Origin of the sequence: Vibrio sp. La 4.2.2, from assembly GCF_027586995.1 — a bacterium.
GTDB lineage: Bacteria > Pseudomonadota > Gammaproteobacteria > Enterobacterales > Vibrionaceae > Vibrio > Vibrio mediterranei.
Genome location: NZ_JAPPTJ010000015.1, coordinates 1 through 98,158 on the forward strand (window position 1 = coordinate 1; position 98,158 = coordinate 98,158).

113 protein-coding genes, 7 tRNA genes and 1 riboswitch are annotated in these 98,158 nt (G+C 45.0%); of the genes, 79 read left to right on the plus strand and 41 right to left on the minus strand.

Annotated features, from left to right (window positions below; translation table 11 throughout):
• Positions 1 to 183: 183 nt before the first annotated feature.
• From OH456_RS23275 to rplQ, 30 genes are all read left to right on the plus strand, one after another.
• A complete protein-coding gene (locus tag OH456_RS23275) occupies positions 184 to 372 on the plus strand; it encodes a (2Fe-2S)-binding protein (protein WP_062462315.1) in 189 nt (62 codons plus the stop codon).
• Positions 373 to 454: 82 nt separating this feature from the next.
• Complete coding sequence (bfr, locus tag OH456_RS23280; RefSeq protein WP_038228832.1) at positions 455 to 931, plus strand: bacterioferritin; 477 nt, start codon at positions 455 to 457, stop codon at positions 929 to 931.
• Between the two features lie 382 nt (positions 932 to 1,313).
• Positions 1,314 to 1,625, plus strand: coding sequence for a 30S ribosomal protein S10 (gene rpsJ, locus OH456_RS23285; protein WP_031495630.1), 312 nt, complete (start codon positions 1,314 to 1,316; stop codon positions 1,623 to 1,625).
• A gap of 14 nt (positions 1,626 to 1,639) precedes the next feature.
• Positions 1,640 to 2,269 (plus strand): 50S ribosomal protein L3, encoded by a 630-nt coding sequence (gene rplC, locus OH456_RS23290; protein ID WP_006075756.1) that lies wholly within the window; start codon positions 1,640 to 1,642, stop codon positions 2,267 to 2,269.
• A 16-nt stretch (positions 2,270 to 2,285) separates the two neighbouring features.
• Complete coding sequence (gene rplD / locus OH456_RS23295) at positions 2,286 to 2,888, plus strand: 50S ribosomal protein L4 (RefSeq protein WP_038228833.1); 603 nt, start codon at positions 2,286 to 2,288, stop codon at positions 2,886 to 2,888.
• Positions 2,885 to 3,187 (plus strand): 50S ribosomal protein L23, encoded by a 303-nt coding sequence (gene rplW, locus OH456_RS23300; protein WP_031495626.1) that lies wholly within the window; start codon positions 2,885 to 2,887, stop codon positions 3,185 to 3,187. Before rplD ends, rplW begins: the two co-directional genes overlap by 4 nt.
• Before the next feature lie 16 nt (positions 3,188 to 3,203).
• Complete coding sequence (rplB, locus tag OH456_RS23305; protein WP_031495624.1) at positions 3,204 to 4,028, plus strand: 50S ribosomal protein L2; 825 nt, start codon at positions 3,204 to 3,206, stop codon at positions 4,026 to 4,028.
• 19 nt (positions 4,029 to 4,047) lie between these two features.
• Positions 4,048 to 4,326: a 30S ribosomal protein S19 gene (gene rpsS / locus OH456_RS23310; protein ID WP_031495622.1), complete on the plus strand. Its 279-nt coding sequence runs from the start codon at positions 4,048 to 4,050 to the stop codon at positions 4,324 to 4,326.
• Between the two features lie 10 nt (positions 4,327 to 4,336).
• Positions 4,337 to 4,669 (plus strand): 50S ribosomal protein L22, encoded by a 333-nt coding sequence (rplV, locus tag OH456_RS23315; protein ID WP_031495620.1) that lies wholly within the window; start codon positions 4,337 to 4,339, stop codon positions 4,667 to 4,669.
• Positions 4,670 to 4,685: 16 nt separating this feature from the next.
• A complete protein-coding gene (gene rpsC, locus OH456_RS23320) occupies positions 4,686 to 5,384 on the plus strand; it encodes a 30S ribosomal protein S3 (protein ID WP_006075724.1) in 699 nt (232 codons plus the stop codon).
• Positions 5,385 to 5,395: 11 nt separating this feature from the next.
• Positions 5,396 to 5,806 carry a 50S ribosomal protein L16 gene (gene rplP / locus OH456_RS23325; protein WP_006075723.1) on the plus strand — a complete coding sequence of 137 codons (411 nt, stop codon included), beginning with the start codon at positions 5,396 to 5,398 and terminating at the stop codon, positions 5,804 to 5,806.
• Positions 5,806 to 5,997, plus strand: coding sequence for a 50S ribosomal protein L29 (gene rpmC, locus OH456_RS23330; protein ID WP_004736737.1), 192 nt, complete (start codon positions 5,806 to 5,808; stop codon positions 5,995 to 5,997). The genes rplP and rpmC overlap by 1 nt, the downstream gene beginning before the upstream one ends.
• Positions 5,997 to 6,251, plus strand: coding sequence for a 30S ribosomal protein S17 (rpsQ, locus tag OH456_RS23335; protein WP_006075722.1), 255 nt, complete (start codon positions 5,997 to 5,999; stop codon positions 6,249 to 6,251). The genes rpmC and rpsQ overlap by 1 nt, the downstream gene beginning before the upstream one ends.
• A gap of 159 nt (positions 6,252 to 6,410) precedes the next feature.
• Entirely contained in the window at positions 6,411 to 6,782 is a 372-nt protein-coding gene (rplN, locus tag OH456_RS23340; RefSeq protein WP_006075569.1) for a 50S ribosomal protein L14, read from the plus strand.
• Between the two features lie 11 nt (positions 6,783 to 6,793).
• Entirely contained in the window at positions 6,794 to 7,111 is a 318-nt protein-coding gene (gene rplX, locus OH456_RS23345; protein ID WP_006075571.1) for a 50S ribosomal protein L24, read from the plus strand.
• A gap of 25 nt (positions 7,112 to 7,136) precedes the next feature.
• The gene (gene rplE, locus OH456_RS23350; protein ID WP_006075572.1) at positions 7,137 to 7,676 is read left to right on the plus strand and encodes a 50S ribosomal protein L5; all 540 of its coding nucleotides are present in this window, start codon (positions 7,137 to 7,139) and stop codon (positions 7,674 to 7,676) included.
• 17 nt (positions 7,677 to 7,693) lie between these two features.
• On the plus strand, positions 7,694 to 7,999 hold the full coding sequence (gene rpsN, locus OH456_RS23355; protein WP_006075573.1) for a 30S ribosomal protein S14: 306 nt from the start codon (positions 7,694 to 7,696) through the stop codon (positions 7,997 to 7,999).
• Between the two features lie 29 nt (positions 8,000 to 8,028).
• Positions 8,029 to 8,421: a 30S ribosomal protein S8 gene (gene rpsH, locus OH456_RS23360; RefSeq protein ID WP_006075574.1), complete on the plus strand. Its 393-nt coding sequence runs from the start codon at positions 8,029 to 8,031 to the stop codon at positions 8,419 to 8,421.
• A 12-nt stretch (positions 8,422 to 8,433) separates the two neighbouring features.
• A complete protein-coding gene (gene rplF, locus OH456_RS23365) occupies positions 8,434 to 8,967 on the plus strand; it encodes a 50S ribosomal protein L6 (protein ID WP_031496829.1) in 534 nt (177 codons plus the stop codon).
• A gap of 9 nt (positions 8,968 to 8,976) precedes the next feature.
• Complete coding sequence (gene rplR, locus OH456_RS23370) at positions 8,977 to 9,330, plus strand: 50S ribosomal protein L18 (protein ID WP_006075576.1); 354 nt, start codon at positions 8,977 to 8,979, stop codon at positions 9,328 to 9,330.
• 14 nt (positions 9,331 to 9,344) lie between these two features.
• Entirely contained in the window at positions 9,345 to 9,845 is a 501-nt protein-coding gene (rpsE, locus tag OH456_RS23375) for a 30S ribosomal protein S5 (RefSeq protein ID WP_006075577.1), read from the plus strand.
• 7 nt (positions 9,846 to 9,852) lie between these two features.
• Positions 9,853 to 10,029 (plus strand): 50S ribosomal protein L30, encoded by a 177-nt coding sequence (gene rpmD / locus OH456_RS23380; protein ID WP_004410429.1) that lies wholly within the window; start codon positions 9,853 to 9,855, stop codon positions 10,027 to 10,029.
• 5 nt (positions 10,030 to 10,034) lie between these two features.
• Positions 10,035 to 10,469 (plus strand): 50S ribosomal protein L15, encoded by a 435-nt coding sequence (gene rplO / locus OH456_RS23385; protein ID WP_006075578.1) that lies wholly within the window; start codon positions 10,035 to 10,037, stop codon positions 10,467 to 10,469.
• Positions 10,470 to 10,489: 20 nt separating this feature from the next.
• A complete protein-coding gene (gene secY, locus OH456_RS23390; protein WP_006075579.1) occupies positions 10,490 to 11,824 on the plus strand; it encodes a preprotein translocase subunit SecY in 1,335 nt (444 codons plus the stop codon).
• A gap of 39 nt (positions 11,825 to 11,863) precedes the next feature.
• The gene (rpmJ, locus tag OH456_RS23395; RefSeq protein ID WP_000868186.1) at positions 11,864 to 11,977 is read left to right on the plus strand and encodes a 50S ribosomal protein L36; all 114 of its coding nucleotides are present in this window, start codon (positions 11,864 to 11,866) and stop codon (positions 11,975 to 11,977) included.
• 148 nt (positions 11,978 to 12,125) lie between these two features.
• A complete protein-coding gene (rpsM, locus tag OH456_RS23400; protein WP_005450559.1) occupies positions 12,126 to 12,482 on the plus strand; it encodes a 30S ribosomal protein S13 in 357 nt (118 codons plus the stop codon).
• Between the two features lie 18 nt (positions 12,483 to 12,500).
• Positions 12,501 to 12,890 (plus strand): 30S ribosomal protein S11, encoded by a 390-nt coding sequence (rpsK, locus tag OH456_RS23405; protein ID WP_001118870.1) that lies wholly within the window; start codon positions 12,501 to 12,503, stop codon positions 12,888 to 12,890.
• A 27-nt stretch (positions 12,891 to 12,917) separates the two neighbouring features.
• Positions 12,918 to 13,538 (plus strand): 30S ribosomal protein S4, encoded by a 621-nt coding sequence (rpsD, locus tag OH456_RS23410; RefSeq protein ID WP_031493229.1) that lies wholly within the window; start codon positions 12,918 to 12,920, stop codon positions 13,536 to 13,538.
• A gap of 24 nt (positions 13,539 to 13,562) precedes the next feature.
• A complete protein-coding gene (locus tag OH456_RS23415) occupies positions 13,563 to 14,555 on the plus strand; it encodes a DNA-directed RNA polymerase subunit alpha (protein ID WP_038228852.1) in 993 nt (330 codons plus the stop codon).
• Between the two features lie 26 nt (positions 14,556 to 14,581).
• On the plus strand, positions 14,582 to 14,968 hold the full coding sequence (gene rplQ / locus OH456_RS23420) for a 50S ribosomal protein L17 (protein ID WP_031493230.1): 387 nt from the start codon (positions 14,582 to 14,584) through the stop codon (positions 14,966 to 14,968).
• Between the two features lie 98 nt (positions 14,969 to 15,066).
• Here rplQ and OH456_RS23425 read toward each other — a convergent pair whose 3' ends face one another.
• Together OH456_RS23425 and OH456_RS23430 are read right to left on the minus strand one after the other, a co-directional pair.
• Positions 15,067 to 15,540 (minus strand): DUF2780 domain-containing protein, encoded by a 474-nt coding sequence (locus OH456_RS23425; protein WP_270034327.1) that lies wholly within the window; start codon positions 15,538 to 15,540, stop codon positions 15,067 to 15,069.
• A 91-nt stretch (positions 15,541 to 15,631) separates the two neighbouring features.
• Positions 15,632 to 16,255, minus strand: a complete 624-nt coding sequence (locus OH456_RS23430; RefSeq protein ID WP_062462312.1) for an FKBP-type peptidyl-prolyl cis-trans isomerase — start codon at positions 16,253 to 16,255, stop codon at positions 15,632 to 15,634.
• Between the two features lie 211 nt (positions 16,256 to 16,466).
• Between OH456_RS23430 and OH456_RS23435 the strand changes: the two genes are divergently transcribed.
• Positions 16,467 to 17,063, plus strand: a complete 597-nt coding sequence (locus OH456_RS23435; protein ID WP_124940543.1) for a LysM-like peptidoglycan-binding domain-containing protein — start codon at positions 16,467 to 16,469, stop codon at positions 17,061 to 17,063.
• 57 nt (positions 17,064 to 17,120) lie between these two features.
• On the opposite strand, the gene OH456_RS23440 is transcribed toward OH456_RS23435, so the two are convergent.
• Both OH456_RS23440 and cpdB read right to left on the minus strand, forming a co-directional pair.
• A complete protein-coding gene (locus OH456_RS23440) occupies positions 17,121 to 17,573 on the minus strand; it encodes a GNAT family N-acetyltransferase (RefSeq protein WP_124940544.1) in 453 nt (150 codons plus the stop codon).
• Between the two features lie 90 nt (positions 17,574 to 17,663).
• A complete protein-coding gene (gene cpdB / locus OH456_RS23445; RefSeq protein WP_006073211.1) occupies positions 17,664 to 19,625 on the minus strand; it encodes a 2',3'-cyclic-nucleotide 2'-phosphodiesterase in 1,962 nt (653 codons plus the stop codon).
• Between the two features lie 318 nt (positions 19,626 to 19,943).
• Here cpdB and cobA point away from each other — a divergent pair, with 318 nt between their 5' ends.
• The 5 genes from cobA (at position 19,944) to cysC (ending at position 25,679) form a co-directional block, all read left to right on the plus strand.
• The gene (cobA, locus tag OH456_RS23450) at positions 19,944 to 20,819 is read left to right on the plus strand and encodes a uroporphyrinogen-III C-methyltransferase (RefSeq protein WP_270034328.1); all 876 of its coding nucleotides are present in this window, start codon (positions 19,944 to 19,946) and stop codon (positions 20,817 to 20,819) included.
• 70 nt (positions 20,820 to 20,889) lie between these two features.
• Positions 20,890 to 21,798, plus strand: a complete 909-nt coding sequence (gene cysD / locus OH456_RS23455; RefSeq protein ID WP_270034329.1) for a sulfate adenylyltransferase subunit CysD — start codon at positions 20,890 to 20,892, stop codon at positions 21,796 to 21,798.
• Positions 21,799 to 21,816: 18 nt separating this feature from the next.
• A complete protein-coding gene (gene cysN, locus OH456_RS23460; protein WP_088876604.1) occupies positions 21,817 to 23,229 on the plus strand; it encodes a sulfate adenylyltransferase subunit CysN in 1,413 nt (470 codons plus the stop codon).
• Positions 23,230 to 23,300: 71 nt separating this feature from the next.
• On the plus strand, positions 23,301 to 25,025 hold the full coding sequence (locus OH456_RS23465; RefSeq protein WP_038228867.1) for an SLC13 family permease: 1,725 nt from the start codon (positions 23,301 to 23,303) through the stop codon (positions 25,023 to 25,025).
• Positions 25,026 to 25,046: 21 nt separating this feature from the next.
• Entirely contained in the window at positions 25,047 to 25,679 is a 633-nt protein-coding gene (gene cysC, locus OH456_RS23470) for an adenylyl-sulfate kinase (protein ID WP_236111644.1), read from the plus strand.
• On the opposite strand, the gene OH456_RS23475 is transcribed toward cysC, so the two are convergent.
• From OH456_RS23475 to OH456_RS23500, 7 genes are all read right to left on the minus strand, one after another.
• Positions 25,676 to 26,578 carry a TIGR03899 family protein gene (locus tag OH456_RS23475; protein WP_006073223.1) on the minus strand — a complete coding sequence of 301 codons (903 nt, stop codon included), beginning with the start codon at positions 26,576 to 26,578 and terminating at the stop codon, positions 25,676 to 25,678. The genes cysC and OH456_RS23475 overlap by 4 nt on opposite strands.
• Positions 26,579 to 26,957: 379 nt before the next feature.
• Positions 26,958 to 27,422: a DUF3299 domain-containing protein gene (locus OH456_RS23480; RefSeq protein ID WP_270034351.1), complete on the minus strand. Its 465-nt coding sequence runs from the start codon at positions 27,420 to 27,422 to the stop codon at positions 26,958 to 26,960.
• A 58-nt stretch (positions 27,423 to 27,480) separates the two neighbouring features.
• A complete protein-coding gene (locus OH456_RS23485; RefSeq protein ID WP_006073230.1) occupies positions 27,481 to 28,740 on the minus strand; it encodes an ABC transporter permease in 1,260 nt (419 codons plus the stop codon).
• On the minus strand, positions 28,737 to 29,426 hold the full coding sequence (locus OH456_RS23490; protein WP_270034333.1) for an ABC transporter ATP-binding protein: 690 nt from the start codon (positions 29,424 to 29,426) through the stop codon (positions 28,737 to 28,739). The genes OH456_RS23485 and OH456_RS23490 overlap by 4 nt, the downstream gene beginning before the upstream one ends.
• 61 nt (positions 29,427 to 29,487) lie before the next feature.
• Positions 29,488 to 30,207: a zinc uptake protein ZrgA gene (gene zrgA, locus OH456_RS23495; protein WP_270034334.1), complete on the minus strand. Its 720-nt coding sequence runs from the start codon at positions 30,205 to 30,207 to the stop codon at positions 29,488 to 29,490.
• A 51-nt stretch (positions 30,208 to 30,258) separates the two neighbouring features.
• A complete protein-coding gene (locus OH456_RS26010) occupies positions 30,259 to 30,552 on the minus strand; it encodes a DUF2607 family protein (protein ID WP_081411570.1) in 294 nt (97 codons plus the stop codon).
• Between the two features lie 149 nt (positions 30,553 to 30,701).
• Complete coding sequence (locus OH456_RS23500; protein ID WP_198557259.1) at positions 30,702 to 31,253, minus strand: YtfJ family protein; 552 nt, start codon at positions 31,251 to 31,253, stop codon at positions 30,702 to 30,704.
• Positions 31,254 to 31,532: 279 nt separating this feature from the next.
• Between OH456_RS23500 and OH456_RS23505 the strand changes: the two genes are divergently transcribed.
• Complete coding sequence (locus tag OH456_RS23505) at positions 31,533 to 31,733, plus strand: DUF1107 family protein (RefSeq protein WP_006073236.1); 201 nt, start codon at positions 31,533 to 31,535, stop codon at positions 31,731 to 31,733.
• Between the two features lie 75 nt (positions 31,734 to 31,808).
• On the opposite strand, the gene msrA is transcribed toward OH456_RS23505, so the two are convergent.
• Positions 31,809 to 32,429, minus strand: a complete 621-nt coding sequence (msrA, locus tag OH456_RS23510) for a peptide-methionine (S)-S-oxide reductase MsrA (RefSeq protein ID WP_124940553.1) — start codon at positions 32,427 to 32,429, stop codon at positions 31,809 to 31,811.
• A gap of 166 nt (positions 32,430 to 32,595) precedes the next feature.
• Between msrA and tamA the strand changes: the two genes are divergently transcribed.
• From tamA to OH456_RS23530, 4 genes are all read left to right on the plus strand, one after another.
• Positions 32,596 to 34,311 carry an autotransporter assembly complex protein TamA gene (gene tamA / locus OH456_RS23515; RefSeq protein WP_031494086.1) on the plus strand — a complete coding sequence of 572 codons (1,716 nt, stop codon included), beginning with the start codon at positions 32,596 to 32,598 and terminating at the stop codon, positions 34,309 to 34,311.
• Entirely contained in the window at positions 34,308 to 38,069 is a 3,762-nt protein-coding gene (gene tamB, locus OH456_RS23520) for an autotransporter assembly complex protein TamB (RefSeq protein ID WP_443088645.1), read from the plus strand. The genes tamA and tamB overlap by 4 nt, the downstream gene beginning before the upstream one ends.
• A 91-nt stretch (positions 38,070 to 38,160) precedes the next feature.
• Positions 38,161 to 38,511 (plus strand): DUF2799 domain-containing protein, encoded by a 351-nt coding sequence (locus tag OH456_RS23525; protein ID WP_006073240.1) that lies wholly within the window; start codon positions 38,161 to 38,163, stop codon positions 38,509 to 38,511.
• Between the two features lie 22 nt (positions 38,512 to 38,533).
• Positions 38,534 to 38,890 carry a DUF2799 domain-containing protein gene (locus tag OH456_RS23530; RefSeq protein ID WP_270034335.1) on the plus strand — a complete coding sequence of 119 codons (357 nt, stop codon included), beginning with the start codon at positions 38,534 to 38,536 and terminating at the stop codon, positions 38,888 to 38,890.
• Positions 38,891 to 38,958: 68 nt separating this feature from the next.
• Here OH456_RS23530 and ppa read toward each other — a convergent pair whose 3' ends face one another.
• Both ppa and fbp read right to left on the minus strand, forming a co-directional pair.
• Positions 38,959 to 39,489 carry an inorganic diphosphatase gene (gene ppa, locus OH456_RS23535; RefSeq protein ID WP_270034336.1) on the minus strand — a complete coding sequence of 177 codons (531 nt, stop codon included), beginning with the start codon at positions 39,487 to 39,489 and terminating at the stop codon, positions 38,959 to 38,961.
• A 131-nt stretch (positions 39,490 to 39,620) separates the two neighbouring features.
• Positions 39,621 to 40,634: a class 1 fructose-bisphosphatase gene (fbp, locus tag OH456_RS23540; RefSeq protein WP_006073244.1), complete on the minus strand. Its 1,014-nt coding sequence runs from the start codon at positions 40,632 to 40,634 to the stop codon at positions 39,621 to 39,623.
• Between the two features lie 282 nt (positions 40,635 to 40,916).
• On the opposite strand from fbp, the gene mpl reads away from it, so the two are divergent.
• The 5 genes from mpl to thiQ all read left to right on the plus strand — a co-directional run bounded on the left by mpl (position 40,917) and on the right by thiQ (position 46,549).
• Entirely contained in the window at positions 40,917 to 42,266 is a 1,350-nt protein-coding gene (gene mpl, locus OH456_RS23545; protein ID WP_270034337.1) for a UDP-N-acetylmuramate:L-alanyl-gamma-D-glutamyl-meso-diaminopimelate ligase, read from the plus strand.
• Entirely contained in the window at positions 42,266 to 42,886 is a 621-nt protein-coding gene (locus OH456_RS23550) for a flavin prenyltransferase UbiX (protein WP_063604622.1), read from the plus strand. The genes mpl and OH456_RS23550 overlap by 1 nt, the downstream gene beginning before the upstream one ends.
• A 77-nt stretch (positions 42,887 to 42,963) precedes the next feature.
• Positions 42,964 to 43,070, plus strand: a riboswitch (TPP riboswitch).
• A 54-nt stretch (positions 43,071 to 43,124) separates the two neighbouring features.
• Entirely contained in the window at positions 43,125 to 44,123 is a 999-nt protein-coding gene (gene thiB, locus OH456_RS23555; protein ID WP_088876616.1) for a thiamine ABC transporter substrate binding subunit, read from the plus strand.
• A gap of 123 nt (positions 44,124 to 44,246) precedes the next feature.
• Positions 44,247 to 45,845, plus strand: coding sequence for a thiamine/thiamine pyrophosphate ABC transporter permease (thiP, locus tag OH456_RS23560; protein ID WP_270034338.1), 1,599 nt, complete (start codon positions 44,247 to 44,249; stop codon positions 45,843 to 45,845).
• Positions 45,845 to 46,549 (plus strand): thiamine ABC transporter ATP-binding protein, encoded by a 705-nt coding sequence (gene thiQ / locus OH456_RS23565; RefSeq protein ID WP_252038679.1) that lies wholly within the window; start codon positions 45,845 to 45,847, stop codon positions 46,547 to 46,549. The genes thiP and thiQ overlap by 1 nt, the downstream gene beginning before the upstream one ends.
• Positions 46,550 to 46,612: 63 nt before the next feature.
• Here thiQ and yjgA read toward each other — a convergent pair whose 3' ends face one another.
• Complete coding sequence (gene yjgA / locus OH456_RS23570) at positions 46,613 to 47,140, minus strand: ribosome biogenesis factor YjgA (RefSeq protein ID WP_006073257.1); 528 nt, start codon at positions 47,138 to 47,140, stop codon at positions 46,613 to 46,615.
• A gap of 118 nt (positions 47,141 to 47,258) precedes the next feature.
• On the opposite strand from yjgA, the gene pmbA reads away from it, so the two are divergent.
• Positions 47,259 to 48,602, plus strand: coding sequence for a metalloprotease PmbA (pmbA, locus tag OH456_RS23575; protein ID WP_006073258.1), 1,344 nt, complete (start codon positions 47,259 to 47,261; stop codon positions 48,600 to 48,602).
• A 57-nt stretch (positions 48,603 to 48,659) separates the two neighbouring features.
• Here the strand turns inward: pmbA and mgtE are convergent, their stop codons facing one another.
• The 12 genes from mgtE to OH456_RS23635 all read right to left on the minus strand — a co-directional run bounded on the left by mgtE (position 48,660) and on the right by OH456_RS23635 (position 57,862).
• The gene (gene mgtE, locus OH456_RS23580) at positions 48,660 to 50,018 is read right to left on the minus strand and encodes a magnesium transporter (protein WP_124940562.1); all 1,359 of its coding nucleotides are present in this window, start codon (positions 50,016 to 50,018) and stop codon (positions 48,660 to 48,662) included.
• A gap of 125 nt (positions 50,019 to 50,143) precedes the next feature.
• Positions 50,144 to 50,419, minus strand: coding sequence for an HPr family phosphocarrier protein (locus tag OH456_RS23585; RefSeq protein WP_006073260.1), 276 nt, complete (start codon positions 50,417 to 50,419; stop codon positions 50,144 to 50,146).
• Between the two features lie 11 nt (positions 50,420 to 50,430).
• Positions 50,431 to 51,288, minus strand: coding sequence for an RNase adapter RapZ (gene rapZ, locus OH456_RS23590; RefSeq protein ID WP_124940563.1), 858 nt, complete (start codon positions 51,286 to 51,288; stop codon positions 50,431 to 50,433).
• Between the two features lie 16 nt (positions 51,289 to 51,304).
• A complete protein-coding gene (gene ptsN / locus OH456_RS23595; protein WP_006073263.1) occupies positions 51,305 to 51,751 on the minus strand; it encodes a PTS IIA-like nitrogen regulatory protein PtsN in 447 nt (148 codons plus the stop codon).
• 1 nt (position 51,752) lies between these two features.
• Positions 51,753 to 52,040, minus strand: coding sequence for a ribosome hibernation promoting factor (gene hpf / locus OH456_RS23600; RefSeq protein ID WP_006073271.1), 288 nt, complete (start codon positions 52,038 to 52,040; stop codon positions 51,753 to 51,755).
• 25 nt (positions 52,041 to 52,065) lie between these two features.
• Complete coding sequence (locus OH456_RS23605; protein ID WP_006073273.1) at positions 52,066 to 53,535, minus strand: RNA polymerase factor sigma-54; 1,470 nt, start codon at positions 53,533 to 53,535, stop codon at positions 52,066 to 52,068.
• Between the two features lie 46 nt (positions 53,536 to 53,581).
• The gene (gene lptB, locus OH456_RS23610; RefSeq protein WP_006073275.1) at positions 53,582 to 54,307 is read right to left on the minus strand and encodes an LPS export ABC transporter ATP-binding protein; all 726 of its coding nucleotides are present in this window, start codon (positions 54,305 to 54,307) and stop codon (positions 53,582 to 53,584) included.
• Between the two features lie 8 nt (positions 54,308 to 54,315).
• Positions 54,316 to 54,813 (minus strand): lipopolysaccharide transport periplasmic protein LptA, encoded by a 498-nt coding sequence (gene lptA / locus OH456_RS23615; RefSeq protein ID WP_006073277.1) that lies wholly within the window; start codon positions 54,811 to 54,813, stop codon positions 54,316 to 54,318.
• Entirely contained in the window at positions 54,794 to 55,357 is a 564-nt protein-coding gene (lptC, locus tag OH456_RS23620) for an LPS export ABC transporter periplasmic protein LptC (RefSeq protein ID WP_006073281.1), read from the minus strand. Before lptC ends, lptA begins: the two co-directional genes overlap by 20 nt.
• Positions 55,354 to 55,911, minus strand: coding sequence for a 3-deoxy-manno-octulosonate-8-phosphatase KdsC (kdsC, locus tag OH456_RS23625; protein ID WP_006073282.1), 558 nt, complete (start codon positions 55,909 to 55,911; stop codon positions 55,354 to 55,356). The genes lptC and kdsC overlap by 4 nt, the downstream gene beginning before the upstream one ends.
• Positions 55,911 to 56,882, minus strand: a complete 972-nt coding sequence (locus OH456_RS23630) for a KpsF/GutQ family sugar-phosphate isomerase (protein WP_086027636.1) — start codon at positions 56,880 to 56,882, stop codon at positions 55,911 to 55,913. Before OH456_RS23630 ends, kdsC begins: the two co-directional genes overlap by 1 nt.
• A gap of 8 nt (positions 56,883 to 56,890) precedes the next feature.
• Positions 56,891 to 57,862 carry a calcium/sodium antiporter gene (locus OH456_RS23635; protein WP_006073285.1) on the minus strand — a complete coding sequence of 324 codons (972 nt, stop codon included), beginning with the start codon at positions 57,860 to 57,862 and terminating at the stop codon, positions 56,891 to 56,893.
• 292 nt (positions 57,863 to 58,154) lie between these two features.
• Here OH456_RS23635 and mlaF point away from each other — a divergent pair, with 292 nt between their 5' ends.
• The 8 genes from mlaF (at position 58,155) to OH456_RS23675 (ending at position 63,526) form a co-directional block, all read left to right on the plus strand.
• Entirely contained in the window at positions 58,155 to 58,949 is a 795-nt protein-coding gene (mlaF, locus tag OH456_RS23640; RefSeq protein WP_270034339.1) for a phospholipid ABC transporter ATP-binding protein MlaF, read from the plus strand.
• A gap of 1 nt (position 58,950) precedes the next feature.
• The gene (gene mlaE / locus OH456_RS23645; protein ID WP_006073293.1) at positions 58,951 to 59,739 is read left to right on the plus strand and encodes a lipid asymmetry maintenance ABC transporter permease subunit MlaE; all 789 of its coding nucleotides are present in this window, start codon (positions 58,951 to 58,953) and stop codon (positions 59,737 to 59,739) included.
• Between the two features lie 17 nt (positions 59,740 to 59,756).
• Positions 59,757 to 60,239, plus strand: coding sequence for an outer membrane lipid asymmetry maintenance protein MlaD (gene mlaD / locus OH456_RS23650; RefSeq protein ID WP_006073296.1), 483 nt, complete (start codon positions 59,757 to 59,759; stop codon positions 60,237 to 60,239).
• Positions 60,240 to 60,243: 4 nt separating this feature from the next.
• Entirely contained in the window at positions 60,244 to 60,885 is a 642-nt protein-coding gene (mlaC, locus tag OH456_RS23655; RefSeq protein WP_006073300.1) for a phospholipid-binding protein MlaC, read from the plus strand.
• Complete coding sequence (locus OH456_RS23660) at positions 60,882 to 61,184, plus strand: STAS domain-containing protein (protein ID WP_420883067.1); 303 nt, start codon at positions 60,882 to 60,884, stop codon at positions 61,182 to 61,184. Before mlaC ends, OH456_RS23660 begins: the two co-directional genes overlap by 4 nt.
• Before the next feature lie 9 nt (positions 61,185 to 61,193).
• Positions 61,194 to 61,448: a BolA family iron metabolism protein IbaG gene (gene ibaG, locus OH456_RS23665; protein ID WP_006073308.1), complete on the plus strand. Its 255-nt coding sequence runs from the start codon at positions 61,194 to 61,196 to the stop codon at positions 61,446 to 61,448.
• 9 nt (positions 61,449 to 61,457) lie between these two features.
• A complete protein-coding gene (gene murA / locus OH456_RS23670) occupies positions 61,458 to 62,726 on the plus strand; it encodes a UDP-N-acetylglucosamine 1-carboxyvinyltransferase (RefSeq protein WP_006073309.1) in 1,269 nt (422 codons plus the stop codon).
• Between the two features lie 71 nt (positions 62,727 to 62,797).
• A complete protein-coding gene (locus OH456_RS23675) occupies positions 62,798 to 63,526 on the plus strand; it encodes a 1-acylglycerol-3-phosphate O-acyltransferase (protein ID WP_006073311.1) in 729 nt (242 codons plus the stop codon).
• A gap of 49 nt (positions 63,527 to 63,575) precedes the next feature.
• Here the strand turns inward: OH456_RS23675 and OH456_RS23680 are convergent, their stop codons facing one another.
• The 5 genes from OH456_RS23680 to arcA form a co-directional block, all read right to left on the minus strand.
• Positions 63,576 to 63,965 carry a RidA family protein gene (locus OH456_RS23680; protein WP_038228906.1) on the minus strand — a complete coding sequence of 130 codons (390 nt, stop codon included), beginning with the start codon at positions 63,963 to 63,965 and terminating at the stop codon, positions 63,576 to 63,578.
• 105 nt (positions 63,966 to 64,070) lie between these two features.
• Complete coding sequence (pyrI, locus tag OH456_RS23685; RefSeq protein WP_006073314.1) at positions 64,071 to 64,532, minus strand: aspartate carbamoyltransferase regulatory subunit; 462 nt, start codon at positions 64,530 to 64,532, stop codon at positions 64,071 to 64,073.
• 12 nt (positions 64,533 to 64,544) lie between these two features.
• Entirely contained in the window at positions 64,545 to 65,474 is a 930-nt protein-coding gene (gene pyrB, locus OH456_RS23690; protein WP_006073315.1) for an aspartate carbamoyltransferase, read from the minus strand.
• A 300-nt stretch (positions 65,475 to 65,774) separates the two neighbouring features.
• Positions 65,775 to 66,779 carry an ornithine carbamoyltransferase gene (argF, locus tag OH456_RS23695; protein WP_006073317.1) on the minus strand — a complete coding sequence of 335 codons (1,005 nt, stop codon included), beginning with the start codon at positions 66,777 to 66,779 and terminating at the stop codon, positions 65,775 to 65,777.
• Between the two features lie 123 nt (positions 66,780 to 66,902).
• Positions 66,903 to 68,123, minus strand: a complete 1,221-nt coding sequence (arcA, locus tag OH456_RS23700) for an arginine deiminase (protein ID WP_006073318.1) — start codon at positions 68,121 to 68,123, stop codon at positions 66,903 to 66,905.
• 563 nt (positions 68,124 to 68,686) lie between these two features.
• On the opposite strand from arcA, the gene rraB reads away from it, so the two are divergent.
• Positions 68,687 to 69,103: a ribonuclease E inhibitor RraB gene (rraB, locus tag OH456_RS23705; protein ID WP_270034340.1), complete on the plus strand. Its 417-nt coding sequence runs from the start codon at positions 68,687 to 68,689 to the stop codon at positions 69,101 to 69,103.
• 120 nt (positions 69,104 to 69,223) lie between these two features.
• Positions 69,224 to 70,024: a glycosyl hydrolase 2 galactose-binding domain-containing protein gene (locus OH456_RS23710; protein WP_270034342.1), complete on the plus strand. Its 801-nt coding sequence runs from the start codon at positions 69,224 to 69,226 to the stop codon at positions 70,022 to 70,024.
• Positions 70,025 to 70,155: 131 nt separating this feature from the next.
• Here the strand turns inward: OH456_RS23710 and mutS are convergent, their stop codons facing one another.
• A complete protein-coding gene (mutS, locus tag OH456_RS23715) occupies positions 70,156 to 72,717 on the minus strand; it encodes a DNA mismatch repair protein MutS (protein WP_270034343.1) in 2,562 nt (853 codons plus the stop codon).
• 135 nt (positions 72,718 to 72,852) lie between these two features.
• Here mutS and pncC point away from each other — a divergent pair, with 135 nt between their 5' ends.
• The 21 genes from pncC to luxS all read left to right on the plus strand — a co-directional run bounded on the left by pncC (position 72,853) and on the right by luxS (position 91,123).
• Positions 72,853 to 73,353, plus strand: coding sequence for a nicotinamide-nucleotide amidase (gene pncC / locus OH456_RS23720; protein WP_006073327.1), 501 nt, complete (start codon positions 72,853 to 72,855; stop codon positions 73,351 to 73,353).
• A gap of 197 nt (positions 73,354 to 73,550) precedes the next feature.
• The gene (gene recA / locus OH456_RS23725; protein WP_006073329.1) at positions 73,551 to 74,588 is read left to right on the plus strand and encodes a recombinase RecA; all 1,038 of its coding nucleotides are present in this window, start codon (positions 73,551 to 73,553) and stop codon (positions 74,586 to 74,588) included.
• 75 nt (positions 74,589 to 74,663) lie between these two features.
• A complete protein-coding gene (gene recX, locus OH456_RS23730) occupies positions 74,664 to 75,128 on the plus strand; it encodes a recombination regulator RecX (protein WP_038228916.1) in 465 nt (154 codons plus the stop codon).
• Positions 75,129 to 75,275: 147 nt separating this feature from the next.
• Positions 75,276 to 77,861, plus strand: coding sequence for an alanine--tRNA ligase (gene alaS / locus OH456_RS23735; RefSeq protein ID WP_124940572.1), 2,586 nt, complete (start codon positions 75,276 to 75,278; stop codon positions 77,859 to 77,861).
• A 217-nt stretch (positions 77,862 to 78,078) separates the two neighbouring features.
• Positions 78,079 to 79,266 carry an aspartate kinase gene (locus OH456_RS23740; RefSeq protein ID WP_270034344.1) on the plus strand — a complete coding sequence of 396 codons (1,188 nt, stop codon included), beginning with the start codon at positions 78,079 to 78,081 and terminating at the stop codon, positions 79,264 to 79,266.
• A 92-nt stretch (positions 79,267 to 79,358) separates the two neighbouring features.
• Positions 79,359 to 79,556, plus strand: coding sequence for a carbon storage regulator CsrA (gene csrA, locus OH456_RS23745; protein WP_004415691.1), 198 nt, complete (start codon positions 79,359 to 79,361; stop codon positions 79,554 to 79,556).
• A 209-nt stretch (positions 79,557 to 79,765) separates the two neighbouring features.
• Positions 79,766 to 79,858, plus strand: a tRNA-Ser gene (locus OH456_RS23750).
• A 45-nt stretch (positions 79,859 to 79,903) separates the two neighbouring features.
• Positions 79,904 to 79,980: transfer RNA gene (locus OH456_RS23755), tRNA-Arg, on the plus strand.
• Positions 79,981 to 80,006: 26 nt separating this feature from the next.
• A tRNA-Ser gene (locus tag OH456_RS23760) sits at positions 80,007 to 80,099 on the plus strand.
• A gap of 69 nt (positions 80,100 to 80,168) precedes the next feature.
• A tRNA-Arg gene (locus OH456_RS23765) sits at positions 80,169 to 80,245 on the plus strand.
• Between the two features lie 88 nt (positions 80,246 to 80,333).
• A tRNA-Arg gene (locus OH456_RS23770) sits at positions 80,334 to 80,410 on the plus strand.
• Between the two features lie 76 nt (positions 80,411 to 80,486).
• Positions 80,487 to 80,563 (plus strand) — tRNA-Arg (locus OH456_RS23775).
• 76 nt (positions 80,564 to 80,639) lie between these two features.
• Positions 80,640 to 80,716 (plus strand) — tRNA-Arg (locus OH456_RS23780).
• Positions 80,717 to 81,127: 411 nt separating this feature from the next.
• Entirely contained in the window at positions 81,128 to 81,385 is a 258-nt protein-coding gene (locus OH456_RS23785) for an oxaloacetate decarboxylase subunit gamma (protein WP_006075158.1), read from the plus strand.
• 32 nt (positions 81,386 to 81,417) lie between these two features.
• Positions 81,418 to 83,205 (plus strand): sodium-extruding oxaloacetate decarboxylase subunit alpha, encoded by a 1,788-nt coding sequence (gene oadA, locus OH456_RS23790; protein WP_124940573.1) that lies wholly within the window; start codon positions 81,418 to 81,420, stop codon positions 83,203 to 83,205.
• 9 nt (positions 83,206 to 83,214) lie between these two features.
• Positions 83,215 to 84,345: a sodium ion-translocating decarboxylase subunit beta gene (locus tag OH456_RS23795; RefSeq protein ID WP_006075160.1), complete on the plus strand. Its 1,131-nt coding sequence runs from the start codon at positions 83,215 to 83,217 to the stop codon at positions 84,343 to 84,345.
• Between the two features lie 193 nt (positions 84,346 to 84,538).
• The gene (locus OH456_RS23800) at positions 84,539 to 85,489 is read left to right on the plus strand and encodes an NADP-dependent oxidoreductase (RefSeq protein ID WP_270034345.1); all 951 of its coding nucleotides are present in this window, start codon (positions 84,539 to 84,541) and stop codon (positions 85,487 to 85,489) included.
• Positions 85,483 to 85,938 (plus strand): YqaA family protein, encoded by a 456-nt coding sequence (locus OH456_RS23805; protein ID WP_031495418.1) that lies wholly within the window; start codon positions 85,483 to 85,485, stop codon positions 85,936 to 85,938. The genes OH456_RS23800 and OH456_RS23805 overlap by 7 nt, the downstream gene beginning before the upstream one ends.
• A 9-nt stretch (positions 85,939 to 85,947) precedes the next feature.
• Positions 85,948 to 88,806: a M16 family metallopeptidase gene (locus OH456_RS23810; protein ID WP_270034346.1), complete on the plus strand. Its 2,859-nt coding sequence runs from the start codon at positions 85,948 to 85,950 to the stop codon at positions 88,804 to 88,806.
• 111 nt (positions 88,807 to 88,917) lie between these two features.
• The gene (gshA, locus tag OH456_RS23815; RefSeq protein WP_124940576.1) at positions 88,918 to 90,510 is read left to right on the plus strand and encodes a glutamate--cysteine ligase; all 1,593 of its coding nucleotides are present in this window, start codon (positions 88,918 to 88,920) and stop codon (positions 90,508 to 90,510) included.
• Positions 90,511 to 90,604: 94 nt separating this feature from the next.
• Positions 90,605 to 91,123, plus strand: a complete 519-nt coding sequence (gene luxS / locus OH456_RS23820; protein ID WP_006075165.1) for an S-ribosylhomocysteine lyase — start codon at positions 90,605 to 90,607, stop codon at positions 91,121 to 91,123.
• A 90-nt stretch (positions 91,124 to 91,213) separates the two neighbouring features.
• Here luxS and ruvX read toward each other — a convergent pair whose 3' ends face one another.
• The 8 genes from ruvX to metK form a co-directional block, all read right to left on the minus strand.
• Positions 91,214 to 91,639: a Holliday junction resolvase RuvX gene (ruvX, locus tag OH456_RS23825; protein ID WP_006075166.1), complete on the minus strand. Its 426-nt coding sequence runs from the start codon at positions 91,637 to 91,639 to the stop codon at positions 91,214 to 91,216.
• 42 nt (positions 91,640 to 91,681) lie between these two features.
• On the minus strand, positions 91,682 to 92,251 hold the full coding sequence (locus OH456_RS23830; protein WP_270034355.1) for a YqgE/AlgH family protein: 570 nt from the start codon (positions 92,249 to 92,251) through the stop codon (positions 91,682 to 91,684).
• 17 nt (positions 92,252 to 92,268) lie between these two features.
• Complete coding sequence (gshB, locus tag OH456_RS23835; RefSeq protein WP_270034347.1) at positions 92,269 to 93,216, minus strand: glutathione synthase; 948 nt, start codon at positions 93,214 to 93,216, stop codon at positions 92,269 to 92,271.
• Between the two features lie 13 nt (positions 93,217 to 93,229).
• Positions 93,230 to 93,961, minus strand: coding sequence for a 16S rRNA (uracil(1498)-N(3))-methyltransferase (gene rsmE / locus OH456_RS23840; RefSeq protein ID WP_006075169.1), 732 nt, complete (start codon positions 93,959 to 93,961; stop codon positions 93,230 to 93,232).
• Between the two features lie 80 nt (positions 93,962 to 94,041).
• Complete coding sequence (locus OH456_RS23845; RefSeq protein ID WP_031493704.1) at positions 94,042 to 94,752, minus strand: endonuclease; 711 nt, start codon at positions 94,750 to 94,752, stop codon at positions 94,042 to 94,044.
• A 97-nt stretch (positions 94,753 to 94,849) separates the two neighbouring features.
• Positions 94,850 to 95,359: a SprT family zinc-dependent metalloprotease gene (locus OH456_RS23850; RefSeq protein ID WP_006075171.1), complete on the minus strand. Its 510-nt coding sequence runs from the start codon at positions 95,357 to 95,359 to the stop codon at positions 94,850 to 94,852.
• A gap of 82 nt (positions 95,360 to 95,441) precedes the next feature.
• The gene (locus tag OH456_RS23855) at positions 95,442 to 96,236 is read right to left on the minus strand and encodes a DUF2189 domain-containing protein (protein ID WP_006075172.1); all 795 of its coding nucleotides are present in this window, start codon (positions 96,234 to 96,236) and stop codon (positions 95,442 to 95,444) included.
• Positions 96,237 to 96,594: 358 nt separating this feature from the next.
• Positions 96,595 to 97,746 carry a methionine adenosyltransferase gene (gene metK, locus OH456_RS23860; protein WP_006075173.1) on the minus strand — a complete coding sequence of 384 codons (1,152 nt, stop codon included), beginning with the start codon at positions 97,744 to 97,746 and terminating at the stop codon, positions 96,595 to 96,597.
• 214 nt (positions 97,747 to 97,960) lie between these two features.
• Between metK and OH456_RS23865 the strand changes: the two genes are divergently transcribed.
• On the plus strand, positions 97,961 to 98,158 hold a 198-nt coding region (locus OH456_RS23865), incomplete at its 3' end, for a hypothetical protein (RefSeq protein WP_270034349.1).

The following is a 98,158-nucleotide window of genomic DNA, read 5'->3' on the forward strand; positions in this document are numbered from 1 at the left end:
ATTTAGTTGATAATCGCAATAAACATAAAAAGAGGAGCTTAGGCTCCTCTTTTTTTTTGCGCAACTAAATGTATTTCTTGTTCAGTGGGTTAGCTGATTGCTGCCACCTCAACCCAAAATAATACTAGTAATGCTAACAATTCTCGTTTATATTTATATCCGTGAATTGTTTAAGGTTGTATTATGTTTGTTTGTCTTTGCCACGGCATCTCTGATAAAAAACTGCGTAAGCTTGCTATCGAAGAGGGTATCAGCGATATGCGCACCATCAGAAAATGCACTTCTCTTGGCTCTCAATGTGGTAAGTGTGTGAAACAAGCTAAAGAAATCTTGAGCGAAACACAGACGCTTCAGCTTGCAAAAGTAAGCTAACCTCAAGACCTTCGTCTGGTCACTTTGACACCTCCCCAATAGGTTCTACAGTTATTAATGAGCCAAAGAGGAGGTTTTTGTCATGAAAGGCGATCCAATCATAATTCAACATCTCAACAAAATACTGGGCAATGAACTCGTTGCTATCAATCAATACTTCCTTCACGCAAGAATGTACAAAGACTGGGGGCTAAAGCATCTAGCCGATAAGGAATACCATGAATCTATCGATGAGATGAAACACGCTGATCATCTTATTGAACGTATATTATTTTTGGAAGGTCTACCCAACCTCCAGGACTTGGGGAAGCTCATGATCGGAGAAGACACCAAAGAGATGCTCGAGTGCGACCTTAAGCTTGAGATGGATGCGATACCAGACTTAAAAGATGCTATTGCTTATGCAGAAGATACGCGCGATTTCGTCTCAAGAGATCTGTTCCAAGATATTCTCGAAGATGAGGAGGAGCATGTCGATTGGCTAGAGACTCAATTGGGACTAATTGAAAAAGTCGGTATAGAAAACTACTTACAAGCACAGTTCGTCGACGAAGAATAATCAGGCTAAATGGTTTCCAAGGGCTTAAGCAACCAGCTTGAGCCCTTTTTAAATGACATTTCTGATTAATTTTCCCTCACCCCTTGCATACCTTTTTGTGATCTGTATAATGCGTCGCACTGGTTAAGCCAGTTGTGAACCAATGAGCAAAGAGGAGTAAGTGGATTACCTCGGTAAATCACTTAGTAACGTAGACTCAGCTTATGTTCGCAGTTAATACAATTAACCCGCTATCATTGATAGTAGGCTAATCGAAAATTAGCTGACAATGCGCTCAATTAGAGTGCTACGGTTTCACATAAATCAATCGGCATTCTCTCGCCTTCGCGAGTATGAGTGGCGATATTGTTTGTGTAATAATTAATTATTGGAGCTCTGTCTCATGCAGAACCAACGTATTCGTATCCGCCTAAAGGCTTTCGATTATAAACTAATCGACCAGTCTACTGCGGAAATCGTTGAAACAGCTAAGCGTACCGGCGCACAGGTTCGTGGTCCAATTCCACTACCTACTCGTAAAGAGCGTTTCACTGTTCTTATCTCTCCACACGTCAACAAAGATGCACGTGACCAGTACGAAATCCGTACTCACAAGCGTTTGATCGACATCGTTGAGCCAACAGACAAAACTGTTGACGCTCTAATGCGTCTTGATCTTGCTGCTGGCGTTGATGTTCAAATCAGCCTAGGTTAAGGGAGATTAGAAGAATGATTGGTCTAGTCGGACGTAAAGTGGGTATGACCCGCATTTTTACCGAAGAAGGCGTTTCTATCCCTGTAACAGTTGTTGAGGTTGAAGCGAACCGTGTAACTCAAGTACGTACACTTGATACTGACGGTTATGCAGCAATCCAGGTAACTGCAGGCGAAAAGAAAGCTAGCCGTGTTTCTAAGCCAGAAGCTGGCCACTTTGCGAAAGCAGGTGTTGAAGCAGGTCGTGGTCTTTGGGAATTCCGTTTGGAAAACGGTGAAGAGTTTGAAGTTGGCGCTGAGCTAAACGTAGAACTTTTCAACGACGTAAAAAAAGTAGACGTTACTGGCACATCTAAGGGTAAAGGTTTCCAAGGCGCTGTTAAGCGTTGGAACTTCGCTACTCAAGATATGACACACGGTAACTCATTGTCTCACCGTGCTCCGGGTTCAATTGGTCAATGCCAAACTCCAGGTCGCGTATTTAAAGGCAAGAAAATGGCAGGTCACATGGGTGCTGAGCGTGTAACGACTCAAAACCTAGAGATCGTACGTGTTGACGCTGAGCGCAATCTGCTTCTTATTAAAGGTGCAGTCCCAGGCGCAACTGGCGGCAACGTGATCGTAAAACCAGCTATTAAAGCTTAACGTCTAGGAGTAAGTAATGGAATTGATGGTTAAAGGTGCTGATGCACTAACTGTTTCCGAGACTACTTTCGGACGTGACTTCAACGAAGCTCTTGTACACCAAGTAGTTGTTGCTTTTGCAGCAGGTGCTCGTCAAGGTACTCGTGCTCAAAAGACTCGTTCTGAAGTATCTGGCGGTGGCGCTAAGCCATGGCGTCAAAAAGGTACTGGCCGTGCTCGTGCTGGTACAATTCGTAGCCCTATCTGGCGTACAGGTGGTGTTACTTTTGCTGCGAAACCACAAGATCACAGCCAAAAAGTAAACAAAAAAATGTACCGCGGTGCTATGAAGAGCATTCTTTCTGAGCTAGTTCGTCAAGAGCGTTTAATCGTTGTTGATAACTTCTCTGTAGAAGCTCCAAAAACCAAAGAGCTTGTAGCTAAGCTAAAAGAGCTTGAGCTAACAGATGCGCTTATCGTGACTAGCGAAGTAGATGAGAATCTATTCCTAGCTGCTCGTAACCTATACAAAGTTGACGCACGTGACGTTGCTGGTATCGACCCAGTTTCACTAATCGCGTTCGACAAAGTTGTAATTACTGCAGAAGCAGTTAAGCAAGTTGAGGAGATGCTAGCATGATCACTGAAGAGCGTATCCTAAAAGTTCTACGTGCTCCTCATATCTCTGAGAAAGCAACTATGGCAGCAGAGAAAGCGAACACTATCGTTTTCAAAGTAGCTAAAGATGCAACTAAGAAAGAGATCAAAGCAGCTGTAGAAAAGCTATTTGAAGTTGAAGTTAAGTCTGTAAATACTCTTATTCTTAAGGGTAAGACTAAACGTCAAGGTCTACGTCAAGGTCGCCGCAGCGACGTTAAGAAGGCGTATGTGACTCTGGCGGAAGGTCAAGATCTTGACTTCGTTGGCGGTGCGGAATAACAGGAGTAGTTAAACAATGGCTATTGTTAAATGTAAGCCGACTTCCCCTGGTCGTCGTCACGTAGTTAAAGTTGTTAACGCTGACCTACACAAAGGTAAGCCTTACGCTCCACTTCTAGAGAAAAACTCTAAGAACGGTGGTCGTAACAACAACGGTCGTATCACAGTACGTCACATCGGTGGTGGTCACAAGCATCACTATCGTTTGATTGATTTCAAACGTACTAAAGATGGCATCCCAGCGAAAGTTGAGCGCCTAGAATACGATCCAAACCGTAGCGCAAACATCGCTCTAGTTCTGTACGCAGACGGTGAGCGTCGCTACATCATTGCACCAAAAGGCATCCAAGCGGGTGACTCTATCCAGTCTGGTGTTGATGCGCCTATCAAAGCAGGTAACACTCTGCCGATGCGCAACATCCCAGTAGGTTCTACAGTACACTGTGTTGAACTGAAACCTGGTAAAGGTGCACAAATTGCTCGTTCTGCAGGTGCATACGCACAAATCATCGCTCGCGATGGTGCATATGTAACTCTACGCCTACGTTCTGGCGAAATGCGCAAAGTACTATCTGAAGGCCGTGCAACAATCGGTGAAGTAGGTAATGCTGAGCACATGCTACGCGAACTAGGTAAAGCTGGTGCTAGCCGCTGGCGCGGTGTTCGTCCAACCGTTCGCGGTGTGGTAATGAACCCGGTAGACCACCCACACGGTGGTGGTGAAGGTCGTACTTCTGGTGGCCGTCACCCAGTATCTCCTTGGGGTCAGCCAACTAAAGGCTTTAAGACTCGTAAGAACAAGCGCACTGACAAGTACATCGTACGTCGTCGTAACAAGTAATCTATAAAGAGGAATCGCCATGCCACGTTCTCTCAAGAAAGGTCCATTTATTGACCTACACTTGCTGAAGAAGGTAGAGAAAGCGGTGGAAAGCGGAGACAAAAAGCCTGTTAAGACTTGGTCCCGTCGTTCAATGATCATTCCATCAATGATTGGTTTGACCATCGCTGTCCATAATGGTCGTCAGCACGTACCAGTATTCGTAACCGAAGAAATGATCGGTCACAAGCTGGGCGAATTTGCACCAACTCGCACTTATCGCGGCCACGCTGCTGATAAGAAAGCTAAGAAGAAATAAGGAGTAGATGATGGAAGCTATCGCTAAACATAACTTTGCTCGTATTTCTCCACAGAAAGCTCGCTTAGTTGCAGACCAAATCCGCGGTAAAAACGTGGATCAAGCTCTTGAACTACTAACTTTCAGCAACAAAAAAGCTGCTGTACTAGTTAAGAAAGTTCTTGAATCAGCAATCGCGAATGCGGAACACAACGAAGGTGCAGATATCGACGATCTATCAGTCGCTAAAATCTTCGTAGATGAAGGCCCAATCATGAAGCGTATTATGCCTCGTGCAAAAGGCCGTGCGGACCGTATCTTGAAGCGTTCTTGCCACATCACTGTTGTTGTTGCAGACGCTTAAGACTAGGAGATAAGCAATGGGTCAGAAAGTACATCCTAATGGTATTCGTCTTGGCATCGTTAAGCCTTGGAATGCTACATGGTTTGCTAACACCAAAGAATTCGCTGACAACCTAGACGGCGACTTCAAGGTACGTCAGTTCCTTACTAAGGAACTAGCAAAAGCGTCTCTTTCACGCATCGTTATCGAGCGTCCAGCTAAGAGCATCCGTGTGACTATTCACACTGCTCGTCCTGGCGTTGTTATCGGTAAGAAAGGCGAAGACGTTGAGAAGCTACGCACAGCTGTAGCTAAAATCGCAGGTGTACCAGCGCAAATTAACATCGCTGAAGTACGTAAGCCTGAGCTAGACGGCCAACTTGTGGCTGATAGCATCGCGTCTCAACTTGAGCGTCGTGTTATGTTCCGTCGTGCTATGAAGCGTGCGGTACAAAATGCTATGCGTCTTGGCGCTAAAGGTATCAAAGTGGAAGTAAGCGGTCGTCTAGGCGGCGCTGAAATCGCACGTTCTGAGTGGTACCGTGAAGGCCGTGTGCCTCTACACACTCTACGTGCTGACATTGATTACGCAACTTCTTCGGCTCACACTCAATACGGTGTGATCGGCATTAAAGTTTGGATCTTCAAAGGTGAGATTCTAGGCGGTATGCCAGCAGCTAACGCTGTAGAGCCAAAAGGCGATAAGCCTAAGAAGCAGCGCAAAGGCCGTAAGTAAGGAGTCGACAGATGCTACAACCTAAACGTACTAAGTTCCGTAAGGTTCAGACTGGTCGCAACCGTGGTCTAGCTAAAGGTACAGACGTAAGCTTCGGCACATTCGGTCTTAAGGCTGTTGGTCGTGGTCGTCTTACTGCTCGTCAGATCGAAGCGGCTCGTCGTGCAATGACGCGTCACGTTAAGCGTCAAGGTAAAATCTGGATTCGTGTATTCCCAGACAAGCCTATCACAGAAAAACCACTAGAAGTTCGTCAAGGTAAGGGTAAAGGTAACGTTGAGTACTGGGTAGCCCAAATCCAACCTGGTAAGGTTATGTACGAAATGGACGGTGTACCTGAAGAGTTGGCACGTGAAGCGTTCCGCCTAGCGGCTCGCAAACTGCCGTTCAAAACTACATTTGTAACTAAGCAGGTGATGTGATGAAAGCACAAGATCTACGCGAAAAAAACGTTGAAGAGCTTAACGCTGAGCTTTTGAATTTGCTACGCGAACAGTTCAACTTGCGCATGCAAGCTGCAACTGGTCAGCTACAGCAAACTCATACTCTGAAAGCTGTACGCCGTGATATCGCACGTGTGAAAACTGTTTTGACTGAGAAGGCAGGCGCATAATGAGCGAACAAATCCGTACTCAACAAGGTCGTGTAATTAGCAACAAAGGCGACAAGTCTATTGTTGTTGCAATCGAACGCATGGTTAAACACCCAATTTACGGTAAATTCGTAAAGCGTACGACTAAACTACACGCACATGACGAAAACAACGAGTGTGGCATTGGCGACACAGTTGAAGTTCGTGAGTGCCGTCCACTGTCTAAGATGAAGTCTTGGACTTTGGTTAGCATTGTAGAAAAAGCGAAGATTTAATCGTTTTTTTTATGAAAATCAAGCGGCTCCAAATTTTTTTTGGGGCCGCTTATTTTTTGTCTACCCAATCACAAAAAAGGGTGGTACAATTCGCGTCCCTTTAAAGAGGCAGCCCGACCCGAGAGGGTCTAGTTTTTAATATTTAGCGGAGCACTAACAATGATCCAAATGCAAAGTACACTTGACGCTGCAGATAACTCTGGCGCGCGCAAGGTAATGTGTATTAAGGTTCTGGGTGGCTCACACCGTCGTTATGCACACATCGGCGACATCATCAAAGTTACTGTGAAAGAAGCAATTCCTCGCGGTAAAGTTAAAAAAGGTGATGTTCTGAAGGCGGTAGTTGTTCGCACCCGTAAAGGCGTTCGTCGTCCAGACGGTTCTGTCATTCGCTTCGACCGTAATGCTTGTGTATTGTTAAACGACACTACTGAGCAACCAGTCGGCACACGTATCTTTGGTCCTGTGACTCGTGAACTTCGTAATGCGAAATTCATGAAAATTGTGTCACTAGCACCTGAAGTTCTGTAAGGAGCGTCAACATGGCAGCTAAAATCCGTCGTAATGACGAAGTAATCGTTCTTGCTGGTAAAGATAAAGGCAAGAAAGGTAAAGTAACTAAGGTTCTAGCAACCGGTAAAGTTATCGTTGAAGGTATCAACCTTGTTAAGAAGCACCAGAAGCCTGTACCGGCTCTTGGTCAACAAGGTGGCATCGTTGAACAAGAAGCAGCTATTGATGCTTCTAACGTTGCAGTCTTTAACGCGGCTACTGGTAAAGCTGACCGCATCGGTTTCCGTATCGAAGATGGCAAGAAAGTTCGTTTCTTCAAGTCTAACGGCGAAACTGTTTCTAACTAATTAGAAAGTAATTTGGAGTTCTACTATGGCGAAACTGCATGATTACTACAAGTCGTCTGTAGTTGCTGAATTGACCAAACAATTCAACTACTCAAGCGTCATGCAAGTCCCTAGGATTGAGAAAATCACCCTAAACATGGGCGTTGGTGAAGCAATCAACGATAAGAAACTGCTAGAAAACGCAGCAGCTGATATGGCAACGATCTCTGGTCAAAAGCCACTTATCACTAAAGCGCGTAAATCTGTTGCTGGTTTCAAAATTCGTGAAGGCTACCCAATTGGTTGTAAAGTAACCTTGCGTGGCGAACGTATGTGGGAATTTTTAGAGCGTTTAATCTCTATCGCACTTCCACGTGTACGTGACTTCCGTGGCGTTAGCGCTAAGTCTTTTGACGGACGCGGTAACTACAGCATGGGCGTTCGCGAGCAAATCATCTTCCCGGAAATCGACTACGATAAAGTAGATCGTGTTCGCGGCCTAGACATCACTATTACGACGTCTGCTGCAAACGATGAGGAAGGCCGAGCTCTGCTGGCTGCCTTTAACTTCCCATTCCGTAAGTAAGGTGAAGGGTTACTGTTATGGCTAAACAATCAATGAAAGCGCGCGAAGTAAAACGCGCGAAGCTAGTAGCTAAGTTCGCTGAAAAGCGTGCAGCTCTAAAAGCTATCATCAGCGATGTAAACGCATCTGAAGAAGATCGTTGGAACGCGGTTCTTAAACTGCAGACTCTTCCACGTGATTCAAGTGCATCACGTCAGCGCAACCGTTGCAACCAAACTGGTCGCCCACACGGTTACCTACGTAAGTTCGGTCTAAGCCGTATCAAAGTTCGTGAAGCTTGCATGAAAGGCGAGATTCCTGGACTTCGTAAGGCTAGCTGGTAATTGCCACTTAATCATTTGGAGTAAATCTTATGAGCATGCAAGATCCGATTTCGGATATGCTGACCCGCATTCGTAACGGTCAGGCAGCAAACAAAGTTGCTGTTAAAATGCCTTCTTCAAAGCTTAAAGTTGCAATTGCTGCACTACTGAAAGCTGAAGGTTACATCGTTGACTTCGCTGTTGAAGGCGAAGCAAAACCAGAGCTAGAAGTTACTCTTAAGTACTTCCAAGCGAAACCTGTAATTGAGCAAATCAAACGTGTTTCACGTCCTGGTCTGCGTGTCTACAAAAACAAAGACTCGCTACCAACTGTGATGGGCGGTTTGGGTATTGCTGTTGTTTCTACTTCCAAGGGTCTGATGTCAGACCGCGCTGCGCGTAAAGCAGGTCTTGGCGGTGAAATCATCTGTTACGTAGCTTAATAGGAGTAGATTATGTCTCGTGTTGCTAAGGCACCTGTCGCTATTCCAGCTGGCGTAGAGGTGAAACTTAACGGTCAAGAAATTACCGTTAAAGGCGCTAAAGGCGAACTAACTCGCGTTCTAAACAACGCTGTAGTTATTGCGCAAGAAGAGAACAACCTTACTTTCGGTCCACGCGACGGTGTTGCTAACGCATGGGCACAAGCAGGTACTGCTCGTGCACTAGTAAACAACATGGTTGTTGGTGTTACTGAAGGCTTTACTAAGAAGCTAACTCTTAAAGGTGTAGGTTACCGTGCTGCTATCAAAGGCAACGCTGTAGGTCTAACACTAGGCTTCTCTCACCCAGTTGAGCACGAGTTGCCAGCGGGTATTAAAGCTGAATGTCCAAGCCAAACTGAAATCGTGATCACTGGTTGTGACAAGCAACTTGTTGGTCAAGTAGCGGCTGACATTCGTTCTTACCGTGAGCCTGAGCCTTATAAAGGTAAAGGTGTTCGTTACGCAGATGAAAATGTGCGTACTAAAGAAGCTAAGAAGAAGTAAGGTAACACTATGGATAAGAAAGCATCTCGCATCCGTCGTGCTACACGTGCACGTCGTAAGATTGCAGAACTGGGTGCAACTCGCCTAGTAGTACACCGTACTCCTCGTCACGTTTACGCTCAAGTAATCGCAGCGAACGGCTCTGAAGTAATCGCAGCCGCTTCTACGGTAGAAAAAGCAATTCGTGAAGAAGTTAAGAGTACTGGTAACATCGATGCAGCTAAAGCAGTAGGTAAAGCTATTGCTGAGCGCGCGCTTGAGAAAGGCGTATCTGCTGTTGCATTCGATCGTTCTGGTTTCCAATACCACGGTCGAGTAGCGGCGCTAGCAGAATCTGCTCGCGAAGCTGGTCTGAAATTCTAAGGTAGGGTTGGAAGATGGCTAAAGAACAACAACAAGCTAGTGATTTGCAAGAAAAGCTAATCGCAGTTAACCGTGTTTCTAAGACGGTTAAAGGTGGTCGAATCATGAGCTTCACTGCACTAACAGTAGTTGGTGACGGTAACGGTCGTGTAGGTTTCGGTTACGGTAAAGCCCGTGAAGTTCCTGCTGCGATTCAAAAAGCAATGGAAAAAGCGCGTCGTAACATGGTTACTGTAGCGCTAAACGAAGGCACTCTTCACCACCCGGTGAAAGGTCGCCACTCTGGCTCTAAAGTTTACATGCAGCCAGCAGCAGAAGGTACGGGTGTTATCGCAGGTGGTGCGATGCGTGCAGTACTAGAAGTTGCAGGTGTACACAACGTACTATCTAAAGCATACGGTTCTACGAACCCTATCAACATCGTTCGTGCAACGATCGACGCTCTAGACAGCATGAAGTCACCAGAAATGGTTGCTGCTAAACGTGGTCTAACTGTTGAAGCTATTTCGGAGTAAGAACACCATGGCAACTATCAAAGTAACTCAAACTAAGAGCTCAATTGGTCGCCTACCTAAGCACAAAGCGTGTCTAAAGGGTCTTGGCCTTCGTAAAATCAACCACACAGTAGAACTTGAAGATACTCCGTGCGTACGCGGTATGATCAACAAGGTTTACTACATGGTTAAAGTTGAGGAGTAATCAGAATGCGTTTGAATACTCTATCACCGGCTGCGGGTTCTAAGCCTTCTAAGAAGCGCGTAGGTCGTGGTATCGGTTCTGGCCTAGGTAAAACTGGTGGCCGTGGTCACAAAGGCCAAAAATCACGCTCTGGCGGCAGTGTTCGTCCAGGCTTCGAAGGCGGTCAAATGCCTTTGAAACAGCGTCTACCTAAGTTCGGTTTCACTTCTCGTAAGAGCCTAGTGTCTGCTGAAGTTCGTCTAGCTGAGCTAGCGAAAGTAACTGGTGATGTTGTTGACCTAAACAGCCTTAAAGCAGCTAACGTTATCACTAAGAACATCGAATTTGTAAAAGTTGTTCTTTCAGGTGAAATCAACAAAGCTGTGACTGTTAAAGGTCTACGCGTGACTAAAGGCGCTAAAGCTGCAATCGAAGCTGCAGGCGGTAAAATCGAGGATTAATCTCGAGGGACGAGGTACAGATGGCTAAGAAACCAGGACAAGATTTTAGTAGTGCTAAGAGCGGCTTAAACGAACTCAAGTCGCGCCTTTTATTTGTAATTGGTGCACTTTTAGTGTTCCGCGCTGGCTCTTTTGTGCCGATTCCTGGTATTGACGCGGCTGTACTTGCCGATTTGTTCGAACAGCAAAAAGGTACCATCGTAGAAATGTTTAACATGTTCTCCGGTGGTGCATTAGAGCGTGCATCTATTTTAGCACTGGGCATCATGCCGTATATTTCGGCTTCGATTGTTGTCCAGTTGCTAACTGTAGTTCATCCAGCGTTAGCCGAACTCAAGAAAGAGGGTGAGGCAGGGCGTCGTAAGATTAGCCAATATACGCGTTATGGTACGCTTGTACTTGCAACATTCCAGGCAATAGGTATCGCAACTGGCCTTCCAAACATGGTCAATAATCTGGTTGTTATCAACCAAACCATGTTTACGCTAATTGCTACCGTAAGTTTAGTAACTGGTACCATGTTCTTAATGTGGTTAGGTGAACAAATTACAGAGCGTGGAATCGGTAATGGTATTTCCATTCTGATCTTTGCAGGTATTGTTGCTGGATTGCCTTCGGCAATCGGTCAAACAATCGAGCAAGCGCGTCAAGGTGAACTGCACGTACTTCTTCTGCTGTTGATTGCTGTACTTGCTTTCGCAGTTATTTACTTTGTGGTCTTTATGGAGCGTGGTCAACGTCGTATCGTCGTTAACTATGCAAAACGCCAACAAGGTCGTAAAGTGTTTGCTGCACAAAGCACGCACCTACCGTTGAAAATCAACATGGCAGGTGTTATTCCAGCAATCTTTGCATCAAGTATTATCCTGTTCCCAGGAACATTGGCTCAGTGGTTTGGTCAAAATGGTGAGAGCAGCGCGTTCGGTTGGTTAACTGACGTGTCATTGGCTCTTAGCCCAGGTCAACCATTGTATGTAATGCTTTATGCTGCAGCGATTATATTCTTCTGTTTCTTCTACACGGCGTTGGTATTCAACCCGCGTGAAACAGCAGATAACTTGAAGAAGTCTGGTGCGTTCGTACCCGGCATCCGCCCAGGTGAGCAGACAGCTAAGTATATTGATAAAGTAATGACTAGACTTACCCTTGCAGGTGCTCTATATATTACCTTTATCTGTCTGATTCCCGAGTTCATGATGGTCGCGTGGAACGTTCGTTTCTACTTCGGCGGTACTTCACTACTAATCGTAGTGGTAGTAATTATGGACTTTATGGCACAGGTACAGACTCATCTGATGTCACAACAGTATGATTCTGTGTTGAAAAAAGCAAATCTGAAAGGTTACGGCCGTTAATCCGGCGGTAGTCTCAGATTTCATTTACGGAGTTTAGCAATGAAAGTTCGTGCTTCCGTTAAAAAAATCTGCCGTAACTGCAAAGTTATCAAGCGCAACGGTGTTGTGCGTGTTATCTGCAGTGAGCCAAAGCACAAACAGCGCCAAGGCTAATTAAGCAGAAATTTTTACTTGAAATTAAAGGTATGGTCGAGTATATTCCTCGGCCTACCTTTTGCGTGCAAAAGAAGTAGCACTCCGCAGCGTATCCATAACGGGCTTTGCTGCGGCTATTCTTTTTAAGAAACACTAGGAGTGAATAATGGCCCGTATAGCAGGCATTAACATTCCTGATCAAAAACACGCTGTAATCGCACTAACCGCGATCTACGGCATCGGTAAAACTCGCTCTCAAGCTATCCTAGCTGAAGTGGGTATTGCTGAAGATGTTAAGATCAGTGAACTAACTGAAGAGCAGATCGATCAACTGCGTGATGGTGTAGCTAAGTACACTGTAGAAGGTGATCTACGTCGTGAAGTATCAATGAACATCAAGCGTCTTATGGACCTTGGCTGTTACCGTGGTCTTCGTCATCGTCGCAGTCTACCACTACGTGGACAGCGTACTAAAACCAACGCTCGCACCCGTAAGGGTCCGCGTAAGCCGATCAAGAAATAATCGGGAAGGTAGAGTACAATGGCTAAACAACCAACTCGCGCTCGTAAGCGCGTACGCAAGCAAGTTGCAGATGGCGTTGCGCACATCCATGCTTCTTTCAATAACACAATCGTAACTATCACTGACCGTCAAGGTAACGCTCTAGCATGGGCTACTGCAGGTGGTTCAGGTTTCCGCGGTTCTCGTAAGTCTACTCCGTTCGCTGCACAGGTTGCTGCTGAGCGTTGTGCTGAAATGGCTAAAGAATACGGTCTTAAGAACTTGGAAGTTATGGTTAAGGGTCCAGGTCCAGGTCGTGAATCTACTGTTCGCGCACTGAACGCTGCTGGTTTCCGCATCACGAACATCGTTGACGCGACACCAATCCCTCATAACGGTTGTCGTCCACCTAAGAAACGTCGCGTATAACGTTTCTAGGATAATTGGAGAAGAATCATGGCAAGATATTTGGGTCCTAAGCTGAAGCTTAGCCGTCGCGAAGGTACTGACTTATTCCTTAAGTCTGGTGTACGCGCGATCGATACCAAGTGTAAAATTGATAACGCACCAGGTGTACACGGCGCTCGTCGCGGTCGTCTATCTGAGTATGGCGTTCAGCTTCGTGAGAAGCAAAAAGTTCGTCGTATCTACGGCGTTCTAGAAAAACAATTCCGTAACTACTACAAAGAAGCAGCTCGCCTTAAAGGCAACACTGGTGAAAACCTACTTCAGCTTCTTGAAGGTCGTCTAGATAACGTAGTTTACCGCATGGGCTTTGGCGCAACTCGCGCAGAAGCACGTCAGCTAGTTAGCCACAAAGCTATCCTAGTTAACGGTAAAGTTGTAAACGTTCCTTCTTTCAAAGTTGCGGCTAACGACGTTGTTTCTATCCGCGAGAAAGCTAAACAGCAAGCTCGTATTAAAGCGGCTCTAGAAGTTGCTGAACAACGTGAAAAACCAACTTGGATTGAAGTAGATGCTGGCAAGATGGAAGGTACATTCAAGCGTATGCCTGAGCGTTCAGATCTATCTGCTGACATTAACGAACACTTGATCGTCGAGCTTTACTCTAAGTAAGGTTTAAACTAAAGAGAGGACACAATGCAGGGTTCTGTAACAGAATTTCTTAAGCCACGTCTTGTTGACATCGAACAGATCAGCACGACACACGCAAAAGTAACTCTTGAGCCATTAGAGCGTGGCTTTGGTCACACTCTAGGTAATGCACTTCGCCGTATTTTACTTTCGTCTATGCCAGGTTGTGCAGTGACTGAAGTTGAAATCGAAGGCGTTCTGCACGAGTACAGCACTAAAGAAGGCGTTCAAGAGGATATCCTTGAGATACTTCTAAACTTGAAAGGCCTAGCTGTTCGCGTTGCTGAAGGCAAAGATGAAGTGTTTATTACACTGAACAAATCAGGCTCAGGCCCTGTTGTTGCAGGTGACATCACCCATGATGGTGATGTAGAGATCGCTAACCCCGAGCACGTTATTTGTCACCTAACGGATGACAACGCTGAGATTTCTATGCGAATCAAAGTTGAACGTGGTCGCGGTTACGTTCCAGCTTCAGCTCGTATCCATACTGAAGAAGATGAGCGTCCAATCGGTCGTCTGCTTGTTGACGCAACTTACAGCCCAGTAGACAAAATTGCCTACGCTGTAGAAGCGGCACGTGTTGAGCAGCGTACTGACTTAGACAAGCTTGTTATCGATATGGAAACGAACGGTACTCTAGAACCTGAGGAAGCTATCCGTCGCGCAGCTACTATCCTAGCTGAGCAATTGGATGCATTCGTAGATCTTCGTGATGTACGTGTTCCTGAGGAGAAGGAAGAGAAGCCGGAGTTCGATCCTATTCTACTGCGTCCTGTAGACGATCTTGAACTAACAGTTCGCTCTGCTAACTGTCTAAAAGCAGAAGCGATTCACTACATCGGTGATCTTGTACAGCGTACCGAGGTTGAGCTACTTAAAACGCCAAACCTTGGTAAAAAATCTCTTACTGAGATTAAAGACGTACTTGCATCACGTGGTCTTTCTCTGGGCATGCGCCTAGAAAATTGGCCACCAGCGTCTATCGCTGAAGATTAATCGATACTAGTTAGAAGGATTAGGTCATGCGCCATCGTAAGAGTGGTCGTCAACTCAACCGCAACAGCAGCCATCGCAAAGCGATGTTCAGCAATATGGCTAGCTCTCTTGTACGTCATGAAGTAATCAAGACTACATTGCCTAAAGCAAAAGAGCTACGTCGCGTAGTTGAGCCTTTGATTACACTAGCTAAGACTGACAGTGTTGCTAACCGTCGTCTAGCATTTGCACGTACTCGTGATAACGAAGTAGTTGCGAAACTATTCAACGAACTAGGTCCACGTTTTGCTGCTCGTCAGGGCGGTTACACTCGTATCCTAAAAGCTGGCTTCCGTGCTGGTGATAAAGCTCCAATGGCTTACATTGAGCTTGTAGATCGCCCAGAAGCATCTGAAGAAGCTGCTGCTGAGTAATCAGTAGGTTCGTAAGAACTGAAAAGCCGAGCATTTATGCTCGGCTTTTTTGTATCTATAGAATTTGCTATCGATAGAACATAGCGTAGCAATGTTGACTATTGCTGCCATAAGCTACCCAACGAGTTCATTAAGCCACTGCTCGCGCCCTGTGTACCCAGATAATCCAAAATCACAGGTGTGAACTGGGAGATCAAAGCTGGGTCCAATCCTACTGATGCAAAGGCATTTTTAACACTTTCCATATTCTCTACGGAACTGAGTAAACTACTATTTGTGAGTGAACTTAGCCCTGGAATTAGTGAATTCAACTCACTCCTTTGTCCTGAGCCCAACTGATTTTTAGCTAGAGAAAGCAGCGCACCAGTGCCTGTTGCTGCCTGTTGTGGTGAAATCGACAGCTCTTTAACTAAGTTGTCGACAACTGGTGAGTTAGTTTGAGCCAATTGAGAGGCGCTATTTAATAGACTACTCGCAGAGTCAGAACTAACGCCAGATATATCGAATTCGGCGTAGCTATTGAATGAGAAGGTGGTAGTTATCGCTAAGGTTAAAATCACACTTTTAGTCATGCTTTGTCCTATTAATTATTGATAGTTAAAGCATAGCGTAAAAAAAAGCAGCGCTTAATAGCACTGCTTTAGATTCAATTTAAATGTGACATTACGCTAGGATGTCTAGAAGCTCTACTTCAAATACAAGAGCAGCGAATGGAGGGATAGCAGCACCAGCGCCACGCTCACCATATGCTAGGTCTTGAGGGATGTATAGTTTCCACTTAGAACCTACAGGCATTAGTTGAAGTGCTTCAACCCAACCTTTAATTACGCCAGTCACAGGGAACTCTGCAGGCTGACCGCGAGATACTGAGCTGTCGAAGACAGTACCGTCTGTTAGTTCACCGTGATAGTGAACACGTACTGTGTTCTCTGCCGTTGGTACTGTACCAGTACCTTCAGTAATTACTTCGTATTGAAGACCAGACTCAAGAACAGTTACTTCTGAACGTAGAGCGTTGTCTTTTAGGAAAGCTTCGCCGTCTGCTGCCGCTGCTTTCGCCGCTTCTTGACGAGCTGATTCTGCACGAGTGTGAAGCTCTTGAAGAGCTGCATTGATTGCGTCGATTTCGATTTCTGGCATGTCACCAGTTAGCGCAGTTGCAATGCCTTTAGCGATTGCGTCTACGTTTAGGCCTTCAAGGCCGCTACCTGCAAGTTGTTGGCCCATTTGTAGACCAATACCATAGCTTGCTTTCTGTTCTACAGTTTCTAATTTCACGTCAGACATGACGGTCTCTCTTGCTATTCGAATGAAGGTGAAAGGATACCAGTTCTAGTGTGAAACCGAAACGCTCTAACCAACTTTTACTAATTAATTCGTTTTCGTTGTTAAAGTTGTGACATTTGACTGCTATAAAAGGTAATTCCTGCGATTTTCCTATACTCTAAACGCAGGTTTTTTTAAACTGAAGCGGTTGTTTATTAGGAGACGGAATGTAATGAATCGTCGTCAAAGAAAGAAGCAAAAAGTTGACCACGTTCAAGTGCTAAAGGACAAATGGCAGGCTCTCGACTTTTCGAGCTTAAAGAAAATAAATAAGCCTGATGTTTCACAATGGACGTCAAAAATTAAGGCGTTCTGGATGAGACTTCCACGTCTTCATCGACGTCTATTAAGCGTTCTAATTCCTCTATTGGTGGTATTACTACTCATCCCAACCAAAAAGAACGAACCCGCTCAAGCGACTCAGGCTAATCAGCGAATCGCTGTAAGTGTTAATACCGAGTCTCTTAGCGAACAACCCTCCAGCGTACAGTCTGAGCAGTTAGTAGAAACCAATTGGCGTGAGTATACCGTCAAAAAAGGTGACACACTGGCGCAGGTGTTTCGTAAAAACCAGTTATCTATGGCCGACCTGAATTCGTTAGCAAGAATAGAAGGAAGCGACAAACCGTTAAGTCGTATTAAGCAAGGTCAGTTGATTCGGTTCAAATTCAGCCCAGAAGGTAATCTAGATATTCTACAAATTGAACGTGGCGATCAGTCCATCATGTTCTTTAGACTATCAGATGGAGGCTTCGGTCGTAGTAAGTGACAACGAAGTAATTAAGAGCAATTCAATAAACAAAGGGGCCTATATTGGCCCCTTTGTTTATTTTAGAAGTTTCATATCTATATGGGGAATATCGTCTTCCATATACTCTTCAGAGCAAGCTTCAAAACCGTGTCGCGAATAATATTTTTGTAGATGAGATTGTGCGCCAATCTTTATGGTTTCATTAGGCCAAAGGCGCTGGCACTCCAGTTTAGCTTGAACAATGAGATCATGACCAAGTCCGCCACCTCTATGTGATGCTTTAGTTGCGACTCTACCGATACTCACATAGTCGTAAGTAGTGCCTTTGGGTAATAGTCTTGCACATGCGACAAGAGTGTCGCCATCATAGCCCATTAAATGATGAACTCCGTTAACTTGGTCATGATTATCCAACTCAGGGTAAGGGCAGGTTTGCTCTACGACAAACACGTCGACTCGAAGCTTCAACAGTTCATACAACTCAAGTGTGGTTAGCTGGGTAAAGGTTTTAGTGTTCCAATTAATCATAGTTCTCACTTGTCACTGTTTTTTCTTAGACTAAACGGACAGCAAAAAAAAAGCCACGCATTATGCGTGGCTTATTATCGATTAACTTAATTATTTTTGTAGATCGATTTGGTAAACCGCGAAACCGACATCATCGGTAGCGACTTTCTTCATTGGATATTGACCTTTGTCCTTGATGAACTGTGCCGCTTTATCCGATGGTGATGTTTCAAAACGAACATCTAATGCAACATCCGCTTTGATAGGAGCAAAACGCCAGTTGTTATCTGCGCTTGGTGTGACTTCACCTTTTTCTTGGCTAACTTTAGAGATGTAGTTGGCCACGATAGTACGGTTTTCATCCGGTGAATCAAACGCAATAAAGTCACTGCCTGTACCTGGGAACTTGTTGCTGTATGCACGGTAGTTATTAGTCGCAATGATAAAGGTTTGTTTCATGTCGATTGGTTTACCTTTGTAGGTAAGATCTACGATTCGCTCACTGTTACCATCAAGTAGTTTGCAGTTACCATCATAACGAGCAGGCTTACTGACATCGACCTGGTAGTTTACCCCGTCCATAACATCAAAGTTATAAGTGCGGAAACCATCCCAATCGATAAGCGATTGAGGCTGGCTTGATGTCACATCAATTTGTTTGAATTGGCCAGCAGAGCACTCAAGCCACTCTTTGACTTCTTTACCGGTTACTTTCAGAGCAACTAGTGTATTTGGATAGAGGTAAAGGTCGGCTGCGTTACGGAATGTAAGCTGACCTGACTCGACTTCAGTGAAGTTTGCTGGGTCATTTTTACGACCACCGGCTTTAAATGGAGCAGCAGCAGAAAGTACCGGTAAACCATCTAGGTCCGGATCACCTTGAATCATGGTCTCTACATAGTCTTTTTGCGCTAAGTTGACGATTTGAACCGTAGGATCATCCTGCACTAAAGCAAGGAAGCTGTACATCACGTCATTCGCTTTACCAATAGGTTGATTAACGAAGTCGCGTGTTGCATTGTGATCTTCTTTGACTGCGCTAACGATGCCTTTATCAGCGTCAACAAGTGGTTTCTTATTGGTAGCGTCGAAAATAGGGCGTGCTTCTGTTTGCGCTTCCGCGACTTTCCAGCTATCGCCATCTTGTTCTAACACAAGATCCATCACACCGACGTGGCTACCCCAACGGCCAGGCATAACTGCTGCAACACCGTTAATTGTACCTTTTTGGTTATCAACGCCTTGAATATTGTCAAAACCTTTACCAGGGAATACGGCATGAGAGTGACCAAATGCAATGGCATCAATACCGTCTACTTCAGATAAGTAATAGGTCGAGTTTTCTGCGCCAGCTTTGTAAGGGTCACTTGAAACGCCAGAGTGAGGAATCGCAACAATAATGTCTGCGCCTTCCTTTTTCATTTGAGGGACGAGCTTTTCAGCGGTTTCTTTAATGTCTTTAGCGAAAACTTTACCTTCTAAGTTCTTCTTATCCCATACCATGATTTGTGGTGGAACAAAGCCGATATAACCAACTTTAACTTCGTGAGCATTACCATCAGTGTCTTTGAAGGTGTGTGTTTTGATTAAATAAGGCTTGAAGTAGTGTTCGCCCGTTTTCTTATCAAATACGTTAGCGCTGACGTACGGGAAGTTAGCACCTTCCAATGTTGTCGCTAAAAACTCTAGACCGTAGTTAAACTCGTGGTTACCGATGTTACCCACATCGTAGTCTAATTGATTCATCGCTTTATAGACTGGATGTGTTTCACCAGGCTTGATGCCCTTAGACGCCATATAATCGCCCATCGGACTACCTTGAATAAGGTCACCGTTATCAACGAGAACACTGTTCGTTACTTCATTACGCGCTTCTTTTACTAGTGTGGCAGCTCGAGCTAAACCAATCTTCTGAGTTGGCTTATCTTTGTAATAGTCATAGTCCATGACATTGGTGTGAATGTCAGTTGTTTCGATAATTCGGAGCTTAATTTCATCTGCCATTGCTGGGCCCGCCATCGCTAGCATGCCACCAAGAACTGCAATTGAAATAGGTTTCACTGCCACTTTCATCTTCATATCCTTTGTAGGGGTAATTGATTTTAAACTTGCTAAGTGTAGCAATTTGTTGTGTAAGAAAGTTTACGTATACATAAAAAGTGTGATCTTAAGTGCGCACTCAAGTGCAATCTGATACACATCTCGCAACTTTTGTTTCAAGCCTAGTTCCATTCGTCAAAATCAGGCGGAAGATGGATCAAAAATTCACATTGTTCTGCACTAATAAAATCTGCTTAGTGACTTTTGGAATAAAAAATGAAATTTTAGAATTTCAGGTAATATAGAGGAGTGGTCATAATGCCATCATTCGACTAGCGAAGGATTGTTATTATGGATTCGTCTCAACCACTCCCAACGGGCAAGGTAGCCACACCAACTTTGGTGAGCAGTTATCATAAGCCCAAGTTGCCAAGTTCAGTATTACGAGCGGGTGAAGTTGCGCTAATTGGTGCAGGTCCCGGCGATCCTGAGTTACTCACCCTGAAGGCTCTTAATCTACTTCAACAAGCGGATGTGGTGCTTTACGACTACCTAGTTTCTGATGAAATCATGGAATTGGTGCCGGAAAATACCATTTTGGTTTGTGTAGGCAAGCGTGCTGGTCACCACAGTGTTCCGCAAGAGAAGACCAATCAATTATTGGTAGAGTTTGCACAAAGTGGGCATAAAGTCGTACGTATTAAAGGTGGCGATCCCTTTGTATTTGGCCGTGGCGGTGAAGAGCTTCAAGTGCTTGCAGCAGCAGGTATTCAATTCCAAGTCATTCCTGGTATTACCGCAGCCGCTGGCGCAACAGCTTACGCAGGCATCCCACTTACTCATCGTGATTACGCACAATCTGCACTGTTCGTCACAGGACATTTAAAGCCTGACGCTGATGATATGGATTGGTCAACGCTCTCTAGAGGTAATCAAACACTTGTCATCTATATGGGGTTAATGAAGTCCGACTACATACAGCAACAACTACTGGCGCACGGTCGTAGTAAAACTGTTCCAGTAGCGATTATCGAACGTGGGACTCAGCGTTCACAGAGAGTATTACGTGGCACCTTATCGAATTTACCGGAATTAGCACAACACGCTGAATCACCGGCACTTATTGTTGTAGGAGAAGTCGTCTCTCTTGCTGACGAGCTATCGTGGTTTGAGCGAGAGCATGATGAGGTTCAGCCAAACCAACGAGTCGCAAGTCAGCGCGCCTAATCACAGTCATTATTGAATCAGTCTTGTGTTGGTCACAGTGTGGCCGACATAGAAAAAGGAAGCACAACACATGGACCAAGAAAGACTCACACACCTAAAACAATTGGAAGCCGAAAGCATCCATATCATCCGAGAAGTGGCTGCCGAATTTGATAATCCAGTCATGATGTACTCCATCGGCAAAGACTCTTCTGTCATGCTGCATTTAGCTCGCAAAGCATTTTATCCCGGAAAAATCCCATTTCCGTTGCTGCATGTTGATACCGATTGGAAATTCAAAGAAATGATCGAATTTCGCGATCGCACTGCGGAGAAATATGGATTTGAGCTTTTGGTTCACAAGAATCCAGAAGGGCTTGCGATGGGGTGCAGTCCATTTGTACACGGATCTTCAAAGCACACAGATATCATGAAAACGCAGGGACTTAAGCAAGCGTTAAATAAATATGGTTTTGATGCAGCGTTTGGTGGTGCAAGACGTGATGAGGAGAAGTCGAGAGCTAAGGAGCGAGTCTACTCTTTCCGTGATAAGAACCATACTTGGGACCCTAAAAACCAACGTCCAGAGCTGTGGAAAACCTACAACGGTCAAATCAATAAAGGGGAAAGCATTCGTGTATTCCCATTGTCTAACTGGACTGAGCTTGATATTTGGCAATACATCTACTTAGAGAATATCGAAATCGTTCCACTTTATCTTGCAGCCCCACGTCCCGTTGTCGAGCGTGATGGCATGCTGATCATGGTTGATGATGAGCGCATGGAGATTGGTTCTGATGAGACTGTGGAACATAAGAGCGTACGCTTTAGAACATTAGGTTGCTATCCATTAACGGGTGCCGTTGAATCGGAAGCGAACACACTGACAGGCATCATAGAAGAAATGTTAGTGGCTACATCCAGTGAGCGACAAGGACGAGCGATCGACCACGATCAGTCAGGATCGATGGAGCTTAAGAAACGTCAAGGCTACTTTTAAGGATCGAAGGAACAGATTATGAATAGCGCAGTAGAAGCACAACTTGCTGAACTAGGTATTGAAGGCTACCTGAATCAGCATCAACACAAATCTTTACTCCGATTCCTGACATGCGGTTCGGTTGATGATGGCAAGAGTACCTTAATTGGCCGTTTACTCCACGACTCTAAGCAAATCTATGAAGATCAATTGGCGGCCGTTCACTCTGATAGTCAACGAGTGGGAACAACGGGTGAGAAGCCTGATTTAGCCTTATTGGTTGATGGTCTGCAAGCAGAGCGCGAACAAGGTATTACCATCGATGTGGCTTACCGTTATTTCTCAACCCAGAAACGAAAATTCATTATTGCCGATACGCCAGGGCACGAACAATACACTCGTAACATGGCGACCGGTGCGTCGACCTGTGATCTTGCAGTTATCTTGATCGATGCTCGAAAAGGAGTATTGGATCAGACGCGTCGTCATTCGTTTATTTCGAGCTTGTTGGGTCTTAAGCACTTTATCGTCGCGGTTAATAAAATGGACCTAGTGGACTTCTCTCAACAGCGTTACGAAGCAATTCGTGATGAATACCTAACGTTTTCGGAAAACTTAGGTAAAGACATCAATATCCAGATGATTCCTATCTCTGCTCTAGAAGGCGATAACGTGGTCGACTTGAGCAACAACATGGATTGGTATCAAGGAGAGCCACTGCTTGATCTGCTAGAAAAAGTCGATATCGACCAAGAGAAGCAGAATGGAGATTTCCGATTCCCAGTGCAATATGTGAATAGACCTAACCTCGATTTTCGCGGTTTTGCTGGCACCATTGGTTCAGGCGAAATACAGGTTGGCGATGAAATCAAAGCACTACCTTCTGGGAAAACATCACGTGTAGAACGTATTGTGACGTTCGATGGTGATTTGCCTCGCGCATTTGCTGGTCAAGCAGTAACGCTGACTTTAAGTGATGAGATCGATATTAGTCGCGGTGACTTGATTGTAAAACAAGACGCGAAAGTGGTGTCGTCAAATCGTCTGCTTGCTGATGTGGTTTGGATGACTGATGAGCCTTTGGCTGCAGGTAAAAGCTATGACATCAAGATTGCAGGTAAGAAAACTCAGGGCCAGCTAGAAGGTGTTCGTCATCAATATGACATTAATACACTGAAGTCTTTTGATACTGACGCTTTGCCTCTCAACGGTATTGGTTTATGTGAGTGGTCACTTACAGAGTCGGTTGCGGTAGATAGTTATGATGCGGTGCAAGATACCGGTGGTTTTATTGTTATCGACCGACTCACTAATGTCACAGTAGGTGCAGGCTTGGTTCGTGAAGCATTAGCTGAAGAACAACGTTCACCTCAAGAGCGCATGGGGGCATTTGAGAAAGAACTGAAAGCACTCATTATGAAGCACTTCCCTGAGTGGGATGCCAATATCTAACGTCTTAGTTAGTTGGAACCATTGTGACGTGAAATCAATGTAACGTAGCATTAAGCAGTAGGGAGAAGGATATGTGGGAACAAGGAGTAGTGCTAGCACTGTTGATGTCTATCATTGCTTGCTTGATCGCGACCCAGATAAAACCGAGCCTTATCTTTGCTGGTGCTGCGTTTATCGCGTTTATTTCCGGTATGTTAGAGCTTAATGCGATAGCGACCAATTTTACTAATTCGTCGCTATTAACTTTGGTGCTACTGATTCTCTCGTCTGCGGCGTTAGAAAAAACTCGATTGATCAGTTGGGTTAGTCGTTCCATTGCTACAGGCCGTTTAGGCTCTGTAGTGGCAAAGCTTGGGGTTTCTACTGCTTTGCTCTCTTCTTTTACCAACAATACCGCTGTTGTTGTGTCATTAATTGGCGCTATTAAGCGCAACCAGCGTCATGCTCCTTCAAAGCTGCTTATTCCTTTATCTTATGCGGCTATCCTTGGAGGTACACTGACGCTAATTGGTACTTCTACCAACCTTATAATCAATAGCTTCGTCGAAGATGTGGGCTTACCAAGTTTGGACTTTTTCGCACCCACTTGGATAGGACTTAGTGTCTTAGTCGGTGGAGTACTGGTACTGATTCCATTGAGTTATCTTCTGCCTAATTATGATGATGCGAATCAAGATGATTTGCCCTACTTTTTGGAAGCTCGAGTGGAGCCTGGCTCACCACTAGTGGGACGAAGTATCGCAGAGAACAATCTCAGGGCATTACGAAAGTTGTTTTTGGCCGAAGTGGTACGAGATGGTGAAACTCTGGCTTCAGTTGACCCTAACTTTGTCCTTCAAGCTAAGGATCGTCTGCTGTTTTGTGGTGATGTGGAAAGTGTTGCTACTCTTCAAGAAATTCAGGGTTTGACGTTTTTCGGGCAGCACCATCTCAACGGACAGAACCTATTGGAAGTGGTGGTCAGCTCATCGGCGACCTTCTGTAATAACACGCTTAAATCGAGCCATTTTCGTGACCGTTTTGATGCGGTTGTGGTGGCGATTCGGCGTGGTCATGAACGACTGGAAGGTGGTCTCGGCAATATTATCTTACAGGCCGGAGATACATTGGTGTTGGCGCCTGGTAAAGGGTTCGAACAGGCTCGTCGCCAACATCGAAAAGAGTTTGTGCTGGTCAATGACTTAGATTCCAGTGCCAAACTTGATTTTGCTAAATCGAGTTACGTGCTGCTTGGTTTTGTTGCTGTGATTGCGTTAGCACTCACTCACATTCTCCCCATAATTAAGGGGCTAGCACTGTATCTAATTGCGGTTCTGGCCTTTGGCATCGTTAATATCGGCGAGCTAAGGCGTCGCTTTCCGGTCGACATTGTGGTGATTGTTGGCTCGGCGTTGTCTATCGCGCAGTTGATGATATCTACTGGCCTCTCTGAGCGAATGGGAGCGATGTTTATCGAGCTATTCAATGGTTGGGGAGTATTTGGAGCGTTAGTGGCTACTTACTTGGTGACACTTATCCTAACCGAATTGGTGACCAATAATGCAGCCGCGGCATTGGCGTTTCCCATTGGCTACAGTATGGCGGTCGGCTACGGCGTTGATCCCATGCCTTTCATAATGGCTGTGCTGTTTGGTGCGAGCGCGAGTTTTATCTCTCCTTATGGTTATCAGACTAATCTACTGGTTTATAGCGTTGGTAATTACCAACTGAAAGATTACATGAGAATTGGGATACCTATCTCTATTGTCTATTCCGTTTTGGTATTGGCACTTATTCCCTATTTCTTTCCGTTTTAAGTATTTTTACAAGGACTTACTATGTCAAATAGTGCACTGGCAAGCGCCGAAATAAACAAAGATGAAAACGTTATTTGGCATCAGCATCAGGTAACCAAGTCAGAGCGTGCAACCTTAAAAAAACAGCAGCCAGTAGTATTGTGGTTTACGGGGCTTTCCGGTGCTGGAAAATCAACGGTGGCAGGTGCTCTGGAAACTGAACTTACGCAACGTGGTTATCACACTTATTTGCTAGATGGCGATAATGTGCGACACGGGCTCTGTCGAGACCTAGGCTTTTCTCAGCAAGATAGACGAGAGAACATTCGAAGAGTTGGTGAGCTAACAAAATTGATGGCGGACGCGGGTCTTATCGTGCTCTCGGCCTTTATCTCTCCTCACCGAGAAGAGCGAGCTTTGGTGCGTGCGCTATTACCTCAAGGCGAATTCTTGGAAGTCTTTGTTGATGCGAGCTTGGCGGTTTGTGAAGCGCGGGATCCTAAAGGGTTATACAAGAAAGCACGAGCGGGAGAAATCAAGAATTTCACCGGGATAGATTCTGAATATGAACAACCCATCGAACCAGAAATTCATTTAAATGCCGACGCATATAAAGTTGAGGAACTGGTTGAACAGTGTATTCAGGCACTGACTGAGCGAAGTATCATTAGCTAAACCGTATGATGAAACGAGTTGGCCGTGTCACCCTTCACAATGAACTTTCTATTCAGTAACTCTAGTAGTTTATCGCGGTACTGGTTATTGCTACGGTTTCCAAGCAATTGGCACAACTCGTTACCCGTTGGGGTAAATCGGTAGTAGGTTAACGTGATGCCTTTATGCTTTGGCTGCAACGTCATTTCTTTACCTTGATAACTGAGCTTAAGTGCGGGCTCTTTGGTGATTTCACCGGACTCTAATTCGGTGGCGAGCAGGATGCCGAGCTCAACAAGTAATAACAGGCTGGAATAGGGAAATTGAAATTCACCTAGGCTTAGTTCATCAAGGCTTTCGCGTTTAGAAAAGCTAAATAACCCTGCCTGATGGCGAATACCAAGCAGTAGTTTTCGGCTAGTATCGGTACCAAAACTGCAAGCCAAAGAAGCAGCGCGTTGTAGAGTTTGTGCTTCTTTTGGCGTCATGTCTCTGAGGGTTTTTAGAGCTTTCATCGAAGTTGAACCCGGATTGGTCACTTCTCGTTTTAGCACCTGTGCCCATAGTTTTTGCATTGAGCTGTTGTGAATTTCCTTGGCCATGTCGAAATAACGCACCAGCCAGTCAAAGTCTGGCTCTCCTGCCACTTCATTTTTGCACGATGTCAGCGCGGCTTTCACAATTTGTTCTAAGTTCTTTTGTCGCTGCTCTTTACTCTGCTTTTCGCGCAACATGGCGCGTTCAAATAGGCTTTTACTTGGGGTTTCCTCTGCAATCAATGCGTCCAAACTATGTGCTTGAGCAATAGCACGTATTCTGCTGCCACTGTCCTTCATATGGTGGCTTTTTTTGTGAGCCTGTTCGTTCTGCGTGTTTGGCTCGGTAGTTTGTGATTGCTGATCGACAGGTAATTTGCTCATAAAAACGAATTCAAGATAGGCAGTAAAATTGTACGATTGATCATCAATTTAGCGATATTTTATGGTGCTGACTAGTTCTATTTATGTGAGCTATTTTCCGAATTAACAATAACGGCCATCATATTGTAAAAAATGCTGGGATAAATGATAAATTTTTGTTAAATTTGAGGTGTAACTAAGGAGGGCTTTATGAGTCACTCAGGAGAGAATAGAGTTAAAAAACACGTTTCGGTAGCATTATTGCTATGTGTTTATCTCGGAGTGCTAGCTTATCTATCTACTTTCATCAGCTAAGTAGAAGATTGATTGGCAATATGACAAGCTAGCACTGTTAACGAAATGTTTACTTTTAACGCCTCTACGCTATTCAGCGTGCATTCTAACCATCGTCATAATCTTCAATACGGATTCCATCAATCAGATAGGCAGTTTCAGCGAGCTCAGAATTGATGGTTTCCGTCTTCAATGTTCCTACCACGTAAATAACATCCCACAAACGATGTACAGGTGCACCTTCTTTAAACTTTACATAAATGATTTGGTTTGGTGGCGGTGGTGGTACGTGAATACAGGCGCCAAAGTAAGGAACCAATAGAAATTCAGTCACCATGTCTTCATCGCCTTCAAGTGGAATAACAAAGCCAGGGATCTTGACCAGACTGCCATTAAGCTCTTGTCGGACAGAGCCCAATTTTGATTGCTCCATTACACCGCCAGAGTGATCAATGGCAGGCATGCCCATCGCATCAAACTGGTTGCGTTCTTTCTCGGGGATCAAATCGATCCAATCGAGTTTTAATAGATCAGATTCATCCTGTGCTAACGCCATATGTGGCATTAGCATGCTTATCGTTAATAATAGAATGCCAACGAGTTTAGGCAGTATTTTCATGTCAATCTCGCTAAATTCGGATGGTCATGCCATCGCTTAATGATTGTCGGTACGCGCGCAGTGCAGGGAAGAATCCAATGATCATTCCTGCGATTTGAACAAACCCTAGCAACATCCACTCATGAGCAGTAATTGCGGTTAGCGCAATATTGATACCGTAGTTTGCAGTGATGATTGGCGCAGCGACTGCTAGCATGGCATACATGCCACCAATACCGCAAATGATACCGACAGAAGTAAGAACGGTGGCCTCACTGACCAACAAGGTGAACACGTGTCGTGGTCTAGCTCCCATGGCACGTAGTATCGCCATCTCTCTTCGTCTCTCTTGTAAACTAGTCAGTAAGCTTGAGAGCATTCCCATCAAACCTGCGACGACAACAAAAATAGAGACGATAAGCAACGCTTGTTCAGCCACGCTCATCATGCCCCATAATTCATGCAAGGCGACACCTGGAAGAATGGCGCTTAGTGGCTCTTGCTTATAGGTATTAATCTGTCTTTGTAGAGCGAAGGTCTGAATCTTGCTCTTAAGACCTATCAACATGGCCGTGATTTGCTTAGGTTGGAAGTCAATCTGTTCCAGCTGTTCTTTGCTTGGTGTGTTACCCAGATTTGCACCAGATTCCCAACCAACATGTATCGCTTCAATTGCTTCAAGAGAAACATGAACGGTTTTATCGACTGGTGTCCCTGTAGGGGCGAGTATACCGACCACTTTGAAAGGGAGGTTTTCATGACGGCTAAAGCCGACATCGCTGATGCCGTGCGCAATAATGATTTCACTGCCAATATCATAGCCTAGGGATTTGGCAACATCGGAGCCCAGCACGGTTTCAAATAGCCCATTAAATTCATGGCCTGAAGAGAAGCTTAAATGTTGCTTCTGTCCATATTGGTAGTGCTCGAAATAGCTGTGATTAGTTCCCATGACTCGAAAACCTTTGTGTGAGTCTCCAAGAGAAATGGGAATTGCCCAGTCAACAGCGCGATGTTGGCTAAACTCTTCATAGCTTTTCCAATCGATATTATTGGTGGCATTACCAATACGAAAGACAGAGTAGAGCAGCAGGTTTACTTGGCCAGAACGACCGCCGACGATGAGGTCTGTGCCTGAAATCGTGTTGGCAAAACTGCTTTTTGCTTGAGTTCGAATACGTTCAACACCCATGAGAAGAATAACCGAAATAGCCACCGTCATAACGGTTAACAATGCGGTGGTTTTTCGGTTGAGAAGACTTTTCCAAGCTAGTTTCAATGTAATACTCATAATGCTCTCGCTTGGTTGATATCCAGTAAATTTTCGCTTCGCGTAAATAGGGATTCGAGCGTCGGGTCGTGGCTGACAAAGATCAGCGTGGAATGAGCTTGGTTAGCTTGTTCCATAAGTAATTCGATAAAAGCTTCTCGGTTATCGTGATCCAAAGCCGAAGTTGGCTCATCGGCAATAAGAAATTCAGGCTGACCAATTAAGGCACGTGCGGCGGCCACACGTTGTTGTTGACCGATACTGAGCTCAATCACTGGTTTGTTGAGAAGGTGTGAAGGCAGCCTTAAGTGTTCGAGAAGCCGCTTGGCTTCTTGCTCTAAAGGGCCCGCTACCTTGTTTTTTCTGACTTGAGAAAACCGGCAAGGTAAGGTGACGTTATCAATGACAGAGAGATACGGCAGCAGGTTAAACTGTTGGAATATATAACCGATATGATCCGCCCTAAATTTATCTCTTGCACTGGCAGATAATGATTGTAGTGACTGTCCCAGAGCGACAACATTGCCTGAAGTTGCTGTATTGATACCAGTGAGTAGCCCCAATAAGGTTGATTTCCCGCAGCCACTTGGTCCTTTTAAGAATAGATGTTCACCCTGTTCTACAGTTAGTGAAGGAATATTGAGTGTGGGGGCTTGTTCTGGGTGCCATTTGAAAGTGAGATCGGTGAGTTCGATTACTCTAGCCATAATGTCCTCTTATCCAAGAAGATGCCCTAAGAGAGCAAAGCTACTTCTTAGGGCGAGATGCTTACAGTTTAATGACAGTGTTGCCAGAGGTTAGTTCAGTTGCAGATTGTGCTGTGTCCGTTAACAGGTTAACAGAGACTTTTTCAGTTGCAGGGAAGTAGCTAAACCATTTTGTGTCAATTTGGTTTAACTCACTGAAATCACTACAGGTAAATTGGTATTGCACGTTGAACTCGCCATGTCCATCATGATGGTCGTGGTCGTGGTCGTGGTCGTGGTCGTGGTCGTGGTCGTGGTCGTGGTTGTCATGACCTTTGTGATCATCGTGTTCTTTATGGTCATGATGGTCGTCATGACCCTTATGATCATCGTGTCCGTCATGGTCATGATCGTGGTGGTGGTCGTGACCTTTGTGATCATCATGATCTTTATGGTTGTGATGGTCATCATGGTCTTGATGAGACTCTAACGTATTATCAATATCCGCATCCACGAGTTGGCATCCAGCAGCCTTGGGTAGGATCAGTAGGTTATTCACGTCGTTGAGTGTCGCCTTGGCTTTGGTAAGCGCCGCTTTTTCTGCGTCAGTTTTCGGGGCATGCTCGAAGCCGACTACATCCGCGCCAGGAGCCGTAATCTCCACTAAAAGGTCTTGTCCATCTTGAGCAATATTGAACTCGACATGGCCGTGAACATGGGCATCGTGTTGTCGGAAGTTTTCTTCTGCCACTGCAAATTGGGAGACTACGAGTCCAGCTAATAGAGTCATCTTGAGTTTCATTGGGATTCCTTAAATTTTAGTCTGTGATAACAATAGATGATTTTAGTGAATCTAGGTAAGCAAAGGCGGTGAGCGTGCACTGATGCACTCCGGCTTTGAATGGCAGACACTATTATCTATATTGATCAATCTGGAATGAGAAACAACTACTGACGCTGCATGGAAAAGACTGACGGGAAGTGAATGGGTGCCTTTGGTAAATAAAGGGCAATGATGTTCCTGGTGGTCGATGTGAGAATCGTAGCTGTGCTCGATGGATAGGGCATTGAGAGCAAGCAGCAGCAAGCTTAAACACAATGCAGCTCTTAGCTTAGAACCTGTTTTCATCAGTTGAATCAGCGACATGCGACTTGTTCTCGTTTAATTTTGATTTGTTATGTTATAACAAATCAAAATATTTACCAACGTAAACAATGGTCCGCTTTGGGTTTCTAACAGGAAAAAAAACAATGGGAGCGACTTTGCTCCCATTATGATTTCAACATAGCGAGAGGTTATAGGTTATCGCTGATCATTGTCAGCACTTCTTGAACCTCACTATCTGTTAAAGCGCCTTCTTTAACATACAGAATCTTGCCTTGCTTATCTTGAACGATAATTGCTGAATTATCTTCTTTGAGTTGCCACGCGTTGGCAACTAGGCCGTGTTTATCGAGCACCATGGATGACCATGGGAATTCTTGCTTGCTGTCTTCAGCTGAAGATTTGACAAAGGACCCTGTGCCCCACATTGCATCATCTTGGTTGATGATCGTCGTGGTTTGGTAGCTGTCTTCTGGAAATTTCGCATCCGTAATGGCTTTCATTAGTGGGGCGTTCATCTCTTTTGAGCTACTACGGCCAGCGATGGCTTGAATAACTCGTACTTTGCCAAGCATATCGTTACTGCTCCACGCTTGGTAAGTAATTGCGTCATTGTTGAGAATAAGCTCACCATGATCCTTCACAGATATTGAGCGTGCGTTACCACCAACTTGTAAATTCGTGGCCATAGCAAGAGTGGGTAAACACAGCATTGCTATTGTTAGGAGAGGCTTTAGTTTCATTGTAATTGTTTCCATTACTTTGTGTTGAGCGGCATACCATAGGTTAACCTAGGAATTACCACAATGTTATTGGTGCGATTTGACCAAGAGATGTCCTTTACTTGATAAAATCATACCAAGCATAACAGTAATTTATAGTTTGTTGCAAAGATGTTAATTTATCTTTTGTGAACGAATAAATATGCTGTATACTTGTCACGAGCGCAAAAAATATTGCGACAACACTCGCATAAAGCGGGAACATGATGGTTGTACTCAAACGGATATTGAGGTTAGGTTATGCTGCGAAAGTTTACGGTTTATCGTCCGAGACAAATTGCTAAATTTGTTAAAACGCTTTTTAAGGGACAGTTTTTCATTGCGGGTATCGGGGTGTTTCGGTTCGATAACGGCAAAGTGTTACTACCAGAAGTAGGTGACAAACAAAAGCTCGATGCATTTAAAGAAATTAACATCGAGATCGCTGCGCTAGCGATGTAAAATACAAATATCAATAGAATTTTTAGAAACGCTCTTGGTTTAAAGCCAAGAGCGTTTTTGTTATGTGGCGTCTGGTTATTGAGGAGGAAAACAGACGCCTGTACCACCAATTCCACAATACCCATTAGGGTTCTTAGCGAGATATTGCTGGTGGTATACCTCAGCAAGGTAGTAGTGATTGAGTAAGGCAATTTCCGTTGTGATGGAAGTATCACCAAGTGCTTGTTGGTATTGTTGCTGAGTCTGTTGCGCCGTCAAAAGCTGTTGCTCATCATCAACATAAATAGCAGAGCGGTACTGAGTACCAATATCGTTTCCTTGACGCATCCCTTGCGTTGGGTCGTGTTTCTCCCAAAAGACTTTGAGTATGTCAGTCAAAGAGGTTATCCGACTGTCGAACACAACACGCACCACTTCAGTATGCCCTGTATTTCCAGAACAGACCTCTTCATAGGTCGGATTTGGAGTGTAGCCACCTGCATAGCCGACGGAAGTCGAGATAACACCGTCCAGCTGCCAAAACACACGCTCAGCTCCCCAAAAGCAACCAAGGCCGATAACGACAGACTGTTGATGCTCTTGAAGTGATGCATTGAGGTCAGATTGATTGATGAAGTGAGGCTCCATTTTTGCGATAGCATGGTCACGCCCCGGTAGAGCTTGGTCTGCTGATATCATTTCCGTTTTACGCATCATAGGCTCCTTTTTAGACTATTATTGGGTGTACGAAGTTTCTGAAAACCATCAATAAAATAACGCTAATCTGCCATCATGTGGGTGGTGACTACAGACTTCTAAATTGATCGGGGTTATCATTCCAGTTCAATACAAAAACAACGAATCACAGTCTCAACAATAAAGCATGATAAAGAGAGTATTACCACCGCTAATTCTGTTGCTGTCGTCGAGTTTAGCGATGGCAAAAGATGGTGTGTCATTGGATATTAATGGTTTAAGTGGCGCATTGAAGGATAATGTTGACGCCTACATATCCGCTATTGAGCCCAGTGAATACTCAACGTCACTTCGATTTCAATCTCGCCTTACTAAAGAAATCAATACAGCCCTGAATGCTGTAGGTTATTACAATGCCCGCATTGAGTTCTCTGTGGATAATAAGGACTCTGAATTGATTGTTAACGTCAATGCAGGTGAGCCGACGAGAATCAAATTGGTTGATATTGATATCTCTGGTGAAGCGAAGAGCGATGAAGATTTTCTGCGTCTTATCCGACTGACACCACTTAAAGAAGGTGTCATTTTAAACCACAGCCAATACGATGCGATGAAATCAAGCATTCGTAATCTTGCTTTGCAAAAAGGTTACTTCGATGGCGGATATGTGCTGAGCCGACTCGAAGTGGTCCCTGAACTTAACCAAGCTTTTATTCGATTGCATTACGATAGTGGTATCCGCTATCAATTCGGCAAAACCACTATCACCGGCAGTCAGATCGATATTCAAAAAGTAGAATCATTACAACCATATAAAACGGGTGATGATTATCTTGCCTCTAAAGTCGGTATCCATAACCAGAACTTATCTAATACTGAATGGTTTTCATCGGTATTTGTTGAGCCTGACTTATCGCAAGTAGGTAAAGGGCGAGAGTTACCTATGAAGGTGTCACTGGCCCCGCAAGTAAGAAACCAATTTGAAACGGGTCTTGGTTACTCGACTGACGTGGGGGCAAAAGTTAAGTTCAAGTGGAAAAAACCATGGTTGAACGAACATGGCCACAGCTTTAATACTAGTCTTGATCTCTCTATTCCTGAACAACAGGTGACAGCGAGCTACAAGATCCCTTTGGATGATGTGCTGAAAGATTATTATCTCATTCAATATGGTCTAAAAAACGTAAACCGAAGTGATAAAAAGACTTTGGAATCTAACTTGGCCTTCGAGCGTCATTGGGTGCTCGATAGCGGTTGGCATCGCACAGCTTACTTGCGTTATTTGGTGGAGAACTACGAGTTCAATACGCAAGGCGAGTTAGGTCAGTTCGTCTTACCTGGTCTATCGTATTCACGAGTGGTATCTCGAGGTGGTGTACTGCCGATGAGTGGTAACAAACAGACCATCATGTTTGAAGTCGGCGACGAGCGTGCCCTCTCAGAAACGTCCGTGTTCCGCATGCGTGGAACGTCCACATGGATTTCCAGTATTGGTGAAAATCATCGTGGTATTTTTAAAGTGGATGTTGGTGCCAATATTGCTAGCGACCCTTCTAAATTATCACCGTCACTACGATTCTATGCGGGTGGTGATAACAGCATCCGAGGTTACGACTATGAGAGTATTTCTCCCGAGGATGATGTCGGTAATAAGACCGGTGGCCAATACTTAGCGACCAGTACACTAGAGTATCAATATCGTATTACTGGAAATTGGTGGGCAGCGACGTTTTTCGATGTTGGTGATGCATTTAATGATAGTCCAGAGTGGAAACGTGGTGCCGGTTTCGGTATTCGCTGGGTGTCGCCTGTTGGTCCAGTGAAATTTGATTATGCGAAGGGGTTAGATCAGAAACCGCAAGCAGAATGGCGTATTCACTTTAGTTTAGGGCCAGAATTATGATGTTAAAAGTTTGGCGATTGACCAAGTGGGTCTCTATCGGCTTTGCGACGTTGATACTACTTATCGTGGCAACGCTGGCCTTCGCTATGTTCACTAATGCTGGGTTGAACAGCATTCTTTGGGGAGTAAACAAAGCGCTGCCTCAGTTACAGGTGTCGGAAGCCAAGGGCTCACTATTCCCTAGGTTTACCCTTAACCAAGTCAGTTTTGTCGACGAGAGTCTCCATATTGATCTTAACGCTCAGTCATTGACGTTGGCCGTTGATCTCAACTGCTTGAGCGATCCTAGGGTATGTATTAATGAACTGGCGATAACAGGTTTGAACTTTTCGATGCCTGAAGTCGCACCAAGTGAGCCTTCTACCGAGCCAAGTGAGCCGCTAACGTCAATCTCAACACCCATTCCAATTGCGATCGGTAAGGTGAACTTTAGTGATATCAATTTGGATATCTTAGGCACTAAAGTGAATTGGGATGTCTTTTCTACGTCTCTCGCAATGACCGGTTCTAAACTCACGGTCGGTGATACCTTACTAAAATCACCGAGAGTAGCGTTAGCGCCGTCGGATGAGACCAGTGCAGAACCACAAGAGCCTCAACAGGAGAACAAGCCTCAGGCCATTGAGCTGCCAGAAGTGTTAATTCCGCTCTTCGTTAATATTGCGGGAATCGAAATTCAAGACTTTAAACTTGAGCAAGATGAACCTGTCATTGTCAATAATTTGCAGTTGGTGGGCCGAGCAGGTGAACACGATGTTCATGTAGATAAACTGCAGTTAGACATGCCGCAAGTGGATGCCCTTCTTAATGGAGATATCACCTTAAATCAGGGCTACCCATTAGACCTGTTCCTTACGGCTCATCTCAAACAAACAGATTTGGCGGGTCAGAGGTTACGACTAGAGGTTAAAGGAAGCGTTGAAAAGCTATCTCTAGATAGTCAGTTTTCCGGGCTAATCACTGGTGCTTTAAATGGAGAGTTGCAGCCACTGGAACCAACACTTCCGTTTGATGCCACGATCAGTGATGCAAAAGCGACGTGGCCATTAACCGGTAAAAGTGATTATCAAGTTGCTATTGAAAGCTTGAAAGCGAAAGGCTCATTGGAAGGGTATGACGTTGCTCTAAACGCTCAAGCATCAGGTAAGGACATTCCAGATGTGGCAGTCCAGTTGATTGGTAAGGGTGACTTGAAGCAAATTGACCTAAGTGAGCTCTCTATTGATAGCTTAGGTGGCAACATTACTGGTCAGGTTATGGCGAACTGGGAGTCGCCGATAAACTGGAAAGGGGATATTAACCTTACGCACATTCAACCAGGTCTTCAATGGCCGGAGGCAGAAGGTGACATTAGTGGCCACATTGTCACCAGCGGCCAACTTACAGAAGCTGGTGGCTGGGATGTGTCGGTTCCTACCCTCGACATTGTTGGTGTACTTCGGAATTACCCTCTAAATGTTAAAGGGCAGCTAGAAGCTGCAGATACTTCGGGCAAGGGCAAGTATAAAGTTAGAACTGAAGGGCTGTCAGTCGCTCATGGCCCAAACCAACTAAGTGCAAAAGGAACGCTCGATAAGGACTGGAATATGGATGTTCGCATCGATTTTCCTGACTTGGCAAAATCGGTTCCGGATCTCACAGGCCTTCTGAAGGGGACTGTGGGCATTAAAGGGGCGATGCTAGAACCTGATATCGCCACCGACCTAAAAGTAGAAAAGGTAAAATGGAAGCAAGAAGCCAGTATCGATAGCCTATCTTTGTCCGGTACTGCGAAACCCTTACCTCTTGAGCAAGCTCAGGCGAAACTCTCTTTAAAGGCTTCTGGGATTACTTATCAAGAACAGGTTGTCGAGAGTGTGGATCTCGCCTTAAGTGGTACCCAAGCAAGCCATACACTGTCATTGGATCTTGTTTCCAACCTCCTGTCTGCAAAGATTGACTTAGACGGTTCTCTTCAGGATAAGCCAAGTCTTGTTTGGACTGGGAGGCTTGCTGATGTTCATTTAGAGTCAGAACAAGGGCCGCTTGATTTAGTGGATCCTATCGATATCAAAGTGGATATCGATAAACAAGTGGCAGATGTCTCGGCGCACTGTTGGGCGCAAGCTGACTCGAAAGTGTGTTTGGAAAAAGACATCCAAGCTGGGACGTCAGGTGAAGCTTTAGTCACCGTGAAGAATTTCAACTTTAAACAGCTTGATGCTTACATTCCTAAAAATACCAATGTAGAAGGGACCGCCAATGTGACGGTGTGGGCCAAATGGGCACCAGAGGCTGCTCCGCAAGTTAAGCTGGATGTGAGCCTGCCGAAGGGCAAGGTCACGCAAACACTAGAAGCGCCTCTTGTCATAGGCTGGGATAAGGTGAATGTATCGGCGAATTTAGCGGATGATAAGCTCGAAGCTAGTTGGTTAGTAGACGTAACAGATAACGGCGATCTTTCTGGTCAAGTGACCTTACCTGATGTGCTCGCAGACAATAAAAAGATAGAGGGTGAGATCAACCTTTCTACGTTTAACTTGGACTTCCTGCAGCCTGTTATTGGAGAGTTCAATAAGCTCAAAGCGAACCTTGATTCAAACATCAAAATTAAAGGGGACGCTCTACATCCACAGTTGTTTGGTGACTTTTCCATTTCGGATCTTTCCCTTCAAGGTGACATTTCGCCAATTCAAGTGAAGTCGGGTGGTGTGAACATTGCTTTCAATGGTTATGACGCCAACTTAGATGCGAAAATTCAGACTGATGATGGCGAACTGCAATTATCCGGTGAGGGTAATTGGCAGGATCTCAATGCATGGCGCACCAAATTGAGAGTGTTTGCCGATGAGTTGAATGTCGAAGTGCCACCGATGGTGAAAGTTAAGGTTGTCCCGGATATGACCATCGAGGCCAACCCACAACTGGCGAAAGTAACGGGTACGATAGGCTTGCCCTGGGGACGAATTTTGGTTGAGGAACTGCCCCAGAGTGCAGTGTCGGTATCCAGTGACCAAGTACTACTCAACCCTGATATGACGCCTATCGACAAAGAAGCAGTGGTTCCTTTCAATATCGAAAGTGATGTTGTGATTAACATCGGTAATGATTTTCGTGTATCTGCATTTGGCTTAAAGGGTGACTTAAGAGGGCGATTACAAGTTTCCCAAAAAGATAAAGGGCCATTTGTTCAAGGTGAAGTCAATATCATCAACGGTTCGTATACTTCATTTGGTCAAGACTTGTTGATTGAAGAAGGTAAAATCCTAATGACTGGGCCTGTTGATCAGCCTTACGTCAATATTACCGCGATACGAAACCCAGAGACCACAGCTGATGATGTTAAAGCTGGGGTAAAAGTAACCGGTTTGGCATCAGAGCCTAAAATCGAGATTTTCTCTGATCCAACTATGCCACAAGCAAATGCCCTTTCTTACTTGTTACGTGGTCAAGATATTGATGGCGAAACAGGTGGTAATGCACTAACCACGACCTTGATTGGTTTGAGTTTAGCTCGCAGTGGTAAAGTGGTCGGCGATATTGGCCAAGCTTTTGGTGTACAAGACTTACAGCTTGATACTGCAGGTAGTGGTAATGACTCTCAAGTAACCGTGAGTGGGTATGTTCTGCCAGGGCTACAAGTGAAATATGGGGTAGGTATTTTTAACTCCCTCGGTGAATTCACCATACGCTATCGAATCATTGAAGACTTTTACGTTGAAGCCGTGTCTGGGCTTTATAGCTCTGTAACCTTCCTGTATCAGTTTGAAGTGGATTAACACGAGCCGTTGCTGCGCCGCCGCATAACGTAATCGATTCGCGCTTTTTCTCGTATACTTATGAAGTAACAAGCGGAATAGAGAGGGTAATATGAGGCCTTGGTTGTTGTTAATAATTGGAGGGCTGTTAGCGGGTTGTGTCCAACTACAGCCTCCGACTGACAAGAGTGATATGAGCTGGCAACAGTTTGGCGAGCAATGGGCGTTGAAGGGCTATATTGTTGAACCAGAAACGAAGCTACGCTCTAAAGTGCCTGACGTCACAGCTAGTCAATACAAAGCGTATCTCAAAGGATATCAAGAAGGTAAGAGTGAATACTGTAAACAAGATCCGTTTGTCTTAGGAAGAAATGGAAAAATCTATTACGGTATTTGTAACGATGTAGACCGAATGTATCTCGATGAGTATTGGCGTGGTAAAAATGCTCGCGCTAAGCGCTAGCAATTAGTGCTGGGGGGATCGTATGAGGCTGTTATTCATCATTGGCTTACTAATCATGTCGGGTTGTGCTCAACAAGTTTCTCTTACTTCTGTTATGCCTCAAGACTGGCAGCAGCACGGTCAGGAGCAAGCTCTTATAGGGTATGAGAAACTGTCAGTTCAACAGTTACAATCTTCGACTACCATAGATTTCACGGAAGATTTATACCAGGCCTATTCTAACGGCTATGAGGAAGGTCGTATCGCATACTGTCAACAAGACCCAAGCATTCTGGGAAAGCGAGGGGAAATGTATCGTGGCATCTGTGATGATATCAAACCAACTTTTCGAACCTGGTATAACAATGGCAAAGCTTCTCGTGGCCGCTACGGCTATTAGCTCCTTTACTCTAAGCCAAAGTAAAAAGCTCTCTAATTTAGAGAGCTTTTTCATGTATTCAGCGAGCGTTATTTTGACTTAGCGCGCTCAAAGGAAGTTTCAATCTCTTCTCTTGCCGCTTGAACATCGGCCCAGCCATCGACTTTGACCCACTTACCCGCTTCGAGTTCTTTATAGCGCTCAAAGAACTGTGTGATCTGAGCTTTGAGTAGCTCTGGGATATCATTTACATCTTGAATGTGGTCGTACTCTTTAGAAAGCTTGCTATGAGGTACGGCAAAGACTTTTGCATCTTCACCAGATTCGTCGGTCATCTTAAGTACGCCTACTGGACGGCAACGAATTACTGAGCCAGGCATCAACGGATAAGGTGTCGGTACCAACACGTCAACAGGATCACCATCAAGAGAAAGCGTTTCGTTTACGTAACCATAGTTACATGGGTAGAACATAGGTGCTGACATAAAGCGGTCAACGAAAACAGCACCAGAGTCTTTGTCGACTTCGTACTTAATTGGATCGGCGTTAGCAGGGATTTCAATCACTACATAGATATCATCAGGCAATGATTTACCTGCAGGGACATTGTTCAAGCTCATTTTGACTTTCCTTTTCTTTATTCATTATTCCTTTGAGGAGGGAATAGAGGGCTGAAACACGAATCGTTTACAAAGAGTATACTTGGTTAGTTTTAAAACAAAAAGTGCCTCTATTGAGAGGCACTTCGAAGTTATTGGTCTTTATATTCTTCTAGGAAAGATTCGACCTTTTCAACCATTCGGCTTGAGCCAACGAAGAATGGGACTCGCTGGTGTAGTTCGGTAGGTTTGATGTCCATGATACGCTGAGTACCATCCGATGCTAAGCCGCCTGCTTGCTCCATGATGAAAGCCATTGGGTTGCACTCATACAGTAGGCGCAGTTTACCACTTGGGTGACTTTGCGTGCTTGGGTACAAGTAGATGCCGCCCTTAAGCAGGTTGCGGTGGAAGTCAGATACCAAGGAGCCAATGTAGCGAGAGGTATACGGACGCTTCTCTTCTGGCACATTCTCTTGGCAGTATTTGATGTACTTTTTCACGCCCATAGGGAAGCGAATATAGTTGCCCTCGTTAATGGAGTAGATGGTGCCATCTTTAGGGATCATCATATTTTCATGAGATAGGCAGAAGGTACCGATCGATGGGTCGTAAGTAAATCCGTTTACGCCTTTACCCGTGGTATAAACCAACATAGTCGACGAGCCGTACACTACATAGCCCGCTGCAACTTGCTTGTTGCCCGGTTGTAGGAAGTCTTCTTGAGTCGGAGGAGTCCCAACCGGTGAAACGCGACGATAGATAGAGAAGATGGTACCTACTGATACATTGACATCAATGTTCGATGAACCATCAAGTGGGTCCATTAGTACAACGTATTTGGCATTTTTGTTGAGCTCTTTGTTAAAGGCTACTGCCTCATCTTCCTCTTCACTGGCAACGCCACAAACTTGGTCACGCGCTTCCAAAGCGGCTTTAAATTTGTCGTTAGCATAGACATCTAGTTTTTGTTGAGCTTCACCTTGAACGTTTTCAGAACCTACAGAACCAGTAATATCAGCAAGGCCAGCCTTGTTAATTTCTCGGTTTACGATTTTTGCAGCGAGTCGAATCGAAGACAAAAGGGAAGATAAATCACCGCTAGCGTGGGGGAAATCAGTTTGTTTCTCAACAATGAATTCGCCAAGGGTGCGCATTTCAGACATGTTATATCCTTAACTTTTCTGCTTATTTTCTTGGGGGTAGTGTGTGAGAGAAATGTGGCAACCAAACGATTGCGTTTATTGGGGGTATTCATCAACACACATGTGTATTGTAGGTGGCAGAACTTTTTAATGGTAATGAAGTAACCCTGACACGCTCCGTTTTGTATGATGAATGTCACATTTATTTCCCTAACCACTAACTTTCTCGCTTTTGACGCACGCTTTGGGTATATATAGCGACAATAGCGTAAAATTAGACGCAAAGAGTTAAGAGAGCGAACTATGCACATTCATATTCTGGGTATTTGCGGTACCTTCATGGGAGGCGCTGCGGTATTGGCCCAGCAGTTGGGACACCGAGTTACAGGCAGTGATGCTAACGTTTATCCACCAATGAGCACATTATTGGAGTCGGAAGGCATAGAGATTATCGAAGGGTTTGACCCAGCTCAGCTCGATCCTGCTCCAGACCTTGTCGTCATTGGGAATGCGATGAGTCGTGGCAACCCTTGCGTTGAGTACGTGCTTAACCATAATCTGAAATACACTTCTGGCCCACAGTGGTTACAAGAGTTTCTTTTGCATGATCGCTGGGTGCTGGCTGTTTCAGGGACTCATGGAAAAACTACCACATCCAGTATGTTAAGTTGGATTCTTGAAGATTGTGGTTATCAACCGGGTTTCTTAGTCGGTGGGGTATTAGGCAACTTCGGTCAGTCAGCTCGTTTGGGGGAATCTATGTTTTTCGTGGTGGAAGCGGATGAGTATGACAGTGCTTTTTTTGACAAACGTTCTAAGTTCGTTCACTACCATCCACGCACTCTCATTATGAACAATCTTGAGTTCGATCATGCGGATATTTTTGACGATCTTGAAGCCATCAAACGACAATTTCATCATTTAGTTCGCACTGTTCCTGGAAACGGCCGCATCCTTGCTCCACGTAAAGATAAGGCGTTGGGTGACGTACTAGGAAGAGGGTGTTGGAGTGAAGTGGAACACACGGGAGAGAATGCGGATTGGCATGCTAACAAGTTAAAGCGTGATGGTTCGCATTTTGAAGTGTACCTACATGGCAGCAAAGTCGGGGAAGTTAAGTGGGAGCTAGTGGGGGACCATAATGTCGATAACGCCCTGATGGCTATTGCTGGAGCAAGGCATGTTGGCGTGACTCCGGATCTTGCGTGCGAAGCATTAGGCAAGTTTATCAATACCAAGCGACGCTTGGAGCTGAAGGGCGAAGTGAATCAAGTCACGGTATACGATGATTTTGCCCATCATCCAACGGCAATTGAACTGACGTTAGGCGGTTTACGTAACAAGGTCGGCAAGCAGCGAATCCTAGCTGTTTTAGAGCCACGCAGTGCCACCATGAAACGCGGCGTGCACAAAGAGACATTAGCGCAATCGCTCACTCAAGCCGATGCGGTGTTCTTATTCCAGCCCAACAATATTGATTGGTCAGTAGAAGAGATTGCGCACTCATGCTCGCAACCAGCCACAGTCAGTGACTCTATTGATGAGCTGGTGCAGGCCATTGTTGAACAGGCTCAACCAGGCGATCAAATTCTGGTGATGAGCAATGGTGGCTTTGGTGGTATTCATCAAAAATTATTAGAGGCATTAGCGTAATGAAACCCGTAGAGAAAGCGATCACGCTGGCATTTACTGGTGCATCTGGCGCTCCTTATGGGATGCGCCTCCTTGAGTGTTTGTTAGCTCAAGATTATACCGTGTACTTATTGATCTCTTCCGCTGCGAGAGTGGTGTTGGCGACTGAACATAATATTAAACTGCCGAGCGGTCCGGATGCCGCGCACAAAGCACTAGTACAAAAACTGAATTGCTCGCCAGATAAGCTGGTGGTGTGTGGTAAAGAAGATTGGTTTTCACCAGTGGCTTCCGGGTCAGCAGCGCCTAAACAGATGATCGTCTGCCCATGCTCGGCTGGCAGTGTGGCTGCGATTGCTCATGGGATGTCTGATAACTTAATTGAGCGTGCTGCTGACGTGGTAATGAAAGAGCGTGGTCAACTTCTCCTAGTGGTACGCGAGACGCCATTTTCAACCATACACCTAGAAAACATGCACAAACTTTCGCAAATGGGCGTGACCATCATGCCAGCTGCGCCTGGCTTTTATCATCAGCCAGAATCTATTGAGGATTTAGTCGACTTTATTGTGGCTCGTGTGCTTGACCATATGGGTATCGACCAAACTCTCGTGCCTCGCTGGGGCTACGATCAGCGATAAATCCACATCAATCAAACGAGTTTAGGGATAGATTTGGCGAATCTGTGACGAAAAGGTTACAATTCGCTTTCTAAAGGTTGTGACTCACGGGGTGCACTAGCAGTGGTGCTGAGAGAAGGTAATACCTGACACCCGTATACCTGATCCAGATAATGCTGGCGTAGGGATGAGAACTCCGTTCTATGGAGGCTTTTTCTGGATCATATAATATAAAAATATATATCTAAGGATAGAACCAGTGAAAGTACATCAACTCGCTAAACTTGCTTTGGCAACGACACTTCTAAGTGCCTCTCAACTCGCTGCGGCGAATACACTTACCGTTTATACCTATGATTCGTTTGCTTCAGATTGGGGCCCTGGTCCAGCGATTGAAAAAGCATTTGAAGCTAAATGTGGATGCGATCTCAACTTTGTTGCACTAGATGATGGTGTCTCGATTCTAAACCGCCTGCGTCTAGAAGGCTCCAGCTCCCAAGCCGATGTCGTACTTGGCCTCGATAATAACTTAATGAGTGAAGCTAAAGCCTCTGGCTTGTTGGCTAAACACAATGCTGATCTTTCTGCGCTTGAGTTACCAAACGGCTGGAGTGACGATGTTTTTGTTCCTTTCGATTACGGTTACTTTGCGTTTGTTTACAACAAAGAAAAGGTAAAGAACCCACCGAAAAGCCTGAAAGAGTTGGTTGAGCAACGTGATGACCTTAAGGTGATTTATCAAGATCCTCGCACTTCAACTCCGGGTCAAGGACTCTTACTTTGGATGAAGTCTGTTTATGGTGATGACTCCAGTGAGGCATGGCAAAAGCTAGCGAAAAAGACCGTAACTGTGACCAAAGGTTGGTCGGAAGCGTACTCTATGTTCCTCGAGGGAGAGTCTGACTTGGTTCTCTCTTACACGACCTCTCCGGCTTACCATATTATTGCCGAGCAAGATAAGCGATTTGCAGCCGCAGACTTTTCGGAAGGCCATTACACTCAGGTGGAAGTGGCGGCTAAAGTGGCCAGCAGTGACAAGCAAAAGTTAGCTGATGAATTTATGCAATTTATCGTCTCAGAAGACTTTCAATCAAAAATCCCAACAGGCAACTGGATGTATCCTGTTGTTGAGAGCAAGCTGCCTGAAGGTTTTGATAGCTTAACCATTCCAAGTGAAGCGCTGACATTTAGTCCAGATGAAGTGGCGAATAAGCGTAAGGCTTGGATTCGCGAGTGGCAGTCTGCGCTGATTAAGTAGTATTGGCATCTAAGAAAATCTACAGATTATCGCCCCTGTACAAGCAGGGGCAAGCCAATACTGCACCAGAGCTTCACCGGTGTGACGAATCGTTCTCGTGTCAACTTCTCCATTGAGGTTATTGTGACCCAAATACCAAAATCAGGTTTAGTGATTGCTTTGCTCATTGCCATATATGTGCTGGCTTCGTTGTGGACACTGCTTTCCTACTCGTCAATGACTGATATTGCTCTGCTGTTTACTGACCCATACTACCAGCACGTAGCCAAATTTAGCTTTTGGCAAGCAAGTCTATCAACGTTGCTAAGTGTAGGGCTTGCTATCCCAGTGGCGCATGCGTTTTCTCGTCGCCATTTTTGGGGAAGATCATGGTTGCTCAAATTGTTTGCGACCACCTTGGTGATGCCAGTACTGGTCGGTGTGTTTGGCATTGTCGCCATTTATGGCAATCAAGGCGTTATTGCTCAATGGTGGCTCACTTCGAACGATTCTATGCCGTTTTCCCTCTATGGTTTAAACGGTATTTTGCTCGCACACGTATTCTTTAATTTGCCTTTTTCAACCCGTTTGCTTTTAGTGACGATAGAAAGTGTTCCACTAGAGCAGCGCAAGTTAGCACTGCACTTGGGAATGAACAGCTGGCAGTGTTTTAGATTAATGGAGTGGCCACGACTAAAAGCACATTTACCTCATGTTATTGGCTTAGTCTTCATGTTGTGTTTTACCAGTTTTGCAACCGTCATGGCGTTAGGTGGCGGTCCGAAAGCCACTACGATTGAACTAGCGATTTATCAAGCGATCAAGTTTGATTTTGACCTACAAACCGGAGCGGTTCTGGCATTATGGCAAATGTTAATTTGCGCATTACTGGTGCTGTTTATTGGCAAATTCAGTCGAGAGTTGGAGGGTAAAAACAATTATAGCGACATGCCAACCATTCAACCTCAAGACTCATGGTTGAAAAAGTGCTGGGATAGCTTTTGGATCATGGCAACCCTAATGCTGGTCATTCCGCCACTTATTGCCATTGTTGCAAGTGGACTGAATGAGAAATTGTGGTCAGTGCTTGCTGATAGCAAGTTCTGGTCGGCAGTTATGACCTCGTTACAAGTGGCAATCATGGCTGCTAGTATCGCGTTAGTGGTTGGCATTGTGCTATTGAGTAGTTCACGAATGTTACGAATAAAGTCTCACTATGGCCGTGCGGATGGCGTGGAGTTTGTTGGTACGGTTATTTTGGTGACACCCGCGTTGGTATTGAGCACAGCGACTTTTCTAATGCTTCGCGGAATGACCAATGTGTTTAGTCTTGCGTTTGGGATCGTTGTCGTTGTGAATGCTTTGATGGCGCTGCCGTATGTTATCAAAACACTTAATCAGCCAATGTTGAGGTTAGCCAAGCAATATCACCTGCTTTGGCAAAGTTTAGGACTGCATGGCATTCGACGATTTTGGTTAATGGAATGGAGAGCAATCCGCGCACCGATATTGCATGCTTTCTCGATTAGCTTTGTCCTTTCCATGGGCGATCTTACCGTTATCGCGCTATTTGGAAGTCAGAACTTTAATACCTTACCGCTTTACCTCTATCAGCTGATGGGCAGCTATCAACTGCAAGCAGCGGCTGTAGTATCCCTAGTGCTGTTTATTTTGAGTATTGGTGTATTTACCTTAACGGAGTCGTTGTTAGGGCCTGTATCGAACGAGCGAGAGAAATCATAATGTTAACAATGGATCATGTCGATTATCGCTACCACAGTGATTGGTTTCGGTTTTCTATCTCAGTAGAAAAAGGTGATGTGTTGGCGTTGATTGGCCCCAGTGGTGCAGGTAAATCGACACTGTTGGCGCTTATAGCGGGTTTTTGTCAGCCTGAATCGGGAACGATATCTGTCGATGATGAAGAGATTCAATCTAAGCAGCCGCATCAGCGGCCTTTATCAATGTTGTTTCAAGAGCACAACTTATTCGAGCACCTTTCAGTGTTCGATAATATTGCTCTAGGACTCAATCCAGCCCTAAAACTAACTGCAGAAGATCAACAGCGAGTGCGAGATGCGGCAGACAAGGTGGGTCTTATTGATAAGATTCAACGGTTACCGTCTGAGCTTTCCGGTGGGCAGAGGCAGCGAGTGGCTTTAGCTCGTTGCTTTGTTCAGCCTCACCCGATTTGGCTACTTGACGAGCCGTTTTCGGCGTTAGACCCGGTACTTCGTAAAGAAATGCTGTCGGTTGTTCACTCTCTAGCTCAAGAAAAACAAGCGACAGTTATTATGGTGACGCATCACCTTAGTGATGCCAAAGCCATTGCCAACCGGTTCGCCTACCTTAGTCATGGCATCATCACTGCTGAAGGATACATCTCGGCGTTGACGGCGCAGCATGACAATCAAGAGCTCGCGCGGTTTGTAAAAGCGGCGCATTAGCGTTTTGCGGATATAAAAAAGGCAGCTTACGCTGCCCTTACGGTCTTAAATTGAGCGTTGAAGTTAGAATTCTTGTTCTTCTTCGTGCTTAAGTGCTTGGAAAATTTCACGGAATGCTTTCGCAGGCTTTCCAGCTTTCTTTTCTTTGTTGGCTTGACGAGCAAGTTGGCGTAGACGCTGACGGTCGAGGTTTGGGTACAACTCAAGTGCATCCGCGATGGCCTCATCACCTTGTTCTACAATACGATCACGCAGTTGCTCAAGCTTGTGAAGTGCCGCAGTAGACTGTGAGTGCTTGTTACGTACACGGTCGAGAGCCGCTTGAATTGGCTCTGGGTCTTCGGTACGCATCAGCTTACCAATGTATTGCAGTTGGCGACGTCGAGCTTCGTTCTTGAAGCGCTGGGCATCGGCGACCGCTTCTCTCAGATCTTCACTAAGAGGAAACTTATCCAACACAGCAGGCTTTAGTCCAACTAACTCTTCACCAAGTTTTTGCAACTCTTCCATGTCGTTTTTCATTTCGGTTCTGCTCACCCAAATGATTTCTTCTTCCTCTTCCCAAGGCGCTTTCTGATTTTTGCGGGCCATGTTTACTGCCTATATCACTATCTCATTACGAATATTGGCTATTTTAGCAAGAAATCTGGGGAGAATGCGAAAACCTTGTTATTCTAGTCTCAATTAAACGATAAAAGTTAGATGAATTATGGATGTAAGAGAGCAAGTTGCTCAGCAGCAAGCTGAGCTAGAAGCCGCTGTTGCTAAAGCGCTGGATATGGCTTCAGTAAATTCAGATGCCGCTGAGGTCGCTATTACTAAAAGCACTGGCTTAAGCGTCTCCACGCGCATGTGTGAAGTGGAAAACGTAGAGTTTAATAGTGACGGTGCGCTGGGTATCACGGTATACCGTGGACAGCGTAAGGGCAGTGCTTCAACCTCTGATTTGAGTGAAAAAGCCATTGCACAAACGGTAGCTGCTGCACTGGATATTGCCCAGTACACCTCCGAAGACCCATTTGCAGGGCCAGCTCCAAAAGAGTTGTTGGTAACGAATATCCCAGACCTTGATCTCTTCCATCCAGATGAGCCAAATCCCGATGTAGCTGCGCAAAAAGCGATTGCTGCTGAGAAAGCAGCATTAGCTTACAGTGACAAAATAAAGCAGAGTGATGGTGCTAGTTACGACAGCCACTATGGCGTTAAGGTCTATGGTAACTCTCATGGTCTGTTGGCCGGTTATGCGTCTAGCCGTCATAGCATTAGCTGTAGCGTCATTGGCCAAGGCCAAAATGGCGATATGGAGCGTGATTACAGTTATACCCTTGCTCGTCACCGTGATGATTTGTGGACACCAGAATCGGTCGGAGAAAAGGCTGCTATCAAAACAGTTGAGCGTCTAGACCCTAGAAAAGTCAAAACGGGTCAATACCCAGTGCTTTTTGCCAACGATGTTGCGACTGGCCTCATGGGACACTTAGTAATGGGGATTAGCGGCGGTAATTTATACCGTAAGTCGTCATTCTTGCTAGATAAACTGGGTGAACAGATTCTGCCAGATTGGTTTGCTATTGAAGAAAAACCTCACCTACTTAAAGGCTTAGCATCTAGTCCGTTTGATAACGAAGGTGTGGCAACTCAAGATTTAGATATTATCACTGACGGTAAGTTGGCGACCTACTTACTGACCAGTTACGCTGCGCGCAAACTGAATATGACGCCAACAGGGCATGCTGGAGGTATTCATAACTGGTTTGTTAAGTCGACAGGGCAAGATTTTGATGCCATGTTGAAAACGCTTGGCACTGGCCTGCTGGTAACCGAAGTGATGGGGCAAGGGGTAAATATCGTGACTGGTGATTACTCTCGCGGTGCAGCAGGATTCTGGGTCGAAAATGGAGAAATCCAATACCCAGTCTCGGAAATTACCGTTGCTGGTAATCTGGCGCAAATGTTCAAGCAAATTGTAGCAGTTGGCAGTGATGTTGAAACGCGCTCACAAATTCAAACGGGCTCTATCCTGTTGGAATCAATGAAAGTCGCTGGTGAGTAAATCTCAAATAGAGAAAAAGGGCGTAACCTGCTGGTTACGCCCTTTTTGTATCTAGCATTAGCTGATCATTATGGTAGCTAAGCCTAAGAAGACCGAAAGACCAACAACATCGGTAATGGTCGTAAGAGCCATTCCGCCCGCTAAGGCAGGGTCGATATTCATTTTTTTGAGCAGAATAGGGATGGTAACGCCAGCAATGCCAGCAACCAGTAAATTGGTCATCATGGCGGCAGAGATAATCCCGCCTAACATCCAATCACCTTTCCAAGCTACTACGATACCACCGATAATTAGAGCCCAGAGGACACCATTGAGAAAGCCGATGGCGGCTTCTTTGAGTAGCAGTTCTCGACGGTTACTGTCACCGATATGACCCAAAGCTAAGCCTCGGATTACGAGGGCAACGGTTTGGTTACCTGCAACCCCTCCCATGGAAGGTACAATAGTCATCAAGACTGCTATCGCTGCCATCTGCTCTAATGTGGCCTCAAACATATTGGAGACAGATGCTGCTGCTAAAGCGGCAAGTACGTTGGCGCCTAGCCAAACACTGCGTCGACGAGCAGATTTCACAACCGGCGCAAAGGTATCTTCATCATCATCCATACCCGCCATACTCATCATTGAGTGTTCGGCGTCTTCTCGGATAATATCGACCACGTCATCGATGGTGATACGACCGACTAGGTGGTGTTCGCTATCTACAACAGGGGCAGAGACCCAGTCGCGTCGTTCAAATAACGAGGCAACGTCCGAATCGCTAGTTTCAACATGGATTGCCTCATCGGCATCGTCCATGACATCGACGACTTTGACATCGGGCTGAGTGGTTAAAAGTGTGGTCAAAGAAAGGTGACCAATCAGCATATCTTCTTCGTCTATCACATACAGTGCGTCTGTCGCTTCCGGTAGCTCACCTTTCATGCGCAGGTAACGCAGAACCACATCGACATCGACATCGCCACGAATAGTGATTACATCGGTATTCATGATACCGCCGGCGGTATCTTCTGGGTAAGAAAGGGCAGTCTCGACACGCAAACGGTCTGCGGTGTCCATTTGTGACAGGACTTCGCGCGATACGGTATCAGGCAGACTACGTAGGACATAAGCTACGTCATCGGTGTCCATGCCTTCCGTTGCTTCAGCCAGTTTTTCTGGCGCCATTTTGGAGACTAGACTATCTTTGACGTCCTCATTGAGTTCATCAAGGATTTCACCATAGTCTTCAGGGTCGGTGAGTTGCCACAGGACTTCACGACTTTTACGTGGAGAGGCTTCTAGAAGATGGGCAATATCTTCAGGCTCCATGTCCTGAAGTTGTCTTCTTACGTAAACGAAGCGGCCATTTTCTAGCGCTTCACTAACTTCTTGGAGGGTTTGGTGAGCTTGATCGAATTCTATTTGCTCCGCCATGGATGCCCCCTACACTCAACTGCTTTTTAATGTACTGAATAGTAGCTTAATTTTGGGTTCAAGTAACCTACAGGGCGCGAAGAAGTTATCGGAGAGTGGAAATAAAACAGAAAAGTGTGCGGAATCTATTCGTCTTCGTCAAAACGGTGTTCAACCAACTCGCATACCGCTTGCAGAGCATCCTCAGCCTGGTTTCCTGACGCTTTAATGGTGATGTTCTCACCTTGAGCAGACTCGAGCATAAGAAGACCCATCACGCTATCTGCTGTCGCTTCTTTCTGTTCATGATTACAAATCGTCACGGTTGCCTCGAAGCTCTGTGCTAATTCTACTAACTTGACCGCAGCACGAGCATGCAAACCAAGACGATTTTGAATGAGAACAGTGCGAGATAGTGACATTTGGATTCCTGTTAGTTGTTTTTCTCTAGCGATGCGTGACGAATTTTTACTTGATGGCCGAGCTGAGCAAAATATTCACCAATCTGCTGAGTGATATAAACAGAGCGGTGTTTACCGCCGGTACAACCAATTGCGACTGTTAGATAGCTGCGATTGTTCTTTTCCAGTTGAGGTAGCCAACGTTCAACAAAGCCTTGAATTTGTTGTTTCAACTCGATGACGTCAGGATAAGCTTCTAGGAAAGACTTAATCGGTGCATCTAACCCAGTCATAGGTCTTAATTCTGGCTGCCAATGTGGATTGGGGAGAAAACGAACATCAAATACGTAATCTGCATCACTTGGCATACCGTATTTAAACCCAAACGATTGGAAAACCATGACAAGATCTTTCTTCTCTTGGCCTTCTAATTCAAAACGAATAGCTTCGCTTAAGTCGTGTATGGATTGTTCACTCGAATCAATGATGTAGTCAGCATGCTCTTTGATGGGTTTGAGAAGTGTGTGCTCTACATCAATAGCCTGTTCAAGTGACAGTTTATCTTTACGCTGAGAAAGAGGGTGGATACGACGAGTTTCACTGTAGCGTTTTAACAACACTGGCTTTGACGCATCAAGGAAAAGCACTTTGACGTCATGTTGTTTAGACAATTGTTTCAACTTAGAGGTTAAGTTATTCAGGTTGTCAGGCAGGTTACGAATATCAATACTGACGGCAACACTTTGTTGGGAATCTTTCGATGAATCCACAAAGGCTTCTAGTAAATCGATTGGTAGGTTATCAACGCAGTAGTAACCAGAATCTTCTAGCACTCGCAACGCCACACTTTTACCTGCGCCTGAATGTCCACTTACAACGACTAATCGCATTTTTTCTCAGCTTGTTCTAATGGCTAACAATAATATCGTAAAGCTCTTGATCGGATTGAGCATTACGAAGTTGCTTTAGGACAGTTTTATCATTTAATCGCTCTGCCATACATGACAAAGTCTTTAAATGTTCTTTACACTGCGCATCTGGAACTAGCAGTGCGAACATAAGGTCAACTGGGCGGTTATCAATAGAGTCGAAGTCAACGGGCGCTTGACACTGAAGTAACACCGCAACCGCTTTATCGCTGTCATGCATTCTAGCATGAGGAATAGCAATACCATTGCCAATACCAGTGCTACCCACTTTTTCACGGCTCAACATGCATTCGAACAGTTCGGTAGAGTTTTGACCAGTATGCTCTGCAGCGATTTCGCTAATAATTTCTAAGGCGCGTTTTTTACTCGTACAAGGGACTGCACTTTTGGTGCAGTCCAGAGTTAATACTTCACTTATTTGCATTTTAGTGATTACTTAATTTTTCTTTATGCTTGTTCAATTGTCTGACGAGCTTATCGACTAGCGCGTCAATGGCAGCATACATACTTTCATCATTTGCCGCCGCATGAATTTCAGCTTGATTAACGTGGAGCGTAGCTTCTGCGATCTGGTTTAATTTTTCAACTTTTAATATGACGTTAATGCTATTTATATGATCGAAAAAACGTTCCAGTTTTTGGAATTTACTCTGAACGTAGTCCTGCATTGACTCAGTGACATCGACGTGGTGGCCTTCAATTTGAATTTGCATAGACTTTCCTTCTTAGTTATTGGCCTTAAAGTAGGCGTTTACGCTGACTGGAAGGGGCGATGCCCAACGACTCACGGTATTTCGCTATTGTTCGTCTAGCAACCTGAATTCCTTGGTCAGCTAGTTGCGCTGCGATTTTACTATCGCTCAATGGCTTGGCTGGATTTTCAGCAGCGACAAGCTTCTTGATTAGTGCTCGAATGGCTGTCGAGGAACACTCGCCGCCATTGTCAGTCGATACGTGGCTTGAGAAGAAATACTTCAGCTCAAAAATGCCGCGTGGGGTATGCATATATTTCTGAGTGGTCACTCGAGAAATCGTCGATTCATGCATGTCTACAGCAAGGGCAACATCGTTGAGAACCATAGGTTTCATTGCCTCTTCACCGTATTCAAAAAAGTCATGCTGATGTTCGACAATGCATTTAGCGACTTTGAGTAAAGTTTCATTGCGACTTTCAAGGCTCTTAATCAACCATTTCGCTTCCTGCAAATTAGAGCGAATATATTGGCTGTCAGCACTGTTGCCTGTACCGAGCTTCGCGTATTGTTGATTCACTTTCAGTCTTGGAACACTGTCCGGGTTAATCTGAACTATCCATTTTCCGCGGTCTTTAAATACGGAGACATCAGGCACTACGTACTCAGTTTCATCAGGTGTTATCTTACTGCCTGGTCTAGGGTCAAGCTGTTGGATTAGCTTCAAAACTTCTCGAAGATCCGCTTCCTTAAGCTTCGTCTCCTTAATCACGAGTTTGTAATCACGGTTACCCAGTTGATCGATATGATCAGACAAGACCAACTTAGCTTCAGCGAGCCATGGAGTGTCTTCAGGGAAAGTCGCGAGTTGCAGTAATAGGCAATCTTGCAGATTAAGAGATGCAACGCCTAGTGGATCGAATTGCTGAACGCGTTTTCTTACCGCTTCAATTTCATCAAGCTCAACATCCTCAATATCGACACTATCGAGAATCTCTTCACAGGACAGGGTCAGATAGCCGTAATCATCGACAGCATCAATGATGGCTAAGGCGATGGCACGATCTGTTTCAGTAAATGGCGTGAGGTCTAATTGCCAAACTAAGTAGTCTTGAAGAGACTGTGTGGTTTCACCTTGATATATTGGCATGTCATCATCAGCGGCAATACCCGTGTTACCGGTATTGGCACTATAGACATCATCCCAAGTGGTATCCATTTCAAGTTCTGTCGATATTTCAGAACTTTCAATTTGCTCAGAGCTATCTTTCGGTTCTGGTTCGCTAACTGGCTCTGCAGATACTTCTTCTTTACTTTCAGGGCTCGACTTTTCCTCATTAGAAGGCGGTGCTTCTTCCGCGGTTTCTTCCACGTCAAGTAATGGGTTTGAGTCTAGGGCCTCTTGAATCTCTTGTTGCAGATCGAGCGTCGACAATTGCAGCAAGCGAATTGCTTGTTGCAACTGGGGCGTCATTGCTAACTGTTGACCTAGCTTGAGTTGTAATGAGGGTTTCATGCAGTATTGCTAGCCTATTATTAAAATTTTATCCAAGCCTATTAAATCATAGTCTGAATTGTTCACCGAGATAAACCTGTTTTACGTGTTCATTATTGAGAACATCTTCAGGACTTCCTTCAGCAATTAGATGACCTTGGCTCACAATGTATGCTTTTTCACACACATCTAAGGTTTCACGAACGTTATGGTCGGTGATAAGAACTCCTAAGCCTCTATCGCGTAAGTGCTCGATGATCTTCTTAATATCAATCACTGAAATTGGGTCGACACCCGCAAACGGCTCATCCAGTAAGATGAATTGTGGGTTAGCGGCTAGAGCCCTAGCAATTTCGACACGTCGACGTTCGCCGCCAGACAACGCCATCCCAGCACTTTTTCGAATGTGCTGAATATTGAACTCATCCAGCAGGTCCTCTAGCTTATCTTGTCGCTCTTCTTGAGTGATCTCATTACGAGTCTCAAGCACTGCCATAATGTTGTTTTCAACACTGAGCTTTCTGAAAATGGAGGCTTCTTGTGGCAGGTAGCCAATGCCCATTTTGGCGCGGCTATGCATTGGGAGAATACTAATATCTTCTCCGTCAATAGTGATGGTGCCTTCATCACGGGCAACCAGACCAACAATCATATAAAACGACGTAGTTTTACCTGCGCCGTTAGGGCCCAGCAATCCTACTATCTGACCAGACTCAACCGAAAGACTAACGTCTGAGACCACTTTACGGTTTTTATAGCTTTTTGCTAAATGTGTCGCTTTCAATAACGCCATAAATACAATTACTTCTCTTGAATCTGTTGTGGTTGAAGCACAGTAGATACTCTTCCTTTCGAGTCGCCATCAGCGATGAGTTTTTGTGATGAGATTCTGTACTTAATGACACTGCCACGAATGATACTGTCGTCTTGAGATAGCATCGCTTTATTTGTCATGGTCAATTGATCGTTTTTCAGTGAGTAATGTAACTGTTTTGCTTCACCATATAAGGTTTTGCCGTCGTCAGTAAGTTGCGAAAATGTCGCTAGATCGCCAAAACCTTCGATAACCTGAATTGTGCCCGTTTCTGCTTCACGTGTAACAATCACTTTATCGGCATTGATGTTAATACTACCTTGTTTAAGCTTTACATCGCCTTCGAAGGTTACTTGGTTGCTTTTCATATCAAGCTGCTGAGAGTCAGAGTCAATATACACCGGTTGCTCTGAGTCTGTTGATAATGCCATTGCTGATATAGGTAAAAGTAAGCAAATACCTAAACTAAGGTGTGAGAGTTTCATATCTACTGTTCACTTTGTTATAAACCTCGGCGATATTGTCTGCGAAATTTCCTTTCATCGCTTCGCCGCGTGTTTCAAATTGAGGGCCGAGCATAATGACTTTGGTATCGGACCAAAAGTCTCTGTTGGTTAGTTTAATGCTCATCTTCTGTGTTGATAGTGTATCAAATCCTGACTCTGGTAATAGATTTTGAGCTAGAACATTGTCGTATAAAGTGAGTACTTCATCCTTGTCTAAAATGGCTTTATCTGCGGAAATTTCCCACTCTTTTGTTGTACCATTCGCGTAAATAGACAATACAGGACTTTCAAAAATAGTATTCCCTTTTTGAGCGAAATGTTCCAGATGTACGGAGTTGATCGTATAGCTTCGAATGCCGGTATCAGAGTAAGAAATGTTATGGACATTTATTCCACTGAAAGCTGGCAGTTCAATATCAGGGACAATCTGAATCGTGCTCGATTCATCCTTGGTGTACAAATAAACCGCACACCCAATAGAAATAATGGCAAGTAGACTATAAAGAATACGAGACAAACTCATATACTAAGACCTTTGTGAAGCTCTAGTTCGCCCTTTGATTCTAAGATCAGATCACAAACTTCCCTAACTGCACCGCGTCCACCCGGAATCGTAGTGACGTGATCCGCTTTTCTGGCTAGCAGTGGATGTCCATCCGCCACGCAGATGCTTAAGCCGACCTGCGCCATGACAGGCCAATCAATAAGATCATCACCGATGTAAGCCGTTTTCGATGCTGGGATAGCAAGCTTTTGGCAAATATCTTGGTATGCGGTGACTTTGTCATCTTGCCCTTGGTAAATCAAAGAAATACCCAGTGCGGTCATACGATTTTCAACGATCTGTGAGCGACGGCCTGTAATGATGGCTACTTCTACGCCCGCACTCATTAAAGCTTTAATACCGTAACCGTCACGAGTATGAAAGGTTTTTAGCTCTTCACCTTGGTTGCCCATATAAATCAAGCCATCGGAGAAGACGCCATCCACGTCGCAAATCAGGAGTTTGATGTCTGCTGCTTTATCGTAAGTGGATGAAGCCACCAAACCATAGAGCGTTTCAACTTGTTTAGACACTACATTACTCCTGCTTTTAATAAGTCATGCATATTGAGTGCACCCACGACTTTGTTATCATCGAGTAGTACAAGACCGTTAATATTCTTCGATTGCATTAAGTTTAACCCTTCAGCCGCTAGCATATTAGGCGCAGCAGTAGTTGGGTTAACGGTCATGACCTCGCCAATGGTGGTGTCATGAATATCGACTCGTTTATCAAGAATACGTCGCAAGTCTCCATCGGTAAAGATACCTAGCAAGTTCATATCGTTGTCCACGATAGTTGTCATGCCAAGTCCTTTATCGGAAATTTCTAGTAGTGCGTCGCGTACCAAGGTCTGCGGACCGACGACAGGCAGCGCTTTACCTGAATGCATGATATCACTCAGTTTAAGTAGTAACTTACGACCCAATGCGCCGCCCGGATGAGACAGGGCAAAGTCTTCTTCACCGAAGCCACGAGCTTCTAATAAGGCGATGGCTAATGCATCTCCCATAACCAGAGTTGCCGTCGAGCTAGAAGTAGGTGCTAGGCCAAGTGGGCACGCTTCTTTAGGAACAGTGATTTGCAAATGAAAATCAGAGAGCTTTGCCATGTTAGATTCAGGCTTTCCAGTCATACTTACCGTAGTAATACCAAGGCGCTTAAAGACAGGAAACAAACTAATGATTTCGTGTGACTCACCAGAGTTAGAGATGGCGATAACGAGATCGCGAGCTTCAATCATACCCAAATCGCCGTGAGCAGCTTCTCCTGGGTGGACAAAAAACGCTGATGTGCCAGTGCTAGCAAGCGTAGCCGCAATTTTCTTACCAATGTGTCCTGATTTACCCATCCCCATGACAATAACCTTGCCTTGGTGGTTGAGAATCGCATCACATACCGATTCAAATTGCTCGTCAAAGTAGCGCTCAAGGTGTTGAAGTGCTTGTACTTCGGTATCTAAAACACGCTTTGCCGCGCTAACATAATCAAAACCAGACATGATAACCGCTCCTAAGCTGCCATATTAGCGAATAGATAAACCTGATAACCAAGGAATAGCACGAACAAAATAAAGCCTTCAATTCGATTAATGCTCTTAGATTTGCCCAGTGCCATTACAACCAGTAATAGCGAAACGGCCAGCATAACCCAGAAGTCACGGCCCATAGCATGTTCACTGAGTATAGAAGGATTAATGATACCTGGAATACCCATAACTGCGAGGATGTTGAAGACGTTTGAACCTATGATGTTACCTACCGCCATATCATCTTCGCCTTTTAGAACACCAGCAAGAGAAGCGGCCAGTTCTGGTAGGCTGGTACCAATCGCGATAATCGTTAGACCAATAACAAGGTCGCTCATACCAAAATACTGGGCGATCGTTACGGCGCTATCTACCAGTCTATCTGCTGCGATAGGGAGGATGATTAGGCCAATCACCACCCACATGGCTGCTTTAGCGTTACTCACACCTTCTGGAATTTCGGACTCTTGGTCCTCTAGCATGGCGTCATTGTTGCCACTCTCTTTTTCTGCTTTGCTGATACGAAGCATGGCAAGGATAAATGCGCCAAATAAGGCAAACAGAATAATACCTTCATAGAAACCAAGATGGCTATCCCAAAGAATAAGACCCGCGATAAGCGTTACCGCGATCATTAAAGGTAGCTCGCGTCTCAGAACCGCAGATGAAATAGAAAGAGGCTTAATCATGGCCGTAATACCAAGAATAAGCGCAATATTGGCGATGTTGGAGCCTAGTACGTTACCAACCGCAGTATCCGTTTTCCCTTCTAGGGCGGCGGTGGCCGAAACCATCATTTCTGGCGCTGATGACCCCATAGCAAGAATAGTCATACCGATAACTAGTGGCGAAATACCCACATTGCGTGCCAGTGCCGCGGCGCCGAATACTAATTTATCAGCACTCCAAACGAGAAAAACCAGTCCAATTATCAGAAACACTACGGCTTCAAGCATGTTTTTATCCACTTCTATTTTTCTGAGACATTTGGCGGCTAATTTTGACGGTTTGTCGGCCAAAATGGAAGCTAATCAACAAATAAAATAACAATAGTGCGCCGAAGCTAATACGCTAATAGATAGACTAAGGTTAGGAGCGAAGTCATAAATGCGTGTAATGACGCAAGTTTGTTGTAATGGGGTTTGACTCTGTAATTATCCAACCATTTGGATATAAGGGTTTTAATTGTCCGCTTGTATCATTATTATTGTTTAGCATAGGACTACTGTTAGGATGATAAGGAAATGTATGTCAAACAATGACTTGGTTTCCGTTAAGGGACTGACTTTTGCGCGTGGCTCACACGTCATTTTTGATGACGTCGAGTTGCATGTACCCAAAGGTAAGATAACAGCCATCATGGGACCATCGGGAATTGGTAAAACAACATTACTTCGTCTGATCGGTGGACAAATCTCGCCTGACCATGGGGAGATTTGGTTCGAAGGCGACAATATTCCTACGCTTTCTAGAAAACGTCTTTACCATGTTCGCAAGAAAATGAGCATGCTATTCCAATCGGGTGCACTATTTACCGACCTTAACGTCTTTGACAATGTCGCGTTTCCTTTGCGTGAGCATACAGAACTGAGTGAGTCGATGATTCGTACTTTAGTGCTGCTAAAGTTAGAGGCTGTCGGATTACGTGGGGTATCTCAACTTATGCCAAGTGAACTTTCTGGAGGCATGGCAAGACGTGCGGCGCTCGCAAGAGCTATTGCGCTTGATCCTGAATTAATCATGTACGATGAGCCCTTTGTTGGTCAGGACCCTATAACGATGGGAGTGCTGGTGGAGCTTATTGGCAAGTTGAACAAGGCACTAGACCTTACCTCTATTGTTGTTTCTCATGATGTTCCTGAAGTTATGTCCATCGCAGATTGGGTTTACTTGCTCGCTGATGGAAAAGTTGTTGCTTGTGGTACTCCTGATGAATTGAGAAGTAACCCTGATGCTCGAGTCCAACAGTTCTTGCTCGGCGAAGCCGATGGACCCGTTCCATTTCGTTATCCAGCAAAAGCATTAACTGAGGAGCTGTTCTAATATGTCGTTTCCTTCAGTATGGATTCAAAAAGTCGGTCAGCGAACTTTATCTCTTTGCCAATCATGGGGTAGGGCAACCTTTATGCTATTTGGTGTCCTGTTTTCCAAACCACAGCCCAAAAAGCACTTTCCACTATTAATAAAACAGCTGCATAACGTTGGCGTGCAATCATTGGCCATTATTATGGTATCAGGGCTGTTTATTGGAATGGTCCTCAGCCTGCAAGGGTATGTAGTTCTCGTCGATTATGGGGCGGAAGGCAGTTTAGGACAGATGGTGGCGTTATCGCTATTAAGAGAGTTGGGTCCAGTTGTTACTGCACTATTATTTGCTGGGCGTGCAGGCTCGGCACTAACCGCTGAAATTGGCTTAATGAAAGCCACTGAACAGTTATCGAGCATGGAAATGATGGCCGTTGATCCTCTTAAACGAGTGATCTCGCCTCGTTTTTGGGCCGGGGTTATTTCCATGCCGCTATTGGCTATGATCTTTATGGCGATAGGTATTTGGGGGGGCCAACTGGTTGGTGTGGACTGGAAAGGTATCGATCACGGCAGTTTTTGGTCAGCGATGCAATCGTCCGTAGAGCTGGGTCGAGACATTGGTAATAGCGTCATTAAGTGTTTGGTGTTTGCGATTACGGTGACGTGGATTGCGTTATTTAATGGGTATGATGCCATACCGACTTCGGAAGGTATTAGTCAGGCGACAACGAGAACCGTCGTGCACTCATCTTTGGCGGTATTAGGTTTAGATTTTGTGCTTACAGCACTGATGTTTGGCAATTAAGAGTAAAGGACAATTCAATGCAACAAACCAGAAAGTTAGAATTGTGGGTAGGCAGTTTTGTCATCATCGGACTTTGCGCAATCTTGTTTATGATTTTTCAGGTTGCTGACGTGAAAGGGTTGGGCTCAGGGGATACTTATAAGCTGGAAGCAAGGTTCGATAATATCGGTAGCCTAAAAGTTCGTTCTCCTGTGAAAGTTGGTGGCGTCGTTATTGGCCGAGTCAGTGATATTAGTCTTGATAAGGAGAGCTATTTACCGGTGGTAACCTTATCTATTAGCTCGGACTACCGTTTCCCAGATACCTCGAGTGCACAAGTGCTAACATCAGGGTTGATTGGTGAGCAATATATAGGTCTAGTGCCTGGGTTTATCTTTGATGATGAAGGTTATCTAGCCGATGGTGACAGAATTGAAGACACCAAATCAGCGTTGGTGCTCGAAGATATGATAGGTCAAGTGCTCTATAGCATTGGCGGTTCCGATGAGAAAAAGGAGTAAAGTGATGTTCAACAAATGTTTACTGATATTTAGTGCCTTGATGCTCTCATTTGGTCTACATGCTAATGAGATTGATGCCACCAAGCCCTATGACATGATGCAGAAAGTCGCCGATAAAGCGTTTACTCGTTTGGCGAATGAGCAAGAGCAAATTCAGAAAAATCCTGACTATCTTAAGGTGGTAGTCGAAGAGGAACTAATGCCTTACGTGAACGATCGCTATGCGGCGTTGAAGCTGCTGGGTCCTAACTTAAAAGGTGCTAAACGAGAAGATGTGTTAGAGTTTGCCAGAGCATTTCGAGAGTACTTGATTACTTCTTATGCGCAAGTTTTAACCCAATATACTGGACAGGATGTTCAATTTGGTCCAGAACCAAAAATTGATGATAAGACGACCATTATCGGTGTTCGTGTGACAATTATGGACTCACCGAGACCTAATATTAATCTCGAGTTTAAACTCAGAAAGGATAAGAAAACAGGCGAATGGAAGGCCTTTGATATGATTGCAGAAGGCATTAGTTTGCTCTCTAGCAAGCAATCTGAATGGAACAGCAAAATTCGTCAAGATGGCATATTAGCGGTAGCAGAAGAACTTGAGCAGTTGGCACAGGCGCCGATTCGTTTTGAAGGCAGCAAAAAATAATGGACACTAAATTAGTGGTTCGTAACGAAGGTGTATTAGAGCTAATTGGTAACGTTGATCGTGATACTGTACCAGAGCTTTGGAATACTATTCAAAGCGTTAATTTTGATGAGCCTGAGATGGAATTGGCGTTAGATAAAGTAAAACGGTTCGATTCTGCGGGATTGGTGATGCTAATTCACTTATTAGAGCATGCAAAAAATCGAAAGTGTCATATAATGCTCAGCTTCGTGCCCGATGAGCTGAAAATACTGTTTCAGCTGTATAACGTTGAATCAGTTATTGAGAAACACATTTAGGAGTATCTTGTGGATAGCACAAAAGTACAGGAACTATTACAAAACGCATTGAACCTAGAAGAGCTACACGTAAAAGGTGAAGGTAGCCACTACGAAGTGATTGCGGTAGATGCTCAATTTGAAGGCATGAGCCGAGTTAAAAAGCAGCAGATGATCTATGGTCCTCTGATGGATTATATTCAGCGTAATGACATCCACGCAGTTTCAATTAAAGCCTATACTCCAGAAGAGTGGGCTCGTGATAAAAAGCTGATGTCTTTGTAAGGTTTATTAATGGATAAGTTTCGAGTTATTGGATCGGATCAGCCGTTATCTGGCGAAGTGTCGATCTCAGGTGCTAAAAATGCAGCACTGCCTATTTTATTCGCTTCTATTCTGGCTGAGGAGCCTGTAGAAGTGGCCAACGTACCACATCTTCGTGACATTGATACGACTATGAAACTACTTAGCCGTTTAGGTGCCAAAGTGCATCGCAACGGTTCTGTTCATGTTGATGGTAGCCAGATTAACGAGTTGTGTGCACCTTATGACTTGGTGAAAACCATGCGTGCATCGATTTGGGCATTAGGTCCACTGGTTGCTCGTTTTGGCAAAGGACAAGTTTCACTTCCTGGTGGCTGTGCCATTGGTGCGCGTCCGGTAGATTTACATATTCATGGTCTTGAGCAGCTCGGTGCCACCATCACATTAGAAGATGGTTATGTGAAAGCGGAAGTGGAAGGTCGATTGAAGGGGGCTCACATTGTGATGGACAAAGTGAGCGTTGGTGCGACTATCACGATAATGTGTGCTGCAACATTGGCTGAAGGTACTACTGTACTTGATAATGCTGCTCGTGAACCTGAAATCGTCGATACCGCTGATTTCTTGAACAAGCTAGGCGCAAAAATCACTGGAGCAGGTACCGATACTATCACTATCGAAGGTGTAGAACGTCTTGGTGGTGGCAAGCACTCTGTTGTTCCAGATCGCATTGAAACAGGCACTTTCCTAGTAGCGGCAGCGGTATCAGGCGGTAAGATTGTTTGTCGCAATACGCATGCTCATCTATTAGAAGCGGCATTAGCTAAGTTAGAAGAAGCTGGGGCTAAGATCGAGACTGGCGATGACTGGATCTCATTGGATATGACCGATAGAGAGCTTAAAGCGGTTTCAATTCGTACTGCTCCACACCCTGGCTTCCCTACAGATATGCAAGCTCAGTTTACTTTGCTTAATATGATGGCAAAAGGTGGCGGTGTGATTACCGAAACGATTTTTGAAAATCGTTTTATGCACGTTCCTGAGCTGATGCGTATGGGCGCAAAAGCAGAAATTGAAGGCAACACTGTGATTTGTGGTGATGTTGAATCATTGAGTGGTGCACAAGTGATGGCGACTGACCTGCGAGCTTCGGCAAGCTTGGTTATCGCTGGTTGTATTGCGCATGGTGAGACAATTGTAGACCGTATTTATCATATCGATCGTGGTTATGAGCGTATTGAAGATAAGCTGTCTGCACTAGGTGCTAACATCACACGTATCGCGGGTTCTGCTGAATAATAACGATAGATTATAAATAGCCGAAATCTTAAGGTTTCGGCTTTTTTTTGAAGCCATTAGCGGAGACCAAAATGGTTGCTTTCCTACGCTGCATTGCAGTGGCGATATTTGCGGTAATTATGTTCGTATTTGGATGTGGTTACTGTTTACTTAGTCCGAGAAATCCTAAACACGTGTTTACGTTTGGGCGTTATTTTGGCGCTATGTCGAAGATCTTTGGTATTAAACTCGATCTTCGTTTACCTGAAGATGCCTACAAACGCGGTCAACACATCTATATCGCTAATCACCAGAACAACTGGGATTTGTTTACGGTATCTTCTGCCGTTACACCTAATGTGGTAACTGTTGGTAAAAAGAGCCTGCTATGGATGCCATTCTTTGGTCAGCTTTATTATTTAACAGGTAATATTCTGATTGATCGTGCTAACCGTAGTAAAGCGAAAGGTACGATTGACCAAGTTGTTGATAGCATGAAGAAAAGTAACCTTTCAGTTTGGATGTTTCCGGAAGGTACACGCTCTCGCGGACGCGGCTTATTGCCATTTAAAACGGGTGCTTTTCATGCAGCGATTGGGGCAAAGACACCAATCATTCCTATTGTGTGTAGCAGTACGAGCCATCTAAAGCTTAATAAGTGGGATAATGGTCATATCATTGTTGAGATGCTGCCACCTATCTCGATCGAAGGCTACGGCAAAGAAGATGTGAGAAAACTGGCGAATGTATGCCGAGAGCAGATGGCAGAGAAGCTAGAGCAGCTTGATGCTGAAGTGGCTGAGTTAAACAGCAAAAAATAACACTAAAAAGGGTTGTCAATGACAACCCTTTTTTAATACATAGCAGAACTTACTTACGTACTGCGATAGCTTCGATTTCAATCTTCACATCTTTAGGAAGACGAGCAACTTCAACACAAGAACGCGCAGGGTAGTTAGCCACTTGGTGCTCGTCAAAGAACTTACCATACACTTCGTTTACTGTACCAAAGTCGTTGAGATCTTTAACGAAAACCGTCATTTTTACGATGTCTGAAACCGTTAGGCCAGATGCTTCAACAACCGCTTTTACGTTGTCTAGAGACTGACGTGCTTGCTCAGCGATATCTTCTGACACTTCACCCGTTTGCGGATTTACTGGGATCTGACCTGAAGTCAGTACCATGTTACCAAGGTCGACACCTTGTACGTAAGGACCGATTGCTGCTGGTGCAGATTCTGTATGAAGTACTTTTGTCATCGTTTTATCCATTGTTCTGTGAATTCAAAGAGAGTCTAGACTGCCTCTAGGCTCAATAAAAATCAAGCCTACAATGTGTAGGCTTGTTTAATAATCGTGTCATTCTTAGCTTTCAGTAACGATCTCACGCGAATAGACTTTTTCGCAGTATTTGCATTTGAGACGAATGTCTTGATGTTTCTCGAACACCTTGAAGCTACTGTCTACGGGTTCATTGTGAGTAATGCAGTTGCTATTAGGGCACTCGAATACTCCCGTGATTGTTTCTGGCAGTTTTAACGCCAGCTTTTTACACACTTCATAGTTTTCAATTTGGTTGACGGTAGCATGTGGTGCATAGAGTGCCAGCTTGTTCGCTTGTTCTTCAGTGATAAACACGTTCTCTATCTTTAATAGATCCTTACAACCTAATGCTGAAGAAGGAAGGTTTAGACCAATCGTGACACGCTGTTTGGATTGATCCATAGCGAACAGTTTGAGAACTTTGATGCCAATGTTTGCTGGGATATGGTCGATAACCGTGCCGTTTTTAATTGCTTCTACTTGCAACTGGGTTTCTTTAGACATGATCAATCCTCCTTAAAGCGTTTCGTTTAGAACTAGAGCGAGTAGAGCTTCACGGGCGTACACACCGTTTTCAGCTTGTTGGAAATAATACGCATAAGGCGTTTTATCTACGTCGACAGTAATCTCGTCAACTCGTGGCAATGGATGAAGCACTTTTAGGTTATCGCGCGCGCCTTTCAATGTATCAGCAGAGAGAATATAAGCCGATTTAATGTGTGCGTACTCAGACTCATCAAAACGCTCTTTCTGTACTCGCGTCATGTATAGGACATCCAGTTCAGATACTACACTTTCCATGTCGGTATGCAGGCTAAATTGGATGCCAGCTTCTTCAAGCTCTTCACAGATATAGTCAGGCATCGCAAGTGCATCGGGAGCGATAAAGAAAAAGCGAACGTTATTGAATTTCGCTAGGGCTTGCGTTAACGAGTGTACCGTGCGGCCGTATTTCAAATCACCAACAAAGGCAACGTTAATATCATCTAAACGACCCTGGGTTTCGTAGATGCTGTATAGGTCTAGCAGTGTTTGTGTTGGATGTTGGTTGGCGCCATCACCTGCGTTGATAACTGGCACACCGTTTGAGAATTCAGAAGCCAGACGTGCCGCACCTTCTTGTGGGTGACGCATGACAAACGCATCAACATAAGACGAAATAACCTGAACTGAATCTGCCAGTGTTTCACCTTTTTTAGCAAGTGAAGTGTTACCGCCGCTATCGAAACCAATCACGTCTCCGCCGATACGTTGAATGGCGGTTTCAAATGACAGACGCGTACGTGTTGAAGGTTCAAAGAAACAGCTAGCAACAACCTTGTTTTTGATGAGTTCAGGTTGAGGGTTTGATTTTAGTTGACCGGCTGTCTGTACAATGAGTTCTAGCTCGTCACGTGACAACTCTGGAATTGAGATAATGTGCTTTTGAAAGAGCGTATTCGCCATGTTTATCTTCCCTATAGTTAAAACCAGACCAGATGGATATTCCAAGTGCGAAAGGAGCGTGCTCAATCACAGCTAGGAATGCAGGCATAAAAAAACCCCCCATAATGGGAGGTTTAGTAATCAACAGGAAATAATAACGGTGCGTGATAAGCAAAAAGCTTATCGAGAGCGTGATGTGTTGTAAAACTCGCTTGCGCCATTGATTGTTCCCCAGACAAATTGCGGAGAATTATACGCCTAAAAATCGTGAGCGCAAGCGATTACATCAAAGGTTTATCGTTAAACTGCAAGTGAATTTGACTAGCTGCCTAATGTGGCGACCATGACGGCTTTGATGGTGTGCATTCGGTTTTCGGCTTCATCGAATACGATGGAGTAATCCGATTCGAATACATCATTTGTGACTTCGAGACCATTCAAGCCATATTTTTCGGCGATTTCTTTACCTATTGTGGTTTGGTCATCATGAAATGCAGGTAAGCAGTGCATAAATTTCACATCTTTGTTATTGGTAGCTTTAATCGTATCCATGTTTACCTGATACGGTTTCATTAAGGCAATACGCTCTTCCCACGCCGAGGCTGACTCGCCCATAGAGACCCAAACGTCCGTATACAAGAAGTCACAATCGGCTACACCTTGTTGTACGTCCTCGGTGAGAGTAATCGAAGCACCTGTTGATAGTGCGATAGTTTGACATTCATCAACGAGGCTTTGCTCTGGCCAAAAAGCTTTTGGCGCAACCAAACGAATATCCATTCCCATTTTTGCGGCACCGACCATTAGAGAGTTCCCCATGTTGTTGCGAGCATCCCCTAAGTAGGCAAATTTAATTTGGTGTAATAACTTGCCTTTGCCGTGCTCTAGCATGGTTAAAAAGTCAGCGAGAATTTGCGTTGGGTGGAATTCATTGGTTAAACCGTTCCAAACAGGTACGCCAGCGTGAGCGCCTAGCTCTTCAACGATATCTTGTCCAAAACCACGATACTCAATGCCATCGTACATACGACCTAGTACACGAGCCGTGTCTTTCATCGATTCCTTATGGCCTATTTGGGAGCCGGAAGGGCCGATGTAAGAGACTTGAGCACCTTGATCAAAAGCGGCAACTTCAAAAGCACATCGGGTACGAGTCGAGGCTTTTTCGAAGATCAGTGCGATGTTTTTCCCTACCAGTTTTTTTTGCTCTGTGCCGGCATATTTAGCGGCTTTAAGATCTTTAGACAGGTCGAGAAGAAACTGAATCTCTTTTGGTGAATAGTCGAGAAGCTTGAGAAAATTCCTATTTCGTAAGTTGTAAGCCATGATTCGTACCCTTTTATTTAGTTTCTTGGTTTATTTATACATAAAAATTCTTTTATTGTGAATAAGTATTTTGATTTAATGCAAAAAAAGCCCCTAATAGGGGCTTTTGATAAATAATTATGTTTAAATGCCATCTCGTTCGATTGGACAGCTCATACAACGGGCTCCGCCCCGACCACGTCCTAGCTCATTACCTGGGATGGTTAGGACCTGAATGCCCGCTTTGTCATACTTTTCATTAGTATACACATTTCTCTCGTAGCCGATAACGACACCGGGTTTGACGGTGAGCACATTGTTAGCATCGTTCCATTGCTCACGCTCTGCTTCGTAGTTATCACCACCCGTTGTGATGATCTTCAATTGATCAACGTTAAGCGCACTTTCTAGGGCTTTAAGATAGTTAGGTAATTTTTCAACTTGCATTTGGCCTTTGCTATCGGCGGTTAGACGCCAAGTATCCAGTTTGTCGTTGATGATCTCTGGGTAAACTGAGAAGGTATCCACGTCCATATGAGTCATAACGGTATCAAGATGCATGCAAGAGCGATGTTTCGGAAGGTCAATGGCAATGACCTGAGACGCTTGTCCGGATTTAAATAGATTCGCCGCCAAGTTTTCCACGCCCTGTGGGGTGGTGCGCTCAGAGATACCAATTAATACAGCACCTTTACCAATAACAAGAACGTCACCGCCCTCGATGTTGGCGTTATCATAATGAAGATCTTCATCGCCGAAATATTTAATGAAGTCTTGACCTGCGAAGGTTGGATGCCAGCGATAAATAGCTCTTAGATGATTTGTCTCGCGTTGACGAGCGGGCTTCATCATTGGGTTCAACGATACGCCACCATAGACCCAGCAAGAGGTATCACGGGTGAAAAGGTGGTTTGGCAGTGGCTCAATGACAAAATCAAGCGGCTTACTCATCTTTTGTAATATAGAAGGGGTTTTTATTGGTAGCTCAGAGTATGCGAGGCCGCCCAACAAAATAGTTGCTAAGTGCTCGTCGTCCATTTCTGTCAGATAGTTACGAAGTTCGTTAGCGAAGATAGGACCATAACGGAAATCAGAAATCTGCGTTTCGAGAAGCCATTCCTTCGCTTCAGGGACGGCAAGAGTCTCTACTAATAAATCGTGAAGCAGCAGTACTTCCACATCTTGGCTGCGTAATGTATTGGCAAAAGCGTCATGCTCTTCACCAGCGGCTTCTACAGCCAGTACATCATCAAACAGTAGTTCATGGCAGTTTGATGGCGTGAGGTGGGTTAGGGCGCGTTCTGGACGGTTTAACAATACACGGCGTAATTGGCCTACTTCCGACCCAACGTACAACTTACTCATTGTGATTCCTTTCAGTTTTGATTGCGCTATTTATGACAAGCTTGTTATCAAGATGCAAGTTAAAATGTCAGTGTTTGTTACTGCGAAAGCTTAAAATTGCAGTGATATTGTGGATTTTAGTAGAGAAATGCAGATAAAGTTTTTATGAGAGAGTTGTGCTAGTTTCTGTGAATTCTTGCTTGAGTATGCAGGCCTCTTGAGCAGTTTTAATACAATATTCATGAGTGATATGTGCATAAAAAAACGTAAATTTACAGAAAATACTGGGTATTGTGACTAAAGCAAAACCAGGTCAAACTTAAGAATAGAGTGTTTGATATGCAAAATTGCCTCATAACCTTTCTGGGCGATTGTTGCTGATTAGCTATGGCTTTTGTCTAAGTTTATGCTGAAATCAGAGGTAAGTAATGAAATGTTAAAATTATGTTTCTGTGATCTCGATCTTGCTCGGTTTGAGTTCGATCACTGAAAAATAGTCAGGAAAGATCTCGGTTTGATCTTTCGATTTCAGCTGACTTCTCGTATCATTCATGCCGATAACCTATTTATAGCTGGAGCACTTTATGTCTCAACAAGATGAGTATATGTCCGTTGAAGATTTGATCGAAATTCAAAAGGAAGAAACTCGCGATATCATTCAGGCCTTAATTGAAGATGGAAGTGATCCAGAGGCATTGTATGAGATCGAACACCACCTGTTTGCTGAAGATTTCGATCGTCTAGAGAAGGCGGTTGTTGAAGCGTTCAAAATGGGCTTCGAAGTGCTAGAAGCGGAAGAGACCGAAGACGAAGACGGTAACAAACTGTTGTGCTGCGACGCGACAATGGAATCGACTCTGAATGCAGAGCAGATTGACGCACAAGTTGAAAAGCTAGTGAACTTAGCTGAGAAGTACGACATCATCTATGATGGTTGGGGTACATACTACGAGGGCGAAGATGCTCTTTATTCCGATGAAGATGAAGGCGACGAAGAGTAAGCCTTAATTGTTGTTGAAAGGCCAGCTTAGCTGGCCTTTTTGCTATCTGGCGGGTTCAACTATCTTTCGATAACGGATTTGATTATACTGCGCTAAATATGATCTAGGTCAATTCACACCATGAAAAAGAATTTGGCTGGCCTATGGCAGCTGTCCCCACTGACTGATCTCTCTATACCTCAAGATGATCTCTCTTTCCCAGGTGCTTTAAGTCAGGTCTTACCTTCAGAGCTTACCGAAGAAATGATTGCCAACCAAGAATGGCACCTCATGCATGACTTTGAGTTAACGGAAGAAGAGTTGCAGAATCCGGCGGTCGATTTGGTGATCGGTGGTGTTGAGCATTATGCAGAAATTCGTATTAATGGTCGTGCAGTGTTGGATTGTGATGGCAGCGAAGCGACGTATCGTCGCGAAGTAAGAGCCCATTTACAACAGGGACCCAATCGCATTGAAATCTTGTTCTTAGAGTATGATGAAGAAGACTTGTTGATTGATCTTGATGAAGCGCCGCAGTGTTCTTTATCTGTAACCAAACCTGCAACCGAGACACGTATCGGTGTATGGCAAATGCCTTATTTGCAATTTATTCCACATGTTAGGTTAGAGCATGTAGCAATGGAACAGATCTGGCACCATGGTGGTGGCTGTGAGTTTAAAGTCGACCTTCATTATCGTACCTACCGTGCAGGTTTAGTATCAGCGTCAGTCAGATTTAACAGTATGACATTACATTTGCCTATTGATGTTCGAGCACATCAAGCATCGGTTCTGTTTCAGGTTGAAGCACCTAAATATGCTGATCCGAGTCAGCCTAATCCAGATGACTTGTACAGTCTGATAGTGAATTTAGATGGGCAAGTGCAGGAATTTGATGTGGCGTTAAGTCAATCACTTTGCGTGACTCATGTAGCTATGTAGCTTTGAAGTTATGCAGCGATATAGTCTTATTTGTTATCTGGCATTCAACATTGCTAGTTATGACAATTATGAGTGCATAATCAAGTTTGCTCTCTTGCTAATAATCTCAACAAGAGAGCAAGTCGTTACTTCTATAACAAACGTTTCAGACGATATAGCTCTTCCAATGCCTGTCTCGGTGTTAGATCGTCAGGGTCGATTTGTGCCAGAGCTTCTTCCACTTCGCTTGGCTCTGGAATCAAACTCAACTGATTGGCAATGTCGACTTGTGGAGAATCGTTGGTCGTTGGCTTTTGACCTAATTGTTCCAACTGAGTGAGTTTTTGTCTCGCATTCTTTATGACCGCTTTTGGTACACCGGCCAATCCGGCGACAGCAAGGCCGTAGGATTTACTCGCCGCTCCTTCTTGAACCGCGTGCATAAAGGCGATGGAGTCACCATGCTCTACCGCATCAAGGTGAACGTTAGCGAGATGTGGTAGCTGGTTTGGCATTTCTGTCAGTTCAAAATAGTGGGTCGCAAACAAGGTCATAGCGCCAACTTTGGTCGCTAGCCATTCAGCACTTGCCCACGCTAGCGATAGACCGTCATAGGTGCTGGTACCACGGCCGATTTCATCCATTAACACCAAGCTGTTTTCTGTCGCATTGTGTAAGATGTTTGCCGTTTCGGTCATCTCGACCATGAACGTAGAACGACCAGAGGCAAGATCATCGGATGCCCCAATACGCGTAAAGATGCGATCCAGTGAACCGATTTCAGCGGACTCTGCAGGGACATAAGAGCCAATGTGAGCCATCAGTGCAATCAGTGCCGTTTGGCGCATATAGGTCGACTTACCACCCATATTCGGACCGGTAATGATTAACATTTTTCGCTCCGGGTTGAGCGAGATAGGGTTGGCAATGAATGGCTCATCCATCACCTGTTCAACGACAGGGTGGCGGCCACCTTGAATCAGAATACCGGCATTGTCACTGAGGGCTGGGCGACAATAATCGAGACTTTCAGCACGCTCAGCTAGGTTTTGCAAAACGTCTAATTGCGATAGCGCTGAAGCTAGATTTTGCAGTTGCTCCAACTGTGGCAGCAACAAATCAAACAGCTCTTCCCATAGCTTCTTCTCAATTGCCAACGCTTTAGATTTAGAGTTAAGCACTTTATCTTCATGCTCTTTTAACTCTGGAATAATATAGCGTTCGGCATTCTTCAAGGTTTGGCGGCGCACATAGTGCGGTGGTACTAGGTGACTTTGACCGCGACTGACTTGAATGTAGAAGCCGTGTACATTGTTGTAACCAACCTTCAGGGTGTCGATACCGTGGCGATCTCGTTCATCATGCTCCAGTTTCTCAAGGTAAGCTGTCGCACCATTAGCTAAATCACGCCACTCGTCCAATTCGGCATTGTAGCCATCAGCAATGACGCCACCATCGCGAATTACTACGGGTGGGTTTTCTTTGATAGCGCGCTCAAGCAGTTCTGCCAAGCTGTCCATAGGTGCGGAGTATTGAGCCAGTTGCTGCAAGTATGGGTGAGCAACAGTTTCAAGACTTAGTGCTAGCTCGGGCAAGAGGTTCAGAGCACTGCGCAATCGAGCCATATCTCGTGGCCTTGCAGAGCGAAGTGCCAAACGTGCCAAGATACGCTCGATATCACCAATTTGTTTCAACGTAGGCGAAAGCTCGGTATACAACGCATCTTGTTTGAGTTCTGAGATAGCATCAAGGCGATAGTTCAAAGTCTTAATACAGCGCATCGGTTGATGGATCCAGCGCTTCAGCATTCGGCTGCCCATTGCTGTCGCAGTGTGATCTAAGACTTCGGCTAGCGTGTTGTCTTGTCCGCCCGATAAATTCTGAGTTAGCTCAAGGTTGCGACGCGTGGCTGCATCAAGTACTACAGATTGGTCTTGGCTCACTAGCGTCAATGAACGGATGTGTGGTAGAGCCGTGCGCTGAGTGTCTTTAACATACTGAATTAAACAACCTGCAGCGCAGAGTCCGAGTTCGCATTTCTCGATCCCAAACCCAATAAGATCTTTGGTACCAAACTGCTGATTCAGTTGCTGCCTTGCCGTATCAATCTCAAACTCCCAAATTGGACGACGGCGATTACCATTGCGGTTAGCCATCAGTTCAACGGGTTCAAAATCCTCAGGGAATAACAACTCTTTAGGTGCCGTGCGTTGCAGTTCTGCCAACATCGCTTCTTCGGTACTAGGTTCACAAAGTTGAAAGCGACCTGAGGTAATATCTAGCGTGGCATAGCCAAATTTACCGTTTTGGTGGTAGATTGCGGCAATTAGGTTATCCAATCGTTCCGATAGTAAGGCTTCATCTGAAACGGTTCCTGGCGTGACAATTCGAACCACGCGACGCTCTACTGGACCTTTACTGGTAGCAGGGTCGCCAACTTGCTCGCAGATAGCGACAGATTCGCCCAGTTGAACCAGTTTTGCTAAGTAGCCTTCCACGGCATGGAAAGGGACACCGGCCATTGGAATAGGCTCGCCCGCGGATGCGCCCCGTTTGGTTAGAGAAATATCGAGCAGTTGAGACGCACGTTTCGCGTCGTCATAAAAGAGCTCGTAAAAATCACCCATTCGGTAGAAAAGCAGGATATCTGGATTCTCGGCTTTGAGTTTCAGATATTGCTGCATCATTGGCGTATGTTTTTGTTCCGCTTTCACTGTCACATCTTTAGCTGCTTGTTTCAATTGCTGCTTAGGATACGTGAAACCGACGTGAGCGAAAAGGGAATATAAAAAAGTGGCTCTATGGCTTGGGGTCGTTGTCAAACATTGAGTTGTTTAGGAGTTTGCTAGATGAACACTATTGAAGAGTTAAGTTTCAACCTAGGCGCGTTACTCGAACAGAAAGATCATATCCTTGTGACCGCGGAGTCTTGTACTGGTGGCGGTGTGGCGACGGCAATCACTGATATTGCTGGTAGCTCTGCGTGGTTTGATCGAGCATTTGTTACTTACAGCAACGACGCAAAAATCGATATGCTTGGCGTCGCAACTGAAACCCTTGGACAGAATGGAGCGGTGAGTGAAGCCGTTGTTGTTGAAATGGCACAGGGTGCGCTGCAGCATTCTAAAGGGACGCTTAGCGTTGCCATTAGTGGAATTGCTGGTCCTGGAGGGGGGAGTGAAGACAAACCGGTAGGAACCGTTTGCTTTGCGTGGGCTTCACAACAAGGTTGGCTCAAGGTCGAAACCTGTTTGTTTGAAGGTGACCGAGCCGCAGTACGTCAGCAAGCTGTAATGCATGCGCTATTGATATTGTATCGTCACGTATTGGAAGACGAGCCTTACTGTTAACAAAATAACACTCGCGGCATCAACGATTTGCTGTTTGTGTCGGAAAAATTTTCATACAGGTATAGACACTGTATGAATCAACAGTATAATAAAACCATATCGCGATGCTTTTATGCATCGCTCACTAATTAGAAAACTGCCAAAGCAAGTAACTTGCGTAGAGCCTATATCCGTAAAGGATAGTTGTGGAGAAAGTAATGGACGAGAATAAACAAAAGGCGTTAGCCGCTGCATTAGGTCAGATTGAAAAGCAATTTGGTAAAGGCTCGATTATGCGCCTTGGTGATAACCGTACCATGGACGTTGAAACCATTTCAACAGGTTCACTTTCTCTAGATATCGCTCTAGGTGCTGGTGGTCTTCCGATGGGTCGTATCGTAGAAATCTACGGTCCTGAATCATCAGGTAAAACAACGTTAACGCTAGAGTGTATTGCTGCGGCACAGAAGCAAGGTAAAACATGTGCGTTTATCGATGCAGAACATGCCCTAGACCCAATCTACGCGAAAAAGCTTGGTGTTGATATTGATTCGTTACTTGTCTCTCAACCAGATACAGGTGAGCAAGCTCTAGAAATCTGTGATGCACTAGCACGCTCTGGTGCTATTGACGTGATGGTAGTCGACTCTGTTGCGGCTCTAACGCCAAAAGCAGAGATTGAAGGTGAAATGGGCGATAGCCACATGGGTCTTCAAGCGCGTATGCTTTCTCAAGCGATGCGCAAGCTAACTGGTAACCTTAAGCAGTCTAACTGTATGTGTATCTTCATCAACCAAATCCGTATGAAGATTGGTGTGATGTTTGGTAACCCAGAAACGACAACAGGTGGTAACGCACTTAAGTTTTACGCGTCTGTTCGTCTTGATATCCGTCGTACTGGCTCTATCAAAGAAGGTGACGAGGTTGTCGGTAACGAAACTCGCATCAAAGTTGTTAAGAACAAGATTGCAGCACCATTTAAACAAGCTGAGACTCAAATTCTATACGGCCAAGGTTTCAACCGTTATGGCGAGCTTATTGACCTAGGCGTTAAGCATAAGCTTGTTGAAAAAGCGGGTGCATGGTACAGCTACAACGGCGATAAGATTGGTCAAGGTAAAGCGAACGCATGTAAATTCCTTCGCGAAAACCCAGAAGCGGCACAAACGATTGATGCGAAGCTTCGTGAAATGCTACTAACACCAGCACTGGAAGAAGCTCCAGAGCAAGGTGAAGCGCCAGCTGAAGAGTTGTAAGCGTTAACAACCTCATTGAGATAAGCCCTGCAGAGCAGGGCTTTGTTGTATCTGTACTTTGTTCGTCGAGTGACTATGTTTCAACGAAAACCACCATCATTGTCAGCGAAAGAAGCCGCGATTCAATTGTTGAGTCGTCGAGACCATGGTGAGTATGAGCTTTATCAAAAACTTGCTTTTAAAGGCTACGAAGAATCTGAAGTAGAAGCGGCGTTAGATTTTTGTCGTGATTGTCGCTATTTGGATGACTTGCGTTTTGCCAAGAGCCAAATTCGTCAGCATGTATACAAGGGTCATGGTGAGCGTAGAATTCGCCAAGAATTAAACCAAAAGCGCGTCTCAGATTCTGTCGTTGATGAAGCGATGTTAGAGGAGCAAGTGGACTGGTTCGAGTTGGCTAAAACAACGGCGGAGAAAAAGTTTCGACTCGGAAAATCAAAAGATCCGAAAGAATACGCCAAACAAGTGCGTTTTTTGCAGTATCGAGGTTACACATTTGAACAGATTAACTATGCACTAAATGCCCTTGAGAATCCTTAGTTCACCTGCAACCACTTGTCCTAACGCGATTAATCTCTAATTTCTTCCAGTTTCCTGCCTTTTTTACCAGAATACTAGGCGAATCCTTACTCATGGGGTTACAATACGTCCCCAAAATCTAACTCGAATTATTTCAGGAAGAGCTGCATGTACATGAGCACAGATGAGGTTCGCAACGCGTTCCTTAAGTTCTTTGAGAGCAAAGGGCACCAAATCGTAGACAGTTCATCGTTGGTTCCACACGATGACCCAACTCTGCTTTTCACCAACGCCGGTATGAACCAGTTTAAAGACTGTTTCCTTGGCTTAGAAAAGCGTAACTACACTCGTGCCACTACGGCCCAGCGTTGTGTTCGCGCTGGTGGTAAGCACAACGACCTTGAGAACGTTGGCTTCACCGCTCGTCACCATACTTTCTTTGAGATGCTGGGTAACTTCAGCTTTGGTGACTACTTCAAAGAAGATGCTATCAGCTTTGCTTGGGAGTTCTTAACAGAAACGTTGAAACTGCCAAAAGATCGCCTACTTGTAACGGTTTATGAAACCGACGATGAAGCGTTTGAAATCTGGAACAAGCAAATTGGCGTGCCAGCGGATCGCATTGTTCGCATTGGCGACAAGAAAGGCGGCAAGCCATACGAGTCAGACAACTTCTGGCAAATGGGTGATACTGGTCCTTGTGGTCCATGTACAGAAATTTTCTATGATCACGGTGAGCACATTTGGGGCGGTCGTCCTGGTACTCCTGAAGAAGATGGTGACCGCTTCATCGAGATCTGGAACAACGTATTTATGCAGTTCAACCGTCATGCAGACGGTACTATGGAACCGCTACCTAAACCATCTGTTGATACTGGTATGGGTATTGAGCGTATTTCTGCCATCATGCAAGGCGTTCACTCAAACTACGAAATCGATGTGTTCCAAACATTGATCAAAGCTGCAGCTGAAGTTATTGGTTACCAAGATTTATCAAACCAATCTCTACGCGTAATTGCAGATCATATCCGTTCATGTTCATTCCTAATCGTTGACGGTGTGATGCCATCTAACGAAGGTCGTGGTTACGTACTACGTCGTATCATTCGCCGTGCAGTTCGTCACGGTAACAAGCTCGGTGCGCAAGGTGCATTCTTCCACAAGCTTGTTGGTACTCTTGCCTCTGTTATGGGGAGTGCGGGCGAAGAACTTAAGAAGCAACAAGCCGTTGTTGAAAAAGTACTTCGCATCGAGGAAGAGAACTTCGGGCGTACTCTTGAACGTGGTATGACAATCCTGACAGAAGCTCTTGATAACCTTGGTGATGAAAAGGTTCTTGATGGCGAGACAGTATTCAAGCTCTATGACACTTACGGCTTCCCAGCAGATCTAACTAACGATGTGGCTCGTGAACGTGAGTTTACTATCGATGAAGAAGGCTTTGAGAAAGCGATGGAAGCACAGCGTCAGCGTGCTCGTGAAGCCGGTCAGTTTGGCACGGACTACAATGCTGCGATTAAAGTCGATACCGACACTGAATTCTGCGGTTACACAGGCACAGAAGGTTCAAGTTCTGTTGCTGCTATGTTTGTTGAAGGCGCAGAAGTTGATGCGCTATCAGCGGGCGACAAAGCAATTGTGGTGCTAGAACAAACGCCGTTCTATGCGGAGTCAGGTGGTCAGTGTGGTGATGCAGGTGTACTGAAAACAGCGGCTGGTCTATTCAAAGTAGAAGATACCCAAAAACTGGGCAACGCGATTGCACACCATGGTGAGCTTGTCGAAGGTGTTCTAGCAAAAGGTGATGAAGTCGATGCGATTGTTGATGCACAGCGTCGTGCTGCTATTTCATTGAATCACTCTGCAACTCACTTGTTGCACGCTGCACTACGCCAAGTACTTGGTGAGCACGTTACACAGAAAGGTTCTTTGGTGAAGCCTGATAACTTACGTTTCGACTTCTCTCACTTAGAAGCGATGACGAAAGCAGAGATCAAAGAAGTTGAACGTCTGGTTAACGCGCAGATTCGCACTAACCACGTTATTGAAACTAACGTGATGGATATCGAATCAGCGAAAGCCAAGGGAGCGATGGCTCTGTTTGGTGAGAAGTACGATGATGAAGTTCGTGTTCTATCTATGGGCGACTTCTCAACGGAGCTTTGTGGTGGTATTCACGCAAGCAATACGGGTGATATTGGTCTGTTCAAGATTACATCGGAAGGTGGTATTGCTGCTGGTATTCGTCGTATCGAAGCCGTCACTGGTGAAGCGGCACTAGACGCTATCGAAGCTCAAGCTTCTCAATATGAAGAGAAACTAACTGATGCGGCAAGTAAAGCTAAGTCATTAGAAAAAGAGATTCAGCAACTGAAAGATAAACTTGCAGCGGTTGAAAGTGCCAACATTATGGGCAAAGTAGAAGAGATTGCGGGTACGCAAGTTCTTGTTGCAGCTTTAGAAGGTGCAGATAGCAAGAACCTTCGTACTATGATGGACAATGCGAAAAACCAAATGGGCAGCGGTATTGCGTTTATTGCGAACGTAGCAGATGGCAAAATTGGTTTGATTGCAGGTGTGACGAAAGACCTTACGGGCAAAGTAAAAGCAGGCGACCTTGTTAAGATGGTTGCCGAGCAAGTTGGCGGTAAGGGCGGCGGTCGTCCTGATATGGCGCAAGCAGGGGGCTCTGATGTTGAAGCGCTACCTGAAGCGTTAAAATCGATTCGTAGCTGGTTAGAAGAGCGTCTATAACTCTTTAATCGACATCATAAAATGCCCAATCAATGTACGTTGATTGGGCATTGTTGCTTTTGGTCTCGGTGCATTTAAAGTACCAATTGCATAATACCTGCTGAAGAGCTGATTTAATAAGTGTGCGTGTGGACGTAGCTTAATATAAGGGAGCGGCTAAATTGGCCGTAATTTCAAAAATCGACAACGTAAAGTTGTCTTGGGAAGGTGAAGACTGGTGAAAAGACCACTAATCGTGCAAAAGTTCGGTGGAACTTCTGTTGGCTCTGTAGAACGCATTCATAATGTTGCAGAGCACGTAATTCGAGCTAAAGCGTCGGGCAAACAAGTTGTTGTTGTCGTATCTGCGATGTCAGGAGAAACCAATCGATTGGTTGATCTGGCTAAACAGATCGACAAAGTACCCAATGTTCGTGAACTGGATGTCTTGTTATCTGCTGGTGAGCAAATTTCTATGGCATTACTATCCATGACGTTAAGTAAACTTGGACACGCAGCGGTTTCTCTTACTGGCGGACAGGCAAGAATTACCACTAACAACAACCACAACAACGCAACGATTAGTAGTATTGATACCAGTGTGATTGATGACTATTTGGCTCAGGACAAAATTGTCATTGTGGCTGGCTTTCAAGGCGTGAATGAAATTGGTGACATTACGACTTTAGGTCGGGGTGGCTCTGATACGACGGCGGTCGCGTTAGCCGGAGCGCTTGTAGCTCAAGAGTGTCAGATATTCACAGACGTTGATGGCGTTTACAGTTGCGACCCAAGAATTGTCAGCAAAGCAGAAAGGCTTGATACCATTGATTTTCCTACCATGCATGAAATGGCACACAAAGGGGCGAAAGTCTTACATTTGCCTTGTGTTGCTTATGCATGGAAACATCAAGTGCCGCTTCGTGTGTTGTCGAGTTTCGAACCGGGCGAAGGGACCTTAGTCGCGGGCATGGAATCGAGGCCTGGAATTAGTGGCTTAGCAATACGAAAACAAATAATGGCTCTATGTATGATGGCAGAGCACGCTGATATCGTTGATAAACAGCGCCAAATGCTAGGGGTTGATGATTGCCATTGGGTGACAGATTCCACCTACAAGCAATTGTTAGTGGGGCAAGAGTGTTGCGATAAGCTTCGACTGGTTATTGATGAGAATGTGGTAGCGACTAAAGAGGTTGCGTTATTGACGCTTGTTGGCGCCGATGCAAAGGCGCAAGCATCACAATATCAACAACTTCTCAACTTATCAGACATATCTGTTCTACACTTTTGTGAGGATAAGCACTCAATTACGTTAGTAATGGAACCGGGAGCTATCGACAAAGCGGCTAACGTACTGCATGATAACTACATTATCACCAGTGAATCCGTTATGAGAGAAGAAAAACAGGTACATTTGGGGTAAATACTTTTCATAAGATAGTTTACGAAAATATAACTTTTGTTGGATAATAAGTTTCGTAGCAAGATAATTAGAGAATACTCAAGGAGCAAAGAATGCTGATTCTGACTCGCCGTGTTGGCGAAACGTTGATGATTGGTGATGAAGTCACTGTTACTGTACTAGGTGTTAAAGGTAACCAAGTTCGCATTGGTGTTAACGCTCCCAAAGAAGTTTCAGTGCATCGTGAAGAAATTTACATGCGCATTCAGGCGGAAAAAGGAAATGGTAACGTTGCTTCAGGCAACTACTAATCCAAACTGAGAGGGCTGGCATTATGCCGGCCTTTTTGTTGCGCAAAATTCGTCGCTTAATAGAGGCACTAAGTCGGATTTTGTGTAGGAAAGCTACGATTAAATGGTGGTTTGGTTAATTTGCCAACGCTTAGTCTGTTTTTTCCTAATTTTGCCAAGAAAATGTTTGACTTATTTTTGGTAAATCGTAATATGTGCCTCCGCAAGACGGTGAGGTGGCCGAGAGGCTGAAGGCGCTCCCCTGCTAAGGGAGTATACGGTTTGTAGCCGTATCGAGGGTTCGAATCCCTCCCTCACCGCCATTCTTGCGAAGTGTTGTATAACGCTGTTCTTATTGAACATATTGCGCGCTCGTAGCTCAGCTGGATAGAGTACCTGGCTACGAACCAGGCGGTCGAAGGTTCGAATCCTTCCGAGCGCGCCATTTCTCTCCTAGGAAAGAAATACTGCGGTGAGGTGGCCGAGAGGCTGAAGGCGCTCCCCTGCTAAGGGAGTATACGGTTTGTAGCCGTATCGAGGGTTCGAATCCCTCCCTCACCGCCATTTATTGACTGTTTCAGTCAATTTTTTTGTTCAAAAAGAAATTAAATGTGATATGCTTCACAACCTTGCGCGCTCGTAGCTCAGCTGGATAGAGTACCTGGCTACGAACCAGGCGGTCGAAGGTTCGAATCCTTCCGAGCGCGCCATTCTTTTCGAATGATAGGTTAGGTAAAAGATTTAAGTGAGACTTAATTCAACACCTGTTACAGCATAAGCTGTACAAAGACTTGTTGCGCGCTCGTAGCTCAGCTGGATAGAGTACCTGGCTACGAACCAGGCGGTCGAAGGTTCGAATCCTTCCGAGCGCGCCATTTATTTAGGTAAAAGATTTAAGTGAAAACTTAATTCAACACCTGTTATAGCATAAGCTGTACAAAGACTTGTTGCGCGCTCGTAGCTCAGCTGGATAGAGTACCTGGCTACGAACCAGGCGGTCGAAGGTTCGAATCCTTCCGAGCGCGCCATTTATTTAGGTAAAAGACTTAAGTGAGAACTTAATTCAACGCCTGTTATAGCATAAGCTGTACAAAGACCTGTTGCGCGCTCGTAGCTCAGCTGGATAGAGTACCTGGCTACGAACCAGGCGGTCGAAGGTTCGAATCCTTCCGAGCGCGCCATTATTTAGAAACCTCGCTTAGGCGGGGTTTTTTATTAACAAAAATTTATCATATCAATAACCTTGTGATTACAACGTGATGTTTTTTAAGGATAAATCGCGGTAATTTTAAGCCTGTCTCAGTTTTCCAACCCCAGTTTGTTTATGTTGAAATCTATGGTTGAGTCATAGTATGAAGTTCTGTGTAAGTACAAATACACCATAAATTGTCGTGCTCATCATAGTTTTTCATTTGAATGACGTTTTAATGACGACTGTAGATTAAACAAAATTGACAAACTTTCACCAATCGAGATAATCCTAGACCTCTTGCAATGGATCAATGCAAGAACCATTGCTTGTCAATCTGTGTGCAGTGACGCCACGTTTTATGATTGAGTAACTTGTCAGGATGACAAAGAAAGGACGCAACATGACTAATATTGGAAGCCTGCTAGGAGACGCAGCCGCCCTAATGTTCACGGGTATGGCTGTTGTATTTGTATTCCTAACAATCCTCGTTTATCTCGTTCGGTTAATGTCGAAATTGGTACCAGAAGAAGTGCCCGAACCGATCGCAGTTCCTACAAAAATTAAAACACAACAATCCCCCTCAAATGGTGTTAGCCCAAGTGTTGTTGCAGCGATTTCTGCCGCTGTTCATCAATACCGCACTTCGGCCGCTAAATAGATTGAGTTAAAGCTTAAAAGGAGTTAATGAGCATGTCTAAACCACTAGCTATCACGGACGTGGTACTTCGTGACGCCCACCAGTCTCTGTTCGCAACGCGGATGCGTATTGAAGATATGTTACCTATCGCAGCTGAGCTCGATAAAGTGGGGTATTGGTCTTTAGAAACTTGGGGGGGCGCAACCTTTGATGCGTGTATTCGTTTCTTAGGGGAAGATCCTTGGGAACGCTTACGCGAACTTAAAAAAGCCATGCCAAACACACCAATGCAGATGCTATTGCGTGGACAAAACCTATTGGGTTACCGCCACTATGCTGATGATGTGGTGGAAAAATTTGTTGAACGTGCCCATGCCAATGGTATGGACGTGTTTCGTATTTTTGACGCGATGAATGATGTACGCAACTTTGAAAAAGCAGTAAAAGCTGCTGTTGATGTTGGTGCTCACGCGCAAGGTACACTGTCTTATACAACAAGCCCTGTACATAATACGGATACATGGGTTGATTTAGCCAAGCGCTTAGAAGACTTAGGTTGCCATTCTTTATGTATTAAAGACATGTCTGGCTTACTTAAACCTTATGAAGCCGAAGAACTTATCTCACGCATAAAATCATCATGTGAAGTGCCACTTGCGCTGCACTGTCATGCAACAACCGGGCTATCAACGGCAACGGCGGTTAAAGCAGTCGAAGCTGGGATAGATATTCTAGATACGGCTATCTCTTCAATGAGTCAGACTTATGGCCACACGCCTACAGAGACCGTTGTGGCAATGCTGCAAGGCACTGAACGTGATACTAATCTTAAGCTCGAGCAGATTGAACCTATCGCAGCGTATTTCCGTGAAGTTCGTAAGAAGTATGCGAAATGGGAGGGTCAACTGAAAGGTGTTGATTCACGTATCCTTATTGCGCAAGTTCCAGGTGGCATGCTGACCAATATGGAAGGGCAGCTAAAAGAACAAGGTGCAGCGGATCGTATTGATGAAGTTCTCGAAGAAATCCCAAGAGTTCGTGAAGATCTTGGCTTTATTCCTTTGGTGACGCCAACATCACAGATCGTTGGTACTCAAGCGGTGATCAACGTATTAACGGGTGAGCGCTATAAGAGTATTACTAAAGAGACAGCTGGTGTGCTTAAAGGGGAATACGGTAAGGCGCCAGCAGAAGTTAACGCTGAACTTCAAGCAAAAGTGCTCGATGGTGCCCAAGCGATTACCTGTCGTCCAGCTGATTTATTGGAAGCGGAACTCGACACATTGACGGAAGACCTACTGCAAAAAGCAAAATCCGATGGTATTTCCCTTGCCGAAGATACAGTGGATGATGTTCTTACTTATGCGCTCTTCCCTCAAGTAGGGCTTAAGTTCTTGAAAAATCGCCATAACCCTGATGCGTTTGAGCCTGCTCCTGGTAAAGAAGAAGCAAAACCTGCTGCCCCTGTTGCAGCTCCAACAGCAAGTGCCGCGGGAATTGAGTCTTATAGCGTGAAAGTCGATGGTCAGGTTTATGATGTTGAAGTGGGTCCAAAAGGTGAGCTTACTTCAGTGACACCTGCGTCCGTAGCACCTGCCACCACTCCAGCACCTGCTGCTGCAACGAATGTTGAAGCGGTTTCTGCTCCGTTAGCGGGGAATATCTTTAAAGTTAATGTTGCATCTGGTGCTCAAGTTCAAGAAGGTGATGTGCTACTTATCTTAGAAGCGATGAAGATGGAAACAGAAGTGCGTGCTGCGCAAAGCGGCGTGGTTCAAGATGTACACGTGAAAGAAGGTGATGCTGTTGTTGTAGGCGCACCTCTTGTTAGCTTAGCGTAAGGGAGCACCATGGAAGGATTGATGACCTTATGGTCAGAAACAGGGATCGCTAACTTTGAATTCGGCCAAATCTGCATGATCTTGGTCGGATGCACCTTGCTGTTCTTAGCGATTCGTAAGGGCTTTGAACCACTACTACTTTTACCTATTGGCTTTGGCGCTATTTTAGCGAACATTCCAAATGCTGGTTTTACCGAGCCGGGTGGTTTGCTGTACTACGTCTATTATATCGGTATTGAGTCTGGCGTCTTCCCATTACTCATCTTTATGGGTGTCGGAGCAATGACTGACTTTGGAGCATTAATCGCTAATCCGAAAACCTTATGGTTAGGGGCTGCGGCTCAGTTTGGTATCTTCGCCACCTTGTTTGGTGCAATTTTGCTGAACTATGTACCGGGTATGGAGTTCTCGATGCAAGATGCTGCTTCCATTGCCATCATCGGTGGTGCGGATGGCCCAACTGCTATCTTCTTAGCAAGCCGACTTTCGCCGGATCTTCTCGGTGCAATTGCTGTCGCAGCATATAGCTACATGGCATTGGTTCCTATTATTCAGCCACCGATTATGAAAGCACTGACCACGCCAGAAGAGCGTACTATTAAGATGGCGCAACTTCGCCATGTTAGTAAAGGTGAGAAGATCTTATTTCCATTGGCCGTGTTATTGATGACTATCTTGTTCCTCCCTTCAGCAACACCTTTAGTGGGTATGTTCTGTCTGGGTAACTTGATGCGAGAGGCGGGCGTTGTCGATCGATTATCGAAAACGGCACAAAATGAGCTCATCAATATTGTGACGATCTTCTTAGGTCTTGGTGTGGGCTCGAAGCTTCAAGCAGAAGAGTTCCTAAATTTTGAGACCTTGGGTATTCTCGCTCTCGGCGCTGTTGCCTTTAGTATCGGTACTGGGGCTGGGGTGTTAATGGCGAAGCTGCTTAACAAATACTCTAAAGAAGATATTAACCCGTTGATTGGTGCAGCTGGTGTTTCTGCGGTACCTATGGCTGCGCGTGTCGTAAATAAGGTGGGCTTACAAGCTAACCCACAAAACTTCCTTTTGATGCATGCAATGGGTCCTAACGTAGCTGGCGTATTAGGCTCGGCAGTAGCTGCAGGTATCTTGTTAGCTCTGGTAGGCTAAATGCGAATCCATATTGTATTAATCGGGGGAGCTTAGGCTCCCCCCTTTTTTATCTTTGGTTATCAGGCCAAGATAATGAGTCACAAAAGTGATTGAATTTGTTACATACTGGATGTGGGTTGATGAAAAGATAATCTAGACTCAAACAGGTATTTCGTTACTATGGAATCTCAAATTGGAAGAGGAAGCCGCGATGAAGTGTAAACAAATAGTCATCCCAGAATTTGGTTCAGCAGAAGTATTGGCATTTCAGGAGGTCGATATTCCTCAACCAAAAGCCGGTGAGGTGCTGGTAAAAGTCGCCTATGCTGGCATTAATCCTATTGATGTGAAGACGCGTGCTGGATTGGGGTGGGCGGCAGCTGAAAACAAAGATAACTTACCTTGGGTACCGGGCTATGATATCTCGGGCTCAATTGCTGGTTTAGGTAAAGGCGCACAGGCGTTTGAAGTAGGCCAAGAGGTCGTGGGATTTATTGGGTTTCCTCTTCGTGCGGGTGGTTATAGTCAATATGTGTGTGTACCCGAAACAGAGCTTACTGCGTTGCCTAACACGGTTGCCTTAGAGGCAGCAGCAGCGTTGCCATTGGCTGGGCAAACAGCAGCACAAGCAATTAATAAAGCTCAGGTGCAAGAGGGCGAGCGAGTGTTAATCCTAGCGGGTGCAGGTGGCGTTGGTCACATCGCGGTTCAACTAGCAGTGGCGACTAAAGCAGAGGTGTACACCACTTGCAGTGAGCGCAATCTCGATTATTTGGCTACATTAGGCGCTCATGCTATCAATTATGAATTCGCGCCAGTTTCAGAGCGACTAAGCGATGTCGATGTACTGATTGACCTAGTCGGTGGTGATGTCGCGTTAGATGCACTTAAGTGTCTTAAAGATAATGCTAGAGTTATCACCATTCCGACGATTACGGCAGAGCTAGTATGCGAAAAAGCCAAACTTCTTGGTTTTGAAGCGAGTGGAATGCTAGTGTCTCCCGATACCAAACAAATGGAAACCTTACTGTATATGGTAGGTGTTGGACTGTTAAAAACCGAAATTCAGCACGTTTTCCCTTATTCACAAGTGGTTGAGGCTCACCAACAAGTCGAAACCAGCCGCACTCGCGGCAAAGTCCTACTTGATATGCAATGCTAGAAACATTTTCTCAATACCTAGCGGAGTCATGGTTTGCCGACTCCGCACTCGCGGTTCTTTTTATTTCTGGGTTTTTAAGTGCGACCTTACTTCCAGGTGGCTCAGAAGCCGGGCTAGTGGCAACCTTAAGTTTGCAACAATACACTCCGGCCATGGTGATTTTGGTTGCTACCATAGGGAATACTCTTGGAGGGTTAACCAACTACTGGATTGGTATTTGGTTGCCAAATCGAACTCAGGAAGAGAAACATGGTCATAAAGCCATGGCATGGATACAGAAATATGGTTACTGGACGTTATTGTTGAGTTGGTTACCCGTCATTGGCGACCCTTTGTGTTTAGCAGCAGGTTGGCTGCGGATGAAGTTTCTGCCATGTGTTGTGCTTATTGCGATTGGTAAAGCGCTACGTTATATCGCGCTGACCGCTATCTTCTACGGTCTTTTCTAAGGAGCATTTATGAAAAAGATCTGGCTCGGCGTTCTATCGCTGGTCTTTCTATACGGTTGCAGTAGTAACGAACCGTCAAATCAAGCCAGTAGTGCTTTACCTAAAGGTGTCACTCTAATTGAAGAGGCCAAAGCTGACCCAGACAAGGTCATGATTCCTTATTCTAAATACCGTTTGGAAAATGGCCTCACTGTTATCTTAGCGCCCGATGACTCGGATCCTTTAGTACATGTGGATGTCACCTATCATGTGGGATCGGCTCGTGAAGAGGTCGGAAAGTCCGGTTTCGCACACTTCTTTGAACATATGATGTTCCAGGGTTCAGAACACGTCGGTGATCAGCAACATTTTAAGATCATTACCGAAGCGGGTGGCACTTTAAACGGTACGACCACGCGCGATCGCACTAATTATTTTGAAACTGTTCCATCTAACCAATTAGAGAAAATGTTGTGGCTTGAAGCGGATCGTATGGGCTTTTTGCTTGGAGCAGTTTCTCAGAAAAAGTTTGAAATTCAGCGTGATACGGTAAAAAACGAACGTGCTCAAAACTACGATAACCGTCCTTATGGCCTGATATGGGAGAAAATGGGTGAAGCCATGTTCCCTGAAGGGCACCCCTATTCTTGGCAGCCAATTGGGTATGTTGAAGATCTTGATCGTGTTGACGTGAATGATCTTAAAGCATTTTTCCTACGTTGGTATGGACCAAACAATGCCGTGCTCACCATTGGTGGTGACATCGATAAAGCACAAACATTGGCATGGGTAGAAAAATACTTCGGTTCTATTCCGAGAGGACCTGAAGTCGACAAAGCACCAAAACAGCCAGCAGTGCTGCCAAACGATCGTTACGTGACGTTAGAAGATCGTATTCGTCAGCCGATGGTAGTGATTGGTTGGCCTACGACGAGCTATCGAGGCGCAAAAGATCAAGCCGTGCTCGAGGCAATGGCTGACGCCATCGGTGGTGGCACCAATAGCTTGTTGTATCAAAAACTAATCAAGACGCAAAAGGCGCTCGATGCTGGGGCATTCAACGATTGTAATGAGCTAGCTTGTAACTTCTACGTGTACGCTATGGGCGCTTCAACAGATAAAGATGGTCTAAAAGCGCTATACAACGAGTTGTTAGCGACGTTAAATGAGTTTGAAAAACAAGGCATCAGTGAAGAGAGGCTGAAACAGATCACTGGCCTTTCTGAATCAGGTGCTGTTTTCGCACTGCAAAGTGTCAAAGGTAAGGTCTCTCAGTTAGCCTCTAATGAAACCTTCTTTGGGCAACCAGATCGCTTAGAACAGCAATTAAAGCAGATACGTGCGGTTACTCCTCAGGATGTGGCTAATGCTTACGACACCTTCATCAACGATAAGCATAAAGTAACCTTGAGTGTGGTGCCTAAAGGCCGTAAAGATATGGCGGTAGAGCCTGCTAACTTCGTGACTCCGCCTAGAACATTACCGAAATATAACAAAGTGACGGAAGAGCAATTGGTATTCCGACGACCTGTTGACACCTTTGATCGCAGCGTTATGCCTAAAGTAGCGGAAGGGGTTAAAGCTAAGATGCCAGCACTTTACAGCTTGCAGTTTGATAATGGCAGTGAGCTACTAGGTACAGAAACACGAGAAACACCAACGGTGGAGATTCACTTCCAATTGCCTGCAGGCGATCGCTATGTTGCGAAAGGAAAAGAGGGCTTAGCGGGGCTAACAGCTTCCATGATGGAGGAAGGAACCACAACACGCAGCGTGGAAGAACTGCAAGCAGAGCTCGATCGATTAGGTAGCCGAATTGGGTTTAGCGCAGGAGCTTACACCACACGCGTGTCGGTCTCGGCTCTAGCGAAGAACTTGCCAGAGACCTTAGCGCTGCTCGAGGATGCGCTATTCCACCCTGCCATGAAACAGGAAGACTTTGACCGCTTGAAAGCACAAACGCTAGAAGGCTTGGTTTACCAACATCAGAAACCAAGCTGGATGGCATCACAAGCGACAAGAGAGGTGTTGTTTGGAAACTCTGTATTTGGCCGCTCATCGGATGGTACTGAAGCGTCGATTGCTTCAATTACGCTTGATGACGTGAAGCGCTTCTATCGCAAGCACTACACACCACAAGGGGCTCAAATAGTGGTGGTTGGCGATATTTCCCAGAAACAGATCAAGAAGCAATTGGCATTTTGGCAGTCTTGGAACGGAGAAGCGGCACCACTGATTCGTCCGGAAGCAGTAGCGCCTTTAACTGGTCAACATATCTTCTTGGTAGATAAGCCAGCTGCACCACAAAGTATTGTACGCTTGGTGCGCCGAGGGTTGCCGTTTGACGCAACGGGCGAGCTGTATTTGAGTCGACTGGCTAACTTTAATTTGGCGGGTAACTTCAATAGCAGGATCAATCAGAATTTGCGAGAGGACAAAGGTTACACCTATGGTGCGAGTGGTTATTTCGCGAGTAATCGTGAAATTGGAGCGATTGTCTTTAGTGCTCAAGTGAGAGCTAACGCGACGATTCCTTCAATTGAAGAGCTCATTAAAGAGTTAAAAGACTACAGCCAAAATGGTATGACCGATGAAGAACTAGAGTTTATGCGCCTTGCTGTGGGACAACAAGATGCATTGACTTACGAAACACCAAGTCAAAAAGCCAGTTTGTTGTCGTCAATTTTAACCTATAGTTTGGATAAGGATTACCTCCAGCAGCGCAATGACATTGTAGAATCGGTCGACAAATCGGTGCTTAATGAGCTTGCTGCGAAGTGGTTCGATCCAAACAAATACCAAATCATAGTTGTGGGAGACGCGAAGAGTCTAAAACCGCAACTTGAGAAACTGAATATTCCAATTGAAGAACTTGAAATCACACAATAGAGTGACCATATAGAAGGGATGGGTGGCATCGGCTCTTGTTTATTCAATAAGATAGCGTGTATGGTGTCCCCAGCCTTCAATTGGAATAACGAACTATAAGCGAATCGCATTGTGACTAAATTTGCTGCGCGACTGGATCAAGTTGCTAAAGACCAAACCATTTTTAAACAGTTTGGACGAGGTGTGGAAAGGGAATCGTTGCGTTATACCGACGATGGCCACTTAGCGACAACGCCGCATCCAGAGGCGCTAGGCTCAGCCCTAACGAACGAATACATTACGACGGATTTCTCCGAGTCACTACTGGAGTTTATTACACCAGTTTCTCGTGATGTTGATACGCTGATCAATCAGTTATCTGATATCCATCATTTTACTCAGACGAAATTAGGCAACGAGAAATTGTGGCCACTGTCTATGCCCTGTTATGTGGGCAGTGAAGATGATATCGCCTTAGCTCAATATGGCAGCTCGAACTCTGGACGTATGAAGACACTTTATCGTCAAGGACTAAAGCATCGCTACGGTAGCTTAATGCAGATCATTTCCGGCGTGCATTTTAACTTCTCATTCCCAGAGTCATTCTGGGATGCGCTATTTGGTGAGCAAGACGAAAAAGCACGCCAAGATGCGAAATCGGAAGCCTACTTCGGTCTTATCCGAAACTATTACCGTTTTGGCTGGTTAATTCCTTATTTCTTTGGTGCGTCACCGGCCATTTGCGCGTCTTTCCTGCAAGGAAAGGAGACTAAACTGCCATTTGAAAAAGTGGGCGGCACGCTCTATTTGCCAAAAGCAACGTCGCTGAGACTGAGTGATTTGGGTTATACCAATAGCGCTCAGAGTGCACTTAAAATTGGTTTTAACAGTCTTGACCAGTACCTTGAAGGGCTAAACCAAGCGATCCACACTCCTTCTGAAGATTTTGCCAAGATTGGCGTAAAAGTGGATGGAGAGTATCGCCAGCTTAACGACTATGTGTTGCAGATTGAGAATGAGCTGTATGCTCCAATTCGTCCTAAACGTGTGGCTCAAAGCGGTGAAAAACCATCAGAAGCGCTATCACGTGCAGGTGTTGAGTACATTGAAGTTCGCTCTTTAGATGTGAATCCATTTAGTCCAATTGGAATTACTGCGGATCAGATTCGTTTCTTAGATCTCTTCTTAACTTGGTGTGTTTTGAAAGACTCTGAGCCTATGGACAATTGTGAACTTGAATGTTGGCGTGAAAACTGGAACAAAGTGATTGTTGAAGGCCGACAAGTTGGACTTGAACTGAAAATCGGTTGTGACGGTGAAGTGCTTGATAGCCAATCATGGGTAAAACGTGTGTTCGTGGACCTTCGAGAAATCGCTAAACATATGGATGCTGCTCACGGTGGCAACGAATATCAAAAAGTGTGTGACACACTGGAAGCTTGGAACGACGACCCTGAACTGTCCATTTCTGGCCGTTTACTTGAGAAAACAAAGGCATTAGGTGGTCTAGGTAAAGTGGGTTGCGAGCTTGGTAAAGAATACCGCCAGAAGAACTTAGATCATCAATATCATGCTTATTCGTCTGATCTTATGGAAACGGAAGTGATTCGTTCGGTTGAAGTTCAGAAAGTGATTGAAGCTTCAGACAAAGAAAGTTTCGATGATTTCTTAACGAACTATTTTGCGTATCTCACCCCAGAACGTATGCAGGCGATTAACAAGTAAGCGTGGTTGCACCTCTAGGTGTAGCCCCTTACAATCGAGCCACTAATCACTTACTCACGGCTTTTGCGGTGAATAACGCTAAGGAGAATCAATCATGCCACTACTGGATAGCTTCACGGTAGACCACACAAAGATGCACGCGCCAGCCGTACGTGTAGCGAAAACAATGCAAACCCCAAAAGGCGACACCATCACTGTGTTTGACCTACGCTTCACGGCGCCAAACAAAGATATCCTTTCTGAGAAAGGCATCCACACGCTTGAGCACCTATACGCTGGCTTTATGCGTGCACACCTAAATGGTGCTGCTGTTGAAATCATCGATATTTCTCCAATGGGCTGTCGTACAGGTTTCTACATGAGCTTAATCGGTACACCTTCAGAGCAACAAGTAGCGGACGCTTGGTTAAGCGCGATGCAAGACGTTCTGAAAGTAGAAAGCCAGAACAAGATTCCTGAGTTGAATGAGTATCAGTGTGGTACAGCGGCTATGCACTCTTTAGAAGAGGCAAAAGCGATTGCGGAAGCGATTATTGCGGCGGGTATTCAAGTAAACAAAAACGACGAACTGGCTCTGCCAGAGTCAATGCTTCAAGAATTGAAAGTCGATTAATTACGTGTTTAATTAATGACCTTAGTAGGTTGAGTAGACATAATCGATTAAAAAGGATGACTCATTGGTCATCCTTTTTTGTTACTGAACTTAAGCCCATTGCGCTTCAAACCAGCTTTCTAAAATCACTACCGCTGACTGACAGTCAACATTGCCCTTCGATAGAGCTTTATAACCGCCCATCTCAAATAATTCTGCTCGCGCTTCCGCGGTGGATAGACGCTCATCGTGCAACTCTACTTGAAGCCCAAATCGGCCATGAACTCGATTAGCAAACTTTTTCGCTCGTGCGGTAATTTCCTCTAGTGCTTTGCCATGCAGATCCGTCGGTAATCCAACAACGATCAGATCTGGTTGCCACTCTTTGAGCATAGCCTCAATATCATCCCAGTTTGGAATGCCGTCTTTGGCTTTGAAGGCTTTCAGTGGACTTGCGGTGCCAGTGACTTCTTGACCAATGGCGCTACCAATACTCTTGGTTCCATAATCGAAGGCGATAATGGTTCTGGATGTCATAGTGTTTTGTCTCTTACGTCGTACAGTAAACGATTCGGGAGGTTAGGCATGCCCGATTTGCGTGGATAACTGGGCAATATCAATGCCAAGCATAGCAACGGCGGTACTCCATCTTTCTTCGACTGGAGTATCAAAAATGATGCTAGGATCAGCTTCAATGGTTAACCAAGAGTTTTCAGCCAACTCAGATTCAAGTTGGCCGGCACTCCATCCAGAGTAGCCGAGAGCCACCAGATAGTTATCAGGCTGAGCATCAGTACCGAGTACCGCCAGAATATCTTTTGAGGTCGTGACAGAAACCTTGTCCGTGATCTGTATGCTTGATTGATATTTATCTTTGGGTTTATGGAGGATAAAACCTCGATCTTCAGACACTGGGCCTCCATTTAGCACCGGCTCATCGAGGCTCTTGCTGTGAGTGGTTTGAGAGGCAATGGGTAACTCGACCTGCACTTGCTTGAGCATGTTGGCAACGGTGACATCAATAGGGGTATTGATCATAATCCCCATTGCGCCTTCTTCATTATGTTCACACACATAAATGACGCTGCGCTGAAAGTAGGGATCTTGCATCCCCGGCATAGCAACAAGAAAATGGTTGGCTAGGTTCATCATGGCCTCTCCCACGGTTACTTCCCTAAACGGCGCTCGATGGCATCCATCAGCTTGCCAGTAATAGAGATGTCAAAGGCGGCCTCAATCTCACGAATGCAAGTTGGGCTGGTGACATTGATTTCAGTTAGTTTGTCGCCAATCACATCCAGACCTACAAATATTAGGCCTTTCTCTTTTAAAGTTGGAGCAACGGCTTCGGCTATTTGCTTATCTGTCTCACTTAAGGGACGAGCTTCACCACGGCCACCTGCAGCCAGGTTACCACGTGTTTCACCTTTCGCTGGAATACGAGCTAAGCAATATGGCATAGGCTCTCCGTCAACGACGAGGATGCGCTTGTCACCATTGCTGATGTCAGGAACAAAAGTCTGTGCCATTGCGTAATTTTGACCGTGATTAGTCAACGTTTCAATAATAACGGACACGTTAGGGTCATCTTGCTTAACGCGGAAAATGGAGGCACCGCCCATACCATCTAGTGGCTTAAGAATAACGTCACCATGCTGGTCACGGAACTGCTTAATCTTCTCGGCTTTGCGAGTCACAATCGTCGTTGGAGTAAGCTCCGGGAACCAAGCTGTGAACAGCTTTTCGTTGCAGTCACGTAGACTTTGTGGCTTGTTAACGATTAATGTGCCTTTCTCTTCTGCGCGCTCAAGGATATATGTGGCGTAAATATATTCAGTATCAAATGGTGGATCCTTGCGCATCAATACGGCATCAAGTTCTGACAGCTCAATAGTTTGCTCAGAAGTGAATTCATACCAACCAGCTGGGTCTTCTTTCAGCGTGACAATCTTGGTATCGGCAACAGCTGTGCCTTGATCTAAATGCAGATCGTTCATTTCCATATAATGGATTTCATAACCACGACGTTGGGCTTCCAACATCATTGCGAAACTAGAATCTTTTTTAATGTTGATGGATGAAATTGGATCCATCACGATACCGAGTTTGAGCATTATTTTTCTCCCGTTAACCTAAATCGCCAAAGCGTACTTGCAGTGCAGTGATGGCCGTTAATGCCGCCGTTTCTGTTCGCAAAACACGAGGACCAAGCAGGGTTTCTTCGAATTGATATTGTTCTGTCATTTCAATTTCTTGCGCCGATAGACCTCCTTCAGGGCCTATAAGCAAGCGAACCTTAGTTACAGGTTCTGGCAAGGTATTGATTGAATATTTCGCTCTTGGATGTAGGTTGAGCTTAAGGGCTTCCGATGGCTCTGCACACCATTGCTCTAACGACATAATCGGTCGAATTTCAGGAATGGTGTTACGCCCGCATTGTTCGCAAGCACTGATAGCAATTTTCTGCCATTGCTGCAGTTTCTTTTCAAAGCGTTTAGCATCGAGCTTAACGCCGCAGCGCTCTGAGATAAGCGGGGTGATGGTATTGACGCCTAACTCAACCGACTTTTGAATAGTGAACTCCATTTTGTCACCACGAGAAATGACCTGACCTAAATGCAGATCTAAAGGCGATTCTATGCTGGTCGACACTTTTTCTTGTATGTCGACATCCACATTCTTTTTACCAATCTGAGTAATAGTGGCTGGAAATTCATGGCCCGAGCCATCAAATAACAACACTTCTTGACCTTCTTTCATGCGCAATACGCGGCCCACATGGCCAGCGGCATCTTCACTTAGTGCAAGAGTCCCTAAAGCGTGGATTGGTTCAGGGTGATAGATACGAGGTATACGCATAAAAACTTCCAAAGAACAAAACTGTATAGAGGTATAAGATGGATGCCCGACCTCAAAATTACAAGGGCTGGCGTCTCGATTTAGCTAGGATTTTTACAGGCTTCTGCCACAAATGGGTTATCGTTGCCTTGAATGCGCTTGATGCGTTCATTGCGAGTGCACTCCCAAGTGTCGACAGGGTAAGTTTTATTCCAAGCTTGCATTAACTGTGTTTGTTGTTTGGACAGCTTAAACCCGTACTCTTTACTCATATATAAGTAGGTACGGGCGATGGAACCTTTAGCTCGGTCTGGTGGCATGACTTTGCGTTGTTTGAAGTTAACTTGCATCTCGCAACGCCCATAGCTGACGCCATCAATACCATTCCACTGAGAGAAGTTGTAATTGGAGCGGTCGCCATTGACTTCACCGATAGCTGGTGTGAGATTGTGTAAATCCGCCTCCATTAATTTGAACGCTTTATCGTTTCGAGTGCAGTTCTTCCGGCCACCTTCTTGCCAGCATTGACGCTGGTGGCCAAATTGCCATGCGGGTACGACATGTTCCCATTCAATACGACTTGCACGTTTCTGCTGTTTGCGGACTTGATAACCACAAGATGACAGGTCTGGAACACCTTTTTTTCCTTGCCATTGAATATCACACCCACAGTAAAAACTGATAGGGTGATCCGCATAGATTTTGACGGCTTCTTTCTTCGCTTTGCTAAAGCTACTAGGTGGGGCACTAAGCACCGAGAATGAGGTTAAACCGATGAATAGCGCCAAGATAAAAGATAAATAACGATTCATTGCAAGTCTTTAAAAAGGTTGAGATAACCTAGTTTAACTCGCAAAAAGTGCCCAATCTACCGATAGATATGTAGATTACTCGGCAAAGATCCTCAATTTAACTGAGTTGTTTGCCCGTGAATTCAATTTGGCTGCCACATTTTCGGCAACGATAACTGGCCTGCTGACGCATCACTTTGTTGTGTCTTCTTATGGATACGGGGAAAGTGTCGCACTGACAGCGGTATTCGAAGGTACGACCTTGAACGGATTGAACATTCATAGAATGTGTGGTCTTGGGTGTTAACGAAAAGACTTGGTTCATAACCATTTGCCACTCCATTCCATGTGGGCGCACTCGACCAAAGCAAGCAAACGTAATGAGGTGAGCGACTTCATGTGGAATCACTTCGTTGATAAAAGCTTGTTGGTTCTCGGCAAACAAGACTGGATTTAAACGTATCTCCCACGCTTGCAAGTAGGCTTTTCCCGCCGCTTTGCCACGAAGTTGGTAGTTGAGCGCGGGCATGCGAAAGTCTCGCTCAAAGTAGTGACGAGCCTTTTCGATACATTGTGCTAGTTTTTTTACTGCGAGGTAGTGCAGCTCTTCGGATGGAGATGATTTCATTTAACTCAATCAAAAAATAACGCCCAAATGAGGGCGTTATTCTAGAGACATTGGTTATGTTTGCAATATATTGCTCGTTGGCTTAAGGATGATGTTTTTTCTTAATGGTTTCGTGATAGGCGTGCCATGTACCATAGCCTAGGATTGGCATAGTAATGATCATTCCAATGCCATAGGTAGCGAAGCCAATCAAGATACCGCCACAGATTACTAAAGCCCATACAATCATGGCTGGAATATTCGATTTGACCGCATTGAAGCTAGTAAACACGGCGGTCATCACATCGACGCGTCTCTCCATCATGAGTGGAATCGAGAACGCTGAAATGCTGAAGATAATCGAAGCAATCACAGCTCCAATAACACTACCCGTAATCAAAAATGGTGCAAAATCTGTCAAGGGTGCGCCTTGAACAGAAGGGTAGAGAGCGTGCAACAAGGCTGCGATTCTCATCCAGAAAATCATCGCTACAGCGAGCAAAACGGCAAATGCCCACTGTGAGGTGGAATTTCTACCGATGGCTTTCATGGAGTGGAACAGACTGGGTTTGTGTCCTTTTTCTCTTTCCCATGCTGCGTCATACAACCCAAGTGCCAAAAATGGCCCGATGAGCATATAAACCACCAAACTCGGCATGATGACTAGATGAGTTCCTTGCCATTGTACTAATAGCACAATCGCGACAGCGGCAGCAGTAAAGCATAAGCCATAAAATGCGCTGATAATTGGCATCCGAATAAGGTCATGCAAACCAAGTGCTAACCAGTGAAATGGTGCTGACACACTCAGTTGATTGCAAGGAATAGTTTTAGCGTAATCTTGATCCCTGACTTCGTGTTTCTTGTGGAAGTCGTCGGTATTTACAGTTCGAGGCATATGTCCTCCCTGATTTGACAAACTGGCCTACGTTTCTCAGGGCATGGCGCTAACGATGCTGGTTATTCAGCACGAACAGATCTAGCAAAATGTCGTTGTTTAGCGTCTTCCCCTCATAAGTGCTCTATTTACAGTACGAACCTCAGACCTGAAAAGGTCTGTTTGCAAGGGCACTTTTGATTAACTATTAACCGAGTTGTGAGAAAACACAATTTTTAGAAGGGTATAAATCACGTGCTGCAATATCAACTTTTAACAATATTGCAACAAAGTATTTGAAATGGTTAGCAATAAATACAAAAAAGCCTTCAAAAAATATTTTGAAGGCTTTTTAGAGTATTAGTTCAGAGTTGGCAGATTATAAACCAGCAAAGTCGCGTAGGATTGCTGCTTTGTCTGTCGCTTCCCATGGGAACTCTTCACGACCGAAGTGACCGTATGCTGCTGTCTTCTTATAGATTGGCTGAAGAAGGTTTAGCATCTCTTGCAGACCATATGGACGTAGGTCGAAGTTTTGACGTACTGCTTCGACGATGATGTCGTGAGATACTTTTTCAGTACCGAATGTTTCCACCATGATAGAGGTTGGATCAGCAACACCGATAGCGTAAGAAAGTTGGATTTCACAGCGATCTGCCATGCCAGCAGCAACAATGTTTTTCGCTACATAACGTGCTGCATATGCTGCAGAACGGTCTACTTTTGATGGATCTTTACCAGAGAATGCACCACCACCGTGACGAGCAGCGCCGCCGTATGTATCAACGATGATCTTACGACCTGTTAGACCACAGTCACCCATTGGACCACCGATTACGAAACGACCGGTTGGGTTGATGAAGAAGTTAGTTTCTTTGTTGATCCACTCTGATGGTAGTACTGGTTTGATGATCTCTTCCATCACTGCTTCGCGTAGGTCTGGTGTAGAAATTGAATCACAGTGCTGAGTTGAAAGAACAACGGCATCGATACCAACGATCTTACCTTGATCGTACTGGAACGTTACCTGAGATTTAGCGTCTGGGCGCAACCAAGGTAGAGTACCGTTCTTACGCACTTCCGCTTGTTTTTGAACAAGACGGTGAGAGTAAGTAATAGGAGCTGGCATTAGGATGTCAGTTTCGTTAGTTGCATAACCGAACATGATGCCTTGGTCACCAGCGCCTTGCTCTTTAGGATCTGCTTTATCAACGCCTTGGTTGATGTCTGGAGACTGTTTACCGATAGTGTTTAGTACCGCACAAGAATCAGCGTCAAAGCCCATATCTGAATGAACGTAACCGATCTCACGAACAGTTTCACGAGTCAATTCTTCGATATCAACCCATGCTGAAGTAGTGATCTCACCGCCTACCATCACCATGCCAGTCTTAACGTACGTTTCACAAGCAACACGTGCTTTTGGGTCTTGTTCAAGGATTGCATCAAGTACCGCATCAGAAATTTGGTCAGCGATTTTATCTGGATGGCCTTCTGATACAGATTCAGAAGTAAATAGGTGCTTAGCCATGAGAGCTCCAATTACATTTTAAAGCGAGCATATCGTACTCACTTATAGAAAATTCAATGATATATTGTAGGTGTATCTACATCTAGACGTCTATTCTATTCATCAATGTGCGATTAGCAAGCGATTTTTGCTTTTAAGTTATAGCCAATCGTTTGCCCATTTTTGTCAAAGAAACGCGCTTTAGTACGACATTATCGCGGCAAAAAGCCAAAAAATGACGGTAAAACGTTTGCAGAGAGTATGGGGCTTTGCGACAATAGCGCCGCTGATTATTCGTTCAGCTTATGAAAAACTTGGAATTCGCTTAATGCACTCAGGAGCCTACATGTCTTCTCGTAAACAACTCGCTAATGCAATCCGCGCGCTAAGCATGGATGGTGTTCAACAAGCTAACTCAGGTCACCCAGGTGCG

Excerpts from the sequence above, each read along its gene's own strand:
- OH456_RS23480 (WP_270034351.1), bottom strand. The coding sequence starts at position 27,422 with ATGCTAATGCCACATATGGCGTTAGCACAGGATGAATCTGATCTATTA.
- pmbA (WP_006073258.1), top strand. The coding sequence starts at position 47,259 with ATGGATGTAAGAGAGCAAGTTGCTCAGCAGCAAGCTGAGCTAGAAGCC.
- OH456_RS26010 (WP_081411570.1), bottom strand. The coding sequence starts at position 30,552 with ATGTCGCTGATTCAACTGATGAAAACAGGTTCTAAGCTAAGAGCTGCA.
- alaS (WP_124940572.1), top strand. The coding sequence starts at position 75,276 with ATGTACATGAGCACAGATGAGGTTCGCAACGCGTTCCTTAAGTTCTTT.
- msrA (WP_124940553.1), bottom strand. The coding sequence starts at position 32,429 with ATGATGCGTAAAACGGAAATGATATCAGCAGACCAAGCTCTACCGGGG.
- rpsM (WP_005450559.1), top strand. The coding sequence starts at position 12,126 with ATGGCCCGTATAGCAGGCATTAACATTCCTGATCAAAAACACGCTGTA.
- OH456_RS23845 (WP_031493704.1), bottom strand. The coding sequence starts at position 94,752 with ATGAATCGTTATTTATCTTTTATCTTGGCGCTATTCATCGGTTTAACC.
- ruvX (WP_006075166.1), bottom strand. The coding sequence starts at position 91,639 with ATGACATCCAGAACCATTATCGCCTTCGATTATGGAACCAAGAGTATT.
- mlaC (WP_006073300.1), top strand. The coding sequence starts at position 60,244 with ATGTTCAACAAATGTTTACTGATATTTAGTGCCTTGATGCTCTCATTT.
- OH456_RS23805 (WP_031495418.1), top strand. The coding sequence starts at position 85,483 with ATGCTAGAAACATTTTCTCAATACCTAGCGGAGTCATGGTTTGCCGAC.
- rpsC (WP_006075724.1), top strand. The coding sequence starts at position 4,686 with ATGGGTCAGAAAGTACATCCTAATGGTATTCGTCTTGGCATCGTTAAG.
- rpsD (WP_031493229.1), top strand. The coding sequence starts at position 12,918 with ATGGCAAGATATTTGGGTCCTAAGCTGAAGCTTAGCCGTCGCGAAGGT.
- rplX (WP_006075571.1), top strand. The coding sequence starts at position 6,794 with ATGGCAGCTAAAATCCGTCGTAATGACGAAGTAATCGTTCTTGCTGGT.
- rraB (WP_270034340.1), top strand. The coding sequence starts at position 68,687 with ATGTCTCAACAAGATGAGTATATGTCCGTTGAAGATTTGATCGAAATT.
- OH456_RS23415 (WP_038228852.1), top strand. The coding sequence starts at position 13,563 with ATGCAGGGTTCTGTAACAGAATTTCTTAAGCCACGTCTTGTTGACATC.
- pncC (WP_006073327.1), top strand. The coding sequence starts at position 72,853 with ATGAACACTATTGAAGAGTTAAGTTTCAACCTAGGCGCGTTACTCGAA.
- OH456_RS23795 (WP_006075160.1), top strand. The coding sequence starts at position 83,215 with ATGGAAGGATTGATGACCTTATGGTCAGAAACAGGGATCGCTAACTTT.
- secY (WP_006075579.1), top strand. The coding sequence starts at position 10,490 with ATGGCTAAGAAACCAGGACAAGATTTTAGTAGTGCTAAGAGCGGCTTA.
- rpmJ (WP_000868186.1), top strand. The coding sequence starts at position 11,864 with ATGAAAGTTCGTGCTTCCGTTAAAAAAATCTGCCGTAACTGCAAAGTT.
- argF (WP_006073317.1), bottom strand. The coding sequence starts at position 66,779 with ATGGCTTACAACTTACGAAATAGGAATTTTCTCAAGCTTCTCGACTAT.
- rplR (WP_006075576.1), top strand. The coding sequence starts at position 8,977 with ATGGATAAGAAAGCATCTCGCATCCGTCGTGCTACACGTGCACGTCGT.
- rpsE (WP_006075577.1), top strand. The coding sequence starts at position 9,345 with ATGGCTAAAGAACAACAACAAGCTAGTGATTTGCAAGAAAAGCTAATC.
- ptsN (WP_006073263.1), bottom strand. The coding sequence starts at position 51,751 with ATGCAAATAAGTGAAGTATTAACTCTGGACTGCACCAAAAGTGCAGTC.
- mlaD (WP_006073296.1), top strand. The coding sequence starts at position 59,757 with ATGCAACAAACCAGAAAGTTAGAATTGTGGGTAGGCAGTTTTGTCATC.
- OH456_RS23635 (WP_006073285.1), bottom strand. The coding sequence starts at position 57,862 with ATGCTTGAAGCCGTAGTGTTTCTGATAATTGGACTGGTTTTTCTCGTT.
- OH456_RS23435 (WP_124940543.1), top strand. The coding sequence starts at position 16,467 with ATGAATCGTCGTCAAAGAAAGAAGCAAAAAGTTGACCACGTTCAAGTG.
- OH456_RS23430 (WP_062462312.1), bottom strand. The coding sequence starts at position 16,255 with ATGTCTGACGTGAAATTAGAAACTGTAGAACAGAAAGCAAGCTATGGT.
- OH456_RS23275 (WP_062462315.1), top strand. The coding sequence starts at position 184 with ATGTTTGTTTGTCTTTGCCACGGCATCTCTGATAAAAAACTGCGTAAG.
- OH456_RS23550 (WP_063604622.1), top strand. The coding sequence starts at position 42,266 with ATGAAACCCGTAGAGAAAGCGATCACGCTGGCATTTACTGGTGCATCT.
- rpmD (WP_004410429.1), top strand. The coding sequence starts at position 9,853 with ATGGCAACTATCAAAGTAACTCAAACTAAGAGCTCAATTGGTCGCCTA.
- mlaF (WP_270034339.1), top strand. The coding sequence starts at position 58,155 with ATGTCAAACAATGACTTGGTTTCCGTTAAGGGACTGACTTTTGCGCGT.
- OH456_RS23675 (WP_006073311.1), top strand. The coding sequence starts at position 62,798 with ATGGTTGCTTTCCTACGCTGCATTGCAGTGGCGATATTTGCGGTAATT.
- lptB (WP_006073275.1), bottom strand. The coding sequence starts at position 54,307 with ATGGCGTTATTGAAAGCGACACATTTAGCAAAAAGCTATAAAAACCGT.
- gshB (WP_270034347.1), bottom strand. The coding sequence starts at position 93,216 with ATGCTCAAACTCGGTATCGTGATGGATCCAATTTCATCCATCAACATT.
- OH456_RS23680 (WP_038228906.1), bottom strand. The coding sequence starts at position 63,965 with ATGACAAAAGTACTTCATACAGAATCTGCACCAGCAGCAATCGGTCCT.
- OH456_RS23440 (WP_124940544.1), bottom strand. The coding sequence starts at position 17,573 with ATGATTAATTGGAACACTAAAACCTTTACCCAGCTAACCACACTTGAG.
- fbp (WP_006073244.1), bottom strand. The coding sequence starts at position 40,634 with ATGTCTGAAATGCGCACCCTTGGCGAATTCATTGTTGAGAAACAAACT.
- lptC (WP_006073281.1), bottom strand. The coding sequence starts at position 55,357 with ATGAGTTTGTCTCGTATTCTTTATAGTCTACTTGCCATTATTTCTATT.
- metK (WP_006075173.1), bottom strand. The coding sequence starts at position 97,746 with ATGGCTAAGCACCTATTTACTTCTGAATCTGTATCAGAAGGCCATCCA.
- rplF (WP_031496829.1), top strand. The coding sequence starts at position 8,434 with ATGTCTCGTGTTGCTAAGGCACCTGTCGCTATTCCAGCTGGCGTAGAG.
- rpsK (WP_001118870.1), top strand. The coding sequence starts at position 12,501 with ATGGCTAAACAACCAACTCGCGCTCGTAAGCGCGTACGCAAGCAAGTT.
- ppa (WP_270034336.1), bottom strand. The coding sequence starts at position 39,489 with ATGAGCTTGAACAATGTCCCTGCAGGTAAATCATTGCCTGATGATATC.
- OH456_RS23485 (WP_006073230.1), bottom strand. The coding sequence starts at position 28,740 with ATGAGTATTACATTGAAACTAGCTTGGAAAAGTCTTCTCAACCGAAAA.
- OH456_RS23800 (WP_270034345.1), top strand. The coding sequence starts at position 84,539 with ATGAAGTGTAAACAAATAGTCATCCCAGAATTTGGTTCAGCAGAAGTA.
- cobA (WP_270034328.1), top strand. The coding sequence starts at position 19,944 with ATGGATTCGTCTCAACCACTCCCAACGGGCAAGGTAGCCACACCAACT.
- recX (WP_038228916.1), top strand. The coding sequence starts at position 74,664 with ATGTTTCAACGAAAACCACCATCATTGTCAGCGAAAGAAGCCGCGATT.
- rsmE (WP_006075169.1), bottom strand. The coding sequence starts at position 93,961 with ATGCGTATACCTCGTATCTATCACCCTGAACCAATCCACGCTTTAGGG.
- OH456_RS23785 (WP_006075158.1), top strand. The coding sequence starts at position 81,128 with ATGACTAATATTGGAAGCCTGCTAGGAGACGCAGCCGCCCTAATGTTC.
- tamA (WP_031494086.1), top strand. The coding sequence starts at position 32,596 with ATGATAAAGAGAGTATTACCACCGCTAATTCTGTTGCTGTCGTCGAGT.
- OH456_RS23830 (WP_270034355.1), bottom strand. The coding sequence starts at position 92,251 with ATGAACCTAGCCAACCATTTTCTTGTTGCTATGCCGGGGATGCAAGAT.
- rplO (WP_006075578.1), top strand. The coding sequence starts at position 10,035 with ATGCGTTTGAATACTCTATCACCGGCTGCGGGTTCTAAGCCTTCTAAG.
- cysC (WP_236111644.1), top strand. The coding sequence starts at position 25,047 with ATGTCAAATAGTGCACTGGCAAGCGCCGAAATAAACAAAGATGAAAAC.
- OH456_RS23425 (WP_270034327.1), bottom strand. The coding sequence starts at position 15,540 with ATGACTAAAAGTGTGATTTTAACCTTAGCGATAACTACCACCTTCTCA.
- lptA (WP_006073277.1), bottom strand. The coding sequence starts at position 54,813 with ATGAAACTCTCACACCTTAGTTTAGGTATTTGCTTACTTTTACCTATA.
- arcA (WP_006073318.1), bottom strand. The coding sequence starts at position 68,123 with ATGAGTAAGTTGTACGTTGGGTCGGAAGTAGGCCAATTACGCCGTGTA.
- mlaE (WP_006073293.1), top strand. The coding sequence starts at position 58,951 with ATGTCGTTTCCTTCAGTATGGATTCAAAAAGTCGGTCAGCGAACTTTA.
- rplB (WP_031495624.1), top strand. The coding sequence starts at position 3,204 with ATGGCTATTGTTAAATGTAAGCCGACTTCCCCTGGTCGTCGTCACGTA.
- rapZ (WP_124940563.1), bottom strand. The coding sequence starts at position 51,288 with ATGCGATTAGTCGTTGTAAGTGGACATTCAGGCGCAGGTAAAAGTGTG.
- OH456_RS23855 (WP_006075172.1), bottom strand. The coding sequence starts at position 96,236 with ATGCCTCGAACTGTAAATACCGACGACTTCCACAAGAAACACGAAGTC.
- rpsQ (WP_006075722.1), top strand. The coding sequence starts at position 5,997 with ATGAGCGAACAAATCCGTACTCAACAAGGTCGTGTAATTAGCAACAAA.
- thiQ (WP_252038679.1), top strand. The coding sequence starts at position 45,845 with ATGTTAACAATGGATCATGTCGATTATCGCTACCACAGTGATTGGTTT.
- yjgA (WP_006073257.1), bottom strand. The coding sequence starts at position 47,140 with ATGGCCCGCAAAAATCAGAAAGCGCCTTGGGAAGAGGAAGAAGAAATC.
- mpl (WP_270034337.1), top strand. The coding sequence starts at position 40,917 with ATGCACATTCATATTCTGGGTATTTGCGGTACCTTCATGGGAGGCGCT.
- OH456_RS23505 (WP_006073236.1), top strand. The coding sequence starts at position 31,533 with ATGCTGCGAAAGTTTACGGTTTATCGTCCGAGACAAATTGCTAAATTT.
- OH456_RS23530 (WP_270034335.1), top strand. The coding sequence starts at position 38,534 with ATGAGGCTGTTATTCATCATTGGCTTACTAATCATGTCGGGTTGTGCT.
- rplE (WP_006075572.1), top strand. The coding sequence starts at position 7,137 with ATGGCGAAACTGCATGATTACTACAAGTCGTCTGTAGTTGCTGAATTG.
- OH456_RS23465 (WP_038228867.1), top strand. The coding sequence starts at position 23,301 with ATGTGGGAACAAGGAGTAGTGCTAGCACTGTTGATGTCTATCATTGCT.
- rpsJ (WP_031495630.1), top strand. The coding sequence starts at position 1,314 with ATGCAGAACCAACGTATTCGTATCCGCCTAAAGGCTTTCGATTATAAA.
- rplC (WP_006075756.1), top strand. The coding sequence starts at position 1,640 with ATGATTGGTCTAGTCGGACGTAAAGTGGGTATGACCCGCATTTTTACC.
- OH456_RS23810 (WP_270034346.1), top strand. The coding sequence starts at position 85,948 with ATGAAAAAGATCTGGCTCGGCGTTCTATCGCTGGTCTTTCTATACGGT.
- OH456_RS23525 (WP_006073240.1), top strand. The coding sequence starts at position 38,161 with ATGAGGCCTTGGTTGTTGTTAATAATTGGAGGGCTGTTAGCGGGTTGT.
- OH456_RS23585 (WP_006073260.1), bottom strand. The coding sequence starts at position 50,419 with ATGTCACTATCTCGCACTGTTCTCATTCAAAATCGTCTTGGTTTGCAT.
- rpsN (WP_006075573.1), top strand. The coding sequence starts at position 7,694 with ATGGCTAAACAATCAATGAAAGCGCGCGAAGTAAAACGCGCGAAGCTA.
- hpf (WP_006073271.1), bottom strand. The coding sequence starts at position 52,040 with ATGCAAATTCAAATTGAAGGCCACCACGTCGATGTCACTGAGTCAATG.
- tamB (WP_443088645.1), top strand. The coding sequence starts at position 34,308 with ATGATGTTAAAAGTTTGGCGATTGACCAAGTGGGTCTCTATCGGCTTT.
- rpsH (WP_006075574.1), top strand. The coding sequence starts at position 8,029 with ATGAGCATGCAAGATCCGATTTCGGATATGCTGACCCGCATTCGTAAC.
- pyrB (WP_006073315.1), bottom strand. The coding sequence starts at position 65,474 with ATGGCGAATACGCTCTTTCAAAAGCACATTATCTCAATTCCAGAGTTG.
- cpdB (WP_006073211.1), bottom strand. The coding sequence starts at position 19,625 with ATGAAAGTGGCAGTGAAACCTATTTCAATTGCAGTTCTTGGTGGCATG.
- csrA (WP_004415691.1), top strand. The coding sequence starts at position 79,359 with ATGCTGATTCTGACTCGCCGTGTTGGCGAAACGTTGATGATTGGTGAT.
- zrgA (WP_270034334.1), bottom strand. The coding sequence starts at position 30,207 with ATGAAACTCAAGATGACTCTATTAGCTGGACTCGTAGTCTCCCAATTT.
- recA (WP_006073329.1), top strand. The coding sequence starts at position 73,551 with ATGGACGAGAATAAACAAAAGGCGTTAGCCGCTGCATTAGGTCAGATT.
- cysN (WP_088876604.1), top strand. The coding sequence starts at position 21,817 with ATGAATAGCGCAGTAGAAGCACAACTTGCTGAACTAGGTATTGAAGGC.
- cysD (WP_270034329.1), top strand. The coding sequence starts at position 20,890 with ATGGACCAAGAAAGACTCACACACCTAAAACAATTGGAAGCCGAAAGC.
- oadA (WP_124940573.1), top strand. The coding sequence starts at position 81,418 with ATGTCTAAACCACTAGCTATCACGGACGTGGTACTTCGTGACGCCCAC.
- rplD (WP_038228833.1), top strand. The coding sequence starts at position 2,286 with ATGGAATTGATGGTTAAAGGTGCTGATGCACTAACTGTTTCCGAGACT.
- rplQ (WP_031493230.1), top strand. The coding sequence starts at position 14,582 with ATGCGCCATCGTAAGAGTGGTCGTCAACTCAACCGCAACAGCAGCCAT.
- OH456_RS23605 (WP_006073273.1), bottom strand. The coding sequence starts at position 53,535 with ATGAAACCCTCATTACAACTCAAGCTAGGTCAACAGTTAGCAATGACG.
- rplV (WP_031495620.1), top strand. The coding sequence starts at position 4,337 with ATGGAAGCTATCGCTAAACATAACTTTGCTCGTATTTCTCCACAGAAA.
- murA (WP_006073309.1), top strand. The coding sequence starts at position 61,458 with ATGGATAAGTTTCGAGTTATTGGATCGGATCAGCCGTTATCTGGCGAA.
- OH456_RS23710 (WP_270034342.1), top strand. The coding sequence starts at position 69,224 with ATGAAAAAGAATTTGGCTGGCCTATGGCAGCTGTCCCCACTGACTGAT.
- rplP (WP_006075723.1), top strand. The coding sequence starts at position 5,396 with ATGCTACAACCTAAACGTACTAAGTTCCGTAAGGTTCAGACTGGTCGC.
- bfr (WP_038228832.1), top strand. The coding sequence starts at position 455 with ATGAAAGGCGATCCAATCATAATTCAACATCTCAACAAAATACTGGGC.
- mgtE (WP_124940562.1), bottom strand. The coding sequence starts at position 50,018 with ATGGCGGAGCAAATAGAATTCGATCAAGCTCACCAAACCCTCCAAGAA.
- pyrI (WP_006073314.1), bottom strand. The coding sequence starts at position 64,532 with ATGTCTAAAGAAACCCAGTTGCAAGTAGAAGCAATTAAAAACGGCACG.
- rpmC (WP_004736737.1), top strand. The coding sequence starts at position 5,806 with ATGAAAGCACAAGATCTACGCGAAAAAAACGTTGAAGAGCTTAACGCT.
- OH456_RS23500 (WP_198557259.1), bottom strand. The coding sequence starts at position 31,253 with ATGAAACTAAAGCCTCTCCTAACAATAGCAATGCTGTGTTTACCCACT.
- rpsS (WP_031495622.1), top strand. The coding sequence starts at position 4,048 with ATGCCACGTTCTCTCAAGAAAGGTCCATTTATTGACCTACACTTGCTG.
- OH456_RS23850 (WP_006075171.1), bottom strand. The coding sequence starts at position 95,359 with ATGAAATCATCTCCATCCGAAGAGCTGCACTACCTCGCAGTAAAAAAA.
- rplN (WP_006075569.1), top strand. The coding sequence starts at position 6,411 with ATGATCCAAATGCAAAGTACACTTGACGCTGCAGATAACTCTGGCGCG.
- OH456_RS23490 (WP_270034333.1), bottom strand. The coding sequence starts at position 29,426 with ATGGCTAGAGTAATCGAACTCACCGATCTCACTTTCAAATGGCACCCA.
- luxS (WP_006075165.1), top strand. The coding sequence starts at position 90,605 with ATGCCACTACTGGATAGCTTCACGGTAGACCACACAAAGATGCACGCG.
- OH456_RS23475 (WP_006073223.1), bottom strand. The coding sequence starts at position 26,578 with ATGAGCAAATTACCTGTCGATCAGCAATCACAAACTACCGAGCCAAAC.
- rplW (WP_031495626.1), top strand. The coding sequence starts at position 2,885 with ATGATCACTGAAGAGCGTATCCTAAAAGTTCTACGTGCTCCTCATATC.